The organism is Streptomyces sp. DSM 42067 (assembly GCF_055792885.1).
On the sequence record NZ_CM147706.1, the window covers coordinates 7,991,491 to 8,106,277 of the forward strand.

Below are 114,787 nucleotides of genomic sequence, written 5' to 3' on the forward strand. Positions count from 1 at the left end.
GGCGTTTCGTCCGGTATCGACATGGGGCTCACCCTCGTCGGCATGATCGCGGGCGACCGCCACGCCCAGTCCGTGCAGCTGCTGACCGAGTACGACCCGCAGCCGCCCTACGACGCGGGTTCGCCCCACAAGGCCCCCGCCGACCTGGTGGAGGAGTGGCGTTCCAAGAGCCGGTTCATCATGCAGTAGGCCCGTCGGCAGACCCGTCGGGGCTCCACTCGAACCGCGGACGCCTGCGCTCCAGAAACGCGGCCACCCCCTCCGCCCTGTCACCGCTGCCGCGAGACTGCTCCGCCCAGTACGCGGCCCGGTCCAGGCGGCCATCGGCGAACTCCTTTGCCGCTGCCTGTGTCAGCTGCGAGCGCGAGACCAGCACACGGGCGAACTCCGCGACGCGCTTGCCGAGTTCCCCGGCAGGCAGCACCTCGTCCACCAGCCCGGTGCGCAACGCACGGCCGGAGTCGATCAACTCGCCCGAGAACAGGAGGTACTTCGCCGTGGCCGGTCCCACCAGCGACACCAGCCGCTGCGTGGACGAGGCCGGATAGACGATCCCCAGCTTCGCCGGCGTCACCCCGAACAGCGCATCCTCGTCGGCGAAGCGCAGATCGCAAGCGGCCGCGAGCTGGCATCCGCCGCCCACGCAGTGCCCCCGCACCGCGGCGAGCGTCGGCTTGGGGAACGCCGCCAGCGCATCCTCGGCCTCCACGGCCAGGACCTGCGCCCCGCCGGAACCGCCGGAACCGCCGGAACCGGCTCCCGAGCCCTCCATAGGCTCCCGCAACGACGAGATGTCCGCGCCCGCACAGAACGTCTCCCCCTCACCGGTCAGCACCAGAGCCCGTACGGCCGGATCCGTCGCCAGCCCGTCCAGCAGCGGAGGCAGGGCCCGCCACATGTCCGCGGTCATGGCGTTGCGTTTCGCCGGGTGGTGGATGACGACGGTGGCGACGCCGTCGGCGACGCTGTGCAGCAGCTGCGGCTCCATGAGACGGATGCTATCCGCAGGCCCCGAACGTATGATCAAGAAGGGGTGGCAGAGTCGCGCAGCCGCCCTGGTCCGGCGGCGCCCGAAGGTGAGGAGGCGCGCTGTGTCGAAACCCGGAGCGAAGGACGAGGGACGGCAGCTCAGCCGCAGTTTCGGCTGGCTGGCAGCGTTCGGCGCGGTCCTGGTGCTCGCCGGTCTGGTCGGACTCGTCTACACCGCCGTCGCCACGCTGACCTCGATGCTGCTCTTCGGCTGGCTGCTGCTCGTCGGCGGTTTCATCGGTCTGCTGCATGCCGTCCAGTCCAGGGGCAGCAGCTTCTTCTGGCTCGGCGCCGTCGTCGCCGCTCTCAATCTGGCCGCGGGTGTCGTCGTCATCCGGCATCCCGAGGGCGCGGCCGAGGCGCTGACCATGTTCGCCGCACTGCTGTTCCTCACCGGTGGAGTCTTCCGGCTCGTCGGAGGCCTGGTGGTACGCGGGCCGCAGTTCGGCTGGACGATCGTGCAGGGCGCGTTCGGCATCCTGCTCGGCGTGCTGGTACTGATCGAATGGCCGGGGAACAGCCTCTATGTGATCGGCACCTTCTTCTCGCTCGCCCTGCTCTTCGACGGCCTCGGCCTGATCGCGTCCGGCATCGGCGGACGCCGCATCGTGAGCCTCGTCTCCGACCGGCTCACGGAGGCGGATCGACCGCAGCCGGGCGAGGCGAAAGCGGGTGGGGACGAGCCGGGTCAATCCGGTGGGCACTGGTGGGGGAAGCCGGTCAATTTATCGACCCGACCCAGACAACCCAGCCCATACAAACCGAAGAGCCTCGGAAGGCAGCACAACAAGGGCAGGAGCAGTCACACAACTGACGGTGTCATACGCCAACGATCAGAAGCCGTCGATACTTGCTGACTTTGCGTCAGTGGTCCGGTATGGACCGGGACATTCCCAACACTCTTTGCGTGGCGACAATCGAGCGTAAGGGTGGCGAGCGGACCATGGACGACAGCGGGTGGGGGTCCGGCCCTCGCCCACCGGTGGACGGGGGCACCGAGCGGAGTCCCGCCGTGGCTCCCCCTGACTCCGTCCAGGGGTGTCCCCAGCCGTACGAGGGTGTCTGGCGGTTCACCGCCGCCGCCGTGGACGCATCGGTGCCCCAGGCACGGCACGCGGTCCGCGATCTGCTCGCCCGGCAGGGTGTGCCCGCCGCCGACGAAGTGGTCCAGGGGCTGCTGGTGATCGTCTCCGAGCTGGTCACCAACGCGGTACGGCACGCCGCACTGCTCTCGCCCATGCTCGCGGTGGAGGTGGCCGTCGGATCCGAATGGGTCCGGGTCTCCGTCGAGGACAACCATCCGTACCGCCCGACGGCCCTGGAGGCCGACTACGGTCAGACCGGCGGCCGCGGTCTGCTTCTCGTGCGTGAGATCACGCGCGAGGCGGGCGGCGTGTGCGATGTCGAACACACCGCCAGTGGGGGCAAGGTCATCTGGGCGGCCCTGCCCCTCAAGCCGGAACTGGTGTAGCCGTCCCAGCCTGTCCGGCGGGCTGAAGGGGACGAGCCCGAAGGGCGATCCGGGGGTCCGGGCCGGAACCCGGGGAACCCCCGCGCCCCTCGTCCCGGGGCCGTTCACCAGCCGGCCGCAGGCCCCGTGAGCTCCCTGATCGCGGGCCGCGCCGCATCCAGCACCGTCATGAACCAGGCCGAGAACGGGTCCCTCGCGTGCCGCTCCACCAGCTCGTCGGCGGTCACGAACGCGGTCAGGCCGACCTCCGTCGGGTCCGGCTGCAACGGCGCCTGCACCATCCCGACGAAGAGGTGGTTGTACTCCTGTTCCACCAGGCCCGAGTGCGGATCCGGGTGGTTGTAGCGGACCGTGCCGGCCTCGGCGAGCAGCGAGGGCGAGACGCCCAGCTCCTCGTAGGTCCGGCGGGCCGCAGCGGCGAACGGCGCCTCGCCCGGATACGGGTGCCCGCAGCATGTGTTCGACCACACACCGGGGGAGTGGTACTTCCCGAGCGCGCGCTGCTGCAGCAGCAGCCGCCCTTGCTCGTCGAAGAGGAAGACGGAGAAGGCCCGGTGGAGCTGCCCGGGGGCCTGGTGGGCGGCGAGCTTCTCCGCCGTGCCGATCGTGTTGCCGTCCTCGTCGACCAGTTCCAGCAAGATCGCTTCTGAGGTGCCTCCCCCAGAGCCTGAAGGGCCTGGGAGGTGCCCCCTTGATGAACTGTGCCCCGTGGTGGCAGGTGTGATCGGCATGCGCATCCTTCGTATCGGTCTTCGAACCTCAAGTCTGCCGTACGTGTCCGGCAGTCCCGGGACTCGGCGCCCCGCATGTCCCGCTACCCCCGAAGGGCAGCGGGACATGCATCCCGAACGTGTGATCAGCGGATGTCCTCCGGGCGCAGCACGAAGCCCGCGTAGCCGTACTCGTTGCCGTGCTCGCGCCGCATCGCCAGCTCCGCGCGTGTGGCGGCGATGGCGTCGGCCATGCCGGGCGCCGCCGGATCAGCCGCGTCGGCGTGCGCGGCGAGCGGTACGCGTCCCAGTCGGAATCGGGCTGCGCGTATACGCCGATCACCGTGTATCCCGCAGCCGGCCGCACGCGCGTTCTCCTCGGCCGTACGCAGCCGGTACGCGCTCTCCCAGTACGCGCGAGCATCCTCGCTGGGCGCGTCGGTGGTCCACACGCACTCGGTGAGCACGAGCGCACCACCCGGCGCGAGCAGCCGGCGCCAGTCGCGCAGCGCCGTGTCGAAACCGATGCTGTACGCCGAGCTCTCCGCCCAGACGAGGTCGAAGGAACCGTCCGGGGAGGGGAGCTCTCCCATGTCGCCGTTGACGGGCCGGATCAGGTGCGAGAGCCCACGCGCCGCGGAGGCCGCGCGCAGCTCGTCCAGGAACTGTTCACCCGGCGGCGATCGCGCGGGCGACTTTCCCTCGCTGTGGGTGCCGCCGGGCTCAGTGGCAGAGCCGCGCCTCATGCTCCGCGTGCCCGCCGGGCTCCAGCTGGAACGTGCAGTGCTCGACGTCGAAGTGATCGCCCAGACACGCCTGCAGTTCGTGCAGCACCTTCTCGTTGCCGATCGTGTTGAGGACGTCGGAGCTCACCACCACGTGCGCGGAGAGCACCGGCATGCCGGACGTGATCGTCCAGGCATGCAGGTCGTGCACATCCTCGACACTCGGCAGAGCCAGGATGTGCGCCCGCACCTCTGCCATGTCGACGTTCTTCGGGGCCGCCTCCAGCAGGACGTTCAGCGTCTCCCGCAGCAGCTTCACCGTGCGCGGCACGATCATGAGGGCGATGACGAGCGAGGCGATCGGGTCGGCGGCCTGCCAGCCGGTGGTCAGGACGACGACTGCCGACACGATCACGGCCAGCGAGCCCAGTGCGTCCGCCATCACCTCGAGGAAGGCGCCGCGCACATTGAGGCTCTCCTTCTGGCCGCGCATCAGCAGGACCAGCGAGACCGTGTTCGCGACCAGGCCGATGAGGCCGAACACGATGGTCAGCCCACCCCGGGTGTCGGCCGGAGTGATGAACCGCTCGATCGCCTCGAACAGCACGTAGCCGCCCACACCGAGCAGCAGCACGCAGTTGGCGAGCGCGGCGAGGATCTCGGCCCGTGCGAACCCGAAGGTGCGGTTGGCGGTCGCGGGCCGGTTGGCGAAGTGGATCGCGAGCAGCGCCATGCCGAGCCCGAGCGCGTCCGTGGCCATGTGCGTCGCGTCCGCGATCAGGGCCAGCGAGTCCGCGGCGATGCCTCCGGCGATCTCGACCGCCATGACGGTGAGCGTGATGGTCAGCGCGATGCGCAGCCGCCCGCGGTACGCGGCCGACGCCGTACCCGGCGCGGGCACGCCGTGCGCATGCCCGTGGTCGTGCCCAGCGCCCATGGAACCCGCCTTCCGTATCCGCAGTGCGTGCGCGTCAACCCGCGCGTCAATCCGCCGTGCGTGCTCGTCGCGGCCCAGTGAACTACGGGCGGGGGGTATGGGGCAACACGGGACTGAACACCGTTGTCATATGCTCTGACCTGCGTAAATGATGCGCAGGTCAGAGCGGTGACAAGATCACTTGCGGGCGGCCTCGGGGTGTCGCAGACACCAGCCCCGCCACGCCGACTCGACCATCTCGCGAACCCCGAGCCGGGCGGTCCAGCCCAGTTCCTCGGCCGCCCGTCCGGCGGACGCGACCGCTCGCGGGGCGTCGCCGGGGCGCCGGGGTTCCACGACCGGCGGCCGGTGGTCGCCGGTCACCTCGGCGATGGTCGTGATGAGTTCCCGTACGGAGACGCCCTCGCCGCGGCCGATGTTCACCGTCAGATCACCCTTCGCGTCGGCGGCCATGAGCCGGCGTGCGGCCGCGAGGTGCGCATCGGCGAGATCGGCGACATGGATGTAGTCGCGGATGCAGGTGCCGTCCGGCGTCGGATAGTCGTCACCGAAGATCCGCGGAGCCTCGTCACGGGTGAGCCGGTCGAAGACCATCGGGATGACGTTGAACACGCCCGTGTCCGCGAGCTCCGGCACCGCAGCGCCCGCCACGTTGAAGTAGCGCAGGCACACGGTCGCGATGCCGTGCGCCCGGCCTGCGGCCCGCACCAGCCACTCCCCGGTGAGCTTTGTCTCCCCGTAGGGGCTCAGCGGGGCGCAGGGCGTGTCCTCGGTGATCAGGTTCACATTCGGGTTGCCGTACACGGCCGCGGACGAGGAGAAGAGGAACCTTTTGATCCCGGCCTCGGCGACCGCTTCCAGCAGCACCGCAAGGCCGCCCACGTTCTCCTGGTAGTAGCGCAGCGGCTGCGCCACGGACTCGCCGACCTGCTTGAAGGCTGCGAGATGCACCACACCCGTCACCGCGTGCTCCGAAAGCACCCGCTTCAGCAGTGCGGCATCGTGCGCCGAGCCCTCGACGAGCGGGATTTCCTGCGGCAGCCGGTCGGGAACCCCGGCCGAGATGTCGTCGAGTACGACCACGCGTTCCCCGGCGTCGGTCATGGCCCGCGCCACGTGTGCCCCTATGTATCCAGCCCCGCCTGTGATCAGCCATGTCATGGAGGCCCACCCTAAGCCGGACCTGCGGCACAGGCATGCCATGCGCAGGTCTCGAGGCCGCTCATCGGGCATCCGGGGTCGCGGTGTGCGAGCATCTGGCGCACCGTTTGTGGGTATCCGGGGGCACGGTTTGTGGGCATCCGGGAGCACGGTTTGTGGGCCGGGGTGCCGATCCCCGATGATGATCGTTGCGGCTTGCGGACACGCAGACCGCGCTTATCGGACCGTAAACGGGCGGTGAACACCCGCTTCTCTTCATCCGATAACCTCTGCCGATGCGCCGCCCGGCCGCCTGGGCCAGGGGTGCCCCATCATGCGCATGCCCGGCGCCTCGAAGCGTCGGCAACCAAGGAGTGAGTTCGTCTGTCGACCGCCATCCTCATCGGCCAGCCGGCCCCCGGATCGACCCTCGAGGGCGATCTGCGGTCCCTGGGCTTCGACGTGCGGATCGCCACCGACGCCGCCGACGTCGGGTCGCTGCTCGCGGTGATCCCGGGCGATGAGCGGGTCGCGGTCGTCGACGCCCGGTTCGTGGGCCATGTCCACGCCCTCCGGCTCGGCCTCACCGACCCCCGCTTCGACGCCTCCGCCGTTCCCGGCGCCGTGTCGGCCCGCCCGCCGGCCCGCCCGGCGCTGGCGCTCGCCGTGCGCAGGACCGCCGAGGGCACCGCACGCGGCGCCGTCGCCGTCGGCAGCATCGCCGACAGCGTCGCCGCGGCCCTCGAGGACGACGACGTCGCGGTGCACCGGCCCGAGCTCGGCTCCCTCGTCGCCACCGTCCCCGCCGACCCGCAGGCCGGCAACGAAGCCCGGCAGGCCGTCGCGGCCGTCGACGAAGAGGCCATACGCCTGCGGAGCGCCGTGAAGTCCCGGGACGGCTTCTTCACGACGTTCTGCATCAGCCCGTACTCTCGCTACATCGCCCGTTGGTGCGCCCGCCGCGGCCTGACTCCCAATCAGGTCACCACGGCCTCGCTGCTCACCGCTCTGATCGCGGCAGGCTGTGCCGCGACCGGCACGCGCGGCGGCTTCATCGCGGCCGGTGTGCTGCTTCTCTTCTCCTTCGTCCTGGACTGCACCGACGGGCAGCTCGCCCGCTACTCCCTGCAGTACTCGACGCTCGGCGCCTGGCTCGACGCCACCTTCGACCGCGCCAAGGAGTACGCCTACTACGCGGGCCTCGCCCTCGGTGCGGCCCGCGGCGGTGACGACGTGTGGGCGCTGGCCCTCGGCGCGATGGTCCTGCAGACCTGCCGCCACGTCGTGGACTTCTCCTTCAACGAGGCGAACCACGACGCGACCGCCAACACCAGCCCCACCGCAGCACTTTCGGACAAGCTCGACAGCGTCGGCTGGACGGTGTGGGTGCGCCGGATGATCGTCCTGCCGATCGGTGAACGCTGGGCGATGATCGCCGTGCTCACGGCCGTGACCACACCTCGGATCACCTTCTACGCGCTTCTCATCGGATGCGCGATAGCTGCGACATACACCACAGCAGGCCGCGTACTCAGGTCGCTGACCCGCAGGGCGCACAGGACCGACCGGGCCGCTCTCGCACTCGCCGACCTCGCCGATTCAGGCCCGCTCGCAGAGGCGCTCGCCCGTGCGCTGAAGAGCGCCGGGCGCCTTCTGCCGCCGCCCGTCTACGCGTTCGTCGGCGGTGTGCTCCTCGTAACTGTGAGCGCTCTCACGGACTTCGGCGGACCGTGGCCCGTCGTCGCCGCGCTCGTGTACTGCGTCACATCGGGGATCGCGGTCTCCCGACCCCTCAAAGGCGCCCTGGACTGGCTGGTTCCGCCGTTCTTCCGGGCCGCCGAGTACGGCACGTTCCTGGTGCTCGCGGCCAACTCCGGTATGAACGGAGCCTTGCCCGCAGCTTTCGGACTGGTGGCCGCAGTCGCCTACCATCACTACGACACGGTGTACCGCATCCGCGGCGACACCGGCGCGCCCCCGCACTGGCTCGTGCGGGCGATCGGCGGACACGAAGGCAGAGTCCTGGTGGTCACGGTGGTCGCGGCTCTGCTCAACAACACAGATTTCACCGTCGCGCTCACGGTCCTCGCCGTGGCCGTGGCACTCGTGGTGCTCGTCGAGAGCATCCGCTTCTGGGTGTCCTCCGGTGCACCCGCCGTACACGATGAAGGAGAACCCGCATGATCGGCCTCGTGCTGGCGGCCGGCGCCGGACGGCGTCTGCGCCCCTACACCGACACCCTGCCCAAGGCTCTGGTGCCGGTGGGCCCCGAAGGCAACGAGGACAGCCTCACCGTCCTGGACCTGACCCTCGGCAACTTCGCCGAGATCGGTCTGACGGAGGTCGCGATCATCGTCGGGTACCGCAAGGAGGCCGTGTACGAGCGCCGCGAGGCGCTGGAGGCCAAGTACGGGCTCAAGATCACCCTCATCGACAACGACAAGGCCGAGGAGTGGAACAACGCCTACTCCCTGTGGTGCGGCCGTGACGCGATCAAGCACAGCGTGATCCTCGCCAACGGCGACACCGTGCACCCGGTCTCCGTCGAGAAGACGCTGCTCGCCGCCCGCGGTGGCGACAAGAAGATCATCCTCGCCCTCGACACGGTGAAGTCCCTCGCCGACGAGGAGATGAAGGTCGTCGTGGACCCCGAGAAGGGCATGACGAAGATCACCAAGCTGATGGACCCGGCTGAGGCCACCGGTGAGTACATCGGCGTCACCCTCATCGAGGGCGAGGCGGCCGACGAGCTCGCCGACGCGCTGAAGACCGTTTTCGAGACGGACCCGCAGCAGTTCTACGAGCACGGCTACCAGGAGCTCGTCAACCGCGGCTTCCGGATCGACGTCGCGCCCATCGGCGACGTCAAGTGGGTCGAGATCGACAACCACGACGACCTGGCCAAGGGACGTGAGATCGCGTGCCAGTACTGACGCGGCTCATTCCGTCGCCGGTCGTCGTCGACATCCGGCCGGGCGCCCTCGATGATCTGGCGACGATTCTGTCCGACCAGCGCATCGCTCCGTCCGGCCGGATGGCCTTCGCCATCAGCGGCGGTTCCGGCCAGGCGCTGCGCGATCGCTTCGCGCCGTCGCTGCCCCAGGCGGACTGGTTCGACGACGCCGACGGCACCATCGACGGCGCGGTCCGCCTCGCCGACTCGATCAAGAAGGGCGGCCACTACGACGCGGTGGTCGGCCTCGGCGGCGGCAAGGTCATCGACTGCGCGAAGTACGCCGCCGCGCGCGTGGGCCTGCCGCTCGTCGCGGTCGCCACGAACCTCGCCAACGACGGCCTGTGCTCCCCGGTGGCCACGCTCGACAACGACGCTGGCCGCGGCTCGTACGGTGTGCCGAACCCGATCGGGATCGTCATCGACCTGGATGTCATCCGCGAGGCGCCGGTGCGTTTCGTGCGGGCCGGCATCGGCGACGTGATCTGCAAGATCTCCGCCGTGGCCGACTGGGAGCTGTCGCACCGGGAGAACGGTGAGCAGGTCGACGGCCTTGCCGCCGCGATGGCCCGCCAGGCCGCCGAGGCCGTGCTGCGCCATCCGAGCGGCATCGGCGACGACGACTTCCTGACGACGCTGTCGGAGTCCCTGGTCCTGTGCGGCATCTCCATGTCCGTGGCGGGCGACAGCCGCCCGGCGTCCGGTGCCTGCCACGAGATCAGCCACGCGTTCGACCTGCAGTTCCCCAAGCGCAGCGCCCTCCACGGAGAGCAGTGCGGCCTGGGAGGCGCGTTCGCCACGTACCTGCGGGGCGACCACGACATGGCCGGGACGATGGCCGACGTCCTGTACCGGCACGGACTCCCCGTCCTGCCGGAGGAGATCGGCTTCACTCTGGACGAGTTCGTCCAGGTGGTGGAGTTCGCTCCCAAGACCCGCCCCGGTCGTTACACCATCCTGGAACACCTCGACCTGACCACCGACCAGATCAAGGACGCATACGCCGACTATGCCAAGGCCATCGGTAGCTGAACTCCGGCCCGTCGTTCATCCCCCGGGTGTGAAGGACCGGCGGAGCGGCGAGCACTGGGCCGGCCGGCTCTACATGCGCGAGATCTCGCTGCGCATCGACCGGCACCTGGTGAACACGCGGGTCACGCCCAACCAGCTGACCTACCTGATGACGGTCTTCGGCGTCCTCGCCGCCCCGGCCCTGCTGGTGCCGGGGATCCCGGGCGCCGTGCTCGGCGTGCTGATGGTCCAGCTCTACCTGCTGCTGGACTGCGTAGACGGCGAGATCGCCCGCTGGAAGAAGCAGTTCTCGCTCGGCGGGGTGTACCTGGACCGCGTCGGCGCCTACCTGTGCGACGCCGCGGTCCTGGTCGGCTTCGGTCTGCGCGCCGCCGACCTGTGGGGCTCCGGGCGGATCGACTGGCTGTGGGCCTTTCTCGGCACCCTCGCCGCCCTCGGCGCCATCCTGATCAAGGCCGAGACCGACCTCGTCGGCGTCGCCCGTCACCAGGGCGGGCTGCCGCCGGTGCAGGAGTCGGCCTCCGTGCCGCGCTCGTCCGGCATGGCGGTGGCTCGCAAGGCCGCCGCCGCGCTGAAGTTCCACCGGCTCGTCCTCGGCGTCGAGGCGTCGCTGCTGATCCTGGCCCTCGCGGTCCTGGACGCGGTCCGGGGCGACCTGTTCTTCTCGCGGCTCGGCGTCGCCGTGCTGGCCGGTATCGCGATCCTCCAGACGCTGCTCCACCTCGTGTCCATCCTCGCTTCGAGCAGGCTCAAGTGAGTACGCGGTCCGGGTCCTCGAGGCCGCTGAAGGTCGGCGCGGTCGTCATCACCATGGGCAACCGCCCCGACGAGCTGCGTGTCCTGCTCGACTCGGTCGCCAAGCAGGACGGCGACCGGGTCGAGGTGGTCGTGGTCGGCAACGGCTCGCCGGTGCCGGACGTCCCCGAGGGCGTACGCACCGTCGAGCTGCCGGAGAACCTCGGCATTCCCGGCGGCCGCAACGTCGGTATCGAGGCGTTCGGCCCGTCCGGCTCCGAGGTCGACATCCTGCTGTTCCTCGACGACGACGGGCTGCTCGCCCACCACGACACGGCCGAGCTCTGCCGCGAGGCCTTCGCGGCCGACCCGAAGCTGGGCATCATCAGCTTCCGGATCGCCGACCCGGACACCGGCGAGACCCAGCGCCGGCATGTGCCGCGGCTGCGCGCCTCCGACCCGATGCGCTCCTCGCGCGTCACCACGTTCCTCGGCGGCGCCAACGCGGTCCGTACGCGCGTGTTCGCAGAGGTCGGCGGCCTGCCCGACGAGTTCTTCTACGCGCACGAGGAGACGGATCTCGCCTGGCGGGCGCTGAACGCCGGCTGGATGATCGACTACCGCTCCGACATGGTCCTGTTCCACCCGACGACCGCCCCGTCCCGGCACGCGGTCTACCACCGGATGGTGGCCCGCAACCGCGTCTGGCTCGCCCGGCGCAATCTGCCCGCCCCGCTGGTCCCGGTCTACCTGGGGGTCTGGCTGCTGCTGACCCTCGTGCGGCGCCCTTCGCGCCGCGCCCTGAGGGCGTGGTTCGGCGGCTTCAGAGAGGGCTGGACCACCGCGTGCGGACCACGGCGGCCGATGAAGTGGCGTACGGTGTGGCGGCTGACCCGACTGGGCCGCCCTCCAGTGATCTGACAAGCTCGGTTTGAGAGCATTCGGGCCGTGACCCGGTCCCGGGCTCCTGCCCATGCCCGACCAGGCTGCGCATCTTGAAGGAAAGTTCCACTTGTGAGTGAGACAACGCATGACGGCGGTGTCGCGGTGAGCGTCCCGCCGTCGCCCGATGACGGGCTGACCCCGGCCGAGCTGGCTGCCAAGTACGGTCTCTCCGTCAGCGGCGCCCGGCCCGGACTCTTCGAGTACGTCCGTCAGCTCTGGGGACGGCGCCACTTCATCCTTGCCTTCTCGCAGGCGAAGCTGACCGCCCAGTACAGCCAGGCGAAGCTCGGCCAGCTGTGGCAGGTGGTGACCCCGCTGCTGAACGCGCTCGTCTACTTCCTGATCTTCGGCCTGATCCTGGATGCCAGCCGGGGCATGACACACGACGTGTACATCCCGTTCCTGGTCACCGGTGTGTTCGTCTTCACCTTCACGCAGAGCTCGGTCATGGCGGGCGTACGCGCGATCTCAGGCAACCTCGGTCTGGTCCGCGCGCTGCACTTCCCGCGCGCCTCGCTGCCCATCTCCTTCGCGCTGCAGCAGCTCCAGCAGCTGCTCTTCTCGATGATCGTCCTGTTCATCGTGGCGGTGGGTTTCGGCAGCTTTCCGCGCCTGTCCTGGGTGCTGATCCTTCCGGCCCTCGCGCTGCAGTACCTGTTCAACACCGGCCTCGCGCTGATCATGGCGCGCCTGGGCAGCAAGATCCCCGATCTCGCCCAGCTGATGCCCTTCATCATGCGTACCTGGATGTACGCGTCGGGTGTCATGTTCTCCATCCCGATCATGCTCCAGGACAGGCCGGCCTGGATCGCGAACGTCCTTCAGTGGAACCCGGCGGCCATCTACATGGACCTGATGCGCTTCGCGCTCATCGACGGCTACGGGTCCGAGAACCTGCCGCCGCACGTCTGGGCCGTCGCCGCGGGCTGGGCGGTACTCGTCGCGGTCGGAGGGTTCGTGTACTTCTGGAAGGCGGAGGAGCGGTACGGCCGTGGCTGAGCAGAACACCGGGGCGCACATCCCCACCGTCATCGCGGACGAGCTGCACGTCGTCTACCGCGTGAACGGCGCGAAGACCGGCAAGGGCAGCGCGACCGCCGCCCTCAGCCGCATCGTCCGGCGCGGCGAGGAGCGCGGCGTACGCAAGGTGCACGCGGTGCGCGGCGTCAGCTTCACCGCCTACCGAGGCGAGGCCATCGGCCTGATCGGCTCCAACGGCTCGGGCAAGTCCACCCTGCTGCGCGCCATCGCCGGCCTGCTGCCCGCCGAGAAGGGCAAGGTCTACACGGACGGGCAGCCCTCGCTGCTCGGCGTGAACGCGGCCTTGATGAACGACCTGACCGGCGAGCGGAACGTCATCCTCGGCGGGCTCGCGATGGGCATGTCCCGCGAGCAGATCAGGGACCGCTACCAGGAGATCGTCGACTTCTCGGGCATCAACGAGAAGGGCGACTTCATCACGCTGCCGATGCGCACGTACTCGTCGGGCATGGCGGCCCGCCTGCGGTTCTCCATCGCGGCCGCCAAGGATCATGACGTCCTCATGATCGACGAGGCGCTGGCCACCGGTGACCGCAAGTTCCAGAAGCGCTCCGAGGCCCGTATCCGCGAGCTGCGCAAGCATGCCGGAACGGTCTTCCTCGTCAGCCACAACAACAAGTCCATCCGTGACACGTGCGACCGTGTGCTCTGGCTGGAGCGCGGCGAACTGCGTATGGACGGACCGACGGACGAGGTACTCAAGGAGTACGAGAAGTTCACGGGGAAGTAGCGGGGATCGCCGTCCCCGGATCGTCGGTCGGTCAGGACCTTCGGCCAGGACCAACGTCGTGACCAGCTGTCATGGCCTGTCTCCAGGGCCCCGCTCGCGAATCCGGAGGGGCCCTGGCCGGTGCCTGGATCCCAATTTCCGCATGGCCGGGGAATCTTGACGGTAATCGGTGTGTTCTTGTGATGCGCAGGACACCCCGCCGAACCATGTCGCGTTGTACAACGTAAGCTGTACCGGTGCTGATTCGCGGCAAGTAGGGCGATAACGCGCAGCGTCCGGCTTCGAGGGGTGTCTCCCGGGCCGGTCCGGGGGGACTCCTCGGCGTGCTGCTGGGCGGCGTGTCCGAAATAGGATGTATTGGGTCGGCAGTGTAGAACGGGAGATGTGACGGCAATGTCTACGGAAGGTCTCCAGCTCCGCGATGCTTCCGCCGTCCCCGCGCCGGGCAGCCCGCGGTGACGGGAACCGAAGGGGCGCGTACGGAGAGCGCCCCCCAGGCGAAGTCCGAGGAAGCCCCGGCCCGCGCCACGCTCGACAAGGCCGCGGACGAGAACTTTCCCGTGGCGCCGTTCTTCCTGCCTCGCGCATGGCGCGACGACCTGATGGCCGTGTACGGCTTCGCGCGCCTCGTCGACGACATCGGTGACGGAGACCTCGCACCCGGCGGCGCCGACGCCCGCCTGCTGGGTGTCGCACCGGATGCCGCGGAGGACAGGCTCGCCGTACTCGACGCTTTCGAGGTCGACCTCCGCAAAGTGTTCGACTCCACCCCCCGCCACCCCCTGCTGCGGCGGCTCCAGCCCACCGTCCGCCGGCACGGCCTCACCCCCGAGCCATTCCTCGACCTGATCGCGGCCAACCGCCAGGACCAGCTGGTCACGCGCTACGAGACCTACGACGACCTGCTCGCGTACTGCGAACTGTCGGCCAACCCCGTCGGACGGCTCGTCCTCGCGATCACCGGCACCGCGACACCGGAGCGGATCCGCCTCTCCGACGCGGTGTGTACGGCCCTGCAGATCGTCGAGCACCTCCAGGACGTCACCGAGGACCTCGGCCGCGACCGCATCTACCTGCCCGCCGAGGACATGAAGAGATTCCACGTCCAGGAGGAGGACCTCCGCGCACCAACCGCAGGCGCATCGGTGCGCGCACTGGTTGCATACGAAGCAGAACGCGCCCGGGGCCTGCTGAATGAAGGCACCCCCTTGGTGGGTAGCGTCCACGGCAGGCTGAAGCTGCTGCTCGCCGGGTTCGTGGCCGGAGGAAGGGCGACAATCCACGCGATTGCTGCCGCTGAATACGACGTACTTCCTGAACCGCCGAAACCCGCCAAGCTCCGCTTGCTGCGCCAGGTGGGGGCGACTCTGCGAGGAGAGGGGTGATCCGGACGGTGGAGGAAGACCAGCACGTGTCCGCACCAGTGCTCGCCGCCTACAGCTACTGCGAGACCGTCACCGGCCGGCAGGCCCGCAACTTCGCCTACGGCATCAGGCTGCTGCCCACGCCCAAGCGGCGTGCGATGTCGGCGCTCTACGCGTTCTCGCGACGCGTCGACGACATCGGTGACGGAGACCTCGCACCGGACGTCAAGACGGCCCGGCTGGACGAGACACGCGCCGTGCTGGACAGGATCCGCGAAGGCAAGGTCGCGGAGGACGACACCGACCCGGTGGCCGTGGCCCTCGGGCATGCCGCGCAGCACTTCCCGATCCCGCTCGGCGGGCTGGATGAACTGATCGACGGCGTCGTCATGGACGTACGCGGCGAGACCTATGAGACCTGGGAGGACCTGAAGGTCTATTGCCGTTGTGTTGCCGGCGCCATCGGACGGCTCTCCCTCGGTGTGTTCGGCACCGAGCCGGGGGCGCGCAACGCCGAGCGCGCGCCCGAGTACGCCGACACGCTGGGGCTCGCGCTGCAACTCACCAACATCCTGCGGGACATCCGCGAGGACGCCGAGGGCGGCCGCACCTATCTGCCCGCCGACGACCTCGCCAAGTTCGGCTGCTCGGCCGGGTTCAGCGGTCCCAGACCGCCGGCCGGTTCCGACTTCCCGGGCCTGGTGCACTTCGAGGTACGGCGCGCCCGCGCCCTGTTCGCCGAGGGCTACCGGCTGCTGCCCATGCTGGACCGGCGCAGCGGCGCCTGTGTCGCCGCGATGGCCGGCATCTACCGGCGCCTGCTCGACCGTATCGAGCGCGACCCGGAGGCCGTTCTGCGCGGCCGCGTCTCCCTGCCCGGCCGCGAGAAGGCCTTTGTAGCCGTGCGCGGCCTCTCCGGTCTCGACACCAGGCAGGTCTCCCGGGGGGCCGTCAGGAGGCGCGCCCGGTGAAGCTCCACGGCCGCCGTGGGACAACTCGCGGCAAACGGTGCGCAACCCTCCGCCTCGGCGTGGCGTCCCTGACTGCAGCGGCCTGTCATGCGATCGTCGAGCACTTCGCTGACGTCGGCGGCACGGCCGGTGGGGAGGGCGCGCGATGAGCGACGACATGCAGTCGGACGAGCTGGATGCGCACACCGCAGGCGGCCCTGGGAGTGGCGCCGCCGTGGTGGTCGGCGGGGGACTCGCCGGCATCACCAGTGCGCTGGCGCTCGCCGACGCCGGAGTGCAGGTGACCCTGCTCGAGGGGCGGCCGCGTCTGGGCGGGCTGGCCTTCTCCTTTCAGCGAGGCGACCTGACCGTCGACAACGGCCAGCACGTGTATCTGCGTTGCTGCACCGCGTATCGCTGGTTCCTGGACCGTATCGACGGTACGGAGCTCGCGCCGCTGCAGGAACGGCTCGACGTGCCCGTACTCGACGCGGGCCGGGGCGCTGACTCCAACGGGTCGGGAAACCGCCTCCGGCTCGGCAGGCTCCGCCGCACCGCCCTGCCCGTACCGCTGCACCTCGCGTCCAGCCTCGCCACCTATCCGCACCTGTCGCTCGCCGAACGCGCCAAGGTGGGGCGAGCCGCGCTGGCCCTCAAGAAGCTCGACCCGGCCGATCCCGCGCTGGACGCACAGGACTTCGGCAGCTGGCTTGCCCGGCACGGCCAGTCGCCGCGCGCCGTCGAAGCGCTGTGGGACCTGGTCGGTGTCGCAACGCTGAACGCCGTCGCGGGCGACGCCTCGCTGGGCCTGGCCGCGATGGTCTTCAAGACGGGACTGCTGTCCGACCCGGGTGCCGCCGACATCGGCTGGGCACGCGTGCCCCTCGGTGAACTCCATGACACGCTCACCCGCAAGGCGCTCGACACCGCGGGCGTCCGCACCGAACTCCGTACACGCGTCACCTCCATCTCCCGTACCGAGAACGGACGTTGGAGCGTGGAGGTTCCCGGCGAGCGGTTCGACGCCGATGCCGTCGTGCTCGCCGTACCGCAGCGCGAGGCGCACGACCTGCTCCCCGACGGAGCCCTCGACGAGCCCGAGCGGCTGCTCTCCATCGGCACCGCACCGATCCTCAACATCCATGTGGTCTACGACCGCAAGGTCCTCAGGCAGCCCTTCTTCTCCGCGCTCGGCTCCCCGGTGCAGTGGGTCTTCGACCGCACCGAGGCCTCGGGCCTGACGAGTGGTCAGTATCTTGCGCTGTCCCAGTCGGCGGCCCAGGACGAGATCGACGATCCCGTCGCCACCCTGCGCGAGCGCTACCTGCCGGAGCTTCAGCGGCTGTTGCCCGCCGCGCGCGGCGCCGAGGTGCGCGACTTCTTCGTCACCCGGGAGCGCACGGCGACGTTCGCGCCCACCCCCGGCGTCGGCAGGCTGCGGCCCGGCGCCCGCACCAAGGCCCCCGGCCTCTATCTGGCCGGATCGTGGACCGCCACCGGGTGGCCCGCGACCATGGAGAGCGCGGTCCGCAGCGGCGTCAGTGCGGCGGGCGCCGCGCTGAGAGCTCTCGGCCGGCCGCGCGATCACCTCTTCGACCTCGTCGAGGAGGCGGAAGACCGCGTATCCCCGGGGGACGCGGCATCCGGCAGCGCCTTTGCCGCGTACCGGACCCCCGGCCGAACACCCGAGGGATCCGGCGCATCACTGCGAGGTGGCATCCGGTGAAGTCCGCACTGCACGGGGCGAGTCCCCGCACCCCCGGTACCGCAACAAGAGGAGAGACTGTGCCCACTGTGCCCCCGGCCGAATCGGCTGCCGACGCGGTGGACGTGACCGCGCTGCTCGAGCGCGGCCGGACCCTGGCCACCCCGGTGCTGAGGGCCGCCGTGGAGCGTCTCGCAGCGCCCATGGACACCGTCGCCGCGTACCATTTCGGCTGGATCGACGCCGAGGGCAACCCCTCCGACGGCGACGGCGGCAAGGCCGTACGCCCCGCGCTGGCCCTGCTGTCCGCGCAGGCCGCCGGCGCAGCGCCCGAGGTCGGCGTCCCCGGCGCGGTCGCCGTCGAGCTGGTGCACAACTTCTCGCTCCTGCACGACGACCTGATGGACGGCGACGAGCAGCGCCGCCACCGCGACACGGTGTGGAAGGTGCACGGCCCGGCGCAGGCCATCCTCGTCGGCGACGCCCTCTTCGCCCTCGCCAACGAGATCCTGCTCGAGCTCGGCACCGTCGAGGCGGGCCGCGCCACGCGCCGCCTCACCGCCGCGACCCGCGCCCTCATCGACGGCCAGGCGCAGGACATCTCCTACGAGCACCGCGAGCGCGTCACCGTCGAGGAGTGCCTGGAGATGGAGGGCAACAAGACGGGCGCCCTCCTCGCCTGCGCGTGCTCCATCGGCGCGGTGCTCGGCGGCGCCGACGACCGCACCGCCGACACCCTGGGGAAGTACGGCTACCACCTCGGTCTCGCCTTCCAGGCCGTCGACGACCTGCTGGGTATCTGGGGCGACCCGGAGGCCACCGGCAAGCAGACCTGGAGCGATCTGCGCCAGCGCAAGAAGTCCCTGCCGGTCGTGGCCGCGCTCGCGGCGGGCGGCCCGGCATCGGAGCGCCTCGGCGAACTGCTCGCCGCCGACGCCAAGAGCACCGACTTCGACAGCTTCTCCGAGGAGGAGTTCGCCGCGCGTGCCGCCCTCATCGAGGAGGCGGGCGGCCGCCAGTGGACCGCCGAGGAGGCGCGGCGGCAGCACGCCATCGCCGTCGAGGCGCTGGCCGCCGTCGACATGCCCGACCAAGTGCGGGCGCAGCTCGTCGCGCTTGCCGACTTCGTCGTCGTACGGAAGAGATGATCATTATCGGCCCATAGGCGTGCCCCGGGGGTGGCCCCCCGGATCTCCAGCGCAGTCGCCGGCCGGTGCCCACCAGGCACCGGCCGACGGCGGACCCAGCAGAACAGCCACTGCATGAAGGGGAAGCCATGACAGCGACGACCGATGGAAGCACCGGAGCGGTTCCGCCCCGCGCTGCCTCGGCCAGCGGACCAACTGGAACTACTCGAACAACTGAATCCACGCCCGCAGCGGCCGGGACGCATGACGCCGCCACCCGCGCCCTCCAGCGCGCCACCGACTTCCTTCTCGCCCGCCAGGACGCCAAGGGCTGGTGGAAGGGCGACCTCGAGACCAACGTCACGATGGACGCCGAAGACCTGCTGCTCCGTCAGTTCCTGGGCATTCGCGACGAGGCGACCACCAAGGCCGCCGCCCTGTTCATCCGCGGCGAGCAGCGCGACGACGGTACCTGGGCCACCTTCTACGGCGGGCCCGGCGAGCTCTCCACCACCATCGAGGCGTATGTCGCCCTGCGCCTCGCCGGGGACAGCCCCGACGACCCGCACATGGCCAAGGCCGCCGAATGGATCCGCGAGCAGGGCGGCATCGCCGCAAGCCGCGTCTTCACCCGCATCTGGCTCGCCCTCTTCGGCTGGTGGAAGTGGGACGACCTGCCCGAACTCCCGCCCGAGCTCATCTACTTCCCGAAGTGGTTCCCGCTCAACATCTACGACTTCGGCTGCTGGGCGCGGCAGACCATCGTGCCCCTCACCGTCGTCTCGGCGAAGCGACCGGTGCGCCCCGCGCCGTTCCCGCTCGAGGAGCTGCACACCGATCCGGGCAACCCCAGTCCCCCCAGGAGCCTCGCGCCGGCGGCCAGCTGGGACGGCGTATTCCAGCGCCTCGACAAGGCCCTCCACGCGTACCACAAGGTCGCACCGCGCCGGCTGCGCAGGGCGGCGATGAACTCGGCGGCCCGCTGGATCATCGAGCGGCAGGAGAACGACGGCTGCTGGGGAGGCATCCAGCCGCCCGCCGTGTACTCGCTGATCGCGCTGCACCTGCTCGGGTACGACCTCGAGCACCCGGTGATGCGCGCGGGCCTTGAGTCGCTGGACCGGTACGCCGTATGGCGCAAGGACGGGGCCCGGATGATCGAGGCCTGCCAGTCGCCCGTATGGGACACGTGCCTCGCGACCATCGCGCTCGCCGACGCGGGCCTGCCCGCCGACCACCCGCAGCTGGTCAAGGCCGCCGACTGGATGCTGGGCGAGCAGATCGTCCGTCCGGGTGACTGGTCGGTCCGCAGGCCCCACCTCACTCCTGGCGGATGGGCGTTCGAGTTCCACAACGACAACTACCCGGACATCGACGACACCGCCGAGGTTGTGCTGGCCCTGCGGCGCGTGAAGCACCCGGACCCGGACCGCGTCGAGAAGGCCATCGACCGCGGGGTGCACTGGAACGTCGGCATGCAGTCCAGGAATGGGGCCTGGGGCGCCTTCGACGTCGACAACACGAGCAGCTTCCCCAACCGGCTGCCGTTCTGCGACTTCGGCGAGGTCATCGACCCGCCGTCCGCCGACGTCACAGCCCATGTCGTGGAGATGCTGGCCGTCGACGGCAAGGCCCACCATCCGGCCACGCGCCGTGGCATCGAGTGGCTGCTCGCGGAGCAGGAGGCGAACGGCTCCTGGTTCGGCCGCTGGGGCGTCAACTACGTCTACGGCACCGGATCCGTGGTGCCCGCGCTGACGGCCGCCGGACTGCCCGCCTCACACCCCGCGATCCGCCGCGCCGTCGCCTGGCTGGAGTCCGTGCAGAACGACGACGGCGGCTGGGGCGAGGACCTGCGCTCCTACCGCGACATTGAGGGCTGGAGCGGCCGGGGCGCCTCCACCGCATCCCAGACCGCCTGGGCGCTCCTCGCGCTGCTCGCCGCAGGCGAACAGGAGTCCAAGGCAGTGGAGCGGGGCATCGCCTGGCTCGCCGAGACGCAAGGAGACGACGGCTCCTGGGACGAGCCTTACTTCACCGGCACCGGATTCCCCTGGGACTTCTCCATCAACTACCACCTCTACCGGCAGGTCTTCCCGCTCACCGCGCTGGGACGGTACGTCCATGGGGAACCGTTCTCCGGCAAGGGGAACTGATGACCGGCACCCTGGAGTCCCCGGACGGCTCCTCCCTGGAGTCCCCGGACGGCTCCACCCCGGAGCCCCCGGACGGCTCCCCGGAAGGCTCTTCGGAGAGCCCACCGCTGCTGATCGCCTGCGCGCTCGGCATCGAGCGGCTCGCCCTGCGCACCGGCGAGCGCGCCGAAGCCGCGGGACCCGTGACCGTGCTGCGTACGGGAATGGGACCCAAGGCCGCCGAACGCGCCGTCACGCGCGCCCTCGCCGATGAGGCGTTGCGCGCCGCGGCCGTCGTGGCCACCGGCTTCTGCGCCGGCCTCGCACCGGGCATGCACCCAGGCGATCTCGTGGTCGCGGAGGAGACGCGCGACCCGGGCGCCACTACGCCGTGTGTGGGCACCGAACTGCTCGTCCGCGAACTGGTCCGGGCTGTTCCCGGGCGTACGGTCCACACCGGGCCGCTCACCGGCTCCGACCACGTCGTCCGAGGCCATGAGCGTTCCGAGCTGCTCGCCAAGGGCGCGATCGCGGTGGACATGGAGTCCGCGGCGACACTCCGGAGCGCCGTTCGGGTAGGTCCGCGCCCGGTTGCGGCCGTCCGGGTGGTCGTGGACGCTCCAGAGCATGAGCTCGTTCGAATCGGCACGGTCCGCGGTGGAATATCAGCTTTCCGCGTACTCCGTTCCGTGCTGCCTGTTTTCTATGAATGGCACCGTAATTTGCTGCTCCCCAGGAGGTGAGCAAGATGGCCATGCCGCTCCGTCAGACCATCAAGGTCGCTACGTATCTGTTTGAGCAGAAGGTGCGCAGGCGGGACAAGTTCGCGCTGCTCGTGGAACTCGAACCGCTCTTCGCGTGCAACCTCAAGTGCGAGGGCTGCGGCAAGATCCAGCACCCGGCGGGAGTGCTCAAGCAGCGCATGCCGGTGGCCCAGGCCGTCGGCGCCGTACTCGAGTCCGGTGCGCCCATGGTGTCGATCGCCGGCGGCGAGCCGCTGATGCATCCGCAGATCGACGAGATCGTAAGGCAGTTGGTGGCCAAGAAGAAGTTCGTCTTCCTCTGCACCAACGCGCTGCTGATGCGCAAGAAGATGGACCAGTTCAAGCCGTCGCCGTACTTCGCCTGGGCCGTGCACATCGACGGCCTGCGCGAGCGGCACGATGAGTCGGTCGCCAAGGAAGGCGTGTTCGACGAGGCGGTGGAGGCGATCAAGGAGGCCAAGCGCCGCGGTTTCCGGGTCACCACCAACTCGACGTTCTTCAACACCGACACCCCGCAGACCGTCATCGAGGTTCTCAACTACCTCAACGACGACCTCAAGGTGGACGAGATGATGCTCTCGCCCGCCTATGCCTACGAGAAGGCCCCCGACCAGGAGCACTTCCTCGGCGTCCAGCAGACCCGCGAGCTGTTCAAGAAGGCCTTCGCGGGCGGCAACCGAAGGCGGTGGCGGCTCAACCAGAGCCCCCTCTTCCTGGACTTCCTCGAAGGCAAGGTCGACTTCCCGTGCACCGCGTGGGCCATCCCGAGCTACTCGCTCTTCGGCTGGCAGAAGCCCTGCTATCTGATGAGCGACGGGTACGTCCAGACGTACCAGCAGCTTCTGGAGGAGACCGACTGGGACGCGTACGGCCGCGGCAAGGACCCCCGGTGCGCCAACTGCATGGCGCACTGCGGCTACGAGCCCACCGCCGTCATGGCCACCATGGGCTCGCTCAAGGAGTCGCTGCGCGCGGCCCGCGAGACCATGGGAAACGGTAAGCCGCAGGTGACGCCATGACGACTGTGGAGTCTGTCCCATTGGGCATGCCGGAAGCGCCGGCCCGGCCGATCGCCGAGCGTCGCGTCTCGCGGCAGATCCAGGTCGGGTCGGTGGCCGTGGGTGGGGACGCGCCCGTGTCGGTGCAGTCGATGACGACGACGCGGACCTCGGACATCGGTGCGACGCTGCAGCAGATCGCGGAGCTGACGGCGTCGGGCTGCCAGATCGTGCGGGTCGCGTGTCCGACGCAGGATGACGCGGACGCGCTGGCGACGATCGCGAGGAAGTCGCAGATCCCGGTGATCGCGGACATCCACTTCCAGCCGAAGTACGTGTTCGCGGCGATCGAGGCGGGTTGTGCGGCGGTGCGGGTGAACCCCGGCAACATCAAGCAGTTCGATGACAAGGTAAAGGAGATCGCGCGAGCGGCCTCCCAGGCGGGGACTCCCATCCGAATCGGGGTCAATGCGGGCTCCCTGGATCGGCGCCTGCTGCAGAAGTACGGCAAGGCGACCCCCGAGGCCCTGGTGGAGTCGGCGTTGTGGGAGGCGTCGCTCTTCGAGGAGCACGACTTCCGGGACATCAAGATCTCGGTGAAGCACAACGACCCGGTGGTGATGATCGAGGCGTACCGGCAGCTCGCCGCGCAGTGCGGCTACCCGCTGCACCTGGGTGTGACGGAGGCCGGTCCGGCCTTCCAGGGCACGATCAAGTCGGCGGTGGCCTTTGGTGCGCTGCTGTCGCAGGGCATCGGCGACACCATCCGCGTCTCGCTGTCGGCGCCTCCGGCGGAGGAGGTCAAGGTCGGTATCCAGATCCTGGAGTCGCTGAACCTGCGCCAGCGGGGTCTGGAGATCGTGTCGTGCCCGTCGTGCGGTCGCGCCCAGGTCGACGTGTACAAGCTGGCCGAGGAGGTCACCGCCGGTCTGACCGGTATGGAGGTGCCGCTCCGCGTCGCCGTCATGGGCTGCGTCGTGAACGGTCCGGGCGAGGCCCGCGAGGCGGACCTCGGCGTCGCTTCCGGCAACGGCAAGGGCCAGATCTTCGTCAAGGGCGAGGTCATCAAGACGGTGCCCGAGTCGAAGATCGTGGAGACCCTCATCGAAGAGGCCATGAAGATCGCCGAGCAGATGGAGAACGACGGCGTCGCCTCCGGCACGCCGACCGTCACCACGCCAGGAGTATCCGGCATCACCGTGAGCTGAACAAACTTGCCAGCGAGTGAGCCGAAGGAGTGCGACGGTGTCGAGAAGGATGGGGGCACCCCCTGCTCGAGCGGAGTCGAGAGCTTGGGGGAGCGCGGTGGCCCGACGAAGGAGGGCTGAGGTCGCCTTCTCGACACCGGCCACGCCCCGGTAGGGGCATATTGATACAGCGCGCTCCGGAGGCGAACCGAGCTTTCAAAAAGAGGAGGGGCCCGAGCGTGACGATTCTGGAAGGCATCCGGGGGCCGCGTGATCTGAAAGCGCTCTCCGAGGACGAACTCGAGGTACTGGCCGAGGAGATCCGCGAGTTCCTGGTGCATGCGGTCGCCCGGACCGGCGGTCACCTGGGGCCCAACCTCGGGGTGGTGGAGCTCACCATCGCCCTGCACCGGGTCTTCGAGTCGCCCGTCGACCGCATCCTGTGGGACACCGGCCACCAGAGCTACGTACACAAGCTACTGACGGGACGTCAGGACTTCTCGAAGCTGCGCGGCAAGGGGGGCCTGTCCGGCTATCCGTCGCGCGAGGAGTCCGAGCACGACGTCATCGAGAACAGCCACGCCTCCACCGCCCTCGGCTGGGCGGACGGCCTCGCCAAGGCGCGCCAGGTGCTGGGGGAGCAGGGCCATGTCGTTGCCGTCATCGGAGACGGCGCGCTCACCGGCGGCATGGCGTGGGAGGCGCTCAACAACATCGCGGCCGCCAAGGACCGGCCGCTGATCATCGTCGTCAACGACAACGAACGCTCCTACGCCCCGACGATAGGCGGCCTCGCCAACCACCTCGCGACGCTGCGCACGACCGACGGCTACGAGAAGGCGCTGGCCTGGGGCAAGGACGTACTGCAGCGCACACCCGTGATCGGGCGGACGCTGTACGAGTCGCTGCACGGCGCCAAGAAGGGCTTCAAGGACGCCTTCGCCCCACAGGGCATGTTCGAGGACCTGGGGTTGAAGTACGTCGGCCCGATCGACGGACACGACACCGGTGCCGTCGAGTCGGCGCTGCGCCGGGCGAAGCGCTTCCACGGGCCGGTGCTCGTGCACTGCCTCACCGAGAAGGGGCGCGGCTACGAGCCGGCGCTCGCGGACGAGGCCGACCGTTTCCACACGGTCGGCGTCATGGACCCGCTGACCTGCGAACCGCTCGCGCCGTCCAACGGGCCTTCGTGGACCTCGGTGTTCGGCGACGAGATCGCCCGCATCGGCGCCGAGCGCGAGGACGTCGTGGCGATCACGGCGGCGATGCTGCACCCGGTGGGGCTGACGAAGTTCGCCGAGCAGTTCCCCGACCGGGTGTGGGACGTCGGGATCGCCGAGCAGCACGCCGCGGTGTCCGCTGCAGGCCTTGCGACGGGCGGGGTGCATCCGGTGGTCGCCGTCTACGCCACCTTCCTCAACCGCGCCTTCGACCAGCTCCTCATGGATGTCGCCCTGCACAAGTGCGGCGTGACGTTCGTACTGGACAGGGCGGGTGTGACCGGGGTCGACGGGGCCTCGCACAACGGCATGTGGGACATGTCGATCCTGCAGGTAGTGCCGGGCCTCAGGATCGCCGCGCCGCGCGACGCCGACCAGCTGCGGGCGCAGTTGCGCGAGGCGATCGCCGTAGACGACGCGCCGACGCTGCTGCGGTTCCCCAAGGAGTCGGTGGGACCGGCGATTCCGGCGGTGGACCGGATGGGCGGCCTCGACGTCCTGCACCGGACGGCTTCGGGGCGGGGGTCCGCATACGACGCGCAGGTGCTGTTCGTCGCCGTCGGCGTGATGGCACCGGTGTGCCTCCAGGCCGCCGAGCTGCTCGAGGCGCGCGGCATCCGGTGCACCGTCGTCGACCCGCGCTGGGTCAAGCCCGTCGACCCCGCACTGCCGCCGCTGGCCGCCGCGCACGATCTGGTGGCGGTCGTCGAGGACAACAGCAAGGCGGCAGGCGTCGGTGCGGCGGTCGCGCTGGCGCTGGGCGAGGCCGAAGTGGACGTACCCGTACGGCGGTTCGGCATCCCGGAGCAGTTCCTCGCGCACGCCAAGCGTGGCGAGGTACTGGCCGACATCGGGCTCACGCCCGTCGAGATCGCCGGACGGATCGGTGCCGCCCTGGCAGCCAAGGAGAAACCGGAAAAATGACCACCTCCGAGCCCAAGGAGTTCGAGGAAGGCGCGCAGGGCGGCATGGGGGCAAGCGCGCGGGATCATGCGCGCGAGGTTGCGCCGCCCGGCGGGCGCAAGGAGTTCGACCTCGGCAGACTCCTCGCCGAGCGCGGCGCCGAGCGCTATGAGCTGCACTCCAAGTACCTCAACCACCAGTTGCCGCGCATGCTGCACACCATCGGCTTCGACAAGGTGTACGAGCGGGCAGAGGGCGCGTACTTCTGGGACGAGGACGGCAACGACTACCTCGACATGCTCGCCGGGTTCGGTGTCATGGGCCTGGGCCGGCACCACCCCGTCGTACGCAAGGCGCTGCACGACGTCCTCGACGCCTCGCTCGCCGATCTGACCCGTTTCGACTGCCAGCCGCTGCCGGGACTGCTCGCCGAGAAGCTGCTGGCCCACAGCCCGCACCTGGACCGGGTGTTCTTCGGCAACAGCGGCACGGAGGCCGTCGAGACGGCACTGAAATTCGCCCGGTACGCGACGGGGAAGCCGCGCGTCCTGTACTGCACGCACGCCTTCCACGGGCTGACCACCGGCTCGCTGTCCGTGAACGGCGAGTCGGGCTTCCGGGACGGCTTCGCACCGCTGCTGCCCGACACCCCGGTCCCGCTGGGTGACCTCGACGCACTGGCGAAGGAGCTCAAGAAGGGCGACGTCGCCGCGCTGATCGTCGAGCCGATCCAGGGCAAGGGCGTACACGAGACGCCGCCCGGCTATCTGCATGCCGCCCAGGACCTGCTGCACAAGCACAAGGCGCTGCTCATCGCCGACGAGGTGCAGACAGGACTCGGCCGGACCGGCGACTTCTACGCGTACCAGCACGAGGAAGGGGTCGAACCGGACCTGGTCTGCGTGGCGAAAGCGCTCTCAGGAGGCTACGTCCCGGTGGGTGCCACGATCGGCAAGGACTGGATCTTCAAGAAGGTCTACTCGTCGATCGACCGCGTGCTCGTCCACTCGGCGAGCTTCGGATCCAACGCGCAGGCCATGGCAGCCGGGCTCGCCGTGCTCTCGGCCATGGAGGACGAGCAGATCGTCGCTCACGCGCGCGCGACCGGCGAGCTGCTCAAGAGCCGGCTGGCTGCGCTCGTCGACCGCTATGAGCTGCTGAGCGACGTACGGGGCCGTGGCCTGATGATCGGCATCGAGTTCGGCAGGCCCCGGTCGCTGAAACTGCGCAGCCGCTGGACGGTGCTGCAGGCCGCCCGCAAGGGGCTCTTCGCGCAGATGGTGGTGGTGCCGCTGCTGCAGAAGCACCGCATCCTCACCCAGGTGTCCGGCGATCACCTTGAAGTGATCAAGCTGATCCCGCCGCTGGTCGTGGGGGAGCAGGACGTGGACCGCTTCGTGGATGCCTTCACAGCCGTCATGGACGATGCGCACAGCGGGAGCGGGCTCATGTGGGACTTCGGGAAGACGCTGGTGAAGCAGGCGGTGGCCAACCGGTAGCACCCCTTGCTCCGGGCTCATTGCCGCAGCAGCGTGCGCGCCCTTCAACCCTGCTGTCTTTTGCCTCTCGGGCAAGGAATTTGCCCGAGAGGCATGACTTCTGGCTGAATCGGAGGCATGAGCCCTTCCGAGCCGGAGCGGCCGGCCACGGCCGAAGAGCTGCCCGCCATCGCGCCCCACCTGCGCGAGCTGCGGCGACGAGCCTCGCTGACCCTCGAGGCCGCCGCCCGCGCCGCCGGGCTCTCGCCCGCCCACCTCTCACGCCTTGAGACCGGACGTCGCCAGCCCTCGCTGCCGATGCTGCTCGCCCTCGCGCGTATCTACGGTACGACGGTGTCCGAGCTGCTCGGCGAGACGGTCGCCGACCGCGACGCCGTATTCCGGGGCGCGGACACCGAGCCCACCGAGGCGGGCGGCTGGACCTACCGGCAGGCGGGCTCCTCCGGTCGTGCCATGCAGGCCCTGCGGGTGCATGTGGCGCCCGGGACGCAGGGCGACATCGTGCGCGTACACCCGGGGGAGGAGTGGCTCTACGTGCTCGAGGGGCGGCTGCGGCTGCGGCTCGGGGACGCCTCGCACACGCTGGGACCCGGTGACAGTGCGCACTTCGACTCGCTAACCCCGCACCGGCTCGCGGCCGACGGCCCGGAAGGGGCCGAGCTGCTCTTCGTACACACATTGCTGCAGAGCCCCACCGTCGTGCCGTGCCTCGGCCCGGCGGCCGGCCACCGAACCATGGGAGACCCGCGATGACCGAACCAACGACGCCGGAACCGACAACACCCCAACCTGCGGCGTCCGAGCCGGCCGCGTCTCGCCGCTCGATCGAGGAGAGGTTCCCGCGCGCCCTCTGGGTGCGGCTCATCGTCTACATCGCTGTGGGGCATCTCCTGGCGGCGTTCATATTCCTGCTCTTCGAGCTCGGCGCGAAGAGCCAGTAGGCCGGTAGGAGCGTCGCCGTCCGAGCAGGCTGCCGCTAGTCGAGCAGCCGCGCGCGGAGCCTCTCGCGTGCCTCGGGGCTCAGCTTCAGGCCCTCCGCGAAGTAGTTCTCGGTGGTGCCCCAGGTCTCCTCGATCGTGTCGAAGGCCGCGTGGAGATACTCCGCGCGGGCGTCGAAGAGCGGGCTCAGCAGCTCCATGATCTCGGGCGACATGCCGTTCGGGGAGGTGTCGGAACGGCGCACCTTGTAGCGGCGGTGGGCGGCGTTCGACTGAAGGTAGTCCGTCTCGATGGCGTCGCGTTCGACACCGACCGCCAGCAGCGTGATCGCGATCGACAGGCCGGCGCGGTCCTTGCCCGCGGCGCAATGCATCAGCGCGGGCACACTGTCGTCCGCCAGGGAGTGAAGGACCCGGCTGTGCTCGGCGGTGCGCCGCTTGATGATCGTGCGGTACGAGGCGATCATCCGGCCCGCGGCCTGGCCGTCGGCCAGGATGCCGCGCAGCTGGTCCACGCTGCCGTCACGGACCATCCTCCAGAACTCCGCCCCGTCGGCGGGGTCGTTCATCGGGATGTTCACATTGCGTACGCCGGGCAGCTCCACGTCCGGGCCCTCGAGCCGCTGGTCCGCGGAATTGCGGAAGTCGAAGACCGTGTGCAGGCCCAGCGAGGCGAGGAACGCCGCATCCGCCTCGGTCGCATGCGCCAGGTGCCCGCTTCGGAACAGCCGCCCCTGCCGGGTCCGGCGACCGTCTGTGGTCGGGAGGCCACCGACGTCACGGAAGTTGCGCACACCGACCAGCTCAGGGTCTGTCGACGGGACCTGCTGCGTCACGTGGGCTCCTCCCAGTCGGCCACCGACGCTGCTCGCCGGAGGGCGCTCTGTCGACCATACGACATGGGTGTCAGGGCCAATCGTCTGCTGTCGTGGCGGTTTTGGGGCCTTCCGTGGTCATGATTCGGCCGTCTATACAGCCGTATTTGGTGCCGTGCCGGGCGGCCTCGATGCCCCGCACCACCCTGTATGAGGTCATTGCCCAGAGGGTGCTTCGCCCCTGATGATGTTGGTACCTGAGCGGGCGTGAGCGAATGTGGGGGCTTGATGATCGAGATCGGTGCGGACGGCCGGACGTGGCTCCTCTCCGGGCCCGGCAGCAGCTATGCGCTGCGGCTGACGGACCGCGACGAGCTGCTGCACCTTCACTGGGGGCCGCGGATCACGCTTGCCGACGCCGAGGCGCTCGCCGCCGAGCCCCCTGCTCCGTACTGGCCCTTCGAGTCCCCGCTCGACGGGCACGAGGAGTACCCGGTCGAGGGCGGCCCTCGCTTCGTACGCCCCGCGCTGTCGGTGCGCACCGACGAGGTGCGCGGGACCGAGTGGCGGTACCGGAACGCGGCAGCGGACGACGAAGAGCTGCAGGTGCACTTCTTCGACGAGGTGCACCACCTCCAGCTCACACTCGTGTACCGCATGCGCGACGACGTCGTCGAGCGCAGCGCCATCCTGATCCACCAGGGCCCGGCCGACGCCCCCGCCCTGGAGGTCCTGCGTGCCGACTCAGCGACCTGGACGCTGCCGGTGCGCGACCGCTGGCGGCTGTCCCAGCTGCATGGCCGGTGGGCGGCCGAGTCCCGGCTCGGGCGCTCCGAGCTGACCTACGGCGAGAAGATCATCGGCAGTCGGCGCGGGCACACCGGGCACCAGCACCTGCCGTGGGTCGCGCTCGACGCGGAGGGTGCGGCGACTGAGGAGTCCGGCGAGGTGTACAGCTGCGCGCTCGCCTGGTCGGGGTCCTGGCGGATCGCCGTGCAGCAGCTGCCGGACGGCATCGTGCAGATCACCGGTGGTACGGGGCACGACGACTCGGGGCAGGCGCTGCTCAAGCCCGGAGTGGCGATCGCCACACCCGTCTTCGCGGGGCTCTGGAGTGACGGCGGCTTTGGCGGAACAAGTCGGGCATGGCACGCATATCAGCGCAAGTGCGTTATTCCCGATGCCGATCAGGACCGGCCCGTGCTCTACAACTCCTGGGAGGCCACCAATTTCGGCATCTCCGAGGACCAGCAGCGGGCGCTCGCCCAGCGCGCCGCCGACATGGGCGTCGAGCTGTTCGTCGTAGACGACGGCTGGTTCGGCGCACGGACCAGCGACCGGGCCGGTCTGGGCGACTGGACGCCCAACCCGGACCGCTTCCCGCACGGGCTGAAGCCGCTCGCCGACGACGTGCACGCCCTGGGCATGCAGTTCGGCATCTGGGTCGAGCCGGAGATGGTCAACGCCGACAGTGATCTGTATCGCGCCCACCCCGACTGGGTGCAGCACTTCCCCGGCCGTACGCGGACGGAGTTCCGCAACCAGCTGGTCCTGAACCTCGCCCGCGAGGACGTCCAGCAGTATCTGTGGGAGCAGCTGGACACCCTGCTGAGCAGCGCGCCGATCGACTATGTGAAGTGGGACTTCAATCGCTGCTTCACGGATGCCGGGTGGCCGGGGGAACCGTATCCGCAGAGGCTGTGGAACGCGCATGTGCATGCGCTCTATGGGTTGTTGGACCGGCTGCGGGCCGCGCACCCGGGAGTGGCGTTCGAGTCCTGCTCGGGCGGTGGCGGCCGGGTCGATCTCGGCATCATGGCGCGCACGGACCAGGTGTGGACCTCCGACAACACCGACCCGCTGGACCGGCTCGCCATCCAGTACGGCTTCACTCAGGTGCACCCCGCGCGGGTCATGGCGGCCTGGGTCACCGACAGCCCGAACGTCCAGCTCAATGACCGTGTGAGCTCGTTGCGCTTCCGCTTCGTCAGTGCCATGGCCGGGGTGCTCGGGGTCGGCGGCGACCTCACCGAGTGGAGCGACGAGGAGCTCGCCGAGGCCCGTCGGTGGGTGGATCTCTACAAGGAGATCCGCCCCGTCGTGCAGCGCGGCGACCTCTACCGGCTGAGGGCGCCGGAGGGCGGGCTGAGCGCGGTGCAGTACGTCCTCGGGGACGAGGCCGTAGTCCTGGCGTGGTTGGGGGCCCAGCACTACGGCGAGGCGCCCCCGGCGGTCAGGCTGCGAGGGCTCGATCCCGCCGGGTCGTACGAGTGCCTCGAGACCGGCGCGGTGCATCGGGGTGCGGTGCTGCTGCACCACGGTCTGCGGACCGGGCTGCATGGCGACCTGGATGCGGCAGTTATCCGTCTGCGTCGCATCTGACCGATTTAGTCCTCTTTGGGTCATTGGCTCTAACTCGCCCTGCAATAAGGCGTCATGAGTGGCATGCCGTGAGCAGGATCATATTGGTGACGGTGGGTGGCGATCTCCCTTTCGTGACCGCCCCTGAATTTCCGGGGGGTTGGCCGGAATGCGGAGATCGTTAATCCACGGACAGTGACCGGAATTTCCGGGGAAGGATCAAGAACCGGAATCCCGCTGGAATAACCACGCTTGTGTCCGCCATTCCGACTCGCTTACGGTCACGGTCGATCCGGGCGGACGCCGAATCCTGCCATCGCCCGGAATCCCCACTCACACAACGTGTATGGCAGGAGCGGGGGATCCCACAGGTAGAACGCCGGTTCCGGGTATCCGGACCAGCTTGGGGTGAAGTCGCGCCAAAACGCGGCCGGACATCTCCAGTCCGAACCCGACAGCTCACCTCGCAGGCGCCGGAGAGGAATTCGCCATGCCCGCGACCGGTAAGAACCGCCGTTCCAAGTCCCTGCGCTTCACCCGCTCCATAGCCGCCTTCAGCGCGGGGAGTGCCGCACTCGCACTGCCGCTCATCGGCGCCACGGGCGCGTTTGCCGCTCCCGCACAGACCGCCCCGCAGTCCGCGGTCCAGTCCGTTTCCGGAAAGGCCGCCGTCGCGGCCGCCGCCGCCAAGTCGGCCGCGAAGAAGACGTATACGGTGAAGTCGGGCGACTGCCTCGCCGGCATCGCCAGGGAGCAGAAGGTCGCCGGCGGCTGGAAGAAGCTCTACAAGGACAACCGCAAGGCCATCGGCGCCGACCCCACAAAGATCCGCGCGGGCCTCAAGCTCGTCGTCGACGGCAAGGCCGCCGCCTCCGACGACTCGGCCTCCGCTTCCGCGTCCAAGGCCCCGGCCGCTGCCGCCTCCAAGGCGCCTGCCGAAAAGGCGTCCACGACCTCCACTGCTCCCACGGCGACCACCACGGCCACCAACACGGCGCCCGCGGACACGGCAGCCACGACCACCTCCGCCTTCACCGCGCCGATCCCCGGCGCCACCATGAGCACGCCCTACCGCCAGTCGGGCAGCATGTGGTCGAGCGGCTACCACACCGGTGTGGACTTCGTGGCCCCGACCGGCACCAGCCTCAAGGCCGTCGGCGCAGGCACTGTCGTCTCCGCCGGCTGGGCCGGTTCGTATGGCAACCAGGTCGTCATCCAGCTGAGCGACGGTCTGTACGCGCAGTACGCCCACCTGTCCGCCCTCTCCGTCTCGGCCGGCCAGACCGTGACCGCGGGACAGCAGATCGGGCTCTCCGGCTCCACGGGCAACAGCACGGGCCCGCACCTGCACTTCGAGATCCGCACCACGCCGGACTACGGCTCCGACGTCGACCCGCTGGCGTACCTGCGCCAGCACGGCGTCTCCATCTGACGCCACCTCGGTTGCGACAGACCGACACCGATCGACGAGGCCCGGTCAGGCCCCGCACCGCCCCATGGTGTGTCCTGGCCGGGCGCACGTCGTCTCGTCCGTGAGCCGCGGCGACCCTGCCTCTATGAACGGCTGGGCTCTATTCCTGGCTTGGGCGAATCTTGACGAGTGGCATATCTCACCCGCCGTCAACCCCTGCCTACGGTGGCGTAGGTCACTTAGCGAGGTGAAAGATATGCCGACGTGGCAGCAGAGTCGACATTCCTCACCAGTGACGTGATCAGGTCCTACGCAGCGGTCGGCGACAGCTTCACGGAAGGTGTCGGAGACCCCGGTCCCGGCGGGCACTTCGTCGGCTGGGCCGACCGGCTCGCCGTCCTCCTCGACGACCGGGTCCCGGAGCACACCTTCCGCTACGCCAATCTCGCCGTACGCGGCAGGCTCCTCGACCAGATCGTCGCGGAACAGGTCCCGCGGGCCAAGGAACTCGCCCCCGACCTCGTGACGTTCTGCGCAGGCGGCAACGACATCATCCGGCCCGGCACCGACCCCGACGACGTCGCGGAACGCTTCGAGCGGGCCGTCGCCGACCTCGCGTCGGCCGCGGGCAGCGTCCTGATCGCCACGGGCTTCGACACTCGCGGCGTACCCGTGCTGAAGCACCTGCGCGGCAAGATCGCCACGTACAACCTGCACTTGCGGGCCATCGCCGACCGGTACGGGTTCCCCGTCCTCGACCTGTGGTCGCTCAAGACCATCCAGGACCGCAGGGCTTGGGACCCCGACCGGCTGCACCTGTCGCCCGAGGGCCACACCCGTGTCGCCCTGCGCGCCGCACAGGTGCTCGGACTCGAGGTGCCCGCCGACCCGGACCAGCCCTGGCCCCCGGAACCGCCGCGCGGCTCCCTCGATGTGCGCCGCGACACGATCCACTGGGCCCGCGAGTACCTCGTGCCGTGGATCGGACGGCGGCTGCGCGGCGAGTCCTCCGGGGACCACGTCGAGGCGAAGAGACCGGATCTGCTGCCTCTGTAGGGGCATCTCGGGGGTCTTGGGGACCGGGGGTGCGGTGAGCGTTGTGGGCAGTCGTTCCGCTGGGGAACGGGTGGGCACAATGGTGGGCACAACCCCACGACGGTGGGTTCGTCACGTACGGCCTGAGCCCCGTCACGGGCCTCCGGCCCGGAGCCGGGGCGCGTCCGGCGCCGGGGTGCGTCCGGAACCGTGGGGCCCGCCCGGCGGGTCACCGTGCCGTAGCCATCAACGCCTTCCGCTCAAGGCCCAGTTCCCGGGCGAGAGCCTCGTCGACCCACTTCGTCATGCGCGCACGGGACAGCGTGCCGTCGTAGGCAGTCATCTGGACCGCGAGCCCGTCCAGCAGCGCGGTCAGACGCAGGGCCGCGGCCATGGGGTCCGGGCAGCGGAACTCGTCGGCCGCCACGCCCTCCGCGATCACCTCGGCGAGCGCCGCCTTCCACTGCTGGTCGAGACCGCGCGTCACCTCGCGCAGCGCGGGATCGCGCAGGGCCCCCGCCCAGCCCTCGATCCACAGCCGCCACCCCTTGGCCTGCCCGGTCGGCGCGTACCAGCGGACGGCGGTACGCAGGCGGCGTACCGCCGTCGTGCGTCTGCCCAGCAGCCTGCGCAGATGCGCGAGATCGCCCTCGGCGGCATGTGTGAACGCGGCGGCGACCAGCTGTTCCTTGGTCGAGAAGTGATAGAGCACCAGGGCGTTGCTGACCCCGAGGGCGGAGGCCACATCGGCGATGCGCACGGCCGCGACGCCTCGCGCCTCGATCTGCTCGACGGCGGCCCGCAACAGCGCTTCCCGCCGCTCGGCCACGCTCAACCGCACCCGTGTCATCAGGAAACACCGCCCACGTTGCACAGGGAAGCACCGTCCATGCTGCACAGGGAAGCACCGTCCATGCTGCACAGGGAAGCACCGTCCATGCTGCACAGGGAAGCACCGTCCATGCTGCACAGGGAAACACCGCCGACGCTGCACACCAGGAGCCCGACCGTGTGCGGCACGCGCGCGTGGGCATGCGCCGCACCAGTCACCGGACCCGGACCAGTCACCGGGACAGTCATCCGTACCACCCGAACCGCTCCGCGATCACCGGCAGCCGGTCCGACACGATGGCGTGCGCGGCCGCGCGCGGCGTCGTACCGTCGGCCTCCGCGCGCGTGAGCATCTGGTCGATCAGGGCGAGCATGGAGCGGCGGGTGTGGTCGAAGGCCGCGTCCGCGTCCGCGCCGATGTCGCCGAACAGCGTCCACCACCACCAGGCGTTCGTACCGGAGTTGACGACGACGTCCGGGAGGACGGTGATCCCCCGCGCCGCCAGCAGTTCCTCCGCCTCGGGCAGCACCGGCATGTTCGCCGCCTCGACGATCCAGCGGGCCGTGATCCGCCGCTGGTTCCCGGCATCGATCGCGTACGACACCGCCGCGGGCACGAGAACCTCCGCGTCGACGGACAGCCAGGCGTCGCCCGGCAGTTCACGGTCGTCGTCGCGCAGGGCGGCGCGATCCACCGTGCCGTACGCGTCCCTGGCCGCGAGCAGCGCCTCGACGTCGAGCCCGGCCGGGTTGGCGATCGTGCCTTTGACGTCGGCGACGGCGACAATCGTGAGCCCCGCGCGGGCGAGAAAGCGGGCGGTCGCGCCGCCCATGGTCCCCAGACCCTGCACGCAGACGCGGGTGCCCGCATACGGAACACCCGCCCGGTCCAACGCGGCCAGCACCGACTCCGCCACCCCGCACCCTCCGACGAGTTCGTCGAGTCCGATGCCGTCCACCTCGACCGCGAACGCGTCGGCGAGCCGCTGCCGGGCCGCCGTCTCGTCGTCAAGCAGCGGGTAGACGGCCTGGATGGACGAGACCAACCCCGCCTCTGCGGCGGCCCTGTCGACGATGTCCTGGGTGAGGCCGAGATCCTCCCCGGTGGTCCAGAAGTCCTCGATGTACGGGCGCATGGCGCGCAGGTACCGCACCAGGACGCCGTACGCCTCCGGGTCCTGCGGGTCGCAGTCGATCCCTCCCTTGGCGCCGCCCAGGGGGATGTAGCGGCCCTCCGGGTTGTAGTGCAGGGCCTCCTTCATCGTCATCCCGCGGGCGAGGCCGGTGACCTCTTCGAGCGTGCAGCCCGCACGCATCCGCAACCCGCCGCTGGCGACACCGCGTACCAGCCGGTCCACGACGAGGAACCCGCGGTGGCCGGTGATGTGATCGGTCCAGGTCAGCGACATCAGTGGCGGCTCTGCGACGGCGGCCCCTGCGGTGCGTCGCGAGGCCGGTGCGGCAAGTTCGCCAGGTGCCGCCGATCTGGTCGGTGGCGCGGCTGCAGTGGGTGGGCCGGACATGGGTCTCCAGGGTCTCGATGCGCTCACCGCGATACTCGCACCGCGATGCGCTCACGTGACCGATGCGCTCACGGAGCTCACGGAATAGATGCGCTTACTGAATCGCGGGTCAGTATCGAGATGCCTGGAGACCCCTGTCAACGCGCCCCTTGCGCGTCGCGGCGGCATCCGTGGTCAGCGTGCGGCGGTGTCTCCGGCGGTGAAGTGTCAAGCGCCTCCGGACGGTGAAGTGTCAAGCGCCTCCGGTCAGGGCACCCGACGATCCAGCCGCACCACGCGTCGCCGCCCCCGGGCCGTCGCGGAGATCGCACGAGTCCTTGAACCCCTGGCTGGTGAGCCCCAGTGCCGAGTTCATGCGCGAGCGCAGGTTCTCCACCGCGACCATCGCCGTCAGCTCGACGAAGGCCGCGTCGCCGAGACTCCTGCGCAGACGGTCGGCCAGGGCGTCCTCGACCGTCGGAGGAGTCGCCGTCATCGCCTCCGCGTACGCGAGGACGTCGCGCTCCAGCGGTGTGTACGCATCGCTGTCGCGCCAGACCGGCACGTCACGCAGCTTCCGCTCCGCCATGCCGCGCCCGTGCTCCTTCCAGTACCCGAAGTCCATGCACCAAGAGCAGCCGATCGACGCAGCCGATGCCATCACGGCGAGCGCCTTCAGATCCGGGTTGAGCTTGTTCCACTTCGCCACGGACTGCTCGAAGCGGAGATCGCCCCACAGCACCCGCGGATGGTGGGCGAGCGCCTTCGCGGGGTCCAGGACCTTGCCGTAGGTGCGCTTCGAGTACCACTCCACGATGCGGAGGAACCGGGTCCGCGGCGGGTTGAGCGAGATGCGGGCCATGGGGGCCACCTTCCGTCTTCGTCCGTCTTCATGCGTGCGGTGTGCTGTCACCGGTACGACGGACCGGGGCGCCGCAGATGTGACATACAGGCCCGCATTTCGAGTACCACACCACGGGCTTGTCATCCCTGGAGCCGACTGCGGCGTCCTTACGAGGGGCGCAGCAAGGCGAGGGGTACCGGAGATCACCGGATGCGGACTGCGGCGCGGACATCGTGCCGTCACCCCGTCGACCCAGGCCTGTCAGAGGCGCCACGCATAATGAATGTCCTACGACCACAGGAGGCGCCGTGACCGGTTCCCGTTCCCTGAGCTCGGGGCTCCGCTCGCTGCGGCCCGCCGCCTTCGGCGCGGAACCGGCGGGTGAACGGCTGGCCAGGATCCACAGATCGCCGAACTTTGCGAACGGCTCGTTCCAGAACCCGGTGGGCGCCCGGACCCGCCCCTCCTCCGGCTCCGCGTTCGAGCTCGCGAAGTCGTACTTCCGCAAGGAGGAGCGCACCAGGCGCGCCCCCGCCGGAGCGGTGCCGGTGCACCCCTCGACCCTCTCCGACCTGGCGAGGCCCCCGGCGAGCGGGCTGCGGCTCACCTGGATGGGCCACTCGAGCGTGCTCGCCGAGATCGACGGCCGCCGGGTGCTCTTCGACCCGGTCTGGGGCGAGCGGTGTTCCCCCTTCGACTTCGCAGGTCCCAAGCGGCTGCATCCCGTTCCCGTGCCCCTGGCAGCGCTGGGACCGGTCGACGTGATCGTCATCTCGCACGACCACTACGACCACCTCGATTTGCCCACGATCAAGCAGCTGGCCGATACGGACACCGTTTTCGCGGTGCCGCTCGGCGTAGGCGCCCATCTGGAGCGCTGGGGCGTATCGGCGGACCGGCTCCGCGAGCTCGACTGGAACGAGTCGACCGAGGTGTCCGGCCTGTCCCTCACCGCCACCCCCGCGCGGCACTTCTGCGGCCGCGGCCTGCGCAACCAGCAGCACACGCTCTGGGCATCATGGGTCGTGGCGGGCGACGAGCACCGGATCTACCACAGTGGGGACACCGGGTACTTCCCCGGCTTCAAGGACATAGGCGCCGAGCACGGCCCCTTCGACGCGACGATGATCCAGATCGGCGCGTACAGCGAATTCTGGCCCAAGAACCACACGGATTCCACGCCGCTGCCTGGAGCCTGGCCGGACATTCACATGTCGCCCCCGCAGGGTGTCCAGGCACACCTTGACCTGCAAGGACACAAGCCGCACGGTGTGCTGCTGCCGATCCACTGGGGCACCTTCAATCTGTCACTGCACCCGTGGGCCGAGCCCGGGGAGTGGACGAAGGACGCTGCTGAGGAGGTGGGGCAGGCGGTTGCGCTTCCCCGGCCGGGCGAGCCCTTCGAGCCTGCAGGAACGCTCCCGACCGACCCCTGGTGGCGGGCTGTGTCTGTGCCCATCGCACATCCTTGGCGCCGTCCTGAGGGGCCGCATGCCACACCTGAGGGCACCCTGGCTGATCCCGACTTTGTCGGCGAGCGGTGACGCCGTCCGCCCACGCACCCACCCTGCTCGGCATCAGCCCTGACGGCGGCCGGAATCCGACAGATGCGCCCAGGGGCCGAGTTGGGCGCCGAGTTGGGCGGCGAGCCGGTCACTCGTCGACTTGATCCCGGTCGAGAAGCAGGCGCACGAAGTCGTTGACGGGTCCGATGATGTCGAGGTCCTGGTCGAGCACCCACTGCAGCTGGAGTCCGTTGAGCACGGCGTGGAAGAGAATCGCGGCGCTCTCGGGGCTTAGGCCTTCGCGCAGGGTGCCGCGGGTCGCCTTGTCGTGGAATCCCTCGGCGAATTGCCTGCGCCCGCGTTCGTAGCGCTCAGCGAAGTAGGTGTGGGCGGGATGGTCCGGGCGTGAGGCCGCGGCGGCGAGTTCGATCCACAGGCGCATCAGCTCGGGGGCCTTCTGGTGGTGACGGATGAGCTCACCGAGGTAGGGCGCGAGCTGGTCGAGGCTGTCGACCTGTGCCACGCCTTGCTGCCACTCCTCCGAGTCGCGCTCGGCGAGCACCTCGGCAAGCAACTCGTCCTTGTTGCGGAAGTGATGGAGAAGACCGGCGTGGGTGATGCCGGCGCGTTCCGCGATGTCCCGCAGGGAGGCTTTGACGTAGCCGTGCTCGGCGAAACTGTCGCGTGCCGCCCGTACGATCTCCGCCCTGCGGGCCGGTGTCTTGGCGTACGGCCCGCGTGCTTTTGCCTGACCCACGGTGTGCTCACTCTCCCCACGAGGCGGGTTCGGAATCGGCCGTGCGTGTCAACCAGGATAACCAAAACTTACCATATGGTTGGGATTCGTTGGCCCCGTCGCGGGTGATCGCAAGATAACGCTCTGATTACGAAGGTTGATCGTACCCTTCCCGCGCTTCCCGTACGGGCCTAACGTCCGAGCGAAATCCAACCATCTGGTAAGGGTTGGCGCGATCGCTCACCTGCAGGGCCGACCAGGGGAGGCAGACGTGCACGTGGACGACGATGCCGGCACGCCGCCGGACCAGTAGACGCGCGGTTCTCTTCACTCGCGCAGTGCTCGCCAGCTTCAGCTCCATCCATGGCCACATGGCCACATGGCCACATGGCCACATGGCCACATGGCCACATGGCCACATGGCCATGGCGAAGGTCTCTGCACACGTTGGTTCCCGGACGAAGGAATCCACCCCATGCGCATTCGACACCCGCACCCGCGATCGCACGCTCGAGCCCTGGCCGCCGTCGGCGTCGCCGCTGTGCTGCTCGCATCGTCTGCGTGCGACAGCGAGTCGACAGGAGCGTCCTCGTCCTCGGGGAGACGCTGGCACTCTCGATCTTCGGCACGCCCAACTCGTTCGATCCCACCCAACTCCTCGAAGGCCAGCAGATGTACGTCTGGGACTCGGTCTACGACACGCTGCTGATCCAGGACAACAAGGGCCGCCTCCAGCCCGGCGCGGCGGAGAGCTGGCAGTACTCCGCCGATGCGAGGACTCTGACGCTGAAACTGCGCACCGGCATGAAGTTCAGCTCCGGCGCCCCCGTCGACGCGGCCGCCGTGAAGGCGACGCTGGAGCGGATCAGGACGACGCCCGGGCCGACCCAGGGCGTACTCGCCTCCGTCGCCTCGGTCGAGGCACCTGATTCCCACACCGTGGTGATCAAGCTGAAGCAGCCGGACGGTTCGCTGCTGACATCGCTCTCCACGGCCGCGGGCGTCATCGGCGACCCGAAGACGATGACGTCCAAGAGCGCCGCGCTGAACCCGGTCGGCTCGGGCCCCTACACCCTCGACAAGGGCGCGACGGTGAACGGATCGGTGTACGTGCTCAAGCGGCGTGACGACTACTGGAACAAGAAGGCCTACCCCTTCCGGACCGTCAAGATCCGGGTGATCTCCGACCAGACCGCGAGCGCCAACGCGCTGAAGGCCGGCGAGACCAACGCCGGAACCATCGACGTCGCGCAGGTCGGCTCCTTCAAGTCGGCGGGTTTCGAGACCAAGCACGTCCAGGCGACCGCGGTGGCGGCCCTGGTCCTGGGGGACCGCGAGGGGTCCGTGCTCGAGCCGCTCGGTGACGTGCGGGTCCGCAAGGCGATCAACATGGCCTTCGACCGCACGAAGATGGTGAAGCAACTGCTCCGGGGCTCTGGCCGGCCGACCGAGCAGATCTTCAACCCCAAGGGGCCGGGGCACGATCCCGCGCTGGACCAGACGTACTCCCACGACCCGGCGGCTGCCAAGAAGTTGCTGGCCGAGGCCGGTTACGCGAACGGCTTCTCGGTGACCATGCCGAGCCTCGTCTTCACCAAGCCGTTCGAGCCGACATTCACGGAGGCGCTCGCCGACATCGGGATCAAGGTGAAGTGGCAGCCGGTGCCGCCGCAGCAGAGCGTCTCCGCCATCGCCTCCAAGAAGTACCCGATGTTCCTGATCGTCGACGGGCTGAACACCACCCCCGTCGAGGCGCGCAACTTCTACAGTCCAACCGGCTACCGCAACGTGTTCAACTCCACGGACCCCGAGCTCTCCAAGCTCCTGGGCCGGGCGAACCGGGAGCTTGACCCGGCGAAGGCCGCGGACGTCTACAAGGAGATCAACAAGTTCGGAGTCGAGAACGCGTGGTACGGCCCCGTGTTCTACATCGGCAGCGACTGGGCGACAAAGAAGGGCATCACCTACCTCGGTGACGGCTCCTCGACACTTGCCACCATCCGGCAGTTCGGCGTCGCCGACCAGGCCCCGTAAGAGAGCCGCATCATGATCCTCTACGTGTTGCGTCGCCTTGCCGCGGGCCTGGTGCTCGCCGTCCTGGTGACCATGATCACGTTCGCCCTGCTCGGCACCTCCTTCGACGACGTCGCCAGCAGTATCGTCGGAAGTGGTGCGACACCCGACCTGGTCCAGGCCCAGAAGGCCCAACTGGGGCTCGACCGCCCGCTGTTCACGCAGTACGTGGACTGGTTGTCCCACGCCGTCCGCGGCGACCTCGGCCTGTCCTACTTCACCAGCGAGCCGGTCCGGTCGGCCATCGCGGCCCGCCTCGGCGTCACGCTGTCGATCGTGCTCGCCGCCCTGCTCGTCACCGTGGTGATCAGTGTGGTGCTCGGCGTCCTGGCGGCCACCCGCGGCGGCGCCGTCGACCGGATCGCCCAGGGGGTGTCGATGCTCGGCTACCTGGTGCCGAACCTGCTGATCGCGATCGCACTCGTCTACGTCCTGGCCATCGAGCTGCACTGGTTCCCGGCCACCGGCTACACACCGCTGTCGGAGAACCCGGCCCGCTGGGTCGCCACCATCACCATCCCGGTGGTCGCCCTGATGATGAGCGGCGTCGCCAGCCTCACCTCCCAGATCCGCGGCGCCATGATCGGCGAACTGCGCAAGGACTACGTACGCACCCTGCGCACGCGAGGGATACCGACTCGGTCGATCGTGCTGCGCCACGCCCTGCGGGGCGCGGCCGGCCCGGCGCTCACGGTGCTGTCGCTGGAGTTCATCCAGATGCTCGGCGGCGCCCTCATCATCGAGCAGGTCTTCGCGCTGCCGGGCTTCGGCCAGTACGCCTTCAACGCCTCCTTGCAGGGGGACATCCCGATCATCATGGGCATCAGCCTGTTCGGTGTGCTGCTCGTCGTGGGCGTCAACCTCGTCGTCGACCTGGTCAACGGCTGGCTCAATCCGAAGGCGAGGATCCTGAGTTGACTGAGTCGACCACCGAACCTGGCAGCGCTGTGCCCGTCCGCAGGTCTCCGCTCCGCAAGCTCCTCAAGGACCCGCAGGCCGTCATCAGCGCGAGCCTCCTGTTGCTCGTCGTCGTGCTGGGCCTGCTGAGCCCGCTGATCACCGACCATGGTCCCAACGACGCCTCACTCGACGCGGTCAACGCCGGTGCCGGAACCCACGGTTACCTGCTGGGAGGCGACGAGAGCGGCCGCGACATCTTCGCGCGGCTGCTGGCCTCCATCAACACCAGCGTGGTCTCCGCCCTCATCGGTACGAGCATGGCCCTGGCCATCGGTGTCACCTTCGGGCTCGTCGGCGGCTACTTCGGCCGCCGCGTCCGGGGCGTCACCGAGTGGGTCTTCAGCCTCGTCATGACCTTCCCGGGCCTGCTGCTGCTCATCGTGCTGCTGCCGGTGACGGACGGCGACTACCGCGCGACGATGCTGATCTTCGGGGTACTGCTGTCGCCCGGATCTACCGCCTCGTACGCAACCTCGTGCTCGGGGTGAAGAACGAACTGTACGTGGACGCCGCCCGCGTCTCCGGCCTGCCCGACCGGCGGATCCTGCGACGGCACGTGCTCTCCGTGGTCCGGGGACCCGTCGTCATCGCCGCCGCGTTCCTCGCCGGTTCCTCCATCGCCGTTCAGTCGGGCCTCGCCTTCCTCGGCGTCGGATCCAGCTCGGTCCCCAGCTTCGGCGCGATGATCTCCGAGGGCTTCGCCAACCTCTACGAGGAACCCCTGCAATTCCTCTGGCCGAGCCTGATGCTGGGCGTCATCACCGCGTCGTTGGTGCTGCTCGGCAACTCGCTGCGGGACGTCCTGGAGGGCGGCCGGCCGCGGCCGGCACGGATGGTGGCCCCCGAGCGCCAGCCTGCCGGCGCGGGTCCCGCACCGTCCGCCACGTCAGTGACGGCTCCGGGGCTGCTCACCATCGAGGACCTGGCCATCGCCTACCCGACACCGTCGGGCGAGCTGACGGAGGTCGTCAGCGGCGTCACCCTGAGCCTGGAGGCGGGGCAGAACCTGGGACTCGTCGGCGAATCGGGATCCGGCAAGACCCAGACCGCCTTCGCCGTGCTCGGAGTACTGCCGTCGGAGGCGGTCGTCACCCGCGGCTCGATCCGCCTCGACGGACGCGAACTCCTCGGCCGGAGCGAGGGCGAACTGCGCGGTGTGCGGGGGACGTCCATCGCGTATGTGCCGCAGGAGCCCATGTCCAACCTGGACCCCAACTTCACAGTGGGAGCACAGCTCGTCGAGGGACTGCGCGCGGCCTCCCCGATGCCCCGACGCCAGGCGCGCGAGCGCGTCCTCGCCCTCCTTGACCGGGTCGGCATCCCGGACCCGGAGCGCACCTTCACCTCCTACCCGCACCAGATCTCCGGCGGCATGGCACAGCGCGTGCTCATCGCCAGCGCGGTCGCGAGCCGCCCGGCTCTGCTCATCGCCGACGAGCCCACGACCGCGCTCGACGTCACCGTGCAGGCGGAGATCCTCGACCTGCTGCGCGACCTGCAGCAGGAACTGAACATGGCGGTGCTGTTGGTGACCCACAACTTCGGCGTGGTCGCGGACATCTGCGACCGCGTCGCCGTCATGCAGCAGGGCCGCATCGTCGAGACCGGCGACGTGCTCGACCTCTTCACCACCCCACGTCACGCCTACACCCGGATGCTGCTGGATTCCCTCCTCGACGAGCACGCGCTGCGCACCGACCGTCCGGCCGCGAACACGCTCAAGACCGACGCGCTCAATACCGACACGCTGGAGACGGAGGCGCGATGACGACGGCCCTGCTCGACGTGAGCGACCTGCGCGTGGTCTACCCGGGACGGGGATTCCGCGCCCGCCCGCAGGAGGTGCTGCACGGGGTGTCCCTGGCGGTGGACGAGGGCGAGACGCTCGGCATCGTCGGCGAGTCCGGGTCCGGCAAGACGACCATCGGCCGGGCGGTGCTCGGCCTGGTGCAGCCCAGCGGCGGACGCATCGGCTTCCTCGGCCAGGACATCACCCACTGCACGGCGAAGGAGCGCCGCGCCCTCGCTCGCTACATCCAGGTCGTCTTTCAGGACCCCTACTCCTCATTCAACCCGTCCCTCACCATCGGCGACATCCTCGCCGAGCCCCTCGTGGTGCAGGGCGCGAGCCCACGCAATGCCCGAGCGCGCGTCCGCCAACTTCTGGACCAGGTGGGACTGCCGGCAGACGCCTCCGAACGACTGCCGCGCGAGTTGAGCGGCGGCCAGCGCCAGCGCGTCGCGATCGCCCGTGCCCTGGCACCCGGGCCGAGGCTGATCGTCTGCGACGAGCCCGTCTCCGCGCTCGACCTGTCGACCCAGGCACGCGTGCTCGACCTCTTCGTCGACATCCAGCGGCGCACCGGCGTCGCGTATCTCTTCATCTCGCACGACCTCGCGGTCATCCGGCACGTGAGTCACCGGGTGAGCGTGGTCCACCGCGGCGACATCGTCGAGACCGGCCCGGCCGGCCGTGTCACCTCCACCCCCGAAGGCCCCTACACACAGCGCCTGTTGCTCGCGGCGCCGGTCGCCGACCCGGTCGAGCAGAGGAAGCGGCGCGAGGCGCGACAGCGACTCAAGCTGCGACTCGACCCCGTTTCTTTCTCTCCGCAGTGTTCTGCTGCCTCAAACAAGGAGGCTGGCGATGACTGAACTCGCAAGAAGCCGATGCTCCGCAAGGGCGTCTTCACGCGCGACCGGCGGCCCAAGGCGGCCGCGCCCACGCTGCGGCCGCGCCCACGCTGCGGCCGCGCCCACGCTGCGGGCCCGCTGGCGGGAGCTGGGCGGGCGGAAGCCATCGGAGGAGGGGAGCTGAGGTGATCTCACCCGCGAGGGGTTTCCGCGGGTGCGGTGGCGCCCTCGTACCGCTGGAGGATCTGCTCCACGAAGGCCAGGGCCTCTTCGTGCCGGGTCGTCATTCCCATGGCGTTCTCCATCATGAGGATCCGGCCGAGCGCGTTGGTCAGCATGAGCAGCACGGCCGGGGACACCTCGGGCGGCAGGTCCGTGCCCGCCTCCGCAAGGCCGCGCGTGAGGGCCTCCAACTGGGCCTCGCGATAGCGTGCCGCGTGGGCGGCCAGTTCGGCACGGATGGTCTTGCGGTGATTGGCCAGGGCCGTGAACTCCGTGGTCAGCGCATTGCCGGGGTGGCTGCTGAGCCTCCACAGGGCGCGCAGCGGCTGGGGACCGCTCAGCAGACGGGCCTGCCGCTCCCACTCCTCGTCGGCACGTCGCCGCAGTACGGCGAGGAAGAGGTCGTCGAGCGTGCGGAAGTAGTACAGGACGAGAGCCGGGGCCACTTCGGCCTCGCGCGCCACCCTCCGTACGCCGACGGCCGCGTACCCCTCCTCCAGCATCAACCGCTCCGTGATGTCGAGCAGGCGCAGGCGCGTCTTGGAGTTCTCGGTACCCATTCGTCGAGGCGCAGTCATGCCGTCATTGTGCTTGACGGCCTCGAAGAACGTTGTTAAACAGTTGTTCAGCGCATTGGTTAAACACTCGTTCAGTATGTGAGCGGAGGGGCCAGACCGATGGCACGAACCGTGGGCGACGCGGCCTACGCCGGCACGCGCACCTTACGAGTTGAGGATCTACGACTTCTGACCGGCACCGGTACGTACGTCGACGACGTCGTGCGGCCCGGAATGCTGCACGCCTGCTTCGTCCGCAGTCCGATGGCCCGGGCCCGCATCCTCGGCGTCGACGTGTCGGAGGCGCTCCAACTAGACGGCGTACGCGCCGTGTTTGTCGCGCAGGACCTCAACCCCGGTGTGCGCGAGCAGTGGTACACCCTGAATGGACCGGACGACCCTGACACCCCCCGGCCGCCGCTCGCGGAGGGTGAGGTCCGGTTCGTCGGGGACCCGGTGGCGATGGTCGTGGCCGATGACCGCTACATCGCCGAGGACGCGGCCGAGTTGGTGGTCGTCGACTATGACCCGCTGCCCCCGGTCGTCGATTACACGACGGCCCTCGACTCCACCGAATCGGTGCACGCCGACCGGCCCGGCAACCTCGTCGGTCAACTCGGCGGACGCCCCATGGTGGACCTCGAACCGGTCTTCGAGAGCGCGCCGCACGTGGTCAGCCAGACCGTGTACCAGCAGTCCCACGGGCCGGTCCCGATGGAGACCCGGGGGATCGTCGCCGAATGCGCCGCGGCAGGCGGGGAGATGACGATCTGGGCGGCGACCCAGTCGCCGCACGAGGTCCGGTCCTTCTGCGCGCGACTCCTCGGCATCGCCGAGCACCGGGTGCGCGTCGTGATGCGGGACACCGGCGGCGGGTTCGGGCAGAAGGTGCTGCCCCAGCGCGAGGACATGTGCGTCATGCTCGCCGCCACCAAGCTGCCCGCCGCTCTCAAGTGGATCGAGGACCGGCAGGAACACCTCCTCGCGGCCGGGCAGGCGCGCCACGAGCACGGCGAGGCACGGATGGCCTTCGACGACGGCGGCAGGATCGTGGCCGCGACGCTCGACCACGTCCAGGACGCGGGCGCCTACCCGACACCGTCGCCCGTGCAGAGCGGTGTGGCGGTCGGCATGCTCTTTCCCGGCCCCTACCGGATCCCTGAGGGCACGTTCTCGTCGCGGTTCGTGTTCTCCAACACCAGCGGGCGGGTCGCCTACCGGGGCCCGTGGCAGTACGAGTCGATGGCCCGCGAGGTCCTGCTCGACACCGCGGCGCGCCAACTGAAACTGGACCCGGTCGAGTTGCGTCGTCGGAACATGCTGAGCCGTGAGGAGCTGCCCACGGCGAACTTCAACGGCATGCCCTACGACCACATCTCCCCGCGCGAGACCTTCGAGCAGGCCCTGAAGATGCTCGACTACGAGGCGTTCCGCCGGGAACAGGCACGGGCCCGGGAGCAGGGGCGCTACCTGGGCGTCGGCACCTGCACGTACGTCGAACCCACCGCGGGCGCCACGCCGTTCCACGCCACCGAGGGAGCGACGATACGCATCGAGCCCTCCGGCAAGGTCAACGTGTACGTCGCCGGAGGGTCGTGCGGCAACAGTCTGGAGACCACGGTCGTCCAGCTGACCGCCGACGCGCTCGGCGCCGCCATCGAGGACGTCAGCACCGTGCAGGGCGACACAGCCGTCACCCCGTATGGCGCCGGCACCGGCGGAAGCCGGTCCGGGCCCATGACGGCGGGCGCGATCGCCCGGACGGCCGGGGAGCTGCGGGAGCGGATCTGCGCGATCGCCGCCCACCGGCTCGAAGTCCCCGTCGAAGAGGTCGAGTTCGTGCGGGGACGCGCACGGCCCAAGGGGAGCCACGATGAGGCCGGGCTCACCCTCGCCGAGATCGCCGACATCGCGTACTACCAGGTCCACGCCCTGCCGCCGGGAGTGCAGGCCGGGCTCGAGGCGAGCGGCCGCTACCACACCCCGCACCTGATGATCTGGGCGAACGCGACGCACGTGTGCACATGCGAGGTCGACGTGGTGACCGGCGAGGTGACCCTGCTCCGGTACATCGTCAGCGAGGACTGCGGCCCGATGATCAACCCGAGCGTCGTGGAGGGCCAGATCTTCGGCGGCACCGTGCAGGGGATCGGCGGCGCGCTCTACGAGCATCTGGCCTACGACGAGGACGGCAACCCCGTCTCGACCACGTTCATGGACTATCTGCTGCCCACGGCCACCGAGGTGCCCGTCATCGAGGTGGGGCACGTCGAGACGCCCAGCCCGGGACCCGGCGGATACAAGGGAGTCGGCGAGGGCGGTGCGATCGGCTCCGCGCCGGCCGTCGTCAACGCGGTGGCCGATGCGCTCGCACCCTTCGGCGTCCGGATCAGCCGCCTGCCGCTCACACCGTCGTCCCTCGTCGGCCTCCTGGAGGAAGCCCGGGCACGGCAGGCGGTGACCCGGTGAAGCCCGCACCCTTCACGTACCACGCGCCGGCCGGCGCGGACGAAGCAGTCGGTCTGCTGGCCGAGCTGGGAGAGGAGGCGAAGGCCATCGCGGGAGGGCAGAGCCTCGTCCCCATGCTGGCCCTGCGCCTCGCAGCCTTCGGGCACCTCGTCGACCTGCGCCGCCTGGACGAGCTCCGGGGCATCGAGCGGCGTGGCGACGGCACGGTCTGGATCGGGGCGGGCACCACCCAGGCCACCGTCCAGCGCTCCGACGAGGTCAGCGCCGCCGTCCCGCTCCTTGCCCGCGCCACCCCTCTCATCGGCCACTTCCAGATCCGCAGCCGCGGAACCGTGGGCGGTTCGCTCGCGCACGCCGACTCCGCGGCCGAGTACCCCGCGGTGGCACTGACGCTGGACGCCGAGCTGGAGGCACTGTCGCCACGAGGCCGCCGCACCATCCCGGCGGAGCGTTTCCTGACCGGCATGTGGAGCACGGCGCTGGCCGAGGACGAGCTGCTGACCGGGGTCAACTTCCCGGTCTGGAAAGGCCGTTGCGGCTTCGCGATCGAGGAGTTCGCCCGCAGGAGCGGGGACTTCGCCATCGCCGGGGCGACGGTCGCGCTCCGCGTGGACGGCGACGGCCGCCTCGACCGGTGCGCCATCGGCCTGTTCGGACTCGGCCCGACCGCGCTCCGGGCCCGGGGCACCGAGGCCGCGCTCATCGGTTCCGACCCTGCCGAAGCCGATGCCGAGGAGATCGGGCGGTCCGCGACCGAAGGCCTCGACTCCGTCCCGTCCGATCTGCACGGGTCGGCCCCCTACCGCACACGCGTGGGCGCCGCCATGGTCACCCGCGCCTGGCGACGCGCCGTACAGGAGGCACTCCATGACTGACGTGGACACCGTCGACATGACGCGCCGTACAGGAGGCACTCCATGACTGACGTGGACACCGTCGACATTCACGTACGCGTCAACGGAACCGGCCGCCGGGCGAGCGTACCGCCCCGGCTCACCCTCGCCGACTTCCTCCGCGTGAACTGCGGTCTGACCGGCACGCACCTCGGCTGCGAGCACGGGGTCTGCGGCGCGTGCACGGTGCTGCTCGACGGGGAAGCCGTCCGCGCCTGCCTGGTGTTCGCCGTGCAGGCCCACGACGCGGAGGTGACGACTGTCGAGGGGCTCGCTGGGCCGGACGGTGAACTCTCCACCGTCCAGGCGGCGTTCCGCGAGCACCACGGCCTGCAGTGCGGGTTCTGCACACCTGGCTTCGTCGTCTCGGTCACCGCGTTCCTGGCCGAGAACCCCAAGCCCACCGACGAGGAGATCCGCGAGGCCCTGACCGGGAACCTGTGCCGCTGCACCGGCTACCAGGGGATCGTGAACGCGGTCCGGGCCGCCGCCGACACCGCGGGTACCACCGTGACGGAATGCCCGGCATGAAACTGGAGAACACCCTCAGCATCCCCGTCGCCGTGGAGGACGCCTGGCGGGTCCTGCTCGACGTCGAGCGCGTCGCGCCCTGCGTTCCCGGCGCGACCCTCACGGCCAGCGACGGTGACGAACACCGCGGCAGGATCAAGGTCAAGCTGGGCCCGATCGGTCTCACCTACAACGGCACCGTCACCTTCCTGTCGCGCGACGAGCAGGCCCGGATCGTGGTCCTGGAAGCGGGCGGCCGGGAGGCGCGCGGAAACGGGACCGCGAAGGCCCTGGTGACCTGCCGCCTGACCGACGCCGGCGGCGACCGCACCGACGTACACGTGGAGACCGAGCTCAACATCACGGGCAAGCCGGCCCAGTTCGGCCGCGGCACGCTCGCCGAGGTGTCCGGAGCACTGATGGACCGCTTCGCCGAGAACCTCGCCGCCGAACTCGCCGCGAACACCCCCGAGACCCCGGCCGGCTCACCGGAACCGACGCCCGGCGACGAGCCCCCGGACCCTGCCCGGCACACGCCCGCCGCCCCGCTCGACCTCATCGACGCCACCGGCGCCGGAGCGCTCAAACGCGCCGCACCGATCGCGGCTGCCGCCGCCCTGCTGATCCTCGCCCTCGGCCTGCTCGGCCGACGACGGCACCACCGGTGACCGGGCCACGCACGTCCGCCGCACCGTGAGCACGCCCTCAGTACGCCCTGTCACGTCCTTCAACCCAGGAACGAGGTACACCACCATGCCCGGACGAGTCGAAGGAAAAGTCGCCTTCATCACCGGCGCGGCGCGCGGCCAGGGACGCAGCCACGCGATCCGCCTCGCCGAGGAGGGAGCCGACATCATCGCCGTCGACGTCTGCAAGCAACTCGACGGCGTCACGTTCGCCATGTCGACTCCGGAGGACCTGGAGGAGACGGTCAACCAGGTGCAGAAGCTGGGCCGGCGCATCGTCGCCGTGCAGGCGGACGTACGCGACCACGACGCGCTCAAGGCCGCCGTGGACGACGGTGTGGCGCAGCTGGGCCGCCTGGACATCGTCTGCGCCAACGCGGGCCTCGGCAGCGACGGCGCGCGCCTCCACGTCATGGACGAGAAGACCTGGCGCGACATGATCGACGTCAACCTGACCGGCGTCTGGCTCACCACCAAGGTCTCCGTCCCGCACATCATCGCGGGCGGCCGGGGCGGCTCGGTCATCCTGACCAGCTCCGTCGGCGGTCTGCGCGGCCATGCGAACATCGGGCACTACATCGCCGCGAAGCACGGTGTCGTAGGCCTGATGCGCACGCTCGCCTGGGAGCTGGGCGAGCACAACATCCGGGTCAACTCGCTGCATCCCACCCAGGTCAACACGCCGATGGTGATGCACGAGGAGACGTACCGGATGTTCCGCCCGGACCTGGAGAACCCCACCGTCGACGACTTCGCCGCCGTCTCGCAGGGCATGCACCTGCTGCCCACCCCCTGGGTCGAGCCGCGCGACATCAGCAACGCGGTTCTCTACCTCGCCTCGGACGAGGGCCGCTTCGTCACCGGAGCCACGATGACCATCGACGCGGGAGCCATGCTGAAATGACCACTGCCGAGCCCGTCTACTGGGACCCCTTCGACGCGGCACTCGCCCGCGACCCCTACCCCCTGTACGCCCGCCTGCGCGAGGAAGCCCCGCTCTACTACAACGACCGGCACGACTTCTACGCGGTCAGCCGGTACACCGACTGCCAGCGCGGCCTCGCCGACTGGCAGACCTTCTCCTCCGCGCGCGGCGACATCCTCGAGATCATCCAGGCCAACGTCGAGCTTCCGCCGGGCACCCTGATCTTCGAGGACCCGCCCGTCCACGACATCCACCGACGACTGCTCGCACGCGTCTTCACCCCGCGCCGGATCGCCCAACTGGAGCCGCAGATCCGGGCCTTCTGCGAGCGGGTGCTGGAACCCGTGGCCGGCGCCGAGCGGTTCGACCTCGTCGAGGCCGTCGGCGCAGAGATGCCGATGCGGGTGATCGGGATGCTCCTCGGCATCCCGGAGGCCGACCAGCCGACCTTCCGCGACCGCACGGACGCCGCCCTGGAAACCGAGGACGGCGGCCGGATCGACCACGAGGAGATCCTGATCACCGAGGGTTTCCAGGAGTACATCGAGTGGCGCAAGAAGCACCCTTCCGACGACCTCATGACCGAGCTCATGACCGCCGAGTTCGAGGACGAGACGGGGCAGCGGCGCACGCTCACCGACGAGGAGGTCCTCACCTACTGCTCGGTGGTGGCGGGCGCAGGCAACGAGACGACGGGACGCCTGATCGGCTGGTTCGGCGCGCTGATGGCCCGCTACCCCGAGACCCGGCGGGAGCTGGTCGCCGACCCCTCCCTCATCCCGAACGCCATCGAGGAGATCCTGCGCTTCGAGCCGACCGGTCCGTTCACCGCCCGCTATGTGACCAAGGACGTGGAGTTCCACGGCGGCACCGTGCCGGCCGGCAGCGCCATCCTCTTCATCCAGGCCGCCGCCAACCGCGACCCCCGGCGCTTCGACGACCCCGACCGGTTCGACATCCACCGGGTCTCCCAGCACATGTCGTTCGGCGTCGGCGCCCACTACTGCCTGGGTGCCGCGCTGGCCCGCCTGGAAGGAAAGGTAGCGGCGGAGGAGATCCTGCGGCGCTTCCCGGACTGGGAGGTGGACTGGGACGCCGCGGAGCTGGCCCAGACCTCGACCGTGCGCGGCTGGAAGACGCTGCCGCTCGTCATCCGAGGAGCCTGAGGAACAAGATGATGACGGATCGTTGGAAAGTCACGGTCGACCCGCGGGTGTGTGTCCGTACGGGGCTGTGCGCGGCCTCCGCGCCGAAGGAGTTCGAGCTCGACGAACGCGGACAGGGTCGCGCGACCTCCGAGACCCTGCCCGCCTCGGAGGAGGTCCTCGAAGTCGCCGAGTCCTGCCCGATCGAGGCGATCTCCATCGCCGACGCGGACACCGGGGAAGCGATCTTTCCGGCGGAGTCATGAACGTGGGGCCGGGCGGCTCGTGGGACTGTCCTCGGCGACATCGTTCGTGGCGGGGGAGACCGACCTGCGGGCACCGGCCCTGCCGCTCCACCCCCGAGCATCCGCCTTCCCATCGGCGAGCGGAGGAAGGACCGTCCGATGAGCATCGATCTGCACAACGCCGTGGCGGTGATCACCGGCGCCGGCAGCGGGATCGGCCGCGCCACCGCCCACGCCTTCGCCCGGCGCGGCGCGCGGGTGGTGGTCACCGACCTCGTCGGCGAGCGGGCGCACTCCGTCGCCGACGAACTCGGCTCCCACGGCGTCGCCACGGTGTGCGACGTCACCAGCCTCGACGACCTGCAAGCGGTCCGGGACCTGGCCCTCGACCACTTCGGCCGCATCGACCTGATCATGAACAACGTGGGGATCCTGGCCGTCGGCCCCGTCGAGGACATCCCTCTCAACGCGTGGCAACGCGTCGTCGACGTCAATCTGCTGAGCGTGGTGCGCAGCAACCTCGTGTTCCTCCCGGTCCTGTTGGAGCAGGGCGCGGGCCACGTGGTCAACACCGCCTCCACGGCGGGCCTGTTGCCCTACGGATTCGACCGACTGCCGTACACCGCGACCAAGCATGCGGTCGTAGGGCTGTCCGAGGCGCTCGCGCTGTACCTGCGCCCGCGCGGCATCGGCGTCTCGTGCCTGTGCCCGGCCGGCGTGGCCACCAACATCGTCGAGCAGATCGCCTTCTACGGGGAACCGGCGCCGCCCCGCGGGCCCAACTTCCCCGTCCTCGATGCCGACTCGGTCGGTGAACTCGTCGCCGACGGCGTCACGCAGAACCGCTTCCTCATACTCACCGCACAGGAAGCCGCCGATGAACTTCGCGAGCGCGGACGTGATGTCGACGCCTACCTGTCCCGTCTGACGAAGGACGTCCCATGAGCAGCACACTCGACAGGCTTCGCCTGGACGGCAAGGTCGCCGTCGTCACCGGCGGTGCCGGCGCCATCGGCCAGGTCTACGGCCGGGCGCTGGCCGAGGCCGGCGCCGCCGTCGTACTGGCGGATCTCAACGGCGAAGGCGCCGAGAGCGCCGCCTCGGCCCTGGCCTCCGATGGTCTGCCCGTGGTCGGCGTGCAGGTCGACATCACCGACCGCGCCTCGGCTGCCGACATGGCAAAGAAGACGGCCGCAGCCTTCGGCGGCATCGACATCCTGGTGAACAACGCCGCGCTCATGGCCGAGATCCCCCAGGTCGACATCCTTGACCTGCCCATGGACTGGTTCGACCGGGTCATGCGCGTGAACGTGTTCGGCGCGGTCGTGTGCGCGGGCGCGGTCAAGGCGTCGATGGTCGAGCGGGGCGGTGGACGGATCATCAACCAGGTGTCCGCCGGCGCCTTCATGGGCGGGGGCATCTACGGGATCAGCAAGCTCGCCCTGGTCAACCTCACCGTCGGCCTCGCGCGCTCGCTCGGCCCGCTGGGCATCAACGTCAACGCCATCGCGCCCGGCCTGGTCGAGAACGAACCGGGCCTGCGCAGCCTGCCGGCCGACCATCCCGCACGCGCCGCGCTGGCGGCATCCATCCCGGGCAAGAAGTCCGCGCCCGCGGAAGACCTGCTCGGCACGCTGCTCCTGCTGGCCTCCCCGGCCGGCGAGTGGATCAACGGTCAGGCGATCAGCGTCGACGGCGGCTGGGTCACGCGGCTGTGATCCCCGCTTCCCCACGCGCTGCTCTAGAGGAAGCGACAGCCATGACACGCGTCGGCATCATCGGGCTGGGCAGCCAGGGGGTGCCGCTGGCGGAGCGGGCCGCGCACACCCTGTCGACGCTGGACAAGCCTCCGGCTCCCTGAGCTCCGCACCCCTCGCGTCGGGCCCGCAACCAACCAGCGGCGCTCCTGCACACCGCCCCATCCGGACGAGAACAAGGCGGAACCGACATGACTTCCTCCACAACCGTGTCCCACGACCTCGGCACCACCGGCCCCCTCGTCGACGGATCCTGGCTCGACCGGACGTCCGCCGGCCAGATGGACCACATCAACCCCGCGACCGCCCGCGCGAACGGCACCGTACTGCTGAGCGGGCCTCAGGAGGTCGACGCTGCCGTCGCCGCAGCGAAAAAGGCCTTCCCCGAGTGGCGGGCGATGTCCCCGGACGACCGCCGGCGCATCCTCCAGCGCGTGGAGGAACTGATGCGGGAGCGCGTCCCCGAGCTCGGGCGGCTCAACACCCTCGAACTCGGCGTCCCGTTCACGACGTCCGCGGCCCTGGCCTACCTGTGTGCAGGATGGTTCGGGTACTACGCGGGCTGGGCCGACAAGATCGAGGGCGCGACGATTCCGCCGAGCCCGCGGATGGTCCCGGGCCTCGACTACACCGTCCCGGAACCGTACGGGGTCATCGGAATCATCCTGACCTGGAACGGTCCGATCATGTCGGTCGGCATGAAGATCGCTCCCGCGCTGGCCGCCGGGAACTGCGTTGTGGTCAAGTCCCCCGATCTGGCCCCTTTCACCGTGGCCCGGTTCGCCGAGATCGCCCTGGAGGCCGGGCTCCCGCCCGGAGTGCTGCACATCGTGCCCGGCGGCCCCGAGGCCGGCGACCGGCTGGTCCGCCACCCCGACGTCGCGAAGATCTCCTTCACCGGAGGGATCCCGACCGCGAAGAAGATCCTCGACGCGGCCCGCCACACCCTCAAGCCGGTCCTGCTCGAACTGGGCGGCAAGACGGCGAACATCGTCTTCCCCGACGCAGATCTCGACGCGGCCGTCGCGGAGACGGTCCGGTCCTGCTACACCCTCTCGGGCCAGGGCTGCAACCTCACCACCCGCATGCTGGTCCACCGCGACGTCTACGACCGGGTGGTCCGCTCCACCGCCGAGGCGGCGGCCGCGCTGCGCGTGGGGGACCCGTTCGACCAAGGCACGGCACTCGGCCCGGTCATCGGCAAGACGGCCCACGAGCGCATCCTCGGCATGATCGAACGGGCTGCCAAGGACAGCAGGGTGGTCGTCGGTGGCCGCCCCGCCGACCGGTCGGCGCTGGCACCGGAGATCCGTGACGGTTACTTCATCGAACCGACGGTCCTGGCCGACGTGGACCCGCACAGCGAGGTGGGCCAGCAGGAGGTGTTCGGCCCGGTGCTGTCGGTCATCCCCTTCGACAGCGAGGACGAGGCGGTCGGGCTGGCCAACTCCACGCCCTACGGCCTCGGCACCGCCGTACAGACCCGCGACGTGTCGCGGGTGCAGCGCATGGTGCCCCTGCTCCAGTCGGGCACCGTGCTCGTCAACGGTGCCTCGGGCCAGCCACCGGGCGCCCCGTTCGGCGGCTACAAGCACAGCGGCTACGGCCGCGAAGGCGGCAAGGAGGGCCTCTACGAGTTCCTCCAGACCAAGAACGTCTTCATCCGCGCATGAGGACATCCCGAACGACGGCCTCAGGAGGCACCCATGGACGGCACCCACGCGGCACGGACCGTGACCGAGGTCATGGCCACCGCCGAACCACCCGCGGCGACCACCCCATTCGGCCGGGCCACGCGTGACTTCCTTTTCGGCGAGGTGTGGTCACGTCCCGGACTGAGCCGCCGGGACCGGCGATGGGTCACGCTGACGTGCGTGGCCGCCGCCGACTCCCCCGGACCCATCGAGGAGCACGTCCACGCGGCACTCGCCAGCGGCGACATCGAGCTCGAGGCCCTTCTGGAGTTCGTCCTGCACTTCGCGGTGTACTGCGGGTGGCCCAAGGCGTCCCACCTGGAGGGCGCGATCGCCCGGCAGTGGGACCGCATCCACCGCGAACGCGGCGAGCAGACCCCGCCATGGCCGCAGCTGCCGAACGACACCCTCGGCCCCGGCGTGTGGGACGAGCGGCTCAAGCGCGGTGTAGAGGAGTTCATCGACGTCAACCTCATGCCCGCACCGCCCACGAACTCGCCGTACCGGCACGCCGGCATCCTGGGCTTCGTCTTCGGGCACGTCTGGCAGCGGCCCGGGCTGACCCGCCGGGAGCGTCGGATCGTCACCGTCGCCAGCGTCGCCCTCGACGACTCGCCCGTCCCGCTGCAGACACATGTCACCGCCGCGCTCCACTCAGGTGACCTCACCAAGGAGGAGATGGACGAGATCGTGCTGCAGTTCGCCGCGTACTACGGATTCGCCAAGGGGGAGGCACTCGCGGACGCGGTCGAGACGGCCTGGGCGTCCAAGCCCGGCTGACAACGTCCTGCGGCCAAAGCATTGTGCCTCGGCACAGGCTGTTCGTAAGCTTTCCACTTGGAAGGTATTGAAACGTTTCAACACCTTCTGAGTACGGGCTGCCGCCGTGTGCGCTGGGGGCCCGTTGCGCCGCTTACGAAAGGAAACTGAGCCGTGGCCGAGGACAACAGAAGTGCGCTGAGCCGCCGACACATGCTGGGCATCATGACGGCGGCGGCAGCCGGGGCCTCCCTCCCGCTCGCCGCTGCCGCGCCGAACGCCGTGGCGGCGAGCTCGGCCGTGTCCGGCGGACGCGGTTCCGTATCGTGAATCTGCAGGTCAACTCCCAGGTAGAGCCCCTGGGCACGGAGACCGCCCCGGCGTTCAGCTGGGTGCCTCCCGTGGTCAAGCAGACCGCGTACGAGATCCAGGTCGGCACCGGTCCCGGCAAGGCGGACGTCTGGCGCAGCGGCAAGGTGGCGAGTCCGAACAGCACCGAAGTGGCCTATGGCGGCGGCGCGCTGCGGTCGGAGCAGGCGTACTTCTGGCGGGTGCGGACCTGGGACGAGAACGGGAAGACCGGTCCCTGGAGCGAGCCCACGACGTGGGAGACCGGCCTGCTGAAGGGTGAGAAGGACTGGTCGGGCGCGCGATGGATCGGTGGGCGCCCGGCGCAGGACCACGACTGGAAGGACCTGACCGCGACCGTCGCCTTCCGCGGCGGTTCCGACGCGGCCGGCGGGCTGTCCTTGCTGCTGCGCGCAGAACCCATCGGCAAGACCTGGGGCGAGGGCCTCAACTGGACCGTCCGGCAGAGCGGCGACGACATGCAGCTGGTCATGAAGACCAGCCACTACGCCGGCAACACCTGGGTGGACGACGGCACCTCCGAGCCGAACTGGGGCGTCGACTACTACGACCCGCAGAGCGAGACCAACCCCACCACCGCGGGCACCCGCAGCGTCCCGGTCGGCACGGTCACCGTCCCCGCCTCCACCGGGCTGACCAAGGACACCTGGGCCACCCGCGACCACACCGTGAAGGTCGCGGCCCACGGGCTCACCGTGACCACCACCGTCAACGGCGTCGAGGTCGACAGCCGTACGCTCACCGGCGACCAGATCCGCCGTCACGGAAGCTTCGGCTTCGGCGGCGGCACCTCCGCCACCGTCCGCAGCGTCAAGGTGACCGGCACCGGCGCCCCCGACTTCTCCGTCGACCTCACCACCGGCGCCAACCCCTTCGAGGCAGGCATCGGCACCCTCGCCGGACTGACCTTCCCGCCCAAGAACCCCTACATCCCCGCCAAGAACGCCGTGCTGCCCATCGCCAACCCGGCACCGGTGCTGCGCCGCGCGTTCACCCTGCCCCGAGGACGCAGCATCGCCAAGGCCCGCCTGCACCTGAGCGCCGCAGGCAACGTCACCTTCACCGTCAACGGCGCCCCGATCACCGTCGACGGCAAGCGGGCAGCCCATGACGGGACCAATGTGCCCCGGCTGCTCACCGACCAGAGCACCTACGACCGTACGGTCCTGTACGACACCTTCGACGTCACCGCGTTGCTGGAGGCCGACGGGGAGAACGTCGTGGCCGCCGAGCTCGGACGCGGCTGGTACGGGGTGACGACGCCCCAGGAGTGGTACTGGCAGCTCGCCCCCTACGCCGGCCAGCCCCGCCTGCGCGCGAAGCTCGTCGTGACCTACACCGACGGTTCCGCCACCACGCTGGTCACGGACAAGGACTGGCTCAGCGCGGACGGGCCCACGACGTTCGACTCCGTCTACTCGGGCGAGAAGTACGACGCGCGGCGTGCGGACGAGCTGGGGGAGTGGCGCTCGGTCGGCTACCGCACCGGCCGCGAGTGGCGCCCGGCCACCGTGCTGATCCAGCCAGGCAGCTGCGCAGGCCCCTCACCGAAGCACCACGGCGCGCTGCCGGCCACGACTGTTCCCGAGGGCTTCAAGCCTGCCGTCGTACGGGCTCACGAGGCGGAGCCTGTGCTGGTCAGCCAGACGCTGCGCCCGGTGTCGATCAAGGAGACGGCGACCGGCTCGGGGACCTGGGTCCTGGACTACGGCCAGATCCTGACGGGCTTCGTCCGCCTGCAGCTCACCGGCATACGCCCCGACAAGGAGGGCCTCACCCTGCGGCTCCGCGGCGGCAACCGGATCGTCGCCGGCGACGGCACGGCCGCCTCCCCGCTCTCTGTCGAGGAGGAGAACTTCCAGCACGACGCCAATCTCCAGACGCACTACTACACCCTCAGCACGCGGTCGACGCAGACCTGGGGACAGCAGTTCAGCCACTTCGGCTTCCGCTATCTGGAAGTCATGAACCTCGAGGCGGTCCTCGGACGAGCCCCCGACCTCACACGCGACGCGGACCTGCTGACCGTCGATGTCGCCCGCACCGGTTTCGCCCGCACCGGCACCTTCACCACGGACAACGCCCTGATCAACCGCCTCCAGCGCAACCTGGAGTGGGCCGAGCAGAACAACCTGGTGCAGAAGCCCACCGACACCCCGTCACGGGAGAAGAACGGCTGGACCGGCGACGCCATGGCCAGCTCCGAGTCGGAGTCCCTCACCTGGGACGTCAACGCCGTCTTCACCAACTGGCTGCGCCACTTCCCCGACAACCAGATCTCCACCGGCCAGCTCCCCGTGATCGTCCCCCTCGGCAAGGGTGGATTCGGCTACGACCACACCCCCGGCTGGAACGCCGCGTGGAAGGCGGTACCCGCCTGGGACTCGGCATACTTCGTCATGCCGAGGGAGCTGTACACGTACTACGGCAACAGCAGCCTGTTCGCCGAGCTCTACGACCACCAGGACACGCTCCTGAAGTACTACGAGACGCTGTTCACCGCCGAGAACGACTACAAGTTCGAAGCCTCCCTCGGCGCCTACTCCGGTGCGGAAAGCCCCGGCAGCAATGCCGTCATCAGCCTCGCCTTCTACATCCACTTCTGCGACTACATGCACGAGGTGGGCCGGGGGCTCGGCCGCACCGAACGCGCCGCGCACTACGCGAAGTTGGCGCGGACGCTCCGCAAGGCGTTCATCGCGAACTACTGGGACGCGTCCAAGGGCCACTTCACCCAGGGCAGCATCTCCAGCGAGAACGCCGCAGCCGGACCATCGGGACTCGGTGCTGGCCGACCATGAACGGGCGGCGAACGACTGCATGTTCCTGTGCGTGTCGCGTTCCTGCGGCGACCGTCTCGTTCTCGATCTCTGAGGTCCCCTCCGCTCTCTGGAATTCCTTCGCTTTCTGAGACCGCTCTCTGAGACCGCTCTCTGAAACCGATCTATGAGGCCGACCTCTGAGATCCTTCACTTCCCCGAGGAGCCGTGATGACCGAGGCACTGGAGCGTGCCATCGTGCCGCCCGTCAGTGACGCCGACCCGTTCGCCCATGAGGTCCTCCTGGACCCCGAACCGCTGCACCAGGCCCTGCGCGAGGCCGGTCCGGTCGTATACCTCTCGCGCTACGACGTCCACGCACTGGCCCGCTACGAGCAGGTGCACGCGGCTCTGGTGGACTGGCAGCGCTTCGAGTCGGGTTCGGGTGTGGGACTGGCCAACTTCCGGCACGAGAAGCCGTGGCGTCCGCCGAGCCTGCTGCTGGAGGCCGATCCGCCCCTGCACGACGCCCCGCGCCGGATCCTGCGCGAGATCCTGGCCCCGCCCGCCCTGCGCCGCCTGCGCGCGTCGTGGGCAGCCGTGGCCGAGGAACTCGTCGACCAAGTCCTCGCCGAGGGAACCGAGTTCGATGCCTTCACCGCGCTGGCCGAGGCCTTCCCGCTGCGGGCCTTCCCGGACGCCGTGGGCCTCGGCCCGGAAGGCCGGGAGAACCTCCTGCCGTACGGCAACATGGCCTTCAACGCCTTCGGACCGCGCAACGACCTCGTCGCGGCCGACGCGCACTGCACGGCCGAGCTGTCGGCATGGGTGAACACCCAGTGCCGGCGCGAGGCGCTGAGCGAGGACGGCTTCGGCGCGCAGATCTGGGCCGCCGCCGATCGCGGTGATCTCACGTACGAACAGGCGCCGTTGGTGGTGCGTTCGCTGCTCACGGCCGGCGTCGACACCACGGTGCACGGCCTGGCGGCCTGCCTGTACGCCTTCGCCACCCACCCCGGCGAGTGGCAACGACTGTGGGGCCGACCGGAGTTGGCGCGGGCCGCGTTCGACGAGGCGGTCCGCTGGCAGTCACCGGTGCAGACCTTCTTCCGCACCGCGACCACCGACGTCACCATCGCCGGCACGGTCGTCCCCAAGGACACGAAGATCCTCATGTTCCTCGGGGCGGCCAACCGCGACCCGGACCGTTGGCACGATCCAGACCGCTTCGACCTCACCCGTGACCCTTCCGGCCATGTCGGCTTCGGCATGGGCCTGCACCAGTGCGTCGGCCAGCATGTTGCCCGTCTCGAGGCCGAAGCGTTGCTGACCGCCTTGGCCGGCCGCATCGAGCGGATCGAACTCGCGGGCACACCGCACCGCCACCCCAACAACACCCTGCGCTCGTGGGCGTCCCTGCCCCTGCGCGTCCAGCCGACTGCCTGACCAGCCGTCGACATCGGCTCCGTCGCAAACATCTCTGCGGAAAGTGAAGGAACCCAGCAATGTCCCAGCAGGTACGAGGCGTCGTCGCGCGGGCCAAGGGCGCGCCGGTCGGCATCGAGACGATCGTGATCCCCGACCCGGGGCCGGGGGAGGCGGGGGTGCGGATCCAGGCTTGCGGCGTGTGTCACACCGACCTCCACTACCGTGAGGGCGGTATCAACGACGAGTTCCCCTTCCTGCTCGGCCACGAGGCGGCAGGCATTGTGGAGACGGTCGGCGAAGGTGTTACCGACGTCGAACCAGGGGACTTCGTGATCCTCAACTGGCGTGCCGTGTGCGGCCAGTGCCGGGCCTGTCTGCGCGGCCGGCCCTGGTACTGCTTCGACACCCACAACGCGCGGCAGAAGATGACCCTCACCGACGGCACCGAGCTGTCCCCGGCCCTGGGCATCGGCGCCTTCGCCGAGAAGACCTTGGTCGCGGCCGGGCAGTGCACGAAGGTCGACCCGGCCGCGTCACCGGCCGCCGCGGGCCTGCTGGGCTGTGGCGTGATGGCAGGCATCGGCGCCGCGCTCAACACCGGCAACGTCGGCCGCGGCGACTCGGTCGCCGTCATCGGCTGCGGCGGCGTCGGCGACGCGGCCATCGCCGGGTCCCACCTGGCCGGCGCGGCGAGGATCATCGCGGTGGACATCGACGACCGCAAGCTGGAGACCGCCCGAGCCCTGGGCGCCACGCACACGGTCAACTCGCGCGGGACCGACCCCGTCGAGGCGATCCGCGAGCTGACCGGTGGCTTCGGCGCCGACGTCCTCATTGAGGCCGTCGGCCGCCCCGAAACCTACAAACAGGCCTTCTACGCCCGCGACCTGGCCGGGACGGTGGTACTCGTCGGCGTGCCCACGCCCGAGTTGAAGCTCGAACTGCCGCTGCTGGACGTCTTCGGCCGGGGCGGGGCGCTGAAGTCGTCCGGGTACGGCGACTGCCTGCCCTCCCGGGACTTCCCCATCCTGATCGACCTGTACCTCCAGGGCCGTCTGGACCTCGACGCGTTCGTCAGCGAGACGATCGCCCTGGACGGGGTCGAGGACGCCTTCGCCCGGATGCACAAGGGCGACGTGCTCCGCTCCGTGGTCGTGCTCTGACGGCCTCCCGTAACGAGCACCTGGTCACGTCCGGCACCTCGTCAAGCGACCTGGGGTTGTGCCGGGCTGAGGTAGTGCACGGCGGTCTGTTCGGCGTGCGGGGCGAGCAGGTCCTGGAGTTCGTCCGCTGCGACCTTGAGGAGGTCGCCGTCACGGGTGGCGTGGAGGGTTTCGAGGAGGAAGGCGACGTGTGTGGAGTCCTCGGTGACGCGGGTGCGGTGGGCGTCGCGGTGGTTCCAGTGGCGGGTCAGGACGCCGGTGGTGTCCGCGTAGATGATCTCGCCGGGCTTGGGGTTCTCGACGGTGTCGGGTTCGCCGAGCGGGGTGAAGGACTCGGTGCCGTCCGCGTGGCGGATGACCACGTCGCCGGTGACGTGGTCGAGGTCGAAGGCACCGGCGGGCAGGCCATGACGGACGGAGACGGCGTTGTAGGAGTCGACAGCAGGGTTGATGCGCGGCAGGGCTCCCTTCTTCGCGATGCGGCGGCCGAGGGCGTCGACGCTGGGACGGATGCGGCGGGGGTTGGTGCCGAAGGAGCGGTAGGCGGTGTGCCATGCCTCGATGCGCGGGTCGGTCTCGTCGGCGGGGTGCCAGGTGCCGTCGGCGAGTTGCTGCTCAAGGTCCTCCACGGCGGCGGCGGTGTGGGGCCAGGATTCACGGCCGCGCAGGCCGGAGGCGGTGACCAGGGCGATGAGGGTGTCGGGGAAGGCGTCCGCGATGGCGGGGGCGAGGCGGAAGGCGGCCACGGGAGGGATTCCGTTTCTGTGTCGGGGCTGGGGGGTGAGGGTCAGGACTTCCAGGGGCCGATGCGGTCCAGGCGGCGGCGCTGCTGGAGCGCGGTGGGGACGTCGAGGCCCTGGCCGCGTGTGGTGAGGTGGTCGGCTACGGCGGTGCGGTACTCGACGGGCTTGTGGTCGTCGTACTTGAACTTGGCCCGTACCTCGGCGACTTCCAGGCGCAGGCCGCGGATGCCGGGCAGCATTCGGCCGTAGGGCGGCTGGTCGACGGCGACGGGGGCGTGGTCGCCGTCGGGCTGGAAGTGGGCGAGCTGGCGGCGCAGCAGGTCGGCCTTGGCCTCGGGGTCGTCGACGATGTGGGCGCGGCAGGTGAACTGGACGGCCGTGTAGTAGCTGGTGGGGACGCCGTCGTTGGGCGGGGTGCCGGCCTTGGCGCGCCAGGGGCCGGGGATGAAGGCGTAGTCACCGAAGACGGTGAAGAGGACGTTCGGGTCGTTCTCGATCGCCTTCCAGACCGGGTTGGGCCGGGCGAGGTGGATCAGAAGGTCGGGTCCGTCGCAGGTGAAGTGGGTGGGAACGGCGACGGGCGGGTGGCCGGGCAGGCCGTTGACGTTGAGCTGTCCGAAGTCGTGGCCTTCGGCGATCCAGGTCTGCCATTCGGCTTCGTCCAGGTCGGCGTCCCAGGGCTGGATGAACATGCGGTCTCCTTGCGGGGCGGTGGTGGGTGGCGGGGCTTGCTCAGGTCAGGGCGAGGAGGCTGACGGCGACGGTGGCGGTACCCAGGCCGACGAGTTGGCCGCGGTGGATGCGTTCGGCGAGTACGCCCCGGGCGAGCAGGACGGTGCCGGCCGGGTAGAGGGCGGTGATCACGGCGACGACGGCGAGGTCACCGCTGCGGGCGGCGAGCAGGAACAGCAGGTTCGCCACGGAGTCCAGCACACCCGCGGCTGCCGACATCGCATAGGCGGGCCGCTCGGGGCCCAGCCTGCGGTGCAGCAACCCCGCCGCGGCCAGGGTGACGGCCGAGGAGACCGCCCTACCGATGATCAGCGGGGCCACCCCGCTGTCGGTGGGCGCCTGGTGGAGAAAGATCAGCTGGAGGGCGATGGCGGCGCCGGCTCCGAAGGCCAGCAGCAGCGCCGTGCGTGAGGGGCGCGCCGACCCGGCGCCGTGTCCGGCGCTGACCAGGACCACCGCCACCAGCGCGAGGGGCAGGCCCACCAGTCCGGCGGTGGCCAGGTGCTCGCCCTGCAGCAGGCCCACACCGACGGGCAGGGTTGCGGACACCAGCGCGGTCACGGGTGAGAGCACGTTCATCGGACCGATTGCCAGGGTGCGGTAGAGCAGGGCGAACGCGGCGGCGGAGGCGACCCCGGATGCGGCACCCCAGCCGAGGGCGCCGGCGCTGAACGAGGCGCCGAGCACCGGCCACAGCAGCAGTTCGACCGCGAGACTGGCCGGGGCCGCGATCATCACGGTACGCAGCACATGAGCCTTACGGGCTCCCAGGCCGCCGAGGAAGTCGGCGCACCCGTAAGCGAGTGAGCTGCCCAGGGCCAGCAGCAGAGCGATCACGGCACATCCCTTAGTATTGCAATGGAACGACTAAACCGTACAATGGACCGACCGCTCTTTGTCAATCAAACGACCGGACGGTGCATTCAAGTGGTCCACTCGCGAGGACGGTGATCGGATGGCCGAGACAGAGGCAGCCCTGCGGACGCTCGCGCACAACGTCAGGACGGCCCGCAACCGCGCGGGCCTGTCCCTCGATGAACTCAGCCGGCGAGCTCAGGTCAGCAAGGGCGCCTTGGTGGGTCTGGAGAAAGCCCAGGGCAACCCGAATTTCGCCACCCTGGTCCGGCTGGCCGACACCCTCGGCATCTCGGTGTCAGCCCTGATGGAAGGCCCGACCGAAGGTCGCGTCCGCGTCGTGACCGCCGACACCCTCGCGCCGCTGTGGACCGGAACGCAGGGCAGCGAGGCCCGCCTCATGCTGACGACCTCGGGCCCGGCCCCGGTCGAGGTCTGGCGCTGGAAACTGGAACCGGGCGAGGAATACCCCAGCCACCCCCACCAGGCCGGGGTCGTCGAAACCGTCAGTGTCACCTCCGGCCGGATGACCCTGATCGTCGACGGCACCGAGCACACCGTCGAAGCAGGACAGACCGCCACCTTCGACGGCGACGCGCCCCACACCTACCGCGGCTCCGGCACCGAAACCTGCCACCTGATCATGACGGTCCACCTGCCGCCAGGTCCCGGCTCCACAACCTGACCTGCGCCACCGCTAAGCGCTCCGCTGGAAATCCGGTGCAACACCTGCGGGTCCGTCGTGGCTGGTCGCGCAGTTCCCCGCGCCCCTTACGGGGCGCGGTACCGCACCGGACTTCGCCAAGGCCGCTTGATGCGAGCCGGCGGCACCGTTGTCGTCAGTCCAACGCAGGCTCCGTGAATCGTCCGCCGCTCGTCTTTCTGATCGCGTCCGGGCACGTCAGGGATACAGTGTCAGTACTGCCGACAAGAGAATCTCCCATGCGTACGACGGCAGTGCCGTGCGGGTATCCGATCATGGGTCATTGCACGACCGGGGCTTGAACGCGACCTTTCAGGAGACGAGGTGGCGGCTGGGAACGCGAGGCCCGGGAGCCGCATCGGTCGGCTGGAAGAAGCGCGGCCCCGGTTCTTCGCAGCCAACGACGAGCTGTCGATGGCCGAGACACTGAACGTGGCACTTCAGCAGGCGATAGCCGCCCTTGGCGGCCTCGGCGGCTTCGTGCACTGGCGTGATCCCGGTTCTGGCCTGTTGCGGCTGGTGGCGGTCAGCGGACTCGCGCCGGAGATCGCCGAGGCATGGGCGGATCTCCACGAGGACGAGGACGTCGCCCCGGCACGCGCCATGCGCACAGGTGCCTTCCTCTGGGTGGCCGAGGACAGCATGCGGATCGGGGCCTCCGGCACTGCCGCGGCACCTCTGCTCGGCACCGGCGGGCGAATCGGCGTGGTTTCCGTGCTCACGGCAGGGCCCGACGAGCCCGATCCCGCCCAGCGGTCCTTTTTCGGCTCGGTGGTGGCGTGGGCGGCCGGACGCCTGGAACAACGTCCCAGCACGCCGACGGATGTCGTCTCACCGCCCATGTGGCCACCTTCGTGCGATGCGCCCGGCGGGCAGGTGCCTCGCGTGTTTGCGATCAGGCATTGGGAATACGACGCCGCCTCCGGTTCCGTGACGCTCACCCGACCGCTCATCGACATGTCCGGTGAGACGCCTCAAGCGTTCGACGAGAGCGCGGACCTCGGCTGTCACCTCTCGGACATCGAGGATCTGCCGGCATTCACGGCCGACATCCGCGAGGCGTTCGACAGGGGGACGGCGTACGACACCGAATACCGAGTGCACCACGGGGACGGCACAGTCGGATGGGTGCGGGCGCTCGGCCACATCGTGCCGGATGAGGACGGCACCTCCGCACGCATGGTCGGTACGCTGTGGGGCCCGACGCACACACACGTCGCGAGCGGTCCAGTCGTCGCAGCCCTCCGCGATATGGGCGACGGCTTCCTGACGGTCGCCGATGACTGGCGGATCACCTTCGTCAACAAGGAGGCCGAGCGTCTCCTGGGCTCCGGCCGGACGCTGCTGGGCAGCACTCTCTGGGACATTCCCGCAGGGCGCGCCCCCGGTCTGGAAGCCCAGTGCCGACGCGCGTCCGCCGAGAGGAAGCCCATCGGCTTCGATCTCCACCGGCCTGCCGATCAGCGCATCCACCATGTCAGGCTGGTCCCCATGCCGGGCGGCGGGCTGATGATCTACTTCGCCGACGTCACCGACGAGCGGCCAAGGGGAGCCGAGCGATCGGCCGGCGACCGGATCGCGGCCGAGCGGACCGCCCGGATGACCGAGCTGACCGCGGCGCTGGCCGAAGCCGTCACATCGAGCGATGTGGCCAAGGCCGTCGCGCAGCATGTCCTGCCGCCCTTCGGCGCCGACGGTCTGCTGGTCCACGCGCTTGAAGGCGGCTGGCTGCGTGTGGTCGGATCCGTCGGATACACAGAGGAGTTCCTGCGTCAGATCGACGGCGTCCCGCGCACGACCCACATGGCGGTCACCGACACGCTCCGCACTCGCACCCCCCTGTTCCTCGAATCCACCGCCGATTACCTCCGGCTCTATCCGCGGTTTGAGAGCTTTGTGGCCGCCTCGGCCAAGAACGCATGGGCATTCCTTCCTCTCATCGCCTCCGGGCACGCGATCGGTTGCTGCATCGTCTCCTTCTCGCGGCCGCGCTCGTTCAGTGAGGAGGAACGCACTCTGCTGATAGCCCTGAGCGGGCTGATCGCACAGGCGCTGGAGCGGGCCCGGCTGTACGACGCGGAGCACACCCGCGCCCAGGAACTCCAGCGCGGCCTGCTCCCCAGGACACTGCCCTCCCTGCCGGCCGTCTCCGCCGCCGCCCGCTACATGCCCGCGGGGAAGGGCGAAGAGGTCGGCGGTGACTGGTACGACCTGATCCCGCTGTCCGGCGATCGGGTCGCCATCGTGATCGGCGACGTCATGGGGCACGGCATCGCCGAGGCCGCCATCATGGGACGGCTGCGCACGGCCGTCCGCACCCTTGCCGACCTCGAACTCAGCCCGGATGAGCTGCTCATCCACCTCAACGAACTCGTCTCCGACCTCGGCCCCGACAAGTACGCCACCTGCTCGTACGCCGTGTTCGACCCCGTCACCCGTACCTGCTCGCTCTCCTCGGCCGGTCATCTCCCGCCCGCCATCGTCCATCCCGATGGGACGGTCCACCGCCCAGAGCTGGCCGTCGACCCGCCGCTGGGCGCCGCCGAACCTCCCTTCGAGACCCACGAGCTGCGCCTGCCGGAGGAGAGCCTTCTCGTGTTCTGCACGGACGGCCTCATCGAATCCGCCACCCGGGACATCGACCAGGGACTGGCTCAGCTCAGGCAGACGCTGACCTGGGCCGTGGACCGGACCTCGTACTTCCAGACCGGCACCCAGCGCGATGACACCCGGCGTCTCCATGACCTGTGCGACGCCATCGTCTCGGCTCTGCTGCCCGACCGCGAGCAGACAAACGACGACGCGGTCCTCCTCGTGGCCCACACTCGGGGCACACCTGTGGACAGCGTTGCCGCGTGCAGCCTTCCGGACGACCCGCGGGCAGCCGGCCAGGCCAGGGAATACGTCCGCAGCCAGCTGGCCGTCTGGGATCTGGACGAGCTCGCCATGACCACCGAGCTGCTGGTGAGCGAGTTGATCGGCAACGTGATCCGGCATGCGAGCGGCCCCATACGCCTGCGCCTGCTGCGCAGCCGGTCGCTGATCTGTGAGGTCTATGACGGCAGCCTCACCAGCCCGCGCATCCGGCGCGCCGCGTACACCGACGAAGGCGGCCGGGGCCTGCACCTGGTAGCCGCTCTCTCCAACCGTTGGGGCACTCGCCATCTCGCCGAGGGCAAATGCATCTGGACCGAGCAGGACCTTCCCCTGGCCCATTGATCCCTGTGTCTGCGGTGGGCCGGCCGATCCCTCCGCTTCCGGCAGGCCGGCCGGGTTGCCGCGCGGCGGCATTCGCCTGATGTGGCGAGGGATCGGCGGCGCTGTGCCGTGTCCGGGGTGGGCGCAGATCGCGGCGGGGGCTGGCAGCAGAGCTACCCTCCCGCAGCGCGCCCCGCCTCCACCGTCGCCACGATCGTCGCGGGCTTGACCGGCAGTCGGCGAACCCGCATCCCGTACTCCCGGAGAGCGTCGTCGATGGCCGCCGACACGGCCGCCGGAGCCACCATGCGGCCGCCCTCACCGCCGCCCTTGATGCCGTACTCGGTGAACGGCGAGGGCGTCTGGACGTGTCCGATGCGGAACACCGGGGCCTCGCTGGCGGTGGGGATCAGATAGTCCCTGAACGTCGGGGACTGGAACTGCCCGTCCTCGTCGTAGGCCAGCTCCTCGTAGAGCGTGGTCCCGATGCCCTGGGTGGCTCCGCCGGTGACGTGGCCGCCCAGGCTACGGGGGTTCACGATCGTCCCGGCGTCGTGCACGGCCACGTAGTCGAGGAAGGAGGGCATCCCGGTGTCGGGGTCGACCTCCAGGACCGCGATGTGGCAGGCATGGCCCATGATCGGATAGAAGACGCCGAGGTCGGAGCCGTCCGGTGCCGGAAGCGTCGTGTAGGGGTGGTCGTAGGTGTAGGACTCCTCCAGTCCGCTCGTCATGCCCTCGGGCAGGCTGAGCGCGAAGAAGTAGGCGGTGCCCGCCAGTTCGGCGATGGTCAGTCCCGTCTCCGGAGCCCCCCTGACCTGCACGCGCGCGTCGACGAGTTCGAGGTCCTCCGGGGCCGTTTCGAGGCTGTGCGCGGCGATGTGAAGGAGCTTCTTCTGGAGCTTGCGCGACGCGCCCCGGATCGCACCTGCCACCATGGCGGTGTAGCGGCTGCCGCCCGGGCCGGTGCCGGGAAGCGCGTGGGCGGAGTCTGCGTACCGGACATTGACGCTCTCCGGCGGGATCCCGAACTCCTCGGCGAGCACGGTGGCGCCCACCGTCTCCGGGCTGTTGCCCCACATCGCCTGACAGTGCAGCAGGAGCTGGAACTGCCCGGTCGGGTCAATCGTCACCGTCGCGCTCTCAGGGCTGGAGGTCAGGGGGAAAGTCGGCTTCTCCATCAGGAACCAGAACTCGGTGGCGCTGAAGACGCTGCGCTCCTGGGTCGTGGCCAGGCCGATGCCGATGTGGCGGCCCTCCTCCTCCCGCAGCCGTTTCTGTTCGGCGCGCCAGCTCTCCAGGTCGATCATCGACAGGGCCTTGTCCAGCACGGCGGGGTAGTCACCGCTGTCGTAGAGGTTGCCGCCGGGGATCTTGTACGGGAACTGGTCGGGCTGGATGAAGTTGCGTCGGCGGATCTCCTCCGGGGCGAGCCCGAGCCGGGTCGCCCCCTGGTCCACCAGCCGTTCCAGCACCCAGTTGTGCACCTCGGAGCCGAAGCCGCGGTAGGCGCCCTGCTGGCACTTGTTGGTGACCACGGCCCGCAGGCGGTACTTCACGTCCCGGAACCGGTACGGGCCGACGACCTGGGAGAAGGCGTTGCCGTGATGGCCGACGCCGAACTGCATGTAGGCGCCGTAGTCGTCGACGACGTCGATGTCGAGACCGACGATCGTGCCGTCGGCGCGAAACCCCATGCGGGCTTCGTAGGTGCGGTCGCAGCCGTGGTGGTCGGAGTTCATCAGGTGGTCGATCCGGTCTTCGATGTACGACACCGGGCGACCCACCTGTAGGGCCAGGAAGCCGGCGAGGGCGGGCACCTTGTGCGCCGCGAGCTTGCTGCCGAAACTGCCGCCCGCCGGAACCGGCTTCAGGGTCAGCTTGTTCGACGGAATCCTCAGGGTGGCCGCGATCAGGAAGACGAAGTAGCTGAAGTTGAGCGAGTTGCAGTAGATCTCCAGTACGCCGTTGAAGCCGGGCTGGGCCACCGCGCCCGTGGTCTCCATCGGCATTCCGGCCGAGCGGCCCCACCGCAGGGTGTCCTCGACGATCAGGTCGGCCCCGGCGAACGCGGCGTGCACATCGCCGAACTCGAAGGTCCGCTCATAGCCGATGTTGCTGCCGTGCTCCTCGTGCAGCAGTACGCAATCGGGCTCCATGGCCGCCATGGGATCGGTGACCGGCGGGAGCTCCTCGTAGTCGACCTCCAGCAGGTCCACGCCGTCCTCGGCGAGGTACCTGCTCTCCGCGACGACGGCCGCGACGGCCTCGCCGGCGTAGCGGACCTTGTCCACGGCCATCGGGTATTGCGTGATGGCGGCCGGGCCGAAGCTCATGCAGGGGTTGATCTTCTCCTTGCAGTCCTCGCCGGTGAACACGGCGACGACTCCCGGCAGCTTCAGTGCCTCGGTGGCGTCGATGGACCTGATCCACGCGTGCGGTACGGGGCTGCGCAGGATCGCGGCGTGCAGCATGCCCGGCAGTCTGAGGTCGGCGATGTACCCGCCGCGGCCGACCAGCAGCCGAGGGTCCTCGACCCGCTTGCGGTCCTTGCCGATGTACGTGTAGGTCATCAGTCACGACCTCCCGCGGTGGGGCCGCGCAGTTTGGCGCCGGCGGACTGGACCGCGTTGACGATGTTCTGGTAGCCGGTGCAGCGGCACAGGATCCCGGAGATCTCATGGCGCACCTCGGCATCGGTCATCTCACGACCGGCATCGATGATCTCCTTGGTGCGCAGCAGCATCGCGGGCGTGCAGAAGCCGCACTGCAGCCCCTGTTCCTCGGCGAAGGCCTCCTGGACGGGGTGCAGCTCCGCCGGGTTGGCGGAGAGGCTCTCGACGGTCTCGACCGCGTGCCCGTCCGCCTGGACGGCCAGCATCAGGCAGGAACGCACGGAGAGGCCGTCGAAGAGGACGGTGCAGCATCCGCACTCGCCGTGCTCGCATCCCAGATGCACGCTGACCAGGTCGAGTCCGTCACGCAGGAAGTCGGCGAGCGTGGTGCGCGTCGACACCTCTCGGGTCACGTGCCGCCCGTTGACGCGCACCGTCACGGCCCGGCGGGCGGTGCCGTACTTGGCGGCGGTGGAGGTCGTCACTTCCCGTCGCTCCTCTCGTGGGCGCTGGCCACGGCTGCGGTGATCGCGCGCCGCACCACGACGGTGGCGAGGTGCCGGCGGTAGGCGCGCGTGGCGTGGATGTCGTCCCCCGCGCTCACCGAGGGCACGATCTCGTTGGCCGCCCTGGTGATGTTCTCCTCGGTCGGGGCCTCACCGATGAGCGCGTTCTCCACCGCCCGGGCGCGGACCGGCGTGTCGGAGATGCCCAAGACGCCGACCGAGACGGAGGTGAAGTGGCCGTTCTCGTCGAGGTTCACCACCGCGGCGGCGCCGGCGAGCGCGAGGTCACCCACACGCCGGGCCACCTCCACGAAGCCGTGGCCTGCGGCCTGTGGCGTCACCGGGTACCGGACGGCGACGAGGACCTCCTCGGGCTCCAGGGCAGTGGCCATCCGGCCCTGGAAGAAGTGCTGGGCCTCGATGGCGCGGGTGCCCGACGGCCCTCGCGCGACCACCGTCGCGTCGAGCGTCACCGCCGTGCACGGCAGTTCGGCGGCGGGGTCGGCGTGGGCCAGGCTGCCGCAGACCGTGCCGCGGTGGCGGGTCTCGATGTGGCCGATGTAGCCGGTGGCCTCAGGTAGCAGCGGGACCAGTTCGCCGACCAGCGGGTGGTCCTCCAGCTCGTACTGGCGAACCCCGGCGCCGACCTCCAGGATGTCGGACCGGCCCTCGATCTTCTGCAGGTCACCGATCTTGTTGATGTCGATCAGTGCCTCCGGCCTGACAAGCCGCATGTTGAGCAGGGGGAGAAGGCTTTGTCCTCCCGCGAGGACGAGGGAGTCGATGCCGTACTCGCTCTTGAGTCCGACGGCCTCATCGACGGATTCGGGATCGCAGTACGTGAATGGAGGCGGCTTCATCGCCTGTCCTCTGTTGCGGCTCCTGGGAAGGAGCGGGTGACAGGGCCCGGAGCCGAAGTGGGATACGGACGGTTACCCCGAGGTCGCGTCGCGCGAGTATCCGCACAGGCTCGGTGTCGTTGCCGTTCTCTCCCCAGTGCACCACACCCGGCGCAGTGACGACGAAGTGTCCCGGAGCGCCTCGCGGGTGGGAAGCACTCGTTTTCTCAGCTCTCCTCGTCGGCCATCGTCAACAGGTCCGTACCCTGCCATGCGGCTCGCAGCAGCCGCCGCAGACCGTGGGCGGTCACAGGGCGCGGGTTGTTCGCCGGGACCGCCTTCAGGATCGCGTGCACGGCATCGTCGATGTCGGCCTCGTCGAACCCGTGGTCGCGCAGCGCCTTCGGTGCGTCCACGGCAAACCGAAGCCGCTGCAAACCTTCAACCGCAGACGCGGCGCCGAACGCCTCCGCGATCCGGCGCTCGGCCTCCGGAGCGGCGGGTGCGTTGAACGCCAGCACGTACGGCAGGACGACCGCATGCGTCTGGGCGTGCTTCAGGTCGTACGCTCCCCCCAGCACATGACAGATCTTGTGATGCAGCCCCGAGCCCGCCGAGGAGAACGCCACCGCCGACAGGTAAGCGCCGTACAGGACCTGTTCGCGGCCCTCGAGCCCGGCCGGGTCGGCCACCACGGCCGGCAGTCCGGCCCCCAGCGCGCGGATGCCCTCTCCCGCCAGCGCCTGGTCCACCGGATCGCTGCGCGGCGCCCACATGGAGTCCACGCAGTGGGCGACGGCGTTCAGTCCCGAGGCCACACTCATGGGTACCGGCAACGACAGCGTCAGCGTCGCGTCGTACACGATCGAACGCGGCAGAACCCGCGTGTCCACTCCCGTGGTCTTGCGTGCTCCCTCGGTGCCGGGCCGGACTGGCCTCGACGGCCGTGGCGCCGGTGTCGGACGCGAAGGCCGCGAGCAGCGCCAGGTGCGCGCCGGCGGAGCTGCCCCACAGCCCGATCGACGTCGGGTCCAGGCCGTGGGTGTCCGCGATGTCGTGCAGATGGCGCAACGCGGCGAGGACGTCATGCAGTTGGGCCGGCCAGACGGAGACCTCGGAGGACCGGTACTCGATGTCCGCCATGGCGTAGCCGCGTTCGGCGAACAGCCGGATCAACCGCGGTCCGACGCCGCGTCGTTGGTTGCGCCAGCCTCCGCCGGGCAGCCAGACGATCACCGGGGGCAGGGGCCGGTGCGGACCGCGGCAGGTACAGGTCCATCCGCAGTTCCGTACGGCCATCGGCGCCGGACGGCGTGCTGAACACGATGTCGCGCACCACCCGGACGGGAGCCGGGTCGACCCTCTCGGGAGGACGCGGCGCCCGGCTGAGCCCCTCCATGAAACGCCCCATGACCTCGGCGTTGTTCGCCAGTACAGCCGTGAGCTCCAAGGCGTCCGGCTGCTGTGAGGTCTCACTCGTCACCGGTTCGTCCCGTCCCGGTCACGGCGAGGAGGGGGAGGGTACGACGCTTCTCTTCACGGTGTTCGGCGAGCCGTTGCCGGTAGTGCGGTGCGAGCCTGTCCGGGGTCCAGTCGAAGTCGTCCGCCAATCGCACGTCCACCGCGGACACACCGGTCAGAGCCGTGAGCCGGACGTGCGCCTCGTTCGCGAAAGAGCCGATGAGTACGCAGCTGGGCTCGGTCACGCCGACGGTGACCGTGATGCGCTGACCGCCGGCGCCATCGTCCTGTACGTGAATGTCACTGACGAGTCCCATGTCGTCGAGCCCGGCGGGGACTCCCGCAGTGATGCTGCACGGATCGAGGATCTCGTTGAGCGTCGCGCGGACCTGGGTTTCCGTGACCGTCACCGGGCACCGGCCAGCGCGTCGTCGACCGGGGCGACCCGCCCGCCCCAGGGCTTCTGGAGTTCGGTGGTGTCGAACTCGTCGCCGCGGATGCGCTCACGGAGGTCCTTCTCGTCGATGCCGTGCATCCGCAGGAAGTTGCGGCCGAGGATGTCGGCCTTGATCTCCTTGGTGAGCTCGGGCAGCCCGTACTCCGACGAGATCGACGAGGGCCCCATGCGGGCACATCGGCGTTCACCGACCGGATCCGGCTCGGCACGGACCTGATGGCCGCGTTGCCGGCGGACCTCCGCGACACCGCGACCGTGTACCGGCGGATGGTCGATCCCGAGATGCCGCCCAGCCGCATCCACCCCGGCGACGAACGGCATCTCGCCGGCGACTTCCAGGACAACCGGGTGATCCCGTTCGAGGGCGTCCGGGCCGCGGACATGCCCGAGCGGGCCCGGGAGATCCTCCTGGAGATCGCCGAGCCGTTCGTGTCCCTGCTGCCCGACGGTCCCCGCGCTGCCCGGATGCGCGAGATCGGCGACCACCTCGACGAGACCTGGTTCAGCTGGATCGGCGGGCGCGAGGCCGGTGACGTCTTCTACTACCGCCTCCAGTCGCCGGTGCTCATCGCCGAACTCGACCACCACTGCGGCGTCTTCCTCGACTACGACACACCGCAGCCGTTCCACATCCACACCGTGCTGCGCACTCCCCACGGCAACGACTACGGCCGCGCTTACGTGCGCGCCTGGCAGACACGGAACGCCTGACCACGGAGGTGCCTCGCGGCTTTGCCGGAACCGTTGACACAGGCGCCTCGTGGGCGGCAGCGACACCCGGTCGTACTCCCTCGTCGATCTCGGCCATGACGACGGCCTGCTGCGCATCGCGGTGCGCCGACAGCGGGACGGCTGGGGTGCCGAATCCGCACGCGGAGGACGCCTGAGCCCCGCCGACGTGGTCGCATGCGTTCCGCAGGACGGCGTGCTCTACGTCTGCGGGCCGATGGGACTCCTCGGGGACGTCCGCCAGGCCTGGCAGCAGGAGGAACGGCCGCCCGCGGACCTCCGGTTCGAGACGTTCGGGACGAGCGGCAACCATGCCTCCCGTCCGTACCGGGTCACCGCGCCGCGCCACGGTGTGACGGTCGAAGTCCCGGTCGGCACCAGCATGCTGGACGCCCTGCAGGCGGCAGGTGTCGAGATCATGTACGACTGTCTGCGCGGCGAATGCGGACTGTGCCGCGTCCGGATCGTGGAGGCCGACGGGACCGTCGACCACCGTGACGTGTTTCTGCCTCCTCGGCAAACGGCCGAAGGCCGTCAGATGTGCGCCTGCGTGTCCCGGATCGCCGGTCCCGGGGTCACCATCGACTGCTGAGTGCTCCTCTGCTCACGAGGTGAGTGCTCCCGCGGCGTCGTAGCCGTAGATCCAACCGTTGCCCACCAGGGGGTCGGATCCGGCGAGGGCCGCGTCACGGGCCTGTTGCTCGGGTCCGTCGGGAAGATGGTTGATGTCCCGGCGGGCATGACTGATCTGCTGAAGGCGCGTGGTGCGTTCGATGCGTGCCGCCTCGTACTGCTTCAGCGCCTGCTCGGGGTCGTCCAGTGACGCGGCCAGGCAGCGAGCCAGCACCACGGCGTCCTCGATGGACTGGGCCGCACCCTGGGCGAAGAAGGGGAACATGGGGTGCGCGGCGTCACCGAGCAGAGTGATCCTGCCCCGGCTCCAATGCCGCAGAGGCGCCCGGTCCAGCAGCGCCCAGCGCCCGGGGACGCCGCCGGCGGTGATCAGGTCCGTCACCCGCGGGTCCCAGTCGGCGAACTCGGCGTGGAACTCCTCGATCGTGGCCGTCGCGCTCCAGGACTCGTCGGTGAAGTCTCCGGCGGGGGCGAAGGCCACGACGTTGACGGCGCTCCCGTCGCGGATCGGGTAGTGCACGAAGTGCCGTCCGGGGCCGAGCCAGAGGGTCTGGGCGCGGCGGAGGGCGAAGTCGGGCGCGGCGTGGGCGGGCACGATGGTGCGGAAGGCACAGATGCCGGAGTACTCCGGCGGTGTGGGTTCGGCCACCGCGCCGCGGACGACGGAGTGCACGCCGTCCGCGCCGATGACGACGTCGGCCTCGACCTGGCTGCCGTCGGCGAAGCGCAGCAGCGCGCCGTCCGGGCCGGCGTCCACCGATGTGCAGCGCGCGCCCAGACGAATCCACTCGCCGGGCACGGCCGTCCTGAGGGTGTCGAACAGATCGGCTCGGTGAACGACGTAGGTGCGCTCGCCGTAGAGCCGCTCGCACACACCTCTCAGCTCCTCCACCGAGAGCACGGTCCCGTCTGCCCAGCGACGGAACTCCCAACCCCAGTCCAGGGGCACGGCCCGGCGGAGAAACTGCTCCATGACATCGAGCCGCCGCAGCAGCCGTGCGGCGTTGGGAGCCACGACCAGCCCGGCGCCGACCTCGGCGAGTGCGGGAGCCTGCTCGTAGACCGTGGCGGTCAGCCCCGCGCGGCGCAGGAAGGCGCCGGCGGCCAGACCACCGATGCCACCCCCGATGATGGCGATCCGCGGGCCGTGCACAAGGGCGGGCATGGATCCACTCCTCTGCCTTGAAGGGAACGTTGTGGCAAGACCTCGATCCTCACCGACGTCCTTCACAGCCGAGAACGTCTATGTTCATTCAATGGACACCCCCGTTTCGACAGTCGCCACGAGGAGCTGAGGTCTGATGCCCCGTTCCGGTCAGCCCGGTCGCAGTGTGAGTTCACGGCTGTTCGAGGTTCTCTTCGCGTTCCGGCCCGGCCGTTCCCGGCTCACCCTCGCCGACCTGACCCGGGAGACCGGGCTGCCCCATGCCACGGTGCGCCGACTGGCACTGGAACTCGTCGAAGCCGGGGCACTGGAGCGGGCACCGGACGGCGGGTTCACCGTGGGCATCCGGCTGTGGCAGCTGGGCACACTGGCGCCGCTGAGCGTCCCGCTGCGTACCGCGGCGCTCCCGTTCATGGACGACCTGCACAGCGCTCTGCGCCAGCACGTACAGCTCGCAGTACTGGAGGGCACTGAGGCGGTTCTCGTCGAGAGGCTGTCGGCGGGCAACGCGGTGGATGTCATGTCCAAGATCGGCGAGAGGCTGCCGCTGCACTGCTCCGGCGTGGGCAAGGTGCTCCTTGCCCACGCCGGCCCCGAGCTGGTGGAGCAGGTCATCGCGCAGGGTCTGCCGACGTACACCGACCGGACGGTCACCGATCCGACGCGGCTGCGGACGATGCTGGCCGAGTGCCGCGAGACCGGCGTGGCGGTGGTCCGGCAGGAAACGACACCGGGGGTCGACTCGGTGGCCACGCGTGTCCTCAACGCCGACGGCGAGGTCGTCGCGGCCCTGTCCGTCGTCGTGGGTGCCGGGTCGGTCGATCTCCGGGTGGTGCGTCCGGCGGTCGTCGCCTCCGGTCTGGCCGTGTCCCGCAGGCTGGGATGGCATCCATCGGCTGGAGTTCGGTAACGCCCGGGTCCGACCGCAGGGAGCTTCCACCCCGGCAGCGGCCGCGGGCTTTTCATCGCGGGGCGGTCTTCTCAGTCACGGTCGTTTGTTCACTGCTGCGGACGGGGTGACTGAACAATCCGTGCCGCGCTGAACTGGGCCTACGGTGCCGGGATCCGCACCGCGAAGACGTCGGGATCACAGCACGGAGAGAGGTCCTGTGATGGTCAAGAGAGGGAGCGTCGCCGCCGTGGCCGCCGGGCTGGTACTGGCCGTCGGCGGCTGCGGCGGCGGGACGGACGAGGAGACCGGCGCGTCGGGCAAGGCGTCGGCCAAGCCGACGCCGACACGGCCGCCGTCCAGGGAACTGGTCACGTGGGTCGGCGAGATGTGCGTGCAGACGAGCGCGCTCAAAGACCTCCGGGCGGAGAGCGCGGCGGATCTGAAGCAGATCCGGAACCCGGACGAGGTCGGTTCGGACGCCCAGTTCTTCGCCGTCAGCTACCTCTCCCGGACACCGCTGGCCGTGGACGACGTGGAGAGCGCCCTGACGGACCTCGACCCGTCGGGCGTTCCCGCGGCCGACCGGCTGCGCAACGCCCTGCTGAAGAAGGTGAAGAGCGTCGCGGACCACCTCGACGAGGTGTCACCGATCGATGCCGTCGACGACGCCGAGGGCATCGTCGCGGACGTCGACAAGCGCGTCCAGTCCCTCACCCCGCCCCAGCCGGATCTGCTCGCGCTGACGAAGAGGGATCCGCAGCTCGCGGCCGCGTACAAGCGGGCCGAGCAGTGCGCCTCGGGCTGGAATCCCGACGAGGAGAGGGCCTCCCCCTCGCCCGACCCCACCGGCCCGCTGCCCAAGGCGGCGGACGGCAGGAACACCGACGCGTGCTCGGACGGCGAGTGCGAGATCCTGGTGACCTCTGCCGTGGACATCACGGCGAACGGGGTGAGCGTGCATGTCACCGCGGGGGACGGCTCCGTCACCTTCACGACGCCGAGCGCCATCATGAACCTCGGCGGCCAGGGCAGTGAGGCCAGGTTCGGCGACGATCTGAAGGCGACCGTCGTCGCGCTGAACGAGGACGGCGCCGTGGTGAAGTTCACCATCCCCTGAGCGCCCCTAACGCCCCTCGCACACCTCCCGGTACCCGAGTTAAGGCGACCGTCGTCGCGCTGAACGAGGACGGCGCCGTGGTGAAGTTCACCATCCCCTGAGCGCCCCTAACGCCCCTCGCACACCTCCCGGTACCCGAGTTGCGGCAGGTGCTCCTCCCATTCGGCGCGGGTGAGGACGCCGCCGGTGCGGTCGCAGACGTAGTCCGCCGCGCGGTCCGCGTCCAGGGTCCACACCCGGGCCGTCAGGTCGTAACCGGCGGAGGCGAGGGCGTCGCCCTCCGGGCTGAACGCGACGGAGGTGACGGTGTCGATATGGCCGGTCAGTTCCTGGCCGGTGGGCTCGGCACGGGCCGGGTCCGTCACGTCCCACAGGCGGACCGTGTGGTCGCCGCTGCCGGTCGCCAGCGTCTCGCCGTCCGGGGCGAAGACCACGGACCTGACCGGCCCGCGATGCCCGGCCAGCTCCTGACCCACCGGACGTACGCGGTCCGCCTGTTCCACGTCCCACAACCGCACCGTACGGTCGTCGCTGCCCGTCGCGAGCGTCTTCCCGTCCGGGGCGAAGGCCACGGCGTTGACCGGTTCGTCGTGCCCGGTGAGGGCACCGCCTGCGGGCCGTGCCCGCCCCCCGTCGCCCACGTGCCACAGCCGCGCCGTGTTGTCCTCGCTGCCGGTGACCAGGGTGCGGCCGCCTGGTGCGAAGGCCACGGACGTGACAGCGTCCGTGTGGCCGCGCAGCGGTTCGCCGAGCGGCCGTACGTGGTCCGGTCGCCGTACGTCCCACAGCCGCACCGTGTCGTCCTCGCCGCCGGTGGCCAGCGCCCGGCCGTCCGGGGCGAACGCGACGGCGAGGGCGCCGCCGTCGTGCGCGTCCAGCGGTTCGCCGAGCGGGGCGGGATGTTCGGGGGCGGAGACGTCCCACAGCCGTACGGTGCCGTCCTTCGAGCCGCTGGCCACCGCCCGGCTGTCCGGGGCGAAGGCGACGGACAGCACCTCGTCCTCGTGGCCGGTGAGCGTGCGCAGGAGGCGGCGCGGGTTGCCCGGATCGGCCACGTCCCACAGGCGGATCAGCCCGTCGTCGGTACTGGCGGCCGCGAGCAGGCGGCCGTCGGGGCTGTAGGCGACGGCGGTCAGGGGGTTGGTGAAGTCGGTGAGGACGCTCGGCGGCCGGTGCCAGAGACGGACCCTGCCGTCGGCGCCGGTGCTGGCGAGGGTGCGGCCGTCGGGATGGAAGGCCACATCCCACACGGCCTCCGTGTGACCGGTCAGGGGCTCCCCGAGCTGCTGCGGGTAGGCGGGGTTGGCCACGTTCCACAGGATGGGCGAGTCGTCCTCGCCCGCGCTGGCCAGAGTCTCGCCGTCGGGACTGAAAGCCACCGACATGACGGGCGCGGTGTGCTCGGTGAGTGGTTCACCCAGCGGATCGAGGCGGTTCGGGTCGGACGCGTCCCACAGCCGTACGGTCTCGTCGTAGCCGGCCGTGGCCAGCGTCCGGCCGTCCGGGGAGAAGGCCAGCGTCCAGACGGAGGCGGTGTGTTCGCGCAGCGGCTTGCCGAGCGGTGCGAGGCCGGTCCCGTCGTCCTCGCTGAATCGCCACATTCGTACGGTGCCGTCGTAACCGCCCGTGGCCAGGGTCTCCCCTTCGGGGGCGAACGCGACGGCGCGGACGCTGCCCGCCTCGGAGTCGTCGGCCTCGGCGGGCTCGCCGAGCGGCGCGGGGCGGGCCGGGTCGCTCAGGTCCCACAGCCGTACGGTCCCGTCGTCGCCGGCGGTGGCCAGCGTCCGGCCGCCGGGGGCGAACGCGACGGAGACGACGTTCTCCTCGTCGTGGCTCACCAGCGGCCGGCCGACGGCGCGGGGCCGCTCCCTGTCGCGCACGTCCCACAGTTGGATGCCTCCGCCTTTCCCGGTGGCCACCAGCATGTCGCCGTCCTGCGGAGCGAAGGCGACCGCGCCGACCGGTCCCGTACTCAGGCGCAGCGGTTTGCCCAGCGGTCTCCCCATGTCCTCCGGCTTGTGCGCTGACCCCGGCCGCGCGGCGGTGTCCCACAGCCGGACCGTGCCGTCGTGGCCGCCGCTGGCGAGGGTGCGGCCGTCGGGTGCGTACGCCACGGAGCTGCCCAGACCGCGGTGCCCGGACAGCCGGGTGGCCAGCACCCGGCCCGCGTCCGAGGCCAGCCGGGTTTGCAGGTCCGGTGTGGAACGCATGCGGTACGCGGCGACGTCGAGCCGGGCGGCCAGCCCGGCGTCGGTCTCGCGGACACGGTCGGCCTCGGCGGTGAGGCGGCCGAAGACGGCGTCGTCCCGTTCGGCCTGCGCGGTGGCGCGCGCCTGGAGGGCCACGACGGCGGTTCCGGTGGCGAGCAGCACGAGCGCGGCGAGTACGGCCACGACCGTACGGCGCAGTCGCACGGCGCGGTGCCGGCGCCGGAGCGAGGCGGTGAGGAACTGCCGCTCCAGGGGGGTGAGTTCGTCGCTGCGGCCGTCCCCCGGCGCCGCGCCGTGCGGACGGGCGGCGTCCTTGGGGAAGGCGTCGCGGGCGGCGTGCAGACGGGAGCCGGCGTAGAGCGCGGCGCTCTCCCGTCCGAGTGCCTGCCACGTGCGGGCCGCCTCGGAGAGCGAGCGGTGGACGCGCAGCCGGTCGCGTTCGGCGTCGATCCACGCGCGCAGGCGGGGCCAGGCGGTGATGAGGGCTTCGTGGGCGAGGTCGACAGTGCCGTCGTCGAAGGTGATGAGGCGGGCGCGGACCAGGCGTTCCAGTACCACTCGGGTGTCGGCGGGGCTGCCGAACTCGAGTTCCGCGTGCTCGGTGGGACGGCGGGTGTCGGGTGTGCCGTCGCCGGGGGCGACGAGGCGGAGCAGAATACGGCGGGCCAACTCGGCCTGAGGCGCGGTGAGTTCGCCGTACACCTGCTCGGCCGTACGGACGACGGCGCCGTGCAGCCCGCCGGCCGCCTCGTACGCGGTCTCGGTCAGGGCGCGGCCGCTGCGGTGGCGCCAGGTCTCCAGCAGGGCGTGCGACATCAGCGGAAGTCCGCCGGGGGCGCCCTCGACCTCGTCCAGGAGGCGGTCGGTCAGGGAGCGTTCGACGATCAGGCCGTCCGCGGCGGCCGGGCGGACGATGGCCTCCCGCAGCTCCGCGCGGCTCATCGGCCCGGCGAGCAGCGTGGCGTCCTGCAACGCGGCGGTGAGGCCGGGGTGTTCGGCGCAGCGGCCGAGGAAGTCGGCTCTCACCGCGATGACGACGCGCAGCCGGCTGTCGGCATCGGTTGCGGCGACGAGGCGGTCGATGAACGTGTCCCGGTCGGCCGGGTCGGCGCCGAGGGTGTACAGCTCCTCGAACTGGTCGACGATCAGCCAGGTGTCGGCGTCGGTGCCGGGTACGGGCAGGAGCCGGTCGGCGTGCGTGCGCAGCGGGTCCGCACCGGGCGTGAGGATCCGTACGGCGGCGGGAGACACGTCCTCTTCCCCATCGTCCGGGGTGCGCAGCCGGGGGATCAGCCCGGCGCGCAACAGCGAGGACTTGCCGCTGCCGGAGGGGCCGAAGACGGCGGTGAAGCGGTGCTTGCGGTTCAGCTCGGTCAGCCGCTCCACGAGCTGGTCGCGGCCGAAGAACAGTTCGGCGTCGCCCGGCTCGAACCGGGTCAGGCCGCGGTACGGCGGCCGGGAGGTCTCGTCGTCGGCGGCCTCTGCGGCCAACTCGGCCGACACCTCGCGCCAGCGCCGCTCCCACGCGATCACGTCGCCGCCGCACGCCTTCACATAGGCGAGCGTCACCGCGCGGGTGGGCAGCTGCTTCCCGGCCGCCGCCTGCGACAGGGTGGTCACCCCGTACCGCGCCTGCTGAGCCATCGCCCGGTACGTGGGCTTCCCCGCGGACTCGCGCAGCGCGCGCAGCTCGGCGGCGAACCGCGGCAACGGTCCGGCCTCCGGATCCAGCTCGCCCTCGGTGCGCCCCGGTCCTGGTCTTGCCGACACGTGCCCCGCCCTGCCCTCGTTCACCCAAGTCTTCGCCAGGCCATCACCCAGCGCGTCCGTTCGGGCGCCCACGGTAGGTAGTCGCACGGGACGGGCGCAACCGAATGTGGAGCGTATCGGCAGGCGGGACACGGGAGTTCACTCGATCTGCACGTTTCCTCCCGACCCTTTCGTTCGGTTCGCGCCTCCAGATTGTTCGGCGCCGGGAGAGGGCCTGCTGAACAACGGCGTACGGCGGTCGAATACCCGAGGGACGTGGCCCGGACGGGCCATGGCGCGGTCCGAGCCCTGCGAGGGGAGGGCTCGGGCCGCCCCGCGTCCGCACACGCACGACAGGCTGAAGGAGAGCCATGGACAGACGACTTCGCGCCCGGCACCTCGCCGTGGGGTTCGGCGCGGCGGCACTCGCGGTGACGCTCACGGCGACCACGGTGAACGCCGCTCACGCCGATCCGTCGACCGCCGCCGAACGGTACGGCTGGGGCGACCCGCTGCCCGAGTGGTCGGACGAGTTCGACTACGGCTCCAAGGCCGACCCCGCCATACCCGACCGCGACAAGTGGCGCCTGGCGGGCGGCGGCCCCGGCAAGTGCTGGCCCGGCCACAGCGGCAACGGCCGCCGCTGCGACGTCAACACCCGGGTCGTCGGCGACGTCCTGCGCATGACCGGCCAGGCGAACGGCGACACCGGCTGGCTCGCCTCGCCGCACGGCCGGCAGTACGGCCGGTGGGAGGCCCGCGTACGGTCCCGGGCCACCGCCCCCGACAACGGGCGGCAGTACCACCCGCTGCTGATCCTGTGGCCGGACTCGGGCGAGCACCCTCAGGACGGCGAGTACGACTACCTGGAGAACGGTGCCCCGGGCGAGAGGTGCGCCGAGGCGTTCCTGCACTACCCGCACCCGGAGGGCGTGCCCGTGCAGCAGGAGTTCGCGCAGAAGTGCGGCGTGGACCTGTCGCAGTGGCACAACGTCGCCGTCGAGTGGAGCCCGGACCACCTGCGCGGCTTCATCGACGGCGAAGAGTGGTTCCGCTTCTCCGGCGGCGCGAACGCGGACCGGGACTGCATCCAGTGTGCCCCGTCCATGCACCAGACCATCCAGCTCGACAACTTCCACGGGGACGACCTGCAGAGCGCCGTCTACGAAGTGGACTGGGCCCGGGTCTACGACCTGCCGGACAACGAAAGCGTGAGGTGATCCGCCATGCAGAACTCTCCGTATCAGCCCGGTCAGCCCGGTCAGCCCGGTCAGCCCGGTCAGCCCGGTCAGCCCGGTCAGGCCGGTCAGCCCGGTGAGCCCAGTCAGGCCGGTCAGGCCGGTCAACCCGGTCAGCCCGAGAAGGTGCGCATGCCCGGGGCCCTCATCTTCGTTCTCGTGATCGTCACCGCGCACGCGCTGGGCACGGTCTTCGGCGGCTGGGCGATCATCGGGGAGAACCAGAGCAAGCAGGAGCACGGGCAGGACCTGCTCATGCCCATGAGCGTGGCCTGGTTCGTGGCGCTGTTCTGCTGGGCGCTGGCGGCGCTCATGGTCGTCTGCGTCGTACTGGCCCGGGGGCGCCGCCCCTGGATCCGTGTGGTGCTCATCGTGTGCCTGTCCTTCGTGACGCTCGGGACGGCCTTCGGTTTCCTCGGCTCGCTGGCCTCCGGGGCACCCAGCCTCGCGATGTTCGTGATCGCCGGCATCGATGTGGCGGCCCTGTGGATGGTGAGCGGCGAGAGAGGCCGCCACTGGTTCTCCGTACGCAGCCCGGCGCCCACTTCACTTCAGGGGTGATCGCTCATGGACTCCCCGACGTACGAACACGACCCGTACCGGCCGCCTGCCGAGCCGCCGAAGCCTCCCGAGCCGCCCAGGCAGCCCCCGGCCCCGTGCGACCCGGTGGCGGCGGCACTCGGCAACGCCTCGCTGCTCGGCATCGGTTATCTCCTGCTGGGTCGCTGGCGGCTGGCCGCGGTCGCCGTGGTCGGCACCGGCTGGCTCCTCAACCTCACCGCATCGACGGCTGAGACCTGGTGCGAGATCCTGCTGCTTCTGTGGTGGGCGGCCGGCATCGCCCACGGCTGGTTCCTGGCACGCCGGCGCGCGGAGCACGTCGTGCGACGCGGGCAGCGCGTGGGCGCACTCGCCGTCACGGTCGCGGTGCTGCTGACCGCCGTACTGCTGCGCGTCGACGCGTACGGCATCGAGGACCGCGTGAACGAGGCCCGCGAGGGCGGCGACTGCGAGGCGGCCGTGGCCGCGCAGGGCGAGGTGTGGTGGGGCCACCGCCTGGCGGGCGCACCGGTGGTCGAACCCGGCGACGCGGTGGTGGAGGCGTGCCACCGGCTGGAGCGGGCCGCGTCCACCCTGGCCGGCGCCGGACGAAACGGGAACATCCAGGACCTGGAGCGAGGCTTCGGCACCCTCGCCGGCGTGCTGAGCAAGCCCGGCAACGAGCAGACCGTCAAGACGGTCCTGGACACCTTCCTCGAAGTCCTGCCGACCAAGGACTCCTGCGACACCGCCGACATCACCGACTGGCTCCGCGACCGCGACCCCACCCATGACGTACTGGACCGGTCCGCCGACACCGCGAAGCGTACGGAACCCGCCGCACTGGTGGGATGCGGCGACGACCTGATGGACGAGGACGACTGGCAGCAGGCGCGGGCGCGCTACCAGCACCTCCTCGACGAGTACCCGGACGACGCACGCACGGACGAGGCACGCAGCGGCGTGAAGAAGGCCACCCTCGCCATCGAACTGGACACGGTACGCCGCCTGGTCGAGAACACGTCCGACGTGAAGTCCGGCTACTGCGACACGCCCGCCAAGTACAGTGGTGCCCCGCCGTATCGCAAGGGGTTCAACCGCGCGATGTTCCTCGGCGACACCGAGTACACCGACAAACTCCCCGGCGACTGGCGCACCGGCGACCCGACCAAGGCCGCGCTCGTGGTCTGCGCGGACACGGCGAAGAACGGAGCCGCCGTCGAGACGTGCTACTACGAGAACGACAAGTCCGAGTACCTCCCCCACGAAGTGACCTTCCACAAGGTCAAGATCCCGCTGAAGATCTACGAGCTGCGCACCGGAAAGCGCGTCGACCCGCGCGAGGTGCAGATCAGCGGCGGAAGCTGCCCGAGGGCCCTGCACTACGAGTACTACGGCTGGTACGACTACGGGCCGGGCGGCGACGAGTTCGTCTCCACCGCCAAGTCCGACGTACGGGACGCCTTCTGGCCGGTCGTCAAACGGTGACCGCGGCCTGAGCGGCGGCGCGGCGGCCGGGGCAGGGTGCGTCACCTGCCCCGGCCGCCGCGTATCGGGCCGGCACATGGATCCGCGCCACCGACGGCGCGTCACGTCACAGCACTGCCAGAGCGGCGCTCGTCAGCGGACGACGTCGAAGACGTTCTTCTGCAGTGCCCATCCGGTCACTGCCCAGGAGCCGGGCGGACGGGATGCCTGCTCATGATCGAGACCCGGTTGAAGGCGTTGATCGTCACCGCCACCCAGATCACCGCGGAGATCTCGTCGTCGGTGAGCACCTGGCGGGCGGTGTCGTAGGCGATCTCCTGTGCGGTGGCGTTCGTGGGGTCGGTGGTCGCCTCCGCCAGGGCCAGCGCCGCACGTTCCCGCGGTGTGAACAGCTCCGTGTCCCGCCAGGCCGCCAGCACTCCGAGGCGTTGCGTGGTCTCACCTGCGCGGAGGGCCGCCTTGGTGTGCACACTGAGGCAGTAGGCGCAGCCGTTGATCTGCGAGACGCGGAGGTTGACGAGTTCCACGAGTGAGCGGTCCAGGCCTGCGTCGGCGGCGGTCGCTCGGACCGCCTCGGAGGTCTGGATCAGGGCGTGGTAGGCCTTGGGGCTCTGCTTGTCGATGAAGATCCGTCGGCTGTCCGGGGTCGTCGTCGCGTCGCTCAATCCGGTCTCCCTCGGGGAATGGCGGTCCTACGCGTTCCGCCATGCGTTTCGGACGGTGGTGGCCTATGATCCAGACATGGTAGTTGATCGCTCAACAACATCGGGCTTGGGAGGTGACGAGCGTTGAGCAACGTCGAGACAGAGCCTTCCGAGGTGCGCTGCGCAGCGTCGGTGACCGAGGAGCGCGGGGACGGGATTCCGCACGTCGACGTCCTGTCCGCGCGTGATGTGCCGTTGGGCGGCCCGCGGGCGATGACGGTGCGGCGCACCCTGCCGCAGCGGGTCCGCACTCTGATCGGTGCCTGGTGCTTCGCCGATCACTACGGCCCCGACAACGTCGCCGAGACGGGCGGCATGCACGTACCTCCCCATCCGCACACCGGGCTGCAGACGGTGTCCTGGCTGTTCAGCGGGGAGATCGAGCACCGCGACAGCCTGGGCAGCCACGCCTTCGTACGACCGGGCGAGCTCAACCTCATGACGGGCGGGTACGGCATCAGCCACTCGGAGGTCTCGACCCCGAGCACCACGGTCCTGCACGGAGCCCAGCTGTGGGTGGCGCTGCCCGAAGAGCACCGGCACGCGGAGCGCGACTTCCAGCACTACGCGCCCGAGCCGGTCCGCCTGGCCGGAGCAGAGGTCAGGGTCTTCCTGGGGTCTCTCGCGGGGGACACCGCCCCGGTCCGGACCTTCACGCCCCTCCTCGGTGCCGAACTGCTCCTCGACCCGCGCGCGACCGTCACCCTCGCCGTGGACACCGCCTTCGAGCACGGCGTACTGGTCGATGACGGGAGCGTCCGCCTGGGTGAAACCCTCGTACGGAGGGCGGAGTTGGGTTATGTCGGTCCCGGGTACGACACGTTGACGCTGACGAACGAGTCCGATGACACGACGCGGATGCTGCTGCTCGGCGGTACGCCGTTCGAGGAGGAGATCGTCATGTGGTGGAACTTCATCGGCCGCAGCCACGAGGACATCGTCAAGGCCCGCGAGGAGTGGGCGAGCGCTTCCGAGCGTTTCGGTGTCGTCGAGGGGTACGCAGGGGACCGTCTTCCGGCGCCCGCCCTGCCGAACGCCACCATCCGCCCGCGCAGGAACCCGCCGCGGCGCTGAGACGACGCGGTGCCGCACACAGCTGAAAGGCATGCCATGACACAGAACGCCTCCGCTCCGGTCGTGGAGCGGATCGACGCCCGGCACCGGTACGCCATCCTCGTCGACGGCAAGACCGCGGGCTTCACCGCGTACCGCGACCGGGACGGACAGCGGGTCTTCTTTCACACGGAAATCGACGACGCCTTCGCCGGCCAGGGACTGGCCTCACTCCTCGTACACGAGGCCCTGACCGACGTACGCAAGAGCGGGAAGCGCATCGTGCCGGTCTGCCCTTACGTGGCGAAGTACCTCACCAAGCATGACGAGTTCACCGACATCACCGATCCCGTGACTCCCGAGGTCCTGCAGTGGCTGGATGCGGAGTTGGCCGCTTCATGACCCTCCAGGGAGCAGCGCGTCCGAGATGGACTTGACGCCGCCGTGCGCGGTCAGGCCGCCGTCGACCGGGATTTCAGGCGTCCGCTTCGCTGCCACCGTGGCCAGAAGGTGACGGCCACGGCACCGGCCGAGATCCTGGTAAGGGAGAGCAGAGGGACTTCACCCCTACCGAGGAGAGAGATGGCGAAGGCACAAGCGGATGCACAGCCGGACCGGTCGGCGTTTGAGGCGGAGCGGCAGCGTATCCGGGACCAGTACCTGCGGCCGAGCGATCAGCGGCCCGCCTCGTCCGCGCGGGGCCTGCACCACACCGCGCTGATCAGCAGCGACGTCGAGCGGACCGTCCGCTTCTACCAGGACGTGCTGGAGTTTCCGCTGACGGAGCTGATCGAGAACCGCGACTACCCAGGCTCATCGCACTTCTTCTTCGACATCGGCAATGGCAACCTGCTCGCCTTCTTCGACTTCCCCGGACTGGACGTGGGTCCGTACGCCGAAGTCCTCGGAGGCCTGCACCACGTGGCGATCTCAGTGGAGCCTGACCGCTGGCGCCACCTGGTCGGCAAGCTCGAGCAGGCCGGCGTCGACCATGCGGTGCACAGCGAGGTCTCCGCGTACTTCCGGGACCCCGACGGCGCCCGCATCGAACTCATCGCCGATCCGCTCGGCGAGATGTACGGAAACGAGGTGCTGTGACGGGTGGCGGCGCGGTGGCCGCGACGCCCCTCTGACCGCGAACCATTCCGGTCGTTCTGGCCGATGGTGCCGGCGAAGGCGCTGGCGCCGCGATAAAGCTGCAAGTCAGCGATCTGAGAGGCTGGTGTTGGCGCCATGTGATGCCGCGTGGCGCCATATTTGCTTGACGTGGCGCCATGATGGCGCCATAGTTGAGCCATGGACCTGACGCCCTACGTCGACAACCTTCGGCACGAGCTTGCGGTCGCCGCCGATGCCGGTGGCGACGAAGCACGTGAGCTGGCCGAGCGGCTGACCACTCCTTTGGAGTCCGCCGTACGCCTCACCCTCCTGAACGCCCTGTCCGCCGCGATGGACGAGGTCACCCGCGACCTCGCCCCCGGTTCGGTGGACGTACGGCTGAGGGGGCTCGACCCCCAGTTCGTTGTCACGCCACCCCCGGCTCCCGAGCCGTACGAGGCGCCGGTCGTCGACGCCAAGGTGGCATCGGTAGCGGCGCCACCGATGGCGCCATCGGTGGCGCCACCGGTCGAGGCCGACGAGGGCAATACATCCCGCATCAATTTCCGCCTCCCGGCGCACCTCAAGGCCCGGGTCGAGGAGGCGGCCGGCAGCGAGGGCCTCTCGGTCAACGCCTGGCTCATCCGCGCCGTGTCCGCCGCGCTCGAACCCGCACCGCAGAACGCACCGGCGCCGCGACGTGGCCGGAGCGTCGGGCAGGGCTTCACGGGCTGGGTGCGCTAGCCCCGAACCCGTACGAACGACTACGCACCGACACGCGCCCCCGGCGTCGTACCGCCACGGGGCGTACGTCGTAAGCCACGGCCGTACCTCGTACTGCCACGGGCCGTGCGTCACACCGTCGCGCCACCCCACAACCGCACAGCGCCGCGCACCTTCACCGCACGACTTCCACCCACAAGTCATGAGGACGGCACAGCCATGTCGAATTTCGAGGCGTTCGAGACGCCCGGCCCGATCTCCGCCACCGTCGAGATCGAGGTGGGCAACATCAGGGTCACCGCCGGAAAGCGCACCGACACCACCGTCGAGGTCCGCCCGGGCGGCGGCAGCAGCGCCGACGCGCAGGCCGCGGAGCAGACCCGTATCACCTACTCAGGGGGCCAGTTGACCGTACGCGGCCCCAAGAAGCGTTCCCTTTTCGGAAAGCCGGGATCAGTCGACGTCGTGGTCGAGCTGTCCGCCGGGTCCCAGGTCTCCGGAGGCACGCAGGTCGGCGGCTTCGTCGGAGAAGGGCCTCTGGGCGACTGCCGGATCAAGGTCGCCCTCGGGGACATCCAGGTCCAGGACGCCGCGACCGTACGGCTCGGCACCTCCCTCGGCGACATCGTGGTGGACCGGGTGAGCGGGGACGCCGACATCTCCGGCGGCGGCCGGCTGCGCGTCGGTGAGATCGCCGGCGCCGCCACCGTCGCCAACTCCAACGGCGAGATCACGCTCGACGAGATCACCGGCGAGCTGCGGGCCAAGTCCGCCAACGGAGCCATCGCCATCGGCCGCGCGCACGCCGGGCTCCATGCCACGTCGGCCAACGGCTCCATCCGCGTCGAGGAGGTCGCCCGGGGCCGGGTCGACCTCAAGACCGCCGCGGGAAGCATCGACATCGGCATCCGCGAGGCCACCGCCGCCTGGCTGGACGTGCACTCCAGGATCGGGCAGGTGCGCAACCTGCTCGAGGTGACCGAGGGCCCCGGCGACAGCGCCGAGGACACCGCCGAGGTGCGGGCCGTCACCGGCGCCGGCGACATCACCGTCCGCCGCTCCACCGTCTGAGGCCTTGAGACCGTCCGAAAGGGACACCACCATGACCATCACGGCCGCCTCCACCACCATCCGCACCCCGGCGATCAAGGCCACGGGACTGCGCAAGGCATACGGCGAGAAGGTCGTCCTCGACGGGATCGATCTGCACATCCCCGAGGGCACGGTCTTCGCCCTGCTCGGACCGAACGGGGCCGGCAAGACCACCACCGTGGAAATCCTCTCCACGCTCATCCCGGCCGACGCGGGCGAGGCCCGGATCGCGGGCCACGACCTCGTGCAGCAGGCCGACGGCGTACGCCGCTCCATCGGCGTGACCGGCCAGTTCGCCGCCGTCGACGGACTGCTGACCGCCGAGGAGAACCTGCTCCTCATGGCCGACCTCCATCACCTGCACCGGAGCGAGGGGAAGCGGCGCACGGACGCTCTTCTCGAACGGTTCGACCTGACCGAGGCCGCCCGCACGCCTGTCTCCACCTTCTCCGGCGGCATGCGCCGCAAGCTGGACCTCGCGATGACGCTGGTCGGCAAGCCGAGGATCATCTTCCTCGACGAGCCGACCACCGGGCTCGACCCGCGCTCACGGCGCACCATGTGGGAGATCATCCGGGGTCTTGTCGCCGACGAGGGCGTGACCATCTTCCTCACCACGCAGTACCTCGAGGAGGCCGACCAACTCGCCGACCGCATAGCTGTGCTGGACCACGGCCGCCTGGTCGCCGAAGGCACCGCCGAGGAGCTCAAGCGGCGCATCCCCGGCGGGCACATCAGCCTGCGGTTCGCGGACCCCCGCGGCCTCGACGCCGCAGCGCAGATCTTCGGCATCGCCACCCGCGACGACGAAGCGCTCACACTGCAGATCCCGAGCGACGGCTCCATCCCCAACCTGCGCGCCGTCCTGGACGCCCTGGAAGCCACCTCCATCCAGGCCGAGACCCTCACGGTTCGCACGCCGGACCTGGACGACGTCTTCTTCGCGCTGACCGGCCACCCCCACTCACACGACGCGCAGGCGCGGTCCGTCAACTCCCGCACGGAGGCCGTTCGATGAGCACAACGACCTACGCGATGCGCGACTCGATGACGATGCTGCGCCGCAACCTCAAGCACGCCCAGCGCTACCCGGCCATGACCGTCGCCGTCGTCGGCATGCCGGTGATCATGCTCCTGCTCTTCAACTACGCCTTCGGAGGCGCGCTCGGCGCCGGAATCGGCGGGGCGTCGGTGGGCGGCTCGGGCGGCGGCGAGTACATCGACTACGTAGCCCCCGGCATCATCCTGATGGCGGCGACCTCCGGGGCGCTCGCCGCGGCCGTCGGGGTCTGCGTCGACATGACCGAGGGCATCGTCAACCGCTTCCGTACGATGGCGATTTCGCGGGCCTCGTTCCTCACAGGCCATGTGGTCGGCAGCGTGCTGCAGACCCTGGCGGGCATCGTCCTCGTCGTCGGCGCCGCGCTCCTGATGGGCTTCAGGCCGCAGGCCACGGTCGTCGAATGGCTGGCGGCGGCCGGGATGCTCACCCTGCTGACCCTCGCCCTCACCTGGCTCGCGGCCGGTCTCGGCCTGGTCGCCAAGACACCCGAGTCGGCGAGCAACATGCCGATGCCGCTGCAGTTCCTGCCCTTCCTCGGCAGCGCGATCGTTCCGACCGACTCCATGCCGACCGGGCTGCGCTGGTTCGCCGAGTACCAGCCGTTCACCCCGACCATCGAGACCCTGCGTGGATTGCTGATGGGCACGGAGATCGGCAACAGCGCCTGGGCCGCCCTGGCATGGTGCATAGGCCTCACCCTGGTCGGCTACGTCTGGGCGAAGCGGGTCTTCGGCCGCACGGTCAACCGCTGACACCACCAGCAGGACCGCAACGAGGACCACGACCCGGTACGTGGTGTCGTCGCCCGTGTGGACCAAGCGACGAGAAACGACGAGAGACGACGAGAGACGACGAGGCGGAGTGCGCGGCCTTCCCGGCAAGGGGACCGCGCACTCCACCTCCGGCAGACGGGCTGATGTCGACCCGGCGCGAGGAGCGAGCGGGCGTCGTGCTGACCGGCGTGTGCGAGTGACCTCCGCCGGTCAGCGGGCGGCCGGGTCAGGCGGTGGCGCAGGGGGTACCGCTGAGGGTGAACGCGGTCGGGGCGGCGTTGGTGCCTCCCTTGCCGGCGGTGAAGCCGACGGTGACCGAGCCGCTGGCGGGGATGGTGGCGGTGTACGAGGCGGGGGCGACGCTCACCGTCCCGCCGTCCTGAGTGGGGGTGCCTCCCCACATGTTGGTGATGGTCTGGCCGTTGGCGAAGGCGAAGGCCAGCGTCCAGCCGCTGACGGTGGTGGTGCCGGTGTTGCGGATGGTGATCTCGCCCTGGAAGCCGCCCGGCCACTCGCTGACGACGCGGTAGCCGACGGAGCAGCTCACGCCGGGTGTGCTGCCGTCCTCGTCGGTGGTGACGCTCACCGTGGCCGAGCGTTCGGAGCGGTTCCCGGCGGCGTCGCGTGCGTAGACGGCGAAGGTGTACGTCGTGTCGGCGGTGAGGCCGGTCACGGTGGCGGTGTTGGTGGCGGAGGCGGCGACTGTGGTCTCGGAGCCGTCGCTGACGCGGACGATGTCGTAGCCGGTGACGCCGACGTTGTCGGTGGCGGCGGTCCAGGCGAGGGTGACGGAGGTGGCCGCCACCGCGGAGGCGGTCGGGGTGCCGGGGGTGGTCGGGGCCTGGGTGTCGCCCGGGTCGTCGCCGTAGACGGTGGCTTCCCGGGAGGTCTGGGCGATGCCGTTGGCGCCGTTGAAGATGCGCTGGCCCCAGGAACTGAGCTGGTTCGGGTCGAAGCCGATCGCCAGGTCGAGGATGGGGTCGGTGTTGCCGCTCCACGACCAGGCCAGGTAGCCGAGCCGGAGCTGCTCGGCGGCGGCCATCATGGTGTCCTCGTCCGGGTCGCCGTACTGGTCCGGGGGGCCTCCGAACTCGCCGATGAGGATGGGCAGTTCGGCGTTGACGAACGCGTTCAGGTAGTCGGTGATCTCCTGGGCGGTGTCGTAGACGCTGTACATGTGGATCGAGAAGATCAGGTTGCCGGTGGGGTCGGCGTCGTAGACGGACTGGGCGTTGGCGCGCATGACTCCTTGCCAGTCCTGGCCCCAGTTGGGCGCGTCCACCATGATCGTGTGCTGGAACCCGGCGTTGCGCAGCTTCTTGACGGCGGCGATGGTGGGCTCGGTCCAGCCGGCGGGGTTGGTGTTGCCCCAGGGCTCATTGCCGATGTTGACGATGACGTAGTTCTCTTCGCCGGCGAGCACGTCCTTCAGGCCTATCCAGTAGTCGGCCGCCTGGTCGAGGGTCGCGGCCGCGGCCTCCTCGCCGTAGCCGGTCGTGTCGTGCACCTCCAGCACGCAGATGAGCCGGTTGGCCTTGCACTGGTCGATGACGCCGGCCACGTCATCGGCGCTGTTCTCGGTCCAGCGGTGGCCGTTGGAGAGGACGACGCGGACGGTGTTGGCGCCCAGCGCCTTGATGTCGGCCAGCGACTGCGTCTCGCCCGGGTACCAGGTGTGGGCGTGGTTGACGCCGCGCATGATGAAGTCGTTGCCGTTGCCTTCGAGTAAGCGGCCGTTGCTGATGTGCAGGCCGGTGGCGAGGGTGCTGGGCGACTGTGCCTGCGCGGTCGTCGGGCTGAGGGCGCCGAGAACGACGAGCGCGAGGAGGGCGGCCAGTCCGGACAGCAGGGCGGTGACGGAGCTCTTTCGTGTCGTGCTTCTTGTTGTTCTCACTGCGACTCCAGAGAGTGAGCGTCAAGAAACTCGGGCATCAGGAGAAAGCTTGGGAGCGCTCCCATGAAGCCATCATGTCGAGAGCACGTCAAGGGCTGGGCGTGCTGCGGCGCAATTCGAGGCGCGTGGGGCGTGGCTGGACTCGAAGCAGACGGGCATCCCGTGGGGACCACGGACGGGCCGCGCGAGCCTGCAATCGTGCTGATGCTGTGGATCTTTGCAGGTAGAGCCCTGGAATCCGGACGACGGGTCCCATCCCGTACCGCGCCCAAGGGCGGGGCGTGATAGCACGTAAGTGACCACAGTAAGAAGGAGACGACGTCATCATGGGTTTCTTCAGCCGTCGCCAAGCCGCCACAATCGAGCCTTCGCCGGCTGTCGGCCCCCGCACCGCTCCCAGCGCCTCCGGAACGGCCACCGCCGTCCTGGACCCGGCGCTCGCAGCTCTGACCGGCCACTGGACCATCGACAGCCCGCACAGCAGGATCGGTTTCTCCGTACGCCACGCCATGGTCACCACCGTGCGCGGGGCATTCGCCGACTACCGGAGCGATCTGTACTTCGACGGAGAGCAGCCTTCCCGGTCCCGAGCCGAGCTGGTGATCCGGGTCGCCAGCGTCGACACCGGTGTGGAGCAGCGTGACGCGCATCTGGTCGGCACCGACTTCTTCAACGCGAGCCGGTACCCGGAGATGGTCTTCCGCAGCACCTCCACGGTGTACGAGGGCGGTGACAGCTACCGCATGACCGGGGACCTGACCATCCGCGGCATCACCAGGCCCGTCGAGCTGGACCTCACCTACCTCGGCTCGGTCAGGGACGCGTTCGGCTACGAACGCGCCGGATTCGACGGCACGACCACCATCGACCGCAGGGAGTGGGGCCTGGTCTACAACCAAAGGCTGGAGGCGGGCGGGAGCATGGTGAGCGAGAAGATCCGGCTTCAGTTCGACATCTCGGCGATCCGGGCCGCACCTGTGGCGTAGTTTCCGGTGCCACCCGCAGCGCCGTCAGCTGAACACTTCAGACCGGCGCGTCAGCCGACCACTGGGTCCACCGCGTTACGCCAGACCTTGACGTCCACCGTGATGTAGTCCGTCGTATCCGGCGAGGGTGCCGTGCCGCGGAAGGTGATCAGGCCCACGTGGCCGGTTCCGCTGATCACGCACAGGCGGTCGCCGACGGCAAGGTCCCTGACCCAGACGTAGCTTTCGCTGCCGGTCTGTGCGAGGCACGAATCCAGCGTCCCCGCGGCGCGGGGCGCCAGGCGGGTCATCTGGCTCTGGCTGGTGGAGCCGGGGGCCACGACGGCGCCGGAGGAGTACACGGCGTATGTGAAGTCCTCGTCGCTGGTGCCCGTGTCGGCCTTGGCGCGTACGGGGCTGTCGCCCAGGTACAGGTCGTGGCTGGCAGTCAGGCGAATGCCGGTGTAGGTGACGGAGGGCGGCTGGGCGGCGGCCGTCGCGGTCGGCTTGCGGGCGGCGGCCGGTGTGGGGGACGTGGCCGGGTCGGCGGAGCCGGGCGGGGGCGTTCGGGTCGGGGATGAGGAGGGAGTCGTCGTCTTCTTCGCCTTTGGCTTCTTCGACGGCGATGCGGACGGGTGACCGGAAGCGGTCGGGAGCTGCTCCGCCGTGGGGCTCGAGGTCTGTCCCGCCTGCGCGTTCGCGTCCTCCGCCTGCTCGGTGGGGCGCAGGACGCCGGACAGGAACAGGGCCCCCGTCACCGTGGCCGCGGTCAGGACGACCGCCCCACCTGTGACCAGCCCCCACCGCTTGGTACGGCCGCGTGACGCAGGGGCCATGAGGGCGGCACTCGTCGACGCGGAGTACAGCGGCCCGCTTGCACCCGCACCTGCGGCCGCAGCGGAACCGGCCGCAGTACCGGGGCCGGCCGGTGCGGCGGAACCGGCCGCAGCACCGGGACCGTCCGGTGCACCGAACGCGCCGCCGTTTGCGGCCGGGTCAGGGGACGCGGCACCGAATGCGGCCGGTGCGCCGAACTCGCCGCCGCCTGTCACGCCCTGGCCGAGCGAAGCGCCACCCTGTCCCAAGGAGCCCTGCCGGGGGATGCGCAGGGCCATCGTGTTCGCCCGAGCGGGCTGCGCCTCGCGCGCCGCATGCTGCGCGAGCTGCCCCGCCACCGACGGCGGCAGCCAGCTCTCGACGCGGCGCAGACCGCCCTCCGGATTGGCGGCGGCGCACAGGCGTATGACGTCGGCGGGGGTCAGGCGCCGCGCAGGCTCCTTGTGCAGACAGCCGGCCACCAACTCCGCCAGCACGTCCGGGAGTTGGCTTAGCTGCGGCTCCTCGTGCACGATGCGGTACAGCACGCCGTGCGAGGGCCCGTCCCCGAATGCGCCCGCGCCGGTCGCGGCGAAGGCGGTGATCTGGCCGAGCGCGAACACGTCGGCTGCGCCGGTGATCTCCCCGCCGAGTGCCTGTTCGGGCGTCATGAAGGCCGGCGTGCCGATCGCGGAACCGCTGTGGGTGAGGGCGGTGGCGTCCACGGCGCGCGCCACCCCGAAGTCGATGACACGGGGACCGTCGGCAGCGAGCAGCACATTCGACGGCTTGAGATCGCGGTGCACGACCCCGGCGCGGTGGATGTCCTGGAGCGCCTCAGCAACCCCCGCTGTCAGCAGGAGCACCGTCTCCTCGGGCAGCGGCCCGTGCTCCTTGACGGCCTCCGCGAGGGAGGGGCCGGGAACGTAGGCGGTAGCGAGCCAGGGCATGGGCCCTTCGGTGTCGCTGTCCAGGACGGGCACGGTGCACACGCCCTGGACGCGGCGGGCGTTGGCGACCTCCTGCCGGAACCGGTCACGGAAGTCGGCGTCGTCGGCGAGTTCGGGGCGAATCACCTTCACGGCGACCGGTCTTCCGCCGGGTGTGTGCGACAGGTAGACGCGCCCCATGCCCCCGGCGCCGAGCCGCGCCACAAGACGGTATCCCCCGGCAGTACGCGGGTCGTCGTCCCGTAGCGGCTGGAACTTCTCCGCACCCGTCCCCGTCTGCACGTGCCCAACTCCCGTACTGCTTTGGCCAACTGTCACACAACTGGTTCGGAACACTACCGGTTCGAGGGACAGCAGTGACTAATGGCCGCTCTGTGACAAGGGGGACTTTTGGTGGGCGTCCAGTGTTTCAGGGCGCCAGTGGCGGTCGCCGGTCCGGCGGGGTGGCATCCCTTTCATGGGCGCGACGGTAGGCGGACCCGTGGGAGGGAGCGCCCACCGCTGACGGTGCTCTGACGCCGTACGGTCAGATCTTGACGCGATCCTGAGGCTGCTGGTCGATTCAGCCGACGTGGACGCGGGGTCGGCGGGAGCGGTCGGGTTCGGCCTCGCGGAGGACCTCGCGGGTGACCGGGGCGACCTCGCCCTGGCCGAAGAGGAAGAAGCGGAGGAAGTTGGCGAAGGGGTTGCCCTCGGTCCACTCGAAGTAGATGTGCGGGGTGCAGCCGGTGGTGTCGCGGACGTGGAGGACCAGAGCGGCGAGGGCGTTGGGGATGGAGGAGCTCTCCAGGGTCAGGACGCGGTAGCGGCCGTGGAGCACCTCGCCGCGTACGGTGAGGCCCGCTTCGAACTCCGACGGATCGCCGACGGTCACCTCGACGAAGACGAAGTCCTCCTGGGACGGGAGGTCGTTGTCGTGACGGATCTGCTCGATCTTGTCGCGGTATTCGGCGACGTCGCGGCGGTCGGGCTCATTGGCGATGAACCGGATCTTGCGGTGGGCCATGTCGCGGACGAACCGCCCGGCCATGTCGTCGAGCGTGACATCGGTGACGCGGAGTTCGAAGGCGCGCGCGAGGCGGGAGAGGAGCGAGACGAGGATGATGGCCGCGATGAAGCAGGCGCCGATCTTCACGCCGTCGGGGCGCTCGATGATGTTCAGAACCGTCGTGTAGAGGAAGACGGCGGAGATGACGGCGAAGGCTATGGTCCAGCCCCGTTGGCGGGCCTTGCGTGCGGCGATGGTGACGGCGATGGCCGCGGAGCTGATCAGGACCAGCACGCCGGTGGCGTAGGCGCCGCCCTGGGCGTTGACGTCCGCGTCGAAGATCCAGGTGACCAGGAAGCCGACCAGGGTGAAGACGATCACCATCGGGCGGACCGCGCGGGCCCAGTGCGGGGCCATGCCGTAGCGGGGGAGATAGCGGGGCATCAGGTTCAGCAGCCCCGCCATGGCGGAGGCGCCGGCGAACCACAGGATGGCGATCGTCGACACGTCGTAGACGGTGCCGAAGATGTTGCCCAGGTACTCGTGGGCGAGGTACGCGAGCGCGCGGCCGTTGGCCTCGCCGCCCGATTCGAACTCCTTCTCCGGGATGAGCAGCGTGGTGATGAAGCTCGTGCTGATCAGGAACACGCTCATGATCAGCGCGGCTGTGGTCAGCAGCTTCTTCGTGCCGCGGATCCGGCCGGCGGGCTTGTCGTCCGTGTCGCCGGGGTCGCCCTTGACGTGCGGCATCACCGCCACGCCGGTCTCGAAGCCGGACAGGCCCAGTGCCAGCTTCGGGAAGACCAGCAGGGCCACGCCGACCATGGCGACAACGTTTCCGTGCTCGGCCGTCAGCGCGGAGGACCAGTCGGTGATCACATGGCCCTCGGTGACCACATGCCAGAGCCCGGTCACCACGACGACGGCGTTGAGCGCGAGATAGACGCCCACCAGCGCGACGGCGACGCCGATCGCCTCCAGGAAGCCCTTGAGGAACACGGCGCCGAGCAGCGCGATCAGGATCAGGGTGATCAGCAGCTGCTTGTCGTGCAGAGGGTCGGCCAGATGGGGGTTCTCCACCAGGTGGGTGGAGGCGTCCGCCGCGGAGAGTGTGATGGTGATCAGGAAGTCCGTGGCGGCGAACCCGAGCAGGGTCAGGACGAAGAGCTTGCCCTTCCAGAAGGTCAGCAGCCGCTCCAGCATCGAGATCGAGCCCTGCCCGTGCGGGCTCTCCTCGGCCACCCGCCGGTACACCGGCAGCGCGCCCGCGAGGGTGACGATCACGAGGACGATGGTCGCGATGGGGGACAGCAGGCCGGCCGCGAGTGCGGCGATGCCCGGCTGGTAGCCGAGGGTGGAGAAGTAGTCGACGCCGGTCAGGCACATCACCCGCCACCACGGCTGCCCCTTGTGCGCGGGCTCCGGCCGGGCGTGCGGTCCCGGCTGGTGGCCCGCCATGTCGGAGAGGCCCTCCAGCATCCACGTCCGCAATCGGCTCGCAGGCGGGTGTTCGGTGGTGGCCATGGACGTGCTCTCCTGAGGTGCGGCTCAGCGTGGGGTTCCGGCCATCACTCGGACGGCGGCATCAGCGGCACCAGCGTAAGCGGAGAGTGATGCTTGGGCCCGTGGTTGAGCGGCTCGAGGGCGTCAAGCTTGCGTTAAGACCGGGCGGCACCTGCTGCGTTTGTGTACCGGCACCTGCTGCGTCTGTGAACAGCCGCAGCCGAGCCGGGCACCCAGGTCACCGTCCTGATCCCGGAGGGGGAGCCGGAGCGCATCCGGCAGCGGCTGCTGCGGAACCAGCGCGGTGCCGTGGTCGCCCACGCGGTGCGGCGGGACACGGGTGCGGCGAGCTGCCGCCTGCGCTTCCGCCTGACCTGACCGCATGCACCCGGACGGCCCGCACCTCGCTGTGCGGGCCGTCGCCGTCTCCCGCAGGCTGAGCGGGACGGCCGTAAGAGGTGCGTCAAAGATGTCGCAACCGCCGTAAGGGAGCCGTCAACGGCGGTCGAATGCGGCCAGAGACGCGCTTTCCTCTACTCGTCCGATTCCTTTCCGAACCTCATCCAGGAGCTCGCGATGGCCGACCTGGCCTTCGTCCTCACCACGATCGCGGTGTTCGCACTCGTGGCTCTCGTCGCCAAGGGGGTGACGAAGCTGTGACCGCCGAGACCATCGTCGGCCTTGTCGTGGCCGTCGCCCTGCTGGGTTATCTCGTCCTCGCCCTCGTTTTCCCGGAGAGGTTCTGACCAGCGTCATGGGTCCCGTACTTGCCGGCGTGCTCCAGCTGCTCGCGCTCATAGCCGCACTGGCGCTCGTCCACCGCCCCCTGGGCGACTACATGGCCCGCGTCTACTCCTCCGACAAGCACTGGCGCGTCGAGAAGTGGATCTACAAGGGCATCGGCGCCAACCCGGCCACCGAGATGCGCTGGCCCGCCTATCTGCGCGGCGTCCTCGCCTTCTCGGCTGCAGGGGTGCTTTTCCTGTACCTGCTGCAGCGGATCCAGGGCGTCCTGCCCGGCTCGCTGGGCTTCGCCTCGATCGACCCGGACCCGGCGTTCAACACCGCCGCGTCCTTCGTGTCGAACACCAACTGGCAGTCGTACTACGGCGAGCAGGCCATGGGCCATGTCGTGCAGACCGCCGGTCTCGCGGTGCAGAACTTCGTCTCCGCCGCTGTCGGCATGGCGGTGGCCGTGGCGCTGGTGCGCGGCTTCGCGCGGTCGCGCACCGGTGAGCTCGGCAACTTCTGGTCCGACATGGTGCGCGGCGTGACCCGTATCCTCCTGCCCCTCTCCGTCGTCGCCGCGATCGTCCTCGTGGCCTGCGGCGCCATCCAGAACTTCTCCGGGATCCACGAGGTCGGACAATTCTTTAATGGGCACAGCATGGGCGGCTCACAGGAGTGGAACGGAGGCGCGGTCGCCTCGCAGGAGGCCATCAAGGAGCTGGGCACCAACGGCGGCGGTTACTTCAACGCCAACAGCGCCCACCCCTTCGAGAACCCCACCCCGTTCACCAACCTGTTCGAGATCTTCCTGCTCCTGGTCATCCCGTTCACGCTGACCCGCACGTTCGGGGTCATGGTCGGCAGCGTCAAGCAGGGCTACGCGCTCCTCGCCACCATGGCGACCATCTGGGTCGGCTTCGTCGCCCTGATGATGTGGACCGAGTTCGCCCACCGCGGCCCGGCGTTCGAGATCGCGGGCGGCGCCCTGGAGGGCAAGGAGGTCCGCTTCGGTGTCGGCGCGTCGTCGATCTTCGCGGTGTCGACCACGCTGACCTCGACCGGTGCGGTGGACTCCTTCCACTCCTCGTTCACCGGTCTCGGCGGCGGTATCGCGATGCTCGGCATGATGCTGGGCGAGATCGCGCCCGGCGGGGTGGGCTCCGGCCTCTACGGCATCCTGATCATGGCGATCATCGCGGTGTTCATCGCGGGCCTGATGGTGGGCCGTACGCCCGAGTACCTGGGCAAGAAGATCGGCACCCGCGAGATCAAGCTGGCCGCGCTCTACATCCTGATCACCCCGGCGCTGGTGCTCGTCTTCACCGCCGCGGCGATGGCGTTGCCGACGCCTGGCAACTCGATGACCAACAGCGGGGCGCACGGATTCTCCGAGATCCTGTACGCCTACACCTCGGGCGCCAACAACAACGGCTCGGCCTTCGCCGGTCTGAACGCCGACACCCAGTGGTTCAACACCACGATCGGGCTCGCGATGCTGCTCGGCCGGTTCCTGCCGATGGTGTTCGTCCTGGCGCTCGCGGGCTCGCTCGCCGAGCAGAAGCCGGTGCCGGTCACCGCGGGCACCCTGCGCACCGAAAAGCCGCTGTTCACCGGCCTGCTGGTGGGCGCGATCCTGATCATCACCGGTCTGACGTACTTCCCGGCCCTCGCGCTGGGCCCGCTCGCCGAGGGGCTGGCGGCATGACCACCCGTATACAGAAGCAAGAGGACTCGATGTCCACTGCCACCACTCCGAGCCGGGCGCCGCACAGCGACGTACCCACCGCCCACAAGACCCCTGAGGGCCGCGTCGGCGCCGGGCTCTTCGACCCCAGGCAACTGGTCAGGTCGCTGCCGGACGCCTTCCGCAAGCTCGACCCGCGGGTGATGGTCAAGTCGCCCGTGATGTTCGTGGTCCTGGTCGGGTCCGTCCTGACGACGGTGTTCTCCTTCACGGACCCGGGCGACTGGTTCGGCTGGGCGATCAGCGCCTGGCTCTGGCTGACCGTCATCTTCGCCAACCTGGCGGAGGCCGTCGCCGAGGGGCGCGGCAAGGCGCAGGCCGACACGCTGCGCAAGGCCAAGACCGACACCGTGGCCCGGCGGCTCGTGGGCGACCGCGAGGAGCGGGTGCCCGGCACCGAGCTGCGCGTCGGCGACCTGGTCGTGTGCGAGGCGGGTGACATCATCCCCGGCGACGGTGACGTGGTCGAGGGTGTCGCGAGCGTCGACGAGTCGGCCATCACCGGTGAGTCGGCCCCGGTCATCCGGGAGTCGGGCGGCGACCGGTCGGCCGTCACCGGCGGTACGAAGGTGCTGTCCGACCGCATCGTCATCAAGATCACGACGAAGCCCGGTGAGACCTTCATCGACCGGATGATCAACCTGGTCGAGGGTGCCGCACGGCAGAAGACGCCCAACGAGATCGCGCTGAACATCCTTCTGGCATCGCTCACCATCGTGTTCCTGCTGGCCGTCGCCACGCTGCCGCCGTTCGCGGACTACGCCGGCACGCACCTGACCCTGGTCGTGCTGGTGGCCCTGCTGGTCTGCCTGATCCCCACCACCATCGGCGCGCTGCTGTCGGCGATCGGCATCGCGGGCATGGACCGGCTGGTGCAGCGCAACGTGCTCGCCATGTCCGGCCGTGCGGTCGAGGCGGCCGGCGACGTGTCGACGCTGCTGCTCGACAAGACCGGCACCATCACGCTCGGCAACCGGCAGGCCGCCGAGTTCGTGCCCGTGCAGGGCGTGACGGAAGCCGAGATCGCGGACGCCGCCCAGCTGTCCTCGCTGGCCGACGAGACGCCCGAGGGCCGCTCCATCGTCGTACTGGCGAAGGGGAAGTACGGGTTGCGCGAACGCCACCAGGGCGAGTTGGCGAACGCCGCGTGGGTCGCCTTCACCGCCCAGACCCGTATGTCGGGTGTGGACGTCGACGGCAAGAAGATCCGCAAGGGTGCGGCCGGTTCCGTCCTCGCCTGGGTGCAGGAGCGCGGCGGCGAGGTCGCCGACGACGCCGACGGGATCGCCAACCGTATCTCCGAAGCGGGCGGCACCCCGCTGCTCGTGGCGATCGAGGACACCGAAGGCGCCCGCGTCCTCGGTGTCATCCACCTCAAGGACGTCGTCAAGGACGGCATGCGCGAGCGGTTCGACGAGCTGCGCCGCATGGGCATCAAGACCGTCATGATCACGGGCGACAACCCGCTGACCGCCAAGGCGATCGCCGAGGAGGCGGGCGTCGACGACTTCCTCGCCGAGGCCACGCCCGAGGACAAGATGGCGCTCATCAAGCGCGAGCAGGCCGGCGGCAAGCTCGTCGCGATGACCGGTGACGGTACGAACGACGCGCCCGCGCTGGCCCAGGCGGACGTCGGCGTGGCGATGAACACCGGAACGTCGGCCGCCAAGGAGGCCGGCAACATGGTCGACCTCGACTCCAACCCGACGAAGCTCATCGAGATCGTCGAGATCGGCAAGCAACTCCTCATCACCCGGGGCGCGTTGACGACGTTCTCCATCGCCAACGACGTCGCGAAGTACTTCGCGATCATCCCGGCGCTGTTCGCGGCGGTCTACCCGGGCCTGGACAAGCTGAACATCATGCAGCTGTCCTCGCCGGACTCCGCCATCCTGTCCGCGGTCATCTTCAACGCGCTGATCATCATCGCGCTGGTGCCGCTCGCCCTGCGGGGTGTGCAGTACCGGCCGGTGAGCGCCGACAGGATGCTCCGACGCAACCTCGGGATCTACGGCCTGGGCGGGCTCATCGCCCCCTTCATCGGCATCAAGATCATCGACGTACTCATCTCTCTGATTCCCGGAGTCGGCTGATCGCCATGCACAACTCGGTCATCAACACCGCCCGGCTGTTCGCGGCGGGCCTGCGGGCCCTCCTCGTACTGACCGTGGTGACGGGCATCCTCTATCCGCTGGTCGTCACCGGCGTGGCCCAGGGGCTGTTCAACGGCAAGGCGAACGGCTCGGAGATCAAGGCGGACGGCAGGGTCGTCGGCTCCTCGCTCATCGGCCAGGCGTACAACCTGCCGCTGAAGGAGGGTCAGGAGACCCCGGAGCCCGACCTGAAGTGGTTCCAGGGCCGCCCGCAGAACGGCCTCGGCACCAACAGCGTCAACACCCGGTACAAGCTCATCCTCTCCGGCGCCACCAACCGCTCCGGCGACAACGAAGAGCTCATCCAGTGGGTCGAGGACGCCAAGGCCGCCGTCGTCAAGGACAACTCCACCGCGGACTACAAGGTGAAGCCCTCGGACGTGCCCGCCGACGCGGTCACCTCCTCCGGCTCCGGCCTGGACCCGGACATCTCCCCGCAGTACGCCGACCTTCAGGTGCACCGGATCGCGGAGAAGAACGGTCTGTCCGTCGAGCAGGTACAGAAGCTCGTGGACGAGCACACCGAGGGCCGCACCCTCGGCTTCATCGGCGAGCCCCGCGTGAACGTCCTCGAACTCAACATCGCGCTCAAGGAACTCCTGGCGAAGAGCTGATGGGTTTACGCATGCTGCGCGGGAGCCGGCGGCCCGGGACACACTCCCGGTCCGCCGGTTCCCGGTGCCACGAAGCCCCTGCGGACCGCTCCGCCCCCGCGCACGACACGAAAGGCGCACACCGATGACCCGGGTGCTGGTCGTGGCGGACGGCCCCCAGCTCATACGCGCGCTCGTCATCAACAAGCAGGCCCGCCACCACGGCGTCGACGCGGCGCCGGACGGGGCAACGGCCCTGCGACTGGCGGCCGGGCGCCAGCCCCACCGCTTCGAGAACTGACCCGCACTCCGCTCCTCATGACCCGATCGCACACGACCACAGGGACGAGACGATGGCACGCGGCAAGCTCCGGATCTACCTCGGTGCGGCACCGGGCGTCGGCAAGACGTACGCGATGCTGTCCGAGGCGCACCGCCGCGTCGAGCGGGGCACCGACTGCGTCGTCGCCTTCGTGGAGCACCACGCCCGACCGCGCACCGAGGTGATGCTGCACGGCCTGGAGCAGATCCCGCGCAAGGAACTCGAATACCGGGAAACGACGTTCACGGAGATGGACGTTGACGCCGTACTGGCCAGACGCCCGCAAGTGGCCCTGGTGGACGAGCTCGCGCACACCAACATCCCCGGTTCCCGCAACGACAAGCGCTGGCAGGACGTCGAGGAGTTGCTCGAGGCCGGGATCGACGTCATCTCGACGGTGAACATCCAGCACCTGGAGTCCCTCGGCGACGTCGTCGAGTCGATAACCGGCGTACGGCAGAAGGAGACCCTCCCCGACGAGGTGGTGCGGCGGGCCGACCAGGTCGAGCTGGTCGACATGTCGCCCGAGGCGCTGCGCCGCCGCATGGCGCACGGCAACATCTACAAGCCGGACAAGGTCGACGCGGCCCTGTCGAACTATTTCCGGCCCGGCAATCTGACGGCGCTTCGGGAACTGGCGCTGCTGTGGGTGGCCGACCGGGTCGACGAGTACCTGACCGAGTACCGCAGCGAGCACCACGTCTCGGCGATCTGGGGCTCGCGCGAGCGCATCGTGGTCGGCCTCACAGGTGGTCCCGAGGGCCGTACGCTGATCCGCCGCGCGGCGCGGCTGGCGGAGAAGGGCGCCGGAGGCGAGGTGCTCGCCGTGTACATCGCCCGCAGCGACGGGCTCACCTCGGCCTCGCCCAAGGAACTCGCCGTCCAGCGCACCCTCGTGGAGGACCTCGGTGGCACCTTCCACCACGTGGTCGGCGACGACATCCCCGCCGCGCTGCTGGACTTCGCACGCGGGGTCAACGCCACCCAGATCGTGCTCGGCGTATCGCGTCGCAAGAGTTGGCAGTACGTCTTCGGACCCGGCGTCGGCGCCACCGTGGCCCGGGAATCGGGACCGGACCTGGACGTCCACCTGATCACCCACGACGAGGCGGGCAAGGGACGCGGGCTGCCCGTGGCCCGGGGCGCGCGTCTGGGCCGGGCCCGGATGATCTGGGGCTGGCTGGTGGGCCTCGGCGGACCGGCGCTGCTCACCCTGCTGCTCAGCACGGCCGCACTCGACGTCGGCCTGGCCAACGACGTGCTGCTGTTCCTGACCGTGACGGTGGCAGCGGCCCTGCTGGGTGGTCTGCTGCCCGCACTGGCCTCGGCGGCCGTGGGCTCATTGCTGCTGAACTGGTTCTTCACGCCGCCCGTCCACACATGGACGATCGCCGATCCGAAGAACATCGTCGCGATCGCCGTCTTCTTCGGCGTCGCGGTGTCGGTGGCGTCGGTGGTGGACCTGGCCGCCCGGCGCACCCATCAGGCGGCCCGGCTGCGGGCCGAGTCGGAGATCCTCTCCTTCCTCGCGGGCAGCGTGCTGCGCGGAGAGACCAGCCTGGACGCGCTGCTCGAACGCGTCCGCGAGACCTTCGCCATGGAATCCGCAGCGCTGCTGGAGCGGGAGAACGACACGGCTCCCTGGACCTGCGCGGGCAACGTGGGCAGCAGCCCCGTGGTGGAGCGCCCCGAGGACGCGGACGTGGACGTGCCCGTCGGCGACCACATGGCGCTCGCCCTTTCCGGCCGGGTGCTGCCCGCCGAGGACCGGCGTGTGCTTGCCGCCTTCGCCGCCCAGGCCGCCGTCGTCCTGGACCGGCAGCGCCTGCAGTCCGAGGCCGACCAGGCCAAGGAACTGGCAGAGGGCAACCGCATCCGGACCGCGCTGCTCGCCGCCGTCAGCCATGACCTGCGCACGCCCCTCGCCGGAATCAAGGCATCCGTCTCCTCGCTCCGCTCCGACGACGTCGAGTGGTCCGAGGAGGACCGTGCGGAACTCCTCGAAGCGATCGAGGAGGGCGCCGACCGCCTCGATCACCTGGTGGGGAACCTCCTCGACATGTCCCGCCTGCAGACCGGTACGGTCGCCCCGCTCATCCGCGAGGTGGACCTCGACGAGGTGGTCCCCATGGCACTCGTCGGCATCCCCGACCACGACTCGGCCGTCGTCCTGGACGTCCCCGAAACCCTGCCGATGGTCGCCGTCGACAAGGGCCTGCTGGAACGGGCCGTCGCCAACGTCGTGGAGAACGCCGTCAAGTACAGCCGTGTCGGTGAGCCGGTGGCGGTGTCGGCCAGCGCGCTCGCCGACCGTGTGGAGGTGCGCGTCGTCGACCGCGGCCCAGGCGTCCCCGACGAGGCCAAGGACCGTATCTTCGAGCCCTTCCAGCGCTACGGCGACGCCCCGCGCGGCGCCGGAGTCGGCCTCGGCCTGGCGGTCGCCCGCGGCTTCGCCGAGGCCATGGGCGGCACCCTCACCGCCGAGGACACGCCCGGCGGAGGCCTCACCATGGTCCTCACGCTCCCGGCGGCCCGGAGCCATGCGTCCGTCCCTGCCGAACTTCCCGCGACGGCCAGGTCGTAGAGCCACTCTTCCCGCTCGTCAGCGGACTGGCCGGACATCGAGACCCGTGAGTGCCAGGTGCAGTTCGGTGCGCTGTTCGCCGGATTCATCGCAGTCGAGCAGGCGCTCGATGGCACGCAGGCGTTGGTAGATGGTCTCCCGCGTCAGGGTGCCCGCCGCTGGACGCGCGCGTCGTCGAGTTCCAGGCGCCTGCCTGGGCGTCCCGGGCCGTCTGTCGTGTACGGCCAAGCAGGACGGCAGGCCGGAGGGGCATCTGGACGTGCTGCACGCGTGGCTGGACGGCCTCGTCCGCGCCGCCTCCCAGTAAGCGCGCCATGGGTGTGCCCATGGCCTCGGGTCGCGCCCGGTGTCGTACCGTCCAGGTGCGAGAACGCGAACACACAGCACGGAGTTGACGTCATGACCGACACGCTCACCGTTGGTGTCCTGGGTACGGGGATCATGGGGGCCGGGATGGCCCGGAACCTCGCCCGCGCCGGACACACCGTCCGCGCCTGGAACCGCACCCGCGACAAGGCCGAACCGCTGGCCGCCGACGGCGTGCACATCGCCGGCACTCCCGCCGAAGCGGTGCAGGGCGCCGATGTCGTCCTGACCATGCTGTACGACGGCCACGCCGCCCTCGACGTCATGCGCCAGGCCGCGCCGGCCCTGGGCCCCGGGACCGCCTGGGTGCAGTCGACCACCGCGGGCATCGAGGTGACCGGCGAACTGGCCGCCTTCGCCCGCGAGCACGACCTGCTCTTCTACGACGCGCCCGTGCTCGGCACCCGCCAGCCCGCCGAGTCCGGACAACTGCTCGTCCTGGCGGCCGGTCCAAGCGAGGGCAGGGACGTGGTGACGCCGGTGTTCGACGCCGTCGGAGCCCGCACCGTGTGGACCGGTGAGGACGGCGCGGCGGGCAGTGCGACGCGCCTGAAGCTGGTGGCCAACAGCTGGGTCATCGCGGCCACCAATGCGGCCGGCGAAGTTCTTGCCCTGTCGAAGGCCCTCGGCGTGGACCCGCAGAACTTCTTCGACGCCATCGCCGGCGGCCCGCTCGACATGGGCTACCTGCGCGCCAAGACGGCGTTGGTCCTGAACGACCAGCTGTCTCCTGCCCAGTTCGCTGTGGCCACCGCCGCCAAGGACGCCCGCCTGATCGTCGAAGCCGGTCGGCAGAACGGTGTACGCCTGGACGTCGCCGCCGCGAGCGCCGAACGCCTCGAGCGCGCCGCAGCGCAGGGCCACGGTGACGAGGACATGGCCGCCGCCTACTTCGCCAGCTTCGAAGAAGCGCCCTCGTCGTGAGGGTTGAGAGGACAGAGGAGTTCGTATGTCGAAGCCGCCGGTGCCCCCCGATGCCGTCGCCCTGCTGAGCCGCCCCAACCCGTGCGTGATCGCCACCCTGCGTTCGGACGGCGCGCCCGTCTCCACCCCCACCTGGTACGTGTGGCAGGACGGCCGCGCGCTGATCAGCATGGACGAGGGCCGAGTGCGCCTGAAGCACCTGCGCCGTGACCCGCGGGCGACCCTCACCGTCCTCGACAAGGACGACTGGTACACGCACGTCACCCTCATCGGCCGCGTCACCGAGATGTACGAGGACGAGGGTCTCGCCGACATCGACCGCCTCGCCGAGCACTACACCGGCAAGCCGTACCCGGACCGGGCCCGCGCCCGGGTCAGCGCCTGGATCGAGGTCGAACGCTGGCACGGCTGGGGCGCGATGAAGGACAGCGACCAGGCGTCCGTGTAAGTCGCGTCAGCACAGGTAAGCCCCACGTCCAGGCATGGACGTGGGGCTTACCTGCGCAGACGCCGCTCGCTGCCGCCCGCGATCGTCGGGCGGCGCCCTGCAATTCGAGGGTTGAGCCCTGCGGGGAGAACTCGCTGGCGCAGTTCATGCTTGCTGCGGGACGACGGCGACCGGGCAGTGCGCATGGTGCAGCGCGGCGTGCGCGACCCGGCCGAGCTGCAGACCGAAGTCGCCATGGCGCCGCAGTGCCCCGACGACCAGCAGATCCGCTTCGGCTGATGCGTGAAGCAGCGCCCTGTGAGTAGAGCCCTCGATCGTCTGGGCATGCGCCTGGACTCGCGGGTGCTCCTCCAGGGCCTCGCGCAGCGCGTCGGTGAGTTCGGTTGAGGCCTGCTGCTCGTGTACCCGCGCGGCATCGTCCCCGATGAGGGGGTGTTCGACGTGCTCATGGGCGGGGAAACGCCATGCCCGTACCGCGTGGAGTGTGCAGCCGCGCACCTCGGCCTCACGGAAGGCGAACCGTACGGCGGCCAGTCTCTCGGGGGAGTCGCCGACACCGACCACCACCCGCTGAAGGGCCCCTTGCCGGTTCGGTTCCGAACCGCGGACGACGATGACCGGGCAGACGCCGGCTCGCGCGGCCACGGTCAGGCTCACTGACCCCAGCAGCAGCTCAGTCAGCTCGCCGCGGCCGCGCGAGCCTGTGACCAGGACCGATGCTTCGTGGCCCGCTTGCAGCAGCGCGGACACGGCGTCGTCGGGCACCACATCGCCCGACACCTTCACGTCTGCGTTGCGACGCCGGGCCCGTTCGACACCGGACGCGATGATCTGTTCGGCCATGATCTCCTCGGAGGGGCGGGCGGTGCCGGACAACGGGCTGGTTCCCTCGTAGCGCTCCCACAAGGAGGCATAGATCAGGCGGAGCGGCACCCCATGACGTGCCGCCTCGTCCACCGCCCAGTCGACCGTCTGCAGGCTGGGTTCCGACCCGTCGACGCCCACGACCACGGGGAGACCCATCGTTCCCACCGCCTTCCTTGCCGGCCACCGTGAGGACCCCCCGTAAACACCGTCGCACCGCCCAGGACCGGTCGCGAGGTTTCCTCCACAGTTGTCTGTTGAGCCCCATACGGCGCGCCCCAGGAGGATCCAGATGAAATGGCTGATCACGCTCGTCGGCGCAGCCGTCGTGGCGACCATTCTCAGGGACGTGTTCCACACCCTGTGGCACCCCACCCGCCACGGAGGCCTCAGCAGGATCATCATGACGGGACTGTGGCGGCTGTCCTCACGGCTCGGCCCTCGACGGCGGGCGGCGGGTCTCGCGGGACCACTCGGCATGGTGAGCGTGGTGGCCACGTGGGCGTTCTGCGTGGCCGTGGGATGGGCACTGATCTACTGGCCCCACATGCCGGGCGCCTTCTCCTTCTCCGCCGCGCTCGAACCGGGCGAGCACTCCGGCCCGGTGGACGCCCTGTACGTTTCGCTGGTCACCCTCGCCACGCTCGGTCTCGGCGACATCGCACCGATCGCCGGCTGGCTGCGGATCGTCGCCCCCATGGAAGCCCTCGTCGGCTTCGCCCTGATGACGGCCACCGTCTCCTGGGTCCTGGGCATCTACCCGGCGCTCGCTCGGAGGCGGACCCTGGCGCTGCGCAGCGCGCATCTCCGCCATACCGGCTCCGCGGCGCAGCACCTGGACTCCGCCGCCGGCGCGGTGGCCCTCGACGGCCTGGCTGACGACGTCGCGCGTATCTGCGTGGACCTCTCCCAGTACGCCGAGTCCTACTACTTCCATGACGGCCACGGCGACATGTCGCTGGCTCGCCAGGTCGGCTACGCCGCCGAACTGGCCGCCCTCGGCAACAGAGCCCAACGTCTGGACGTCAGGGCATCCGCAGCCGTACTCACAGCCGCTCTCGAGGACCTCGCCTGCATCCTCGACCGATGGTTCCTGCACACCGAGGGCACCATGCGGCAGACCTTCCAGGCATACGCTCGCGACCACGGCGGCGACGCGGCATGACGTCCGAGCCGGCTCTCCTCCGGCATGCGAACGACGTCAGGGCTTGCGCCCGAGACCACCGTGCTGGCCGATCGGCACTGGTTCGCCGGACGATTTCTCCGGCCGCCACAGCGGCACCGAGACAACGCCGGGCTCCACCAGTTCCAAGCCGTCGAAGTACGCCGCGATCTGTGCCACCGGCCGCAGGAAGTAAGGGACCGCGCCCGTCTCGTTGTAGCTGTCCTGGGCCTGCTCGTAGTCCGGGTCGGTGCCCCGCGAACCGTCGTTGACGGACAGATAGCTGCCGGGCGGCAGGCCGTCCATCAGCCAGCGGACGATGGAGCATGCCTGATCGTGGTCCGCGACGTGTCCCAGGATGCCGCTGAGTATCAGGGCCGTGGGACGCGCGAGGTCCAGCGTCTCGGCGGCAGCCGCCAGGATACGGTCCGGTTCGTAGAGGCTGGCGTCGACATAGGCGGTCGCCCCTTGCGGGGTGGAGCCGAGCAGGGCGCGGGCGTGCGCGAGAACCAGCGGGTCGTTGTCGACGTAGACGATCCTCGCGTCCGGTGCGATCCCCTGGGCGACCTCGTGGGTGTTGTCCACGGTCGGCAGGCCAGACCCCACATCCACGAACTGCCGGACACCCGCCTCGGCGACCAGGTAGCGGATGCTGCGGCGCAGGAAGGCGCGGCTGCTTCGGGCGATGGTCACGATGCCGGGGAAGACGGCGCTGTACGCGTCGCCGGCCTCCTCGTCCACGGGGTGGTTGTCCTTGCCGCCCAGCCAGTAGTTCCAGATGCGGGCCGAGTGCGGCACCGAGGTGTCGATCTCCTGGTTCGCCGCCGGTCCGGGAGTGATCGCATGGTCGGTCATGGGCACCGTTCCCTCAGCCGAAGCATGTACGTCACGCACAACCTAAGGCCCAATGTCCGGGGTACGTACGTCAGTTCCCGCTTTCAACGCTGGTTTGCGGCGCCAGCATGCGAACAGACATCCAAGCGGATTTTCGTACTAGCGCACGAAGGTTCATACCGGAGCGGGACGTTGCTCGTGCGAGTTTGTCAACTGCCCGCCGCACATGATGAGTTGGCGACTACCGTCAGTGTTCGTCGCGCGACGCAGGGCCCTGCCCCGCATCACGCACGGCACTGCGACGCCGCATGCCTGAGTCGCGCCGCACGCCGGAGCCCACAGGCGCACCGCGACCCACGCCGGACCACTCCGACGTACCGAGAAGCACCCCGAAACACCCCGGAACATCCTCACGCACATCCGAAGCACACCGACGCACCCGAAGCATTCGTACTAGGACGCTGATGTCTCACCTTCGTGCACCGGCCGCACGTGCAGACCGCCGTGAAGGCGGCCGGCACGGCAAACCGGGCGGCCGTGCCGTGCCGCAACTGCCCGAGGCACCCGTACGGCCGCAGTTGCTGCGCATCGCGGTACTGCCCCCCGTCGCGGTCGCCCTGAGCGCGTGCGCCGCCGTGCTGTTCACCGTCCGCTCGACGGGTGTCGCGCCGAGCCTCACGCTGTGGGCCGTGCTCTCCGGAGCCGTCGGGGTCACCCTGGCGGGCATCGTGATCGCCGCCGTCGCGGCCGATCGTGCCGCGAGGTCCGTGCGCGACCGCGTCGGTGCCCTGCGCCGCACAGCCGCCCGGAACCAGTCCTACCTGCGTGACGTCGTGGAGGCGCTGCGTAGGGGAGACGGGCCGCCGCCGACCGGTCGTACGCCTGCCCAAACAGCCCCGAACGGCGACGAATTCGCCCTGCTCGCCGACGAACTCTCCCGCACCCACGACGTGGCCGTGGCCGCCGTGGTCAAGGCCTCTCAGCTCTCGAGCCAGGCCGGAAGCGCGCAGAAGGTCGAGGTCTTCGTCAATCTCGCGCGACGGCTCCAGTCGCTCGTACACCGCGAGATCACGATCCTCGACGACCTGGAGCACGAGGTCGAGGACCCCGAACTGCTCAAGGGACTCTTCCACGTCGACCATCTGGCCACCCGCACCCGCCGGCACGCGGAGAACCTCGCCGTGCTCGGCGGAGCGGTCTCCCGCCGCCAGTGGACCAACCCGGTCTCCATGACGGAAGTCCTGCGCTCGGCCATCGCGGAGGTCGAGCAGTACTCGCGCGTCAAGCTCGTGCCGCCCATCGACGGCACCCTGCGCGGGCACGCCGTCGCCGACGTCATCCATCTGCTGGCGGAACTCGTCGAGAACGCCACCGCGTTCTCCGCACCCGGGACGCAGGTGCTGCTGCGCGCGGGCACGGTGACCTCCGGACTGGCCGTCGAAGTCGAGGACCGCGGCCTCGGCATGCCCGTCACCGAGCAGAACAAGATGAACGCCCTCCTCGCCGACCCGGACCAGGTCAATGTCGCGAGCCTCCTCCAGGACGGGCGGATCGGCCTGTACGTGGTCTCCCAACTGGCCCGCAGGCATGGCATCGCGGTGCGGCTGGGGACCAATATCTACGGCGGCGTGCAGGCCGTCATCGTCGTACCGCAGGACCTGCTCGGCGGGGAGCCGGATCAGCCCCCGGCGCGTGCCCTCCAGGCAGCGGCTGCGCCCAGCTCGCCGCAGCCGACGGGCACCCGTGGCACCGGCGGTGACGCGGCGGATGTGCAGGGGCAACGGGTCGCCGTCGCCGACGCCCCGCTTCCCGCGCACGGCGCGCGCATCGCCGTCCCGCGGCAACGGCAGGGGCAACAGCAACCGGCACAGCCGCAGCAACCGACACGGCCCCAGCAACTCACACAGCCCCAGCGCGCCGAGTCGCAACCTCAGCACAGCGAGTCGCAGCCCGAGCACAGCGAGTCGCAGCCCCAGCGCAGGGAGTCGCAGCCCCATCCCCGGAACTGGTCGCAGCCGGACCGGACCGCCCCGCTGTCTATGCCGT

General features: G+C 69.9%; 100 protein-coding genes, 4 pseudogenes and 1 riboswitch (2 of these 105 running past the window's edge). Of the genes and pseudogenes, 75 read left to right on the forward strand and 29 right to left on the reverse strand.

Going from position 1 to position 114,787, the window contains the following annotated elements:
• Positions 1-189 carry the final stretch of a DJ-1/PfpI family protein gene (locus ACSMXV_RS35760; protein ID WP_473175251.1) on the forward strand. Its footprint begins 447 nt before the window's first position, so the window shows 189 of its 636 coding nt (coding positions 448-636); the start codon falls outside the window, past its left edge; the stop codon is at positions 187-189.
• On the opposite strand, the gene ACSMXV_RS35765 is transcribed toward ACSMXV_RS35760, so the two are convergent.
• On the reverse strand, positions 179-988 hold the full coding sequence (locus ACSMXV_RS35765; RefSeq protein ID WP_473175252.1) for an enoyl-CoA hydratase/isomerase family protein: 810 nt from the start codon (positions 986-988) through the stop codon (positions 179-181). The two genes, ACSMXV_RS35760 and ACSMXV_RS35765, sit on opposite strands and share 11 nt — an antisense overlap.
• Positions 989-1,091: 103 nt before the next feature.
• Here ACSMXV_RS35765 and ACSMXV_RS35770 point away from each other — a divergent pair.
• A pseudogene (locus tag ACSMXV_RS35770) lies at positions 1,092-1,691 on the forward strand (HdeD family acid-resistance protein); the annotation flags it as partial.
• 281 nt (positions 1,692-1,972) lie between these two features.
• Complete coding sequence (locus tag ACSMXV_RS35775) at positions 1,973-2,500, forward strand: ATP-binding protein (protein WP_473179177.1); 528 nt, start codon at positions 1,973-1,975, stop codon at positions 2,498-2,500.
• A 104-nt stretch (positions 2,501-2,604) separates the two neighbouring features.
• Here the strand turns inward: ACSMXV_RS35775 and idi are convergent, their stop codons facing one another.
• The 4 genes from idi to galE all read right to left on the reverse strand — a co-directional run bounded on the left by idi (position 2,605) and on the right by galE (position 6,033).
• Positions 2,605-3,231, reverse strand: a complete 627-nt coding sequence (idi, locus tag ACSMXV_RS35780) for an isopentenyl-diphosphate Delta-isomerase (RefSeq protein ID WP_473175253.1) — start codon at positions 3,229-3,231, stop codon at positions 2,605-2,607.
• A gap of 125 nt (positions 3,232-3,356) precedes the next feature.
• Positions 3,357-3,956 (reverse strand): class I SAM-dependent methyltransferase, encoded by a 600-nt coding sequence (locus tag ACSMXV_RS35785; RefSeq protein ID WP_473175254.1) that lies wholly within the window; start codon positions 3,954-3,956, stop codon positions 3,357-3,359.
• Complete coding sequence (locus ACSMXV_RS35790; protein WP_473175255.1) at positions 3,934-4,872, reverse strand: cation diffusion facilitator family transporter; 939 nt, start codon at positions 4,870-4,872, stop codon at positions 3,934-3,936. Before ACSMXV_RS35790 ends, ACSMXV_RS35785 begins: the two co-directional genes overlap by 23 nt.
• A gap of 177 nt (positions 4,873-5,049) precedes the next feature.
• Complete coding sequence (gene galE / locus ACSMXV_RS35795; RefSeq protein WP_473175256.1) at positions 5,050-6,033, reverse strand: UDP-glucose 4-epimerase GalE; 984 nt, start codon at positions 6,031-6,033, stop codon at positions 5,050-5,052.
• Positions 6,034-6,396: 363 nt separating this feature from the next.
• On the opposite strand from galE, the gene ACSMXV_RS35800 reads away from it, so the two are divergent.
• The 20 genes from ACSMXV_RS35800 to ACSMXV_RS35895 all read left to right on the forward strand — a co-directional run bounded on the left by ACSMXV_RS35800 (position 6,397) and on the right by ACSMXV_RS35895 (position 28,241).
• Positions 6,397-8,196, forward strand: coding sequence for a DUF5941 domain-containing protein (locus ACSMXV_RS35800; protein ID WP_473179178.1), 1,800 nt, complete (start codon positions 6,397-6,399; stop codon positions 8,194-8,196).
• Positions 8,193-8,945 (forward strand): phosphocholine cytidylyltransferase family protein, encoded by a 753-nt coding sequence (locus ACSMXV_RS35805; protein ID WP_181660246.1) that lies wholly within the window; start codon positions 8,193-8,195, stop codon positions 8,943-8,945. Before ACSMXV_RS35800 ends, ACSMXV_RS35805 begins: the two co-directional genes overlap by 4 nt.
• Positions 8,933-9,997 (forward strand): iron-containing alcohol dehydrogenase family protein, encoded by a 1,065-nt coding sequence (locus tag ACSMXV_RS35810; protein ID WP_473175257.1) that lies wholly within the window; start codon positions 8,933-8,935, stop codon positions 9,995-9,997. Before ACSMXV_RS35805 ends, ACSMXV_RS35810 begins: the two co-directional genes overlap by 13 nt.
• Positions 9,975-10,754: a CDP-alcohol phosphatidyltransferase family protein gene (locus ACSMXV_RS35815; protein ID WP_473175258.1), complete on the forward strand. Its 780-nt coding sequence runs from the start codon at positions 9,975-9,977 to the stop codon at positions 10,752-10,754. Before ACSMXV_RS35810 ends, ACSMXV_RS35815 begins: the two co-directional genes overlap by 23 nt.
• 53 nt (positions 10,755-10,807) lie before the next feature.
• A complete protein-coding gene (locus ACSMXV_RS35820; protein ID WP_473179179.1) occupies positions 10,808-11,653 on the forward strand; it encodes a glycosyltransferase family 2 protein in 846 nt (281 codons plus the stop codon).
• 93 nt (positions 11,654-11,746) lie between these two features.
• On the forward strand, positions 11,747-12,676 hold the full coding sequence (locus ACSMXV_RS35825) for an ABC transporter permease (protein ID WP_181660243.1): 930 nt from the start codon (positions 11,747-11,749) through the stop codon (positions 12,674-12,676).
• A complete protein-coding gene (locus ACSMXV_RS35830) occupies positions 12,669-13,448 on the forward strand; it encodes an ABC transporter ATP-binding protein (RefSeq protein ID WP_181660242.1) in 780 nt (259 codons plus the stop codon). The genes ACSMXV_RS35825 and ACSMXV_RS35830 overlap by 8 nt, the downstream gene beginning before the upstream one ends.
• A 455-nt stretch (positions 13,449-13,903) precedes the next feature.
• On the forward strand, positions 13,904-14,833 hold the full coding sequence (hpnC, locus tag ACSMXV_RS35835; RefSeq protein WP_473175259.1) for a squalene synthase HpnC: 930 nt from the start codon (positions 13,904-13,906) through the stop codon (positions 14,831-14,833).
• Positions 14,830-15,783, forward strand: coding sequence for a presqualene diphosphate synthase HpnD (hpnD, locus tag ACSMXV_RS35840; RefSeq protein WP_473175260.1), 954 nt, complete (start codon positions 14,830-14,832; stop codon positions 15,781-15,783). The genes hpnC and hpnD overlap by 4 nt, the downstream gene beginning before the upstream one ends.
• A 59-nt stretch (positions 15,784-15,842) precedes the next feature.
• Entirely contained in the window at positions 15,843-15,932 is a 90-nt protein-coding gene (locus ACSMXV_RS35845; protein WP_376772988.1) for a DUF6380 family protein, read from the forward strand.
• Positions 15,929-17,488 carry a hydroxysqualene dehydroxylase HpnE gene (gene hpnE, locus ACSMXV_RS35850; RefSeq protein ID WP_473175261.1) on the forward strand — a complete coding sequence of 520 codons (1,560 nt, stop codon included), beginning with the start codon at positions 15,929-15,931 and terminating at the stop codon, positions 17,486-17,488. The genes ACSMXV_RS35845 and hpnE overlap by 4 nt, the downstream gene beginning before the upstream one ends.
• The gene (locus ACSMXV_RS35855; protein ID WP_473175262.1) at positions 17,485-18,615 is read left to right on the forward strand and encodes a polyprenyl synthetase family protein; all 1,131 of its coding nucleotides are present in this window, start codon (positions 17,485-17,487) and stop codon (positions 18,613-18,615) included. The genes hpnE and ACSMXV_RS35855 overlap by 4 nt, the downstream gene beginning before the upstream one ends.
• Positions 18,616-18,743: 128 nt before the next feature.
• Positions 18,744-20,750, forward strand: coding sequence for a squalene--hopene cyclase (gene shc, locus ACSMXV_RS35860; protein ID WP_473175263.1), 2,007 nt, complete (start codon positions 18,744-18,746; stop codon positions 20,748-20,750).
• Entirely contained in the window at positions 20,750-21,472 is a 723-nt protein-coding gene (locus ACSMXV_RS35865; protein WP_473175264.1) for a phosphorylase family protein, read from the forward strand. Before shc ends, ACSMXV_RS35865 begins: the two co-directional genes overlap by 1 nt.
• 5 nt (positions 21,473-21,477) lie before the next feature.
• A complete protein-coding gene (hpnH, locus tag ACSMXV_RS35870; RefSeq protein ID WP_181660236.1) occupies positions 21,478-22,512 on the forward strand; it encodes an adenosyl-hopene transferase HpnH in 1,035 nt (344 codons plus the stop codon).
• A 5-nt stretch (positions 22,513-22,517) separates the two neighbouring features.
• Positions 22,518-23,699 (forward strand): flavodoxin-dependent (E)-4-hydroxy-3-methylbut-2-enyl-diphosphate synthase, encoded by a 1,182-nt coding sequence (ispG, locus tag ACSMXV_RS35875; protein WP_473179180.1) that lies wholly within the window; start codon positions 22,518-22,520, stop codon positions 23,697-23,699.
• A gap of 218 nt (positions 23,700-23,917) precedes the next feature.
• Positions 23,918-25,822 carry a 1-deoxy-D-xylulose-5-phosphate synthase gene (gene dxs / locus ACSMXV_RS35880; protein ID WP_473175265.1) on the forward strand — a complete coding sequence of 635 codons (1,905 nt, stop codon included), beginning with the start codon at positions 23,918-23,920 and terminating at the stop codon, positions 25,820-25,822.
• Between the two features lie 44 nt (positions 25,823-25,866).
• Positions 25,867-27,300 carry an aspartate aminotransferase family protein gene (locus ACSMXV_RS35885; RefSeq protein WP_473179181.1) on the forward strand — a complete coding sequence of 478 codons (1,434 nt, stop codon included), beginning with the start codon at positions 25,867-25,869 and terminating at the stop codon, positions 27,298-27,300.
• Positions 27,301-27,417: 117 nt separating this feature from the next.
• The gene (locus ACSMXV_RS35890; protein ID WP_473175266.1) at positions 27,418-28,053 is read left to right on the forward strand and encodes a helix-turn-helix domain-containing protein; all 636 of its coding nucleotides are present in this window, start codon (positions 27,418-27,420) and stop codon (positions 28,051-28,053) included.
• A 71-nt stretch (positions 28,054-28,124) separates the two neighbouring features.
• Entirely contained in the window at positions 28,125-28,241 is a 117-nt protein-coding gene (locus ACSMXV_RS35895) for a DUF6126 family protein (protein WP_473179182.1), read from the forward strand.
• Positions 28,242-28,276: 35 nt separating this feature from the next.
• Here ACSMXV_RS35895 and ACSMXV_RS35900 read toward each other — a convergent pair whose 3' ends face one another.
• Entirely contained in the window at positions 28,277-29,074 is a 798-nt protein-coding gene (locus ACSMXV_RS35900; RefSeq protein WP_473175267.1) for a tyrosine-protein phosphatase, read from the reverse strand.
• A gap of 267 nt (positions 29,075-29,341) precedes the next feature.
• Here ACSMXV_RS35900 and ACSMXV_RS35905 point away from each other — a divergent pair, with 267 nt between their 5' ends.
• The 3 genes from ACSMXV_RS35905 to ACSMXV_RS35915 all read left to right on the forward strand — a co-directional run bounded on the left by ACSMXV_RS35905 (position 29,342) and on the right by ACSMXV_RS35915 (position 33,881).
• Entirely contained in the window at positions 29,342-31,435 is a 2,094-nt protein-coding gene (locus ACSMXV_RS35905; RefSeq protein ID WP_473175268.1) for an alpha-galactosidase, read from the forward strand.
• A 286-nt stretch (positions 31,436-31,721) separates the two neighbouring features.
• Positions 31,722-31,902, forward strand: a riboswitch (cyclic di-AMP (ydaO/yuaA leader).
• 2 nt (positions 31,903-31,904) lie between these two features.
• A complete protein-coding gene (locus ACSMXV_RS35910; RefSeq protein WP_473175269.1) occupies positions 31,905-32,846 on the forward strand; it encodes a M23 family metallopeptidase in 942 nt (313 codons plus the stop codon).
• 243 nt (positions 32,847-33,089) lie between these two features.
• Positions 33,090-33,881, forward strand: a complete 792-nt coding sequence (locus ACSMXV_RS35915; protein WP_473175270.1) for an SGNH/GDSL hydrolase family protein — start codon at positions 33,090-33,092, stop codon at positions 33,879-33,881.
• 208 nt (positions 33,882-34,089) lie between these two features.
• On the opposite strand, the gene ACSMXV_RS35920 is transcribed toward ACSMXV_RS35915, so the two are convergent.
• The 3 genes from ACSMXV_RS35920 to ACSMXV_RS35930 form a co-directional block, all read right to left on the reverse strand.
• The gene (locus ACSMXV_RS35920; protein ID WP_473175271.1) at positions 34,090-34,710 is read right to left on the reverse strand and encodes a TetR/AcrR family transcriptional regulator; all 621 of its coding nucleotides are present in this window, start codon (positions 34,708-34,710) and stop codon (positions 34,090-34,092) included.
• Positions 34,711-34,936: 226 nt separating this feature from the next.
• Positions 34,937-36,100: a glutamate dehydrogenase gene (locus ACSMXV_RS35925; protein ID WP_473175272.1), complete on the reverse strand. Its 1,164-nt coding sequence runs from the start codon at positions 36,098-36,100 to the stop codon at positions 34,937-34,939.
• A 346-nt stretch (positions 36,101-36,446) separates the two neighbouring features.
• Entirely contained in the window at positions 36,447-37,055 is a 609-nt protein-coding gene (locus ACSMXV_RS35930) for a carboxymuconolactone decarboxylase family protein (protein WP_473175273.1), read from the reverse strand.
• 290 nt (positions 37,056-37,345) lie between these two features.
• On the opposite strand from ACSMXV_RS35930, the gene ACSMXV_RS35935 reads away from it, so the two are divergent.
• On the forward strand, positions 37,346-38,581 hold the full coding sequence (locus ACSMXV_RS35935) for an MBL fold metallo-hydrolase (protein ID WP_473175274.1): 1,236 nt from the start codon (positions 37,346-37,348) through the stop codon (positions 38,579-38,581).
• A 109-nt stretch (positions 38,582-38,690) separates the two neighbouring features.
• On the opposite strand, the gene ACSMXV_RS35940 is transcribed toward ACSMXV_RS35935, so the two are convergent.
• Positions 38,691-39,299, reverse strand: coding sequence for a TetR/AcrR family transcriptional regulator (locus ACSMXV_RS35940; RefSeq protein WP_473175275.1), 609 nt, complete (start codon positions 39,297-39,299; stop codon positions 38,691-38,693).
• A gap of 540 nt (positions 39,300-39,839) precedes the next feature.
• Between ACSMXV_RS35940 and ACSMXV_RS35945 the strand changes: the two genes are divergently transcribed.
• Genes ACSMXV_RS35945 through ACSMXV_RS35965 form a run of 5 tightly spaced genes read left to right on the forward strand, consistent with a single transcriptional unit; the run spans position 39,840 to position 44,966 of the window.
• Entirely contained in the window at positions 39,840-41,312 is a 1,473-nt protein-coding gene (locus ACSMXV_RS35945; protein WP_473175276.1) for an ABC transporter substrate-binding protein, read from the forward strand.
• Between the two features lie 12 nt (positions 41,313-41,324).
• A complete protein-coding gene (locus tag ACSMXV_RS35950; protein WP_473175277.1) occupies positions 41,325-42,269 on the forward strand; it encodes an ABC transporter permease in 945 nt (314 codons plus the stop codon).
• On the forward strand, positions 42,266-42,799 hold the full coding sequence (locus ACSMXV_RS35955) for a hypothetical protein (RefSeq protein ID WP_473175278.1): 534 nt from the start codon (positions 42,266-42,268) through the stop codon (positions 42,797-42,799). Before ACSMXV_RS35950 ends, ACSMXV_RS35955 begins: the two co-directional genes overlap by 4 nt.
• Complete coding sequence (locus ACSMXV_RS35960) at positions 42,796-44,079, forward strand: ATP-binding cassette domain-containing protein (RefSeq protein WP_473175279.1); 1,284 nt, start codon at positions 42,796-42,798, stop codon at positions 44,077-44,079. Before ACSMXV_RS35955 ends, ACSMXV_RS35960 begins: the two co-directional genes overlap by 4 nt.
• On the forward strand, positions 44,076-44,966 hold the full coding sequence (locus ACSMXV_RS35965; protein WP_473175280.1) for an ATP-binding cassette domain-containing protein: 891 nt from the start codon (positions 44,076-44,078) through the stop codon (positions 44,964-44,966). Before ACSMXV_RS35960 ends, ACSMXV_RS35965 begins: the two co-directional genes overlap by 4 nt.
• A gap of 170 nt (positions 44,967-45,136) precedes the next feature.
• Here the strand turns inward: ACSMXV_RS35965 and ACSMXV_RS35970 are convergent, their stop codons facing one another.
• A complete protein-coding gene (locus ACSMXV_RS35970; RefSeq protein ID WP_473175281.1) occupies positions 45,137-45,745 on the reverse strand; it encodes a TetR/AcrR family transcriptional regulator in 609 nt (202 codons plus the stop codon).
• A gap of 99 nt (positions 45,746-45,844) precedes the next feature.
• Here ACSMXV_RS35970 and ACSMXV_RS35975 point away from each other — a divergent pair, with 99 nt between their 5' ends.
• The 15 genes from ACSMXV_RS35975 to ACSMXV_RS36045 all read left to right on the forward strand — a co-directional run bounded on the left by ACSMXV_RS35975 (position 45,845) and on the right by ACSMXV_RS36045 (position 62,526).
• Entirely contained in the window at positions 45,845-48,193 is a 2,349-nt protein-coding gene (locus ACSMXV_RS35975; RefSeq protein WP_473175282.1) for a xanthine dehydrogenase family protein molybdopterin-binding subunit, read from the forward strand.
• On the forward strand, positions 48,190-49,068 hold the full coding sequence (locus tag ACSMXV_RS35980) for an FAD binding domain-containing protein (RefSeq protein WP_473175283.1): 879 nt from the start codon (positions 48,190-48,192) through the stop codon (positions 49,066-49,068). The genes ACSMXV_RS35975 and ACSMXV_RS35980 overlap by 4 nt, the downstream gene beginning before the upstream one ends.
• Before the next feature lie 42 nt (positions 49,069-49,110).
• Complete coding sequence (locus tag ACSMXV_RS35985; RefSeq protein WP_473175284.1) at positions 49,111-49,617, forward strand: (2Fe-2S)-binding protein; 507 nt, start codon at positions 49,111-49,113, stop codon at positions 49,615-49,617.
• Entirely contained in the window at positions 49,605-50,264 is a 660-nt protein-coding gene (locus tag ACSMXV_RS35990; RefSeq protein ID WP_473175285.1) for an SRPBCC family protein, read from the forward strand. Before ACSMXV_RS35985 ends, ACSMXV_RS35990 begins: the two co-directional genes overlap by 13 nt.
• Before the next feature lie 85 nt (positions 50,265-50,349).
• Positions 50,350-51,186: a mycofactocin-coupled SDR family oxidoreductase gene (locus ACSMXV_RS35995; RefSeq protein ID WP_181662267.1), complete on the forward strand. Its 837-nt coding sequence runs from the start codon at positions 50,350-50,352 to the stop codon at positions 51,184-51,186.
• Entirely contained in the window at positions 51,183-52,373 is a 1,191-nt protein-coding gene (locus ACSMXV_RS36000; protein ID WP_473175286.1) for a cytochrome P450, read from the forward strand. Before ACSMXV_RS35995 ends, ACSMXV_RS36000 begins: the two co-directional genes overlap by 4 nt.
• A gap of 8 nt (positions 52,374-52,381) precedes the next feature.
• On the forward strand, positions 52,382-52,618 hold the full coding sequence (locus tag ACSMXV_RS36005; RefSeq protein WP_473175287.1) for a ferredoxin: 237 nt from the start codon (positions 52,382-52,384) through the stop codon (positions 52,616-52,618).
• A gap of 138 nt (positions 52,619-52,756) precedes the next feature.
• Positions 52,757-53,542, forward strand: a complete 786-nt coding sequence (locus ACSMXV_RS36010) for an SDR family oxidoreductase (protein WP_473175288.1) — start codon at positions 52,757-52,759, stop codon at positions 53,540-53,542.
• On the forward strand, positions 53,539-54,315 hold the full coding sequence (locus tag ACSMXV_RS36015) for an SDR family oxidoreductase (RefSeq protein ID WP_473175289.1): 777 nt from the start codon (positions 53,539-53,541) through the stop codon (positions 54,313-54,315). The genes ACSMXV_RS36010 and ACSMXV_RS36015 overlap by 4 nt, the downstream gene beginning before the upstream one ends.
• A 230-nt stretch (positions 54,316-54,545) precedes the next feature.
• Positions 54,546-56,027, forward strand: a complete 1,482-nt coding sequence (locus ACSMXV_RS36020; protein ID WP_473175290.1) for an aldehyde dehydrogenase family protein — start codon at positions 54,546-54,548, stop codon at positions 56,025-56,027.
• A gap of 33 nt (positions 56,028-56,060) precedes the next feature.
• Entirely contained in the window at positions 56,061-56,828 is a 768-nt protein-coding gene (locus ACSMXV_RS36025; protein ID WP_473175291.1) for a carboxymuconolactone decarboxylase family protein, read from the forward strand.
• Between the two features lie 153 nt (positions 56,829-56,981).
• Positions 56,982-57,137 carry a hypothetical protein gene (locus tag ACSMXV_RS36030; RefSeq protein ID WP_473175292.1) on the forward strand — a complete coding sequence of 52 codons (156 nt, stop codon included), beginning with the start codon at positions 56,982-56,984 and terminating at the stop codon, positions 57,135-57,137.
• Positions 57,134-59,977 (forward strand): family 78 glycoside hydrolase catalytic domain, encoded by a 2,844-nt coding sequence (locus ACSMXV_RS36035; RefSeq protein ID WP_473175293.1) that lies wholly within the window; start codon positions 57,134-57,136, stop codon positions 59,975-59,977. Before ACSMXV_RS36030 ends, ACSMXV_RS36035 begins: the two co-directional genes overlap by 4 nt.
• Positions 59,978-60,166: 189 nt before the next feature.
• Complete coding sequence (locus ACSMXV_RS36040) at positions 60,167-61,381, forward strand: cytochrome P450 (protein ID WP_473175294.1); 1,215 nt, start codon at positions 60,167-60,169, stop codon at positions 61,379-61,381.
• Positions 61,382-61,440: 59 nt separating this feature from the next.
• Positions 61,441-62,526: an S-(hydroxymethyl)mycothiol dehydrogenase gene (locus ACSMXV_RS36045; protein ID WP_473175295.1), complete on the forward strand. Its 1,086-nt coding sequence runs from the start codon at positions 61,441-61,443 to the stop codon at positions 62,524-62,526.
• Between the two features lie 41 nt (positions 62,527-62,567).
• On the opposite strand, the gene ACSMXV_RS36050 is transcribed toward ACSMXV_RS36045, so the two are convergent.
• From ACSMXV_RS36050 to ACSMXV_RS36060, 3 genes are read right to left on the reverse strand one after another with little or no spacing between them, the layout of a single operon-like run.
• Positions 62,568-63,272 carry a B3/B4 domain-containing protein gene (locus ACSMXV_RS36050; protein WP_473175296.1) on the reverse strand — a complete coding sequence of 235 codons (705 nt, stop codon included), beginning with the start codon at positions 63,270-63,272 and terminating at the stop codon, positions 62,568-62,570.
• A gap of 41 nt (positions 63,273-63,313) precedes the next feature.
• Complete coding sequence (locus ACSMXV_RS36055; protein ID WP_473175297.1) at positions 63,314-63,961, reverse strand: FMN-binding negative transcriptional regulator; 648 nt, start codon at positions 63,959-63,961, stop codon at positions 63,314-63,316.
• 40 nt (positions 63,962-64,001) lie between these two features.
• The gene (locus ACSMXV_RS36060) at positions 64,002-64,838 is read right to left on the reverse strand and encodes an EamA family transporter (RefSeq protein ID WP_473175298.1); all 837 of its coding nucleotides are present in this window, start codon (positions 64,836-64,838) and stop codon (positions 64,002-64,004) included.
• 118 nt (positions 64,839-64,956) lie between these two features.
• Here ACSMXV_RS36060 and ACSMXV_RS36065 point away from each other — a divergent pair, with 118 nt between their 5' ends.
• Together ACSMXV_RS36065 and ACSMXV_RS36070 are read left to right on the forward strand one after the other, a co-directional pair.
• A complete protein-coding gene (locus tag ACSMXV_RS36065) occupies positions 64,957-65,541 on the forward strand; it encodes a helix-turn-helix domain-containing protein (protein ID WP_473175299.1) in 585 nt (194 codons plus the stop codon).
• 432 nt (positions 65,542-65,973) lie between these two features.
• Positions 65,974-68,778, forward strand: a complete 2,805-nt coding sequence (locus ACSMXV_RS36070; RefSeq protein WP_473175300.1) for a SpoIIE family protein phosphatase — start codon at positions 65,974-65,976, stop codon at positions 68,776-68,778.
• A 152-nt stretch (positions 68,779-68,930) separates the two neighbouring features.
• On the opposite strand, the gene ACSMXV_RS36075 is transcribed toward ACSMXV_RS36070, so the two are convergent.
• From ACSMXV_RS36075 to ACSMXV_RS36105, 7 genes and pseudogenes are all read right to left on the reverse strand, one after another.
• On the reverse strand, positions 68,931-71,330 hold the full coding sequence (locus tag ACSMXV_RS36075; RefSeq protein ID WP_473175301.1) for a xanthine dehydrogenase family protein molybdopterin-binding subunit: 2,400 nt from the start codon (positions 71,328-71,330) through the stop codon (positions 68,931-68,933).
• Positions 71,330-71,857, reverse strand: a complete 528-nt coding sequence (locus tag ACSMXV_RS36080; RefSeq protein WP_473175302.1) for a (2Fe-2S)-binding protein — start codon at positions 71,855-71,857, stop codon at positions 71,330-71,332. The genes ACSMXV_RS36075 and ACSMXV_RS36080 overlap by 1 nt, the downstream gene beginning before the upstream one ends.
• The gene (locus tag ACSMXV_RS36085; RefSeq protein ID WP_473175303.1) at positions 71,854-72,738 is read right to left on the reverse strand and encodes an FAD binding domain-containing protein; all 885 of its coding nucleotides are present in this window, start codon (positions 72,736-72,738) and stop codon (positions 71,854-71,856) included. Before ACSMXV_RS36085 ends, ACSMXV_RS36080 begins: the two co-directional genes overlap by 4 nt.
• Before the next feature lie 206 nt (positions 72,739-72,944).
• On the reverse strand, positions 72,945-73,610 hold the full coding sequence (locus ACSMXV_RS36090; RefSeq protein WP_473175304.1) for a dehydroquinate synthase/iron-containing alcohol dehydrogenase family protein: 666 nt from the start codon (positions 73,608-73,610) through the stop codon (positions 72,945-72,947).
• 121 nt (positions 73,611-73,731) lie between these two features.
• A pseudogene (locus tag ACSMXV_RS36095) lies at positions 73,732-74,016 on the reverse strand (hypothetical protein); the annotation flags it as partial.
• Positions 74,017-74,189: 173 nt separating this feature from the next.
• Positions 74,190-74,588: a metal-sulfur cluster assembly factor gene (locus tag ACSMXV_RS36100; RefSeq protein ID WP_473175305.1), complete on the reverse strand. Its 399-nt coding sequence runs from the start codon at positions 74,586-74,588 to the stop codon at positions 74,190-74,192.
• Positions 74,585-74,803 (reverse strand): hypothetical protein, encoded by a 219-nt coding sequence (locus ACSMXV_RS36105; protein ID WP_473179247.1) that lies wholly within the window; start codon positions 74,801-74,803, stop codon positions 74,585-74,587. Before ACSMXV_RS36105 ends, ACSMXV_RS36100 begins: the two co-directional genes overlap by 4 nt.
• On the opposite strand from ACSMXV_RS36105, the gene ACSMXV_RS36110 reads away from it, so the two are divergent.
• Entirely contained in the window at positions 74,708-75,346 is a 639-nt protein-coding gene (locus ACSMXV_RS36110; protein ID WP_473175306.1) for a DUF3500 domain-containing protein, read from the forward strand. The genes ACSMXV_RS36105 and ACSMXV_RS36110 overlap by 96 nt on opposite strands.
• Positions 75,347-75,395: 49 nt before the next feature.
• Entirely contained in the window at positions 75,396-75,956 is a 561-nt protein-coding gene (locus tag ACSMXV_RS36115; RefSeq protein WP_473175307.1) for a 2Fe-2S iron-sulfur cluster-binding protein, read from the forward strand.
• A gap of 12 nt (positions 75,957-75,968) precedes the next feature.
• Here ACSMXV_RS36115 and ACSMXV_RS36120 read toward each other — a convergent pair whose 3' ends face one another.
• Complete coding sequence (locus tag ACSMXV_RS36120; RefSeq protein ID WP_473175308.1) at positions 75,969-77,162, reverse strand: FAD-dependent monooxygenase; 1,194 nt, start codon at positions 77,160-77,162, stop codon at positions 75,969-75,971.
• 136 nt (positions 77,163-77,298) lie between these two features.
• Here ACSMXV_RS36120 and ACSMXV_RS36125 point away from each other — a divergent pair, with 136 nt between their 5' ends.
• Complete coding sequence (locus ACSMXV_RS36125) at positions 77,299-78,072, forward strand: IclR family transcriptional regulator (RefSeq protein ID WP_473175309.1); 774 nt, start codon at positions 77,299-77,301, stop codon at positions 78,070-78,072.
• Positions 78,073-78,274: 202 nt separating this feature from the next.
• Complete coding sequence (locus ACSMXV_RS36130) at positions 78,275-79,171, forward strand: hypothetical protein (protein ID WP_473175310.1); 897 nt, start codon at positions 78,275-78,277, stop codon at positions 79,169-79,171.
• A 107-nt stretch (positions 79,172-79,278) separates the two neighbouring features.
• Here the strand turns inward: ACSMXV_RS36130 and ACSMXV_RS36135 are convergent, their stop codons facing one another.
• Positions 79,279-83,151: an nSTAND1 domain-containing NTPase gene (locus ACSMXV_RS36135; protein ID WP_473175311.1), complete on the reverse strand. Its 3,873-nt coding sequence runs from the start codon at positions 83,149-83,151 to the stop codon at positions 79,279-79,281.
• Between the two features lie 350 nt (positions 83,152-83,501).
• Here ACSMXV_RS36135 and ACSMXV_RS36140 point away from each other — a divergent pair, with 350 nt between their 5' ends.
• The 3 genes from ACSMXV_RS36140 (at position 83,502) to ACSMXV_RS36150 (ending at position 86,396) form a co-directional block, all read left to right on the forward strand.
• A complete protein-coding gene (locus tag ACSMXV_RS36140) occupies positions 83,502-84,350 on the forward strand; it encodes a glycoside hydrolase family 16 protein (RefSeq protein ID WP_473175312.1) in 849 nt (282 codons plus the stop codon).
• Between the two features lie 150 nt (positions 84,351-84,500).
• Positions 84,501-84,929 (forward strand): hypothetical protein, encoded by a 429-nt coding sequence (locus ACSMXV_RS36145; RefSeq protein WP_473175313.1) that lies wholly within the window; start codon positions 84,501-84,503, stop codon positions 84,927-84,929.
• A 6-nt stretch (positions 84,930-84,935) separates the two neighbouring features.
• Positions 84,936-86,396 carry a hypothetical protein gene (locus tag ACSMXV_RS36150; RefSeq protein ID WP_473175314.1) on the forward strand — a complete coding sequence of 487 codons (1,461 nt, stop codon included), beginning with the start codon at positions 84,936-84,938 and terminating at the stop codon, positions 86,394-86,396.
• Positions 86,397-86,572: 176 nt separating this feature from the next.
• Here ACSMXV_RS36150 and ACSMXV_RS36155 read toward each other — a convergent pair whose 3' ends face one another.
• Positions 86,573-87,061 (reverse strand): carboxymuconolactone decarboxylase family protein, encoded by a 489-nt coding sequence (locus ACSMXV_RS36155; protein WP_473175315.1) that lies wholly within the window; start codon positions 87,059-87,061, stop codon positions 86,573-86,575.
• A gap of 123 nt (positions 87,062-87,184) precedes the next feature.
• Between ACSMXV_RS36155 and ACSMXV_RS36160 the strand changes: the two genes are divergently transcribed.
• From ACSMXV_RS36160 to ACSMXV_RS36190, 7 genes are all read left to right on the forward strand, one after another.
• Positions 87,185-88,174: a pirin family protein gene (locus ACSMXV_RS36160; RefSeq protein WP_473175316.1), complete on the forward strand. Its 990-nt coding sequence runs from the start codon at positions 87,185-87,187 to the stop codon at positions 88,172-88,174.
• Between the two features lie 36 nt (positions 88,175-88,210).
• Entirely contained in the window at positions 88,211-88,555 is a 345-nt protein-coding gene (locus ACSMXV_RS36165; protein WP_473175317.1) for a GNAT family N-acetyltransferase, read from the forward strand.
• 180 nt (positions 88,556-88,735) lie between these two features.
• Positions 88,736-89,251, forward strand: coding sequence for a VOC family protein (locus tag ACSMXV_RS36170; protein WP_473175318.1), 516 nt, complete (start codon positions 88,736-88,738; stop codon positions 89,249-89,251).
• Positions 89,252-89,449: 198 nt separating this feature from the next.
• On the forward strand, positions 89,450-89,995 hold the full coding sequence (locus ACSMXV_RS36175; protein ID WP_473175319.1) for a hypothetical protein: 546 nt from the start codon (positions 89,450-89,452) through the stop codon (positions 89,993-89,995).
• A 198-nt stretch (positions 89,996-90,193) separates the two neighbouring features.
• Positions 90,194-91,045 carry a DUF4097 family beta strand repeat-containing protein gene (locus ACSMXV_RS36180; protein WP_473175320.1) on the forward strand — a complete coding sequence of 284 codons (852 nt, stop codon included), beginning with the start codon at positions 90,194-90,196 and terminating at the stop codon, positions 91,043-91,045.
• Positions 91,046-91,076: 31 nt separating this feature from the next.
• The gene (locus tag ACSMXV_RS36185) at positions 91,077-92,084 is read left to right on the forward strand and encodes an ATP-binding cassette domain-containing protein (protein ID WP_473175321.1); all 1,008 of its coding nucleotides are present in this window, start codon (positions 91,077-91,079) and stop codon (positions 92,082-92,084) included.
• Positions 92,081-92,881, forward strand: a complete 801-nt coding sequence (locus ACSMXV_RS36190) for an ABC transporter permease (protein ID WP_473175322.1) — start codon at positions 92,081-92,083, stop codon at positions 92,879-92,881. Before ACSMXV_RS36185 ends, ACSMXV_RS36190 begins: the two co-directional genes overlap by 4 nt.
• Before the next feature lie 247 nt (positions 92,882-93,128).
• Here ACSMXV_RS36190 and ACSMXV_RS36195 read toward each other — a convergent pair whose 3' ends face one another.
• Complete coding sequence (locus tag ACSMXV_RS36195; protein ID WP_473175323.1) at positions 93,129-94,796, reverse strand: cellulase family glycosylhydrolase; 1,668 nt, start codon at positions 94,794-94,796, stop codon at positions 93,129-93,131.
• Between the two features lie 326 nt (positions 94,797-95,122).
• Between ACSMXV_RS36195 and ACSMXV_RS36200 the strand changes: the two genes are divergently transcribed.
• The gene (locus tag ACSMXV_RS36200) at positions 95,123-95,782 is read left to right on the forward strand and encodes a YceI family protein (RefSeq protein WP_473175324.1); all 660 of its coding nucleotides are present in this window, start codon (positions 95,123-95,125) and stop codon (positions 95,780-95,782) included.
• Positions 95,783-95,832: 50 nt separating this feature from the next.
• Here ACSMXV_RS36200 and ACSMXV_RS36205 read toward each other — a convergent pair whose 3' ends face one another.
• Positions 95,833-97,809: a serine/threonine-protein kinase gene (locus ACSMXV_RS36205; RefSeq protein ID WP_473175325.1), complete on the reverse strand. Its 1,977-nt coding sequence runs from the start codon at positions 97,807-97,809 to the stop codon at positions 95,833-95,835.
• Positions 97,810-98,089: 280 nt separating this feature from the next.
• On the reverse strand, positions 98,090-100,039 hold the full coding sequence (locus tag ACSMXV_RS36210) for an APC family permease (RefSeq protein ID WP_473175326.1): 1,950 nt from the start codon (positions 100,037-100,039) through the stop codon (positions 98,090-98,092).
• A 195-nt stretch (positions 100,040-100,234) separates the two neighbouring features.
• Between ACSMXV_RS36210 and ACSMXV_RS36215 the strand changes: the two are divergent.
• The 9 genes and pseudogenes from ACSMXV_RS36215 to ACSMXV_RS36255 form a co-directional block, all read left to right on the forward strand.
• Positions 100,235-100,396, forward strand: a pseudogene (locus ACSMXV_RS36215) (amino acid permease); the annotation flags it as partial.
• 278 nt (positions 100,397-100,674) lie between these two features.
• A complete protein-coding gene (gene kdpF, locus ACSMXV_RS36220; protein ID WP_181661732.1) occupies positions 100,675-100,764 on the forward strand; it encodes a K(+)-transporting ATPase subunit F in 90 nt (29 codons plus the stop codon).
• A gap of 8 nt (positions 100,765-100,772) precedes the next feature.
• Entirely contained in the window at positions 100,773-102,452 is a 1,680-nt protein-coding gene (gene kdpA / locus ACSMXV_RS36225; protein WP_473175327.1) for a potassium-transporting ATPase subunit KdpA, read from the forward strand.
• Entirely contained in the window at positions 102,449-104,584 is a 2,136-nt protein-coding gene (kdpB, locus tag ACSMXV_RS36230; RefSeq protein ID WP_473175328.1) for a potassium-transporting ATPase subunit KdpB, read from the forward strand. The genes kdpA and kdpB overlap by 4 nt, the downstream gene beginning before the upstream one ends.
• 5 nt (positions 104,585-104,589) lie before the next feature.
• Positions 104,590-105,258: a potassium-transporting ATPase subunit C gene (locus ACSMXV_RS36235; protein WP_473175329.1), complete on the forward strand. Its 669-nt coding sequence runs from the start codon at positions 104,590-104,592 to the stop codon at positions 105,256-105,258.
• 124 nt (positions 105,259-105,382) lie between these two features.
• Positions 105,383-105,520: pseudogene (locus ACSMXV_RS36240) on the forward strand (DNA-binding response regulator); the annotation flags it as partial.
• A 70-nt stretch (positions 105,521-105,590) separates the two neighbouring features.
• Entirely contained in the window at positions 105,591-108,143 is a 2,553-nt protein-coding gene (locus ACSMXV_RS36245) for an ATP-binding protein (protein WP_473175330.1), read from the forward strand.
• Between the two features lie 399 nt (positions 108,144-108,542).
• Positions 108,543-109,433 (forward strand): NAD(P)-dependent oxidoreductase, encoded by an 891-nt coding sequence (locus ACSMXV_RS36250; RefSeq protein ID WP_473175331.1) that lies wholly within the window; start codon positions 108,543-108,545, stop codon positions 109,431-109,433.
• Positions 109,434-109,458: 25 nt separating this feature from the next.
• Positions 109,459-109,881, forward strand: coding sequence for a PPOX class F420-dependent oxidoreductase (locus ACSMXV_RS36255; protein ID WP_473175332.1), 423 nt, complete (start codon positions 109,459-109,461; stop codon positions 109,879-109,881).
• 144 nt (positions 109,882-110,025) lie between these two features.
• Here ACSMXV_RS36255 and ACSMXV_RS36260 read toward each other — a convergent pair whose 3' ends face one another.
• Complete coding sequence (locus ACSMXV_RS36260; RefSeq protein WP_473175333.1) at positions 110,026-110,904, reverse strand: universal stress protein; 879 nt, start codon at positions 110,902-110,904, stop codon at positions 110,026-110,028.
• Positions 110,905-111,037: 133 nt separating this feature from the next.
• Between ACSMXV_RS36260 and ACSMXV_RS36265 the strand changes: the two genes are divergently transcribed.
• Positions 111,038-111,910 (forward strand): potassium channel family protein, encoded by an 873-nt coding sequence (locus ACSMXV_RS36265; RefSeq protein ID WP_473175334.1) that lies wholly within the window; start codon positions 111,038-111,040, stop codon positions 111,908-111,910.
• Between the two features lie 36 nt (positions 111,911-111,946).
• Here the strand turns inward: ACSMXV_RS36265 and ACSMXV_RS36270 are convergent, their stop codons facing one another.
• Positions 111,947-112,762 (reverse strand): SAM-dependent methyltransferase, encoded by an 816-nt coding sequence (locus tag ACSMXV_RS36270; protein WP_473175335.1) that lies wholly within the window; start codon positions 112,760-112,762, stop codon positions 111,947-111,949.
• A gap of 443 nt (positions 112,763-113,205) precedes the next feature.
• Here ACSMXV_RS36270 and ACSMXV_RS36275 point away from each other — a divergent pair, with 443 nt between their 5' ends.
• Positions 113,206-114,787, forward strand: the 5' portion of a protein-coding gene (locus ACSMXV_RS36275; protein WP_473175336.1) for a sensor histidine kinase. It continues 515 nt past the right edge of the window; 1,582 of the gene's 2,097 nt are visible here — the first part of the coding sequence; the start codon lies at positions 113,206-113,208; its stop codon lies off the right edge, out of view.

What these genes read in the sequence shown, in the direction of transcription:
- ACSMXV_RS35765 (WP_473175252.1), bottom strand. Translation starts at nt 988, where the DNA reads ATGGAGCCGCAGCTGCTGCACAGCGTCGCCGACGGCGTCGCCACCGTC.
- ACSMXV_RS35775 (WP_473179177.1), top strand. Translation starts at nt 1,973, where the DNA reads ATGGACGACAGCGGGTGGGGGTCCGGCCCTCGCCCACCGGTGGACGGG.
- idi (WP_473175253.1), bottom strand. Translation starts at nt 3,231, where the DNA reads ATGCCGATCACACCTGCCACCACGGGGCACAGTTCATCAAGGGGGCAC.
- ACSMXV_RS35785 (WP_473175254.1), bottom strand. Translation starts at nt 3,956, where the DNA reads ATGAGGCGCGGCTCTGCCACTGAGCCCGGCGGCACCCACAGCGAGGGA.
- ACSMXV_RS35790 (WP_473175255.1), bottom strand. Translation starts at nt 4,872, where the DNA reads ATGGGCGCTGGGCACGACCACGGGCATGCGCACGGCGTGCCCGCGCCG.
- galE (WP_473175256.1), bottom strand. Translation starts at nt 6,033, where the DNA reads ATGACATGGCTGATCACAGGCGGGGCTGGATACATAGGGGCACACGTG.
- ACSMXV_RS35805 (WP_181660246.1), top strand. Translation starts at nt 8,193, where the DNA reads ATGATCGGCCTCGTGCTGGCGGCCGGCGCCGGACGGCGTCTGCGCCCC.
- ACSMXV_RS35815 (WP_473175258.1), top strand. Translation starts at nt 9,975, where the DNA reads ATGCCAAGGCCATCGGTAGCTGAACTCCGGCCCGTCGTTCATCCCCCG.
- ACSMXV_RS35820 (WP_473179179.1), top strand. Translation starts at nt 10,808, where the DNA reads ATGGGCAACCGCCCCGACGAGCTGCGTGTCCTGCTCGACTCGGTCGCC.
- hpnE (WP_473175261.1), top strand. Translation starts at nt 15,929, where the DNA reads ATGAGCGACGACATGCAGTCGGACGAGCTGGATGCGCACACCGCAGGC.
- shc (WP_473175263.1), top strand. Translation starts at nt 18,744, where the DNA reads ATGACAGCGACGACCGATGGAAGCACCGGAGCGGTTCCGCCCCGCGCT.
- ACSMXV_RS35865 (WP_473175264.1), top strand. Translation starts at nt 20,750, where the DNA reads ATGACCGGCACCCTGGAGTCCCCGGACGGCTCCTCCCTGGAGTCCCCG.
- hpnH (WP_181660236.1), top strand. Translation starts at nt 21,478, where the DNA reads ATGGCCATGCCGCTCCGTCAGACCATCAAGGTCGCTACGTATCTGTTT.
- ACSMXV_RS35885 (WP_473179181.1), top strand. Translation starts at nt 25,867, where the DNA reads ATGGGGGCAAGCGCGCGGGATCATGCGCGCGAGGTTGCGCCGCCCGGC.
- ACSMXV_RS35890 (WP_473175266.1), top strand. Translation starts at nt 27,418, where the DNA reads ATGAGCCCTTCCGAGCCGGAGCGGCCGGCCACGGCCGAAGAGCTGCCC.
- ACSMXV_RS35905 (WP_473175268.1), top strand. Translation starts at nt 29,342, where the DNA reads ATGATCGAGATCGGTGCGGACGGCCGGACGTGGCTCCTCTCCGGGCCC.
- ACSMXV_RS35910 (WP_473175269.1), top strand. Translation starts at nt 31,905, where the DNA reads ATGCCCGCGACCGGTAAGAACCGCCGTTCCAAGTCCCTGCGCTTCACC.
- ACSMXV_RS35920 (WP_473175271.1), bottom strand. Translation starts at nt 34,710, where the DNA reads ATGACACGGGTGCGGTTGAGCGTGGCCGAGCGGCGGGAAGCGCTGTTG.
- ACSMXV_RS35925 (WP_473175272.1), bottom strand. Translation starts at nt 36,100, where the DNA reads ATGTCGCTGACCTGGACCGATCACATCACCGGCCACCGCGGGTTCCTC.
- ACSMXV_RS35930 (WP_473175273.1), bottom strand. Translation starts at nt 37,055, where the DNA reads ATGGCCCGCATCTCGCTCAACCCGCCGCGGACCCGGTTCCTCCGCATC.
- ACSMXV_RS35950 (WP_473175277.1), top strand. Translation starts at nt 41,325, where the DNA reads ATGATCCTCTACGTGTTGCGTCGCCTTGCCGCGGGCCTGGTGCTCGCC.
- ACSMXV_RS35965 (WP_473175280.1), top strand. Translation starts at nt 44,076, where the DNA reads ATGACGACGGCCCTGCTCGACGTGAGCGACCTGCGCGTGGTCTACCCG.
- ACSMXV_RS35970 (WP_473175281.1), bottom strand. Translation starts at nt 45,745, where the DNA reads ATGACTGCGCCTCGACGAATGGGTACCGAGAACTCCAAGACGCGCCTG.
- ACSMXV_RS35975 (WP_473175282.1), top strand. Translation starts at nt 45,845, where the DNA reads ATGGCACGAACCGTGGGCGACGCGGCCTACGCCGGCACGCGCACCTTA.
- ACSMXV_RS35985 (WP_473175284.1), top strand. Translation starts at nt 49,111, where the DNA reads ATGACTGACGTGGACACCGTCGACATTCACGTACGCGTCAACGGAACC.
- ACSMXV_RS35990 (WP_473175285.1), top strand. Translation starts at nt 49,605, where the DNA reads ATGCCCGGCATGAAACTGGAGAACACCCTCAGCATCCCCGTCGCCGTG.
- ACSMXV_RS35995 (WP_181662267.1), top strand. Translation starts at nt 50,350, where the DNA reads ATGCCCGGACGAGTCGAAGGAAAAGTCGCCTTCATCACCGGCGCGGCG.
- ACSMXV_RS36000 (WP_473175286.1), top strand. Translation starts at nt 51,183, where the DNA reads ATGACCACTGCCGAGCCCGTCTACTGGGACCCCTTCGACGCGGCACTC.
- ACSMXV_RS36005 (WP_473175287.1), top strand. Translation starts at nt 52,382, where the DNA reads ATGATGACGGATCGTTGGAAAGTCACGGTCGACCCGCGGGTGTGTGTC.
- ACSMXV_RS36010 (WP_473175288.1), top strand. Translation starts at nt 52,757, where the DNA reads ATGAGCATCGATCTGCACAACGCCGTGGCGGTGATCACCGGCGCCGGC.
- ACSMXV_RS36015 (WP_473175289.1), top strand. Translation starts at nt 53,539, where the DNA reads ATGAGCAGCACACTCGACAGGCTTCGCCTGGACGGCAAGGTCGCCGTC.
- ACSMXV_RS36020 (WP_473175290.1), top strand. Translation starts at nt 54,546, where the DNA reads ATGACTTCCTCCACAACCGTGTCCCACGACCTCGGCACCACCGGCCCC.
- ACSMXV_RS36025 (WP_473175291.1), top strand. Translation starts at nt 56,061, where the DNA reads ATGGACGGCACCCACGCGGCACGGACCGTGACCGAGGTCATGGCCACC.
- ACSMXV_RS36040 (WP_473175294.1), top strand. Translation starts at nt 60,167, where the DNA reads ATGACCGAGGCACTGGAGCGTGCCATCGTGCCGCCCGTCAGTGACGCC.
- ACSMXV_RS36045 (WP_473175295.1), top strand. Translation starts at nt 61,441, where the DNA reads ATGTCCCAGCAGGTACGAGGCGTCGTCGCGCGGGCCAAGGGCGCGCCG.
- ACSMXV_RS36055 (WP_473175297.1), bottom strand. Translation starts at nt 63,961, where the DNA reads ATGTTCATCCAGCCCTGGGACGCCGACCTGGACGAAGCCGAATGGCAG.
- ACSMXV_RS36065 (WP_473175299.1), top strand. Translation starts at nt 64,957, where the DNA reads ATGGCCGAGACAGAGGCAGCCCTGCGGACGCTCGCGCACAACGTCAGG.
- ACSMXV_RS36070 (WP_473175300.1), top strand. Translation starts at nt 65,974, where the DNA reads ATGGCCGAGACACTGAACGTGGCACTTCAGCAGGCGATAGCCGCCCTT.
- ACSMXV_RS36075 (WP_473175301.1), bottom strand. Translation starts at nt 71,330, where the DNA reads ATGACCTACACGTACATCGGCAAGGACCGCAAGCGGGTCGAGGACCCT.
- ACSMXV_RS36085 (WP_473175303.1), bottom strand. Translation starts at nt 72,738, where the DNA reads ATGAAGCCGCCTCCATTCACGTACTGCGATCCCGAATCCGTCGATGAG.
- ACSMXV_RS36105 (WP_473179247.1), bottom strand. Translation starts at nt 74,803, where the DNA reads ATGGGGCCCTCGTCGATCTCGTCGGAGTACGGGCTGCCCGAGCTCACC.
- ACSMXV_RS36120 (WP_473175308.1), bottom strand. Translation starts at nt 77,162, where the DNA reads ATGCCCGCCCTTGTGCACGGCCCGCGGATCGCCATCATCGGGGGTGGC.
- ACSMXV_RS36125 (WP_473175309.1), top strand. Translation starts at nt 77,299, where the DNA reads ATGCCCCGTTCCGGTCAGCCCGGTCGCAGTGTGAGTTCACGGCTGTTC.
- ACSMXV_RS36130 (WP_473175310.1), top strand. Translation starts at nt 78,275, where the DNA reads ATGGTCAAGAGAGGGAGCGTCGCCGCCGTGGCCGCCGGGCTGGTACTG.
- ACSMXV_RS36140 (WP_473175312.1), top strand. Translation starts at nt 83,502, where the DNA reads ATGGACAGACGACTTCGCGCCCGGCACCTCGCCGTGGGGTTCGGCGCG.
- ACSMXV_RS36145 (WP_473175313.1), top strand. Translation starts at nt 84,501, where the DNA reads ATGCCCGGGGCCCTCATCTTCGTTCTCGTGATCGTCACCGCGCACGCG.
- ACSMXV_RS36150 (WP_473175314.1), top strand. Translation starts at nt 84,936, where the DNA reads ATGGACTCCCCGACGTACGAACACGACCCGTACCGGCCGCCTGCCGAG.
- ACSMXV_RS36165 (WP_473175317.1), top strand. Translation starts at nt 88,211, where the DNA reads ATGACACAGAACGCCTCCGCTCCGGTCGTGGAGCGGATCGACGCCCGG.
- ACSMXV_RS36170 (WP_473175318.1), top strand. Translation starts at nt 88,736, where the DNA reads ATGGCGAAGGCACAAGCGGATGCACAGCCGGACCGGTCGGCGTTTGAG.
- ACSMXV_RS36175 (WP_473175319.1), top strand. Translation starts at nt 89,450, where the DNA reads ATGGACCTGACGCCCTACGTCGACAACCTTCGGCACGAGCTTGCGGTC.
- ACSMXV_RS36180 (WP_473175320.1), top strand. Translation starts at nt 90,194, where the DNA reads ATGTCGAATTTCGAGGCGTTCGAGACGCCCGGCCCGATCTCCGCCACC.
- ACSMXV_RS36185 (WP_473175321.1), top strand. Translation starts at nt 91,077, where the DNA reads ATGACCATCACGGCCGCCTCCACCACCATCCGCACCCCGGCGATCAAG.
- ACSMXV_RS36190 (WP_473175322.1), top strand. Translation starts at nt 92,081, where the DNA reads ATGAGCACAACGACCTACGCGATGCGCGACTCGATGACGATGCTGCGC.
- ACSMXV_RS36200 (WP_473175324.1), top strand. Translation starts at nt 95,123, where the DNA reads ATGGGTTTCTTCAGCCGTCGCCAAGCCGCCACAATCGAGCCTTCGCCG.
- ACSMXV_RS36210 (WP_473175326.1), bottom strand. Translation starts at nt 100,039, where the DNA reads ATGGCCACCACCGAACACCCGCCTGCGAGCCGATTGCGGACGTGGATG.
- kdpA (WP_473175327.1), top strand. Translation starts at nt 100,773, where the DNA reads ATGGGTCCCGTACTTGCCGGCGTGCTCCAGCTGCTCGCGCTCATAGCC.
- kdpB (WP_473175328.1), top strand. Translation starts at nt 102,449, where the DNA reads ATGACCACCCGTATACAGAAGCAAGAGGACTCGATGTCCACTGCCACC.
- ACSMXV_RS36235 (WP_473175329.1), top strand. Translation starts at nt 104,590, where the DNA reads ATGCACAACTCGGTCATCAACACCGCCCGGCTGTTCGCGGCGGGCCTG.
- ACSMXV_RS36245 (WP_473175330.1), top strand. Translation starts at nt 105,591, where the DNA reads ATGGCACGCGGCAAGCTCCGGATCTACCTCGGTGCGGCACCGGGCGTC.
- ACSMXV_RS36250 (WP_473175331.1), top strand. Translation starts at nt 108,543, where the DNA reads ATGACCGACACGCTCACCGTTGGTGTCCTGGGTACGGGGATCATGGGG.
- ACSMXV_RS36255 (WP_473175332.1), top strand. Translation starts at nt 109,459, where the DNA reads ATGTCGAAGCCGCCGGTGCCCCCCGATGCCGTCGCCCTGCTGAGCCGC.
- ACSMXV_RS36260 (WP_473175333.1), bottom strand. Translation starts at nt 110,904, where the DNA reads ATGGGTCTCCCCGTGGTCGTGGGCGTCGACGGGTCGGAACCCAGCCTG.
- ACSMXV_RS36265 (WP_473175334.1), top strand. Translation starts at nt 111,038, where the DNA reads ATGAAATGGCTGATCACGCTCGTCGGCGCAGCCGTCGTGGCGACCATT.
- ACSMXV_RS36270 (WP_473175335.1), bottom strand. Translation starts at nt 112,762, where the DNA reads ATGACCGACCATGCGATCACTCCCGGACCGGCGGCGAACCAGGAGATC.